The sequence below is a fragment of the Streptomyces sp. NPDC056061 genome (assembly GCF_042266885.1).
GTDB lineage: Bacteria > Actinomycetota > Actinomycetes > Streptomycetales > Streptomycetaceae > Streptomyces.
Map to the genome: position 1 here is coordinate 57672 of NZ_JBHJWQ010000002.1, position 111557 is coordinate 169228.

The 111557-nt window shown below is 71.8% G+C and carries 99 protein-coding genes, 1 tRNA gene and 2 pseudogenes (1 of these 102 only partly in view); 57 read left to right on the forward strand and 45 right to left on the reverse strand.

The window, feature by feature from the left end; genetic code table 11:
- From ACFC79_RS04360 to ACFC79_RS04385, 6 genes are all read left to right on the forward strand, one after another.
- On the forward strand, positions 1 to 1154 hold the 3' portion of the coding sequence (locus ACFC79_RS04360) for a prenyltransferase/squalene oxidase repeat-containing protein (protein WP_376235041.1). 118 nt of this gene lie to the left of the window's left edge; the window shows 1154 of its 1272 coding nt (coding positions 119-1272); its start codon lies beyond the left edge, outside the window; it ends in the stop codon at positions 1152 to 1154.
- Entirely contained in the window at positions 1151 to 1843 is a 693-nt protein-coding gene (locus ACFC79_RS04365; protein WP_376235043.1) for an SCO2322 family protein, read from the forward strand. Before ACFC79_RS04360 ends, ACFC79_RS04365 begins: the two co-directional genes overlap by 4 nt.
- Complete coding sequence (locus ACFC79_RS04370; RefSeq protein WP_376235046.1) at positions 1840 to 3015, forward strand: energy-coupling factor transporter transmembrane component T; 1176 nt, start codon at positions 1840 to 1842, stop codon at positions 3013 to 3015. The genes ACFC79_RS04365 and ACFC79_RS04370 overlap by 4 nt, the downstream gene beginning before the upstream one ends.
- Complete coding sequence (locus tag ACFC79_RS04375) at positions 3012 to 4736, forward strand: ABC transporter ATP-binding protein (protein WP_376235048.1); 1725 nt, start codon at positions 3012 to 3014, stop codon at positions 4734 to 4736. The genes ACFC79_RS04370 and ACFC79_RS04375 overlap by 4 nt, the downstream gene beginning before the upstream one ends.
- Positions 4737 to 4888: 152 nt before the next feature.
- Positions 4889 to 5722 (forward strand): ECF transporter S component, encoded by an 834-nt coding sequence (locus tag ACFC79_RS04380; RefSeq protein ID WP_376235051.1) that lies wholly within the window; start codon positions 4889 to 4891, stop codon positions 5720 to 5722.
- 261 nt (positions 5723 to 5983) lie between these two features.
- Positions 5984 to 6769, forward strand: a complete 786-nt coding sequence (locus ACFC79_RS04385) for a hypothetical protein (protein ID WP_376235053.1) — start codon at positions 5984 to 5986, stop codon at positions 6767 to 6769.
- 20 nt (positions 6770 to 6789) lie between these two features.
- On the opposite strand, the gene ACFC79_RS04390 is transcribed toward ACFC79_RS04385, so the two are convergent.
- Together ACFC79_RS04390 and ACFC79_RS04395 are read right to left on the reverse strand one after the other, a co-directional pair.
- A complete protein-coding gene (locus tag ACFC79_RS04390; RefSeq protein ID WP_376235055.1) occupies positions 6790 to 8106 on the reverse strand; it encodes an alpha/beta hydrolase in 1317 nt (438 codons plus the stop codon).
- A 125-nt stretch (positions 8107 to 8231) separates the two neighbouring features.
- Positions 8232 to 9401, reverse strand: coding sequence for a steroid 3-ketoacyl-CoA thiolase (locus ACFC79_RS04395; RefSeq protein WP_376235058.1), 1170 nt, complete (start codon positions 9399 to 9401; stop codon positions 8232 to 8234).
- A gap of 334 nt (positions 9402 to 9735) precedes the next feature.
- Between ACFC79_RS04395 and ACFC79_RS04400 the strand changes: the two genes are divergently transcribed.
- Both ACFC79_RS04400 and ACFC79_RS04405 read left to right on the forward strand, forming a co-directional pair.
- On the forward strand, positions 9736 to 11139 hold the full coding sequence (locus ACFC79_RS04400; RefSeq protein WP_376235061.1) for a cytochrome P450: 1404 nt from the start codon (positions 9736 to 9738) through the stop codon (positions 11137 to 11139).
- Between the two features lie 162 nt (positions 11140 to 11301).
- A complete protein-coding gene (locus ACFC79_RS04405) occupies positions 11302 to 12393 on the forward strand; it encodes an AEC family transporter (protein ID WP_376235063.1) in 1092 nt (363 codons plus the stop codon).
- Positions 12394 to 12595: 202 nt separating this feature from the next.
- On the opposite strand, the gene ACFC79_RS04410 is transcribed toward ACFC79_RS04405, so the two are convergent.
- Positions 12596 to 14707, reverse strand: a complete 2112-nt coding sequence (locus ACFC79_RS04410) for a bifunctional glycosyltransferase 87/phosphatase PAP2 family protein (protein WP_376235065.1) — start codon at positions 14705 to 14707, stop codon at positions 12596 to 12598.
- Positions 14708 to 15024: 317 nt separating this feature from the next.
- On the opposite strand from ACFC79_RS04410, the gene ACFC79_RS04415 reads away from it, so the two are divergent.
- Together ACFC79_RS04415 and ACFC79_RS04420 are read left to right on the forward strand one after the other, a co-directional pair.
- Positions 15025 to 15645 carry a DUF2330 domain-containing protein gene (locus ACFC79_RS04415; protein ID WP_376235068.1) on the forward strand — a complete coding sequence of 207 codons (621 nt, stop codon included), beginning with the start codon at positions 15025 to 15027 and terminating at the stop codon, positions 15643 to 15645.
- Positions 15646 to 15805: 160 nt separating this feature from the next.
- Positions 15806 to 16279, forward strand: a pseudogene (locus ACFC79_RS04420) (GNAT family N-acetyltransferase); the annotation flags it as partial.
- Positions 16280 to 16559: 280 nt separating this feature from the next.
- Here ACFC79_RS04420 and ACFC79_RS04425 read toward each other — a convergent pair.
- A complete protein-coding gene (locus ACFC79_RS04425; RefSeq protein WP_376235071.1) occupies positions 16560 to 16949 on the reverse strand; it encodes a VOC family protein in 390 nt (129 codons plus the stop codon).
- Between the two features lie 205 nt (positions 16950 to 17154).
- Positions 17155 to 19251 (reverse strand): MFS transporter, encoded by a 2097-nt coding sequence (locus ACFC79_RS04430; RefSeq protein ID WP_376235073.1) that lies wholly within the window; start codon positions 19249 to 19251, stop codon positions 17155 to 17157.
- 315 nt (positions 19252 to 19566) lie between these two features.
- Here ACFC79_RS04430 and ACFC79_RS04435 point away from each other — a divergent pair, with 315 nt between their 5' ends.
- Positions 19567 to 20229 (forward strand): HAD-IA family hydrolase, encoded by a 663-nt coding sequence (locus ACFC79_RS04435; RefSeq protein WP_376235074.1) that lies wholly within the window; start codon positions 19567 to 19569, stop codon positions 20227 to 20229.
- An 83-nt stretch (positions 20230 to 20312) separates the two neighbouring features.
- Here the strand turns inward: ACFC79_RS04435 and ACFC79_RS04440 are convergent, their stop codons facing one another.
- Positions 20313 to 21047, reverse strand: coding sequence for an ABC transporter permease (locus ACFC79_RS04440; RefSeq protein WP_376235076.1), 735 nt, complete (start codon positions 21045 to 21047; stop codon positions 20313 to 20315).
- A 366-nt stretch (positions 21048 to 21413) separates the two neighbouring features.
- On the opposite strand from ACFC79_RS04440, the gene ACFC79_RS04445 reads away from it, so the two are divergent.
- The 3 genes from ACFC79_RS04445 to ACFC79_RS04455 all read left to right on the forward strand — a co-directional run bounded on the left by ACFC79_RS04445 (position 21414) and on the right by ACFC79_RS04455 (position 24664).
- Positions 21414 to 22058, forward strand: coding sequence for an HNH endonuclease family protein (locus tag ACFC79_RS04445; RefSeq protein ID WP_376235078.1), 645 nt, complete (start codon positions 21414 to 21416; stop codon positions 22056 to 22058).
- A 1110-nt stretch (positions 22059 to 23168) separates the two neighbouring features.
- On the forward strand, positions 23169 to 23612 hold the full coding sequence (locus ACFC79_RS04450; RefSeq protein WP_376235080.1) for a DoxX family protein: 444 nt from the start codon (positions 23169 to 23171) through the stop codon (positions 23610 to 23612).
- Positions 23613 to 23980: 368 nt separating this feature from the next.
- Positions 23981 to 24664 carry a DedA family protein gene (locus ACFC79_RS04455; protein ID WP_376235082.1) on the forward strand — a complete coding sequence of 228 codons (684 nt, stop codon included), beginning with the start codon at positions 23981 to 23983 and terminating at the stop codon, positions 24662 to 24664.
- Here ACFC79_RS04455 and ACFC79_RS04460 read toward each other — a convergent pair.
- Both ACFC79_RS04460 and ACFC79_RS04465 read right to left on the reverse strand, forming a co-directional pair.
- The gene (locus tag ACFC79_RS04460) at positions 24651 to 24875 is read right to left on the reverse strand and encodes a DUF2277 domain-containing protein (protein ID WP_376235084.1); all 225 of its coding nucleotides are present in this window, start codon (positions 24873 to 24875) and stop codon (positions 24651 to 24653) included. The genes ACFC79_RS04455 and ACFC79_RS04460 overlap by 14 nt on opposite strands.
- A 93-nt stretch (positions 24876 to 24968) precedes the next feature.
- Positions 24969 to 25403, reverse strand: coding sequence for a hypothetical protein (locus tag ACFC79_RS04465; protein ID WP_376235087.1), 435 nt, complete (start codon positions 25401 to 25403; stop codon positions 24969 to 24971).
- A gap of 267 nt (positions 25404 to 25670) precedes the next feature.
- Between ACFC79_RS04465 and ACFC79_RS04470 the strand changes: the two genes are divergently transcribed.
- Positions 25671 to 27242, forward strand: a complete 1572-nt coding sequence (locus tag ACFC79_RS04470; protein ID WP_376235089.1) for a sensor histidine kinase — start codon at positions 25671 to 25673, stop codon at positions 27240 to 27242.
- Between the two features lie 202 nt (positions 27243 to 27444).
- Entirely contained in the window at positions 27445 to 28140 is a 696-nt protein-coding gene (locus ACFC79_RS04475) for a response regulator (RefSeq protein WP_376235791.1), read from the forward strand.
- Between the two features lie 42 nt (positions 28141 to 28182).
- Here the strand turns inward: ACFC79_RS04475 and ACFC79_RS04480 are convergent.
- Positions 28183 to 29271 (reverse strand): annotated as a pseudogene (locus ACFC79_RS04480) (phosphatase PAP2 family protein); the annotation flags it as partial.
- A gap of 216 nt (positions 29272 to 29487) precedes the next feature.
- Here ACFC79_RS04480 and ACFC79_RS04485 point away from each other — a divergent pair.
- Both ACFC79_RS04485 and ACFC79_RS04490 read left to right on the forward strand, forming a co-directional pair.
- The gene (locus tag ACFC79_RS04485) at positions 29488 to 30375 is read left to right on the forward strand and encodes an N-acetylmuramoyl-L-alanine amidase (protein WP_376235091.1); all 888 of its coding nucleotides are present in this window, start codon (positions 29488 to 29490) and stop codon (positions 30373 to 30375) included.
- Between the two features lie 3 nt (positions 30376 to 30378).
- A complete protein-coding gene (locus ACFC79_RS04490) occupies positions 30379 to 30597 on the forward strand; it encodes a hypothetical protein (protein ID WP_376235093.1) in 219 nt (72 codons plus the stop codon).
- Between the two features lie 90 nt (positions 30598 to 30687).
- Here ACFC79_RS04490 and ACFC79_RS04495 read toward each other — a convergent pair whose 3' ends face one another.
- Both ACFC79_RS04495 and ACFC79_RS04500 read right to left on the reverse strand, forming a co-directional pair.
- Positions 30688 to 30888, reverse strand: a complete 201-nt coding sequence (locus tag ACFC79_RS04495; RefSeq protein WP_376235095.1) for a hypothetical protein — start codon at positions 30886 to 30888, stop codon at positions 30688 to 30690.
- Positions 30889 to 30948: 60 nt separating this feature from the next.
- A complete protein-coding gene (locus ACFC79_RS04500) occupies positions 30949 to 31479 on the reverse strand; it encodes a flavoprotein (protein ID WP_376235098.1) in 531 nt (176 codons plus the stop codon).
- A 117-nt stretch (positions 31480 to 31596) separates the two neighbouring features.
- Between ACFC79_RS04500 and ACFC79_RS04505 the strand changes: the two genes are divergently transcribed.
- The 3 genes from ACFC79_RS04505 to ACFC79_RS04515 all read left to right on the forward strand — a co-directional run bounded on the left by ACFC79_RS04505 (position 31597) and on the right by ACFC79_RS04515 (position 33971).
- Positions 31597 to 32775, forward strand: a complete 1179-nt coding sequence (locus tag ACFC79_RS04505) for a helix-turn-helix domain-containing protein (RefSeq protein WP_376235100.1) — start codon at positions 31597 to 31599, stop codon at positions 32773 to 32775.
- A gap of 617 nt (positions 32776 to 33392) precedes the next feature.
- A complete protein-coding gene (locus tag ACFC79_RS04510) occupies positions 33393 to 33632 on the forward strand; it encodes a hypothetical protein (RefSeq protein ID WP_376235103.1) in 240 nt (79 codons plus the stop codon).
- A gap of 186 nt (positions 33633 to 33818) precedes the next feature.
- A complete protein-coding gene (locus ACFC79_RS04515; protein ID WP_376235106.1) occupies positions 33819 to 33971 on the forward strand; it encodes a hypothetical protein in 153 nt (50 codons plus the stop codon).
- Positions 33972 to 33976: 5 nt separating this feature from the next.
- Here ACFC79_RS04515 and ACFC79_RS04520 read toward each other — a convergent pair whose 3' ends face one another.
- Both ACFC79_RS04520 and ACFC79_RS04525 read right to left on the reverse strand, forming a co-directional pair.
- Positions 33977 to 34201, reverse strand: coding sequence for a helix-turn-helix domain-containing protein (locus ACFC79_RS04520; protein WP_376235109.1), 225 nt, complete (start codon positions 34199 to 34201; stop codon positions 33977 to 33979).
- A 519-nt stretch (positions 34202 to 34720) separates the two neighbouring features.
- Positions 34721 to 34792 (reverse strand) — tRNA-Val (locus ACFC79_RS04525).
- A gap of 227 nt (positions 34793 to 35019) precedes the next feature.
- On the opposite strand from ACFC79_RS04525, the gene ACFC79_RS04530 reads away from it, so the two are divergent.
- The 4 genes from ACFC79_RS04530 (at position 35020) to ACFC79_RS04545 (ending at position 38528) form a co-directional block, all read left to right on the forward strand.
- Positions 35020 to 35793, forward strand: coding sequence for a DUF4097 family beta strand repeat-containing protein (locus ACFC79_RS04530; RefSeq protein ID WP_376235112.1), 774 nt, complete (start codon positions 35020 to 35022; stop codon positions 35791 to 35793).
- A gap of 305 nt (positions 35794 to 36098) precedes the next feature.
- Positions 36099 to 37427 carry a hypothetical protein gene (locus ACFC79_RS04535; protein ID WP_376235115.1) on the forward strand — a complete coding sequence of 443 codons (1329 nt, stop codon included), beginning with the start codon at positions 36099 to 36101 and terminating at the stop codon, positions 37425 to 37427.
- A 217-nt stretch (positions 37428 to 37644) separates the two neighbouring features.
- On the forward strand, positions 37645 to 38256 hold the full coding sequence (locus tag ACFC79_RS04540) for a DUF4383 domain-containing protein (RefSeq protein ID WP_376235118.1): 612 nt from the start codon (positions 37645 to 37647) through the stop codon (positions 38254 to 38256).
- Positions 38257 to 38297: 41 nt separating this feature from the next.
- Positions 38298 to 38528 carry a zinc ribbon domain-containing protein gene (locus ACFC79_RS04545; protein ID WP_376235120.1) on the forward strand — a complete coding sequence of 77 codons (231 nt, stop codon included), beginning with the start codon at positions 38298 to 38300 and terminating at the stop codon, positions 38526 to 38528.
- Between the two features lie 138 nt (positions 38529 to 38666).
- On the opposite strand, the gene ACFC79_RS04550 is transcribed toward ACFC79_RS04545, so the two are convergent.
- The 3 genes from ACFC79_RS04550 to ACFC79_RS04560 all read right to left on the reverse strand — a co-directional run bounded on the left by ACFC79_RS04550 (position 38667) and on the right by ACFC79_RS04560 (position 43749).
- A complete protein-coding gene (locus tag ACFC79_RS04550) occupies positions 38667 to 39617 on the reverse strand; it encodes an HAD family hydrolase (RefSeq protein WP_376235122.1) in 951 nt (316 codons plus the stop codon).
- Positions 39614 to 42370 (reverse strand): phosphoribosyltransferase, encoded by a 2757-nt coding sequence (locus tag ACFC79_RS04555; protein ID WP_376235794.1) that lies wholly within the window; start codon positions 42368 to 42370, stop codon positions 39614 to 39616. The genes ACFC79_RS04550 and ACFC79_RS04555 overlap by 4 nt, the downstream gene beginning before the upstream one ends.
- A gap of 215 nt (positions 42371 to 42585) precedes the next feature.
- Positions 42586 to 43749, reverse strand: coding sequence for an HpcH/HpaI aldolase/citrate lyase family protein (locus ACFC79_RS04560; RefSeq protein ID WP_376235125.1), 1164 nt, complete (start codon positions 43747 to 43749; stop codon positions 42586 to 42588).
- A 221-nt stretch (positions 43750 to 43970) separates the two neighbouring features.
- Between ACFC79_RS04560 and ACFC79_RS04565 the strand changes: the two genes are divergently transcribed.
- Positions 43971 to 44894, forward strand: a complete 924-nt coding sequence (locus tag ACFC79_RS04565) for a TerD family protein (RefSeq protein WP_376235127.1) — start codon at positions 43971 to 43973, stop codon at positions 44892 to 44894.
- Between the two features lie 76 nt (positions 44895 to 44970).
- Here the strand turns inward: ACFC79_RS04565 and ACFC79_RS04570 are convergent, their stop codons facing one another.
- The 6 genes from ACFC79_RS04570 to ACFC79_RS04595 all read right to left on the reverse strand — a co-directional run bounded on the left by ACFC79_RS04570 (position 44971) and on the right by ACFC79_RS04595 (position 49699).
- The gene (locus tag ACFC79_RS04570; protein WP_376235130.1) at positions 44971 to 45705 is read right to left on the reverse strand and encodes a Tellurium resistance; all 735 of its coding nucleotides are present in this window, start codon (positions 45703 to 45705) and stop codon (positions 44971 to 44973) included.
- 171 nt (positions 45706 to 45876) lie between these two features.
- The gene (locus ACFC79_RS04575; protein ID WP_376235133.1) at positions 45877 to 47019 is read right to left on the reverse strand and encodes a DUF475 domain-containing protein; all 1143 of its coding nucleotides are present in this window, start codon (positions 47017 to 47019) and stop codon (positions 45877 to 45879) included.
- Between the two features lie 50 nt (positions 47020 to 47069).
- Positions 47070 to 47645: a TerD family protein gene (locus ACFC79_RS04580; RefSeq protein WP_376235136.1), complete on the reverse strand. Its 576-nt coding sequence runs from the start codon at positions 47643 to 47645 to the stop codon at positions 47070 to 47072.
- Between the two features lie 136 nt (positions 47646 to 47781).
- Positions 47782 to 48357, reverse strand: a complete 576-nt coding sequence (locus ACFC79_RS04585; RefSeq protein ID WP_376235796.1) for a TerD family protein — start codon at positions 48355 to 48357, stop codon at positions 47782 to 47784.
- 191 nt (positions 48358 to 48548) lie between these two features.
- The gene (locus tag ACFC79_RS04590) at positions 48549 to 49007 is read right to left on the reverse strand and encodes a peroxiredoxin (protein WP_376235138.1); all 459 of its coding nucleotides are present in this window, start codon (positions 49005 to 49007) and stop codon (positions 48549 to 48551) included.
- 254 nt (positions 49008 to 49261) lie between these two features.
- On the reverse strand, positions 49262 to 49699 hold the full coding sequence (locus ACFC79_RS04595) for a DUF3052 domain-containing protein (protein ID WP_376235141.1): 438 nt from the start codon (positions 49697 to 49699) through the stop codon (positions 49262 to 49264).
- Positions 49700 to 50168: 469 nt separating this feature from the next.
- Here ACFC79_RS04595 and aceE point away from each other — a divergent pair, with 469 nt between their 5' ends.
- Positions 50169 to 52901, forward strand: coding sequence for a pyruvate dehydrogenase (acetyl-transferring), homodimeric type (gene aceE / locus ACFC79_RS04600; protein WP_376235143.1), 2733 nt, complete (start codon positions 50169 to 50171; stop codon positions 52899 to 52901).
- Positions 52902 to 53041: 140 nt separating this feature from the next.
- Here the strand turns inward: aceE and ACFC79_RS04605 are convergent, their stop codons facing one another.
- The gene (locus ACFC79_RS04605; protein WP_376235145.1) at positions 53042 to 53482 is read right to left on the reverse strand and encodes a peptidase inhibitor family I36 protein; all 441 of its coding nucleotides are present in this window, start codon (positions 53480 to 53482) and stop codon (positions 53042 to 53044) included.
- Between the two features lie 175 nt (positions 53483 to 53657).
- Positions 53658 to 55268, reverse strand: a complete 1611-nt coding sequence (locus tag ACFC79_RS04610; RefSeq protein ID WP_376235148.1) for an MFS transporter — start codon at positions 55266 to 55268, stop codon at positions 53658 to 53660.
- A 319-nt stretch (positions 55269 to 55587) separates the two neighbouring features.
- Here ACFC79_RS04610 and ACFC79_RS04615 point away from each other — a divergent pair, with 319 nt between their 5' ends.
- The 6 genes from ACFC79_RS04615 (at position 55588) to ACFC79_RS04640 (ending at position 62896) form a co-directional block, all read left to right on the forward strand.
- Complete coding sequence (locus ACFC79_RS04615) at positions 55588 to 56223, forward strand: TetR family transcriptional regulator (RefSeq protein WP_376235798.1); 636 nt, start codon at positions 55588 to 55590, stop codon at positions 56221 to 56223.
- Between the two features lie 346 nt (positions 56224 to 56569).
- Entirely contained in the window at positions 56570 to 57781 is a 1212-nt protein-coding gene (locus ACFC79_RS04620; protein ID WP_376235151.1) for an alpha/beta hydrolase, read from the forward strand.
- Between the two features lie 103 nt (positions 57782 to 57884).
- On the forward strand, positions 57885 to 58898 hold the full coding sequence (locus ACFC79_RS04625) for a DUF4429 domain-containing protein (RefSeq protein ID WP_376235153.1): 1014 nt from the start codon (positions 57885 to 57887) through the stop codon (positions 58896 to 58898).
- 283 nt (positions 58899 to 59181) lie between these two features.
- The gene (locus ACFC79_RS04630) at positions 59182 to 60618 is read left to right on the forward strand and encodes a sensor histidine kinase (protein WP_376235156.1); all 1437 of its coding nucleotides are present in this window, start codon (positions 59182 to 59184) and stop codon (positions 60616 to 60618) included.
- Positions 60615 to 61298, forward strand: a complete 684-nt coding sequence (locus ACFC79_RS04635; RefSeq protein ID WP_376235158.1) for a response regulator — start codon at positions 60615 to 60617, stop codon at positions 61296 to 61298. Before ACFC79_RS04630 ends, ACFC79_RS04635 begins: the two co-directional genes overlap by 4 nt.
- A gap of 494 nt (positions 61299 to 61792) precedes the next feature.
- Entirely contained in the window at positions 61793 to 62896 is a 1104-nt protein-coding gene (locus tag ACFC79_RS04640; RefSeq protein ID WP_376235801.1) for an alpha/beta hydrolase, read from the forward strand.
- Between the two features lie 56 nt (positions 62897 to 62952).
- Here ACFC79_RS04640 and ACFC79_RS04645 read toward each other — a convergent pair whose 3' ends face one another.
- Both ACFC79_RS04645 and ACFC79_RS04650 read right to left on the reverse strand, forming a co-directional pair.
- Entirely contained in the window at positions 62953 to 63969 is a 1017-nt protein-coding gene (locus ACFC79_RS04645) for an aldo/keto reductase (protein ID WP_376235161.1), read from the reverse strand.
- Positions 63969 to 64436 carry a MerR family transcriptional regulator gene (locus ACFC79_RS04650; protein WP_376235163.1) on the reverse strand — a complete coding sequence of 156 codons (468 nt, stop codon included), beginning with the start codon at positions 64434 to 64436 and terminating at the stop codon, positions 63969 to 63971. The genes ACFC79_RS04645 and ACFC79_RS04650 overlap by 1 nt, the downstream gene beginning before the upstream one ends.
- A gap of 322 nt (positions 64437 to 64758) precedes the next feature.
- Between ACFC79_RS04650 and ACFC79_RS04655 the strand changes: the two genes are divergently transcribed.
- The 3 genes from ACFC79_RS04655 to ACFC79_RS04665 all read left to right on the forward strand — a co-directional run bounded on the left by ACFC79_RS04655 (position 64759) and on the right by ACFC79_RS04665 (position 66429).
- Positions 64759 to 65580, forward strand: a complete 822-nt coding sequence (locus ACFC79_RS04655; protein WP_376235166.1) for a serine hydrolase domain-containing protein — start codon at positions 64759 to 64761, stop codon at positions 65578 to 65580.
- Positions 65581 to 65771: 191 nt separating this feature from the next.
- Complete coding sequence (locus ACFC79_RS04660) at positions 65772 to 66269, forward strand: DUF4157 domain-containing protein (protein ID WP_376235168.1); 498 nt, start codon at positions 65772 to 65774, stop codon at positions 66267 to 66269.
- Positions 66262 to 66429 carry a hypothetical protein gene (locus ACFC79_RS04665; RefSeq protein ID WP_376235170.1) on the forward strand — a complete coding sequence of 56 codons (168 nt, stop codon included), beginning with the start codon at positions 66262 to 66264 and terminating at the stop codon, positions 66427 to 66429. The genes ACFC79_RS04660 and ACFC79_RS04665 overlap by 8 nt, the downstream gene beginning before the upstream one ends.
- A 196-nt stretch (positions 66430 to 66625) precedes the next feature.
- Here ACFC79_RS04665 and ACFC79_RS04670 read toward each other — a convergent pair whose 3' ends face one another.
- Complete coding sequence (locus tag ACFC79_RS04670) at positions 66626 to 67099, reverse strand: ATP-binding protein (RefSeq protein ID WP_376235172.1); 474 nt, start codon at positions 67097 to 67099, stop codon at positions 66626 to 66628.
- An 86-nt stretch (positions 67100 to 67185) separates the two neighbouring features.
- On the opposite strand from ACFC79_RS04670, the gene ACFC79_RS04675 reads away from it, so the two are divergent.
- The 3 genes from ACFC79_RS04675 to ACFC79_RS04685 all read left to right on the forward strand — a co-directional run bounded on the left by ACFC79_RS04675 (position 67186) and on the right by ACFC79_RS04685 (position 69235).
- On the forward strand, positions 67186 to 68034 hold the full coding sequence (locus ACFC79_RS04675) for a helix-turn-helix domain-containing protein (protein WP_376235174.1): 849 nt from the start codon (positions 67186 to 67188) through the stop codon (positions 68032 to 68034).
- On the forward strand, positions 67994 to 68260 hold the full coding sequence (locus ACFC79_RS04680) for a DUF397 domain-containing protein (RefSeq protein WP_376235177.1): 267 nt from the start codon (positions 67994 to 67996) through the stop codon (positions 68258 to 68260). The genes ACFC79_RS04675 and ACFC79_RS04680 overlap by 41 nt, the downstream gene beginning before the upstream one ends.
- Positions 68261 to 68395: 135 nt before the next feature.
- Positions 68396 to 69235, forward strand: coding sequence for a hypothetical protein (locus ACFC79_RS04685; protein WP_376235179.1), 840 nt, complete (start codon positions 68396 to 68398; stop codon positions 69233 to 69235).
- A gap of 432 nt (positions 69236 to 69667) precedes the next feature.
- Here ACFC79_RS04685 and ACFC79_RS04690 read toward each other — a convergent pair whose 3' ends face one another.
- A complete protein-coding gene (locus ACFC79_RS04690; protein ID WP_376235182.1) occupies positions 69668 to 70405 on the reverse strand; it encodes a pirin family protein in 738 nt (245 codons plus the stop codon).
- 212 nt (positions 70406 to 70617) lie between these two features.
- On the opposite strand from ACFC79_RS04690, the gene ACFC79_RS04695 reads away from it, so the two are divergent.
- From ACFC79_RS04695 to fabF, 5 genes are all read left to right on the forward strand, one after another.
- Positions 70618 to 71817 carry a PucR family transcriptional regulator gene (locus ACFC79_RS04695; protein ID WP_376235185.1) on the forward strand — a complete coding sequence of 400 codons (1200 nt, stop codon included), beginning with the start codon at positions 70618 to 70620 and terminating at the stop codon, positions 71815 to 71817.
- An 89-nt stretch (positions 71818 to 71906) separates the two neighbouring features.
- Positions 71907 to 72821, forward strand: a complete 915-nt coding sequence (locus ACFC79_RS04700; RefSeq protein WP_376235187.1) for an ACP S-malonyltransferase — start codon at positions 71907 to 71909, stop codon at positions 72819 to 72821.
- 13 nt (positions 72822 to 72834) lie between these two features.
- Positions 72835 to 73866, forward strand: coding sequence for a ketoacyl-ACP synthase III (locus ACFC79_RS04705; protein WP_376235189.1), 1032 nt, complete (start codon positions 72835 to 72837; stop codon positions 73864 to 73866).
- A gap of 63 nt (positions 73867 to 73929) precedes the next feature.
- Complete coding sequence (locus ACFC79_RS04710; RefSeq protein ID WP_376235192.1) at positions 73930 to 74178, forward strand: acyl carrier protein; 249 nt, start codon at positions 73930 to 73932, stop codon at positions 74176 to 74178.
- A 77-nt stretch (positions 74179 to 74255) separates the two neighbouring features.
- On the forward strand, positions 74256 to 75518 hold the full coding sequence (gene fabF / locus ACFC79_RS04715) for a beta-ketoacyl-ACP synthase II (RefSeq protein WP_376235195.1): 1263 nt from the start codon (positions 74256 to 74258) through the stop codon (positions 75516 to 75518).
- A gap of 120 nt (positions 75519 to 75638) precedes the next feature.
- Here the strand turns inward: fabF and ACFC79_RS04720 are convergent, their stop codons facing one another.
- Entirely contained in the window at positions 75639 to 76133 is a 495-nt protein-coding gene (locus ACFC79_RS04720) for a DUF3145 domain-containing protein (protein ID WP_376235198.1), read from the reverse strand.
- Positions 76134 to 76460: 327 nt separating this feature from the next.
- On the opposite strand from ACFC79_RS04720, the gene ACFC79_RS04725 reads away from it, so the two are divergent.
- Together ACFC79_RS04725 and ACFC79_RS04730 are read left to right on the forward strand one after the other, a co-directional pair.
- On the forward strand, positions 76461 to 77375 hold the full coding sequence (locus tag ACFC79_RS04725) for an SGNH/GDSL hydrolase family protein (RefSeq protein WP_376235200.1): 915 nt from the start codon (positions 76461 to 76463) through the stop codon (positions 77373 to 77375).
- A 56-nt stretch (positions 77376 to 77431) separates the two neighbouring features.
- Complete coding sequence (locus ACFC79_RS04730; RefSeq protein ID WP_376235203.1) at positions 77432 to 78442, forward strand: aldose epimerase family protein; 1011 nt, start codon at positions 77432 to 77434, stop codon at positions 78440 to 78442.
- A gap of 76 nt (positions 78443 to 78518) precedes the next feature.
- Here the strand turns inward: ACFC79_RS04730 and ACFC79_RS04735 are convergent, their stop codons facing one another.
- Entirely contained in the window at positions 78519 to 81035 is a 2517-nt protein-coding gene (locus ACFC79_RS04735) for a glycoside hydrolase family 3 protein (RefSeq protein WP_376235204.1), read from the reverse strand.
- Between the two features lie 162 nt (positions 81036 to 81197).
- Between ACFC79_RS04735 and ACFC79_RS04740 the strand changes: the two genes are divergently transcribed.
- Positions 81198 to 81800 carry a TetR/AcrR family transcriptional regulator gene (locus ACFC79_RS04740; RefSeq protein ID WP_376235207.1) on the forward strand — a complete coding sequence of 201 codons (603 nt, stop codon included), beginning with the start codon at positions 81198 to 81200 and terminating at the stop codon, positions 81798 to 81800.
- A 111-nt stretch (positions 81801 to 81911) separates the two neighbouring features.
- Positions 81912 to 83882 (forward strand): flavin monoamine oxidase family protein, encoded by a 1971-nt coding sequence (locus ACFC79_RS04745; RefSeq protein WP_376235209.1) that lies wholly within the window; start codon positions 81912 to 81914, stop codon positions 83880 to 83882.
- A 46-nt stretch (positions 83883 to 83928) separates the two neighbouring features.
- Here the strand turns inward: ACFC79_RS04745 and ACFC79_RS04750 are convergent, their stop codons facing one another.
- The 3 genes from ACFC79_RS04750 to ACFC79_RS04760 all read right to left on the reverse strand — a co-directional run bounded on the left by ACFC79_RS04750 (position 83929) and on the right by ACFC79_RS04760 (position 86503).
- Positions 83929 to 84849: an EI24 domain-containing protein gene (locus tag ACFC79_RS04750; RefSeq protein ID WP_376235211.1), complete on the reverse strand. Its 921-nt coding sequence runs from the start codon at positions 84847 to 84849 to the stop codon at positions 83929 to 83931.
- Positions 84850 to 84966: 117 nt separating this feature from the next.
- The gene (locus ACFC79_RS04755) at positions 84967 to 85395 is read right to left on the reverse strand and encodes an organic hydroperoxide resistance protein (protein ID WP_376235213.1); all 429 of its coding nucleotides are present in this window, start codon (positions 85393 to 85395) and stop codon (positions 84967 to 84969) included.
- A gap of 88 nt (positions 85396 to 85483) precedes the next feature.
- Positions 85484 to 86503 carry an NADP-dependent oxidoreductase gene (locus tag ACFC79_RS04760; protein ID WP_376235215.1) on the reverse strand — a complete coding sequence of 340 codons (1020 nt, stop codon included), beginning with the start codon at positions 86501 to 86503 and terminating at the stop codon, positions 85484 to 85486.
- Positions 86504 to 86653: 150 nt separating this feature from the next.
- Between ACFC79_RS04760 and ACFC79_RS04765 the strand changes: the two genes are divergently transcribed.
- From ACFC79_RS04765 to ACFC79_RS04780, 4 genes are all read left to right on the forward strand, one after another.
- Entirely contained in the window at positions 86654 to 87097 is a 444-nt protein-coding gene (locus ACFC79_RS04765) for a MarR family winged helix-turn-helix transcriptional regulator (RefSeq protein ID WP_376235217.1), read from the forward strand.
- Between the two features lie 64 nt (positions 87098 to 87161).
- Entirely contained in the window at positions 87162 to 87749 is a 588-nt protein-coding gene (locus ACFC79_RS04770; protein WP_376235219.1) for a hypothetical protein, read from the forward strand.
- Positions 87750 to 88081: 332 nt separating this feature from the next.
- Entirely contained in the window at positions 88082 to 89119 is a 1038-nt protein-coding gene (locus tag ACFC79_RS04775; protein ID WP_376235222.1) for a rod shape-determining protein, read from the forward strand.
- Between the two features lie 26 nt (positions 89120 to 89145).
- Positions 89146 to 90771 (forward strand): GAF domain-containing protein, encoded by a 1626-nt coding sequence (locus tag ACFC79_RS04780; RefSeq protein ID WP_376235224.1) that lies wholly within the window; start codon positions 89146 to 89148, stop codon positions 90769 to 90771.
- A gap of 51 nt (positions 90772 to 90822) precedes the next feature.
- Here the strand turns inward: ACFC79_RS04780 and ACFC79_RS04785 are convergent, their stop codons facing one another.
- Positions 90823 to 91254 (reverse strand): Lrp/AsnC family transcriptional regulator, encoded by a 432-nt coding sequence (locus ACFC79_RS04785; RefSeq protein ID WP_376235227.1) that lies wholly within the window; start codon positions 91252 to 91254, stop codon positions 90823 to 90825.
- Between the two features lie 439 nt (positions 91255 to 91693).
- Here ACFC79_RS04785 and ACFC79_RS04790 point away from each other — a divergent pair, with 439 nt between their 5' ends.
- On the forward strand, positions 91694 to 93145 hold the full coding sequence (locus tag ACFC79_RS04790; protein WP_376235229.1) for an acyl-CoA synthetase: 1452 nt from the start codon (positions 91694 to 91696) through the stop codon (positions 93143 to 93145).
- Positions 93146 to 93215: 70 nt separating this feature from the next.
- Here the strand turns inward: ACFC79_RS04790 and ACFC79_RS04795 are convergent, their stop codons facing one another.
- From ACFC79_RS04795 to ACFC79_RS04845, 11 genes are all read right to left on the reverse strand, one after another.
- On the reverse strand, positions 93216 to 94421 hold the full coding sequence (locus tag ACFC79_RS04795; RefSeq protein ID WP_376235803.1) for an MFS transporter: 1206 nt from the start codon (positions 94419 to 94421) through the stop codon (positions 93216 to 93218).
- A gap of 457 nt (positions 94422 to 94878) precedes the next feature.
- Positions 94879 to 96666, reverse strand: a complete 1788-nt coding sequence (locus tag ACFC79_RS04800; protein WP_376235805.1) for an ABC transporter ATP-binding protein — start codon at positions 96664 to 96666, stop codon at positions 94879 to 94881.
- Between the two features lie 609 nt (positions 96667 to 97275).
- The gene (locus ACFC79_RS04805; protein WP_376235232.1) at positions 97276 to 97845 is read right to left on the reverse strand and encodes a pyridoxamine 5'-phosphate oxidase family protein; all 570 of its coding nucleotides are present in this window, start codon (positions 97843 to 97845) and stop codon (positions 97276 to 97278) included.
- A 7-nt stretch (positions 97846 to 97852) separates the two neighbouring features.
- Positions 97853 to 99181 carry an ATP-grasp domain-containing protein gene (locus ACFC79_RS04810; protein ID WP_376235235.1) on the reverse strand — a complete coding sequence of 443 codons (1329 nt, stop codon included), beginning with the start codon at positions 99179 to 99181 and terminating at the stop codon, positions 97853 to 97855.
- Complete coding sequence (locus ACFC79_RS04815) at positions 99178 to 100050, reverse strand: NAD(P)-dependent oxidoreductase (protein WP_376235238.1); 873 nt, start codon at positions 100048 to 100050, stop codon at positions 99178 to 99180. The genes ACFC79_RS04810 and ACFC79_RS04815 overlap by 4 nt, the downstream gene beginning before the upstream one ends.
- Positions 100051 to 100133: 83 nt before the next feature.
- Positions 100134 to 101339 carry an MFS transporter gene (locus tag ACFC79_RS04820; RefSeq protein ID WP_376235240.1) on the reverse strand — a complete coding sequence of 402 codons (1206 nt, stop codon included), beginning with the start codon at positions 101337 to 101339 and terminating at the stop codon, positions 100134 to 100136.
- A gap of 1 nt (position 101340) precedes the next feature.
- Entirely contained in the window at positions 101341 to 102318 is a 978-nt protein-coding gene (locus ACFC79_RS04825) for a diiron oxygenase (protein WP_376235242.1), read from the reverse strand.
- Entirely contained in the window at positions 102315 to 103604 is a 1290-nt protein-coding gene (ectB, locus tag ACFC79_RS04830; RefSeq protein WP_376235244.1) for a diaminobutyrate--2-oxoglutarate transaminase, read from the reverse strand. The genes ACFC79_RS04825 and ectB overlap by 4 nt, the downstream gene beginning before the upstream one ends.
- On the reverse strand, positions 103601 to 104731 hold the full coding sequence (locus ACFC79_RS04835) for a 3-methyl-2-oxobutanoate hydroxymethyltransferase (protein ID WP_376235247.1): 1131 nt from the start codon (positions 104729 to 104731) through the stop codon (positions 103601 to 103603). Before ACFC79_RS04835 ends, ectB begins: the two co-directional genes overlap by 4 nt.
- Positions 104728 to 105900, reverse strand: coding sequence for a pyridoxal phosphate-dependent aminotransferase (locus tag ACFC79_RS04840; protein WP_376235250.1), 1173 nt, complete (start codon positions 105898 to 105900; stop codon positions 104728 to 104730). The genes ACFC79_RS04835 and ACFC79_RS04840 overlap by 4 nt, the downstream gene beginning before the upstream one ends.
- Positions 105876 to 107315, reverse strand: a complete 1440-nt coding sequence (locus ACFC79_RS04845) for an LLM class flavin-dependent oxidoreductase (protein ID WP_376235252.1) — start codon at positions 107313 to 107315, stop codon at positions 105876 to 105878. Before ACFC79_RS04845 ends, ACFC79_RS04840 begins: the two co-directional genes overlap by 25 nt.
- Positions 107316 to 107511: 196 nt before the next feature.
- Here ACFC79_RS04845 and ACFC79_RS04850 point away from each other — a divergent pair, with 196 nt between their 5' ends.
- The 4 genes from ACFC79_RS04850 to ACFC79_RS04865 all read left to right on the forward strand — a co-directional run bounded on the left by ACFC79_RS04850 (position 107512) and on the right by ACFC79_RS04865 (position 111426).
- On the forward strand, positions 107512 to 108771 hold the full coding sequence (locus ACFC79_RS04850) for an acetyl-CoA carboxylase biotin carboxylase subunit family protein (protein WP_376235254.1): 1260 nt from the start codon (positions 107512 to 107514) through the stop codon (positions 108769 to 108771).
- Positions 108772 to 108841: 70 nt separating this feature from the next.
- Positions 108842 to 109840 (forward strand): ketopantoate reductase family protein, encoded by a 999-nt coding sequence (locus ACFC79_RS04855; protein WP_376235256.1) that lies wholly within the window; start codon positions 108842 to 108844, stop codon positions 109838 to 109840.
- A gap of 291 nt (positions 109841 to 110131) precedes the next feature.
- Complete coding sequence (locus ACFC79_RS04860) at positions 110132 to 110761, forward strand: sensor histidine kinase (protein WP_376235258.1); 630 nt, start codon at positions 110132 to 110134, stop codon at positions 110759 to 110761.
- Positions 110758 to 111426, forward strand: coding sequence for a response regulator (locus ACFC79_RS04865; RefSeq protein WP_376235261.1), 669 nt, complete (start codon positions 110758 to 110760; stop codon positions 111424 to 111426). The genes ACFC79_RS04860 and ACFC79_RS04865 overlap by 4 nt, the downstream gene beginning before the upstream one ends.
- Positions 111427 to 111557 lie beyond the last annotated feature (131 nt).

Below are 111557 nucleotides of genomic sequence, written 5' to 3' on the forward strand. Positions count from 1 at the left end.
CCGGGCTGTACGGCACGAAGGACCCCACCTACGACGGCGTCTGGCGACAGTCGCTCGCCTTCCTCGCCCAGCGGGTCGAGGGAGTGACGCCCTCCGCGAAGGCGGTCGACTGGCTGATCGGCCAGCAGTGCGACAACGGCGCCTTCGCCGCGTACCGGGCCGACGTCTCCCGGCCGTGCGACGCGAAGACGATGCTGGACACCAACGCCACCGCGGTCGCCGTGCAGGCGCTCGTCGAGGTGGACGGGCACCGGGAGACCGTGAACGACTCGGTCCGCTGGCTGAAGTCGGTGCAGAACGAGGACGGCGGCTGGGGCTACGCCGCCGGACAGCCCAGCGACGCCAATTCCACCTCGCTGGTGATCGGCGCCCTCGCCCGGCAGGGCCAGCAGCTCGCGGACATCACCACCCCGGGCGGCAAGACCCCGTACGACCCGCTGCTCGCGCTGTCGATCCCGTGCGGCGGCAAGGACGGCGGCGCCTTCGCCTATCAGGCCGACAAGGCGGGGAAGCTCGCCGCCAACGCGGACGCCACCGCCGCGGCCGTGCTCGGCACCATGGGCAAGGCCCTGGCCACCGGCAACAATGCCGCGGCCAAGGGGACCAGCTGCCACCCCGGCACGGACCTCAACCCCGAGCAGGCCGCCCAGAACGGTGCCCACTTCCTCGCCGGGGCCCTCGCGGCCGACGGCCACCTCGACCTCGCGCCGATGCCCGGCGCCGAGGACACCGCCCCGCAGCCCGACTTCGGCAACACCGCCGACGCCGTCGTGGCGCTGTCCGCCTCCGGCCACCAGGACAAGGCCGCCGGGGCCGTTGCCTGGCTGAAGAAGAACTCCGGTCCCTGGGCGGAGCAGAACGGCCCCGCCGCCTACGCGCAGCTGATCCTTGCCGCGCACGCGACCGGCAGCGACGCCCGGGACTTCGGCGGCGTGAACCTCGTCGACCGACTGAACGCGGCAGGGCCGAAGCCCGCGGCGATCACGACGCCCGACCCGTCCACCGACACCGGGTACGAAGCCACGCAGAAGGACCAGGTCCACAGCGGCGACGACGTGATCGGCGGCGTGTGGTGGTTCGTCGGGATCGGCCTCGTCGTCGGCGCCGGTGTCGGGTTCCTGATCAGCGGCCGCCGGAAGAACCAGCAGCTGTGAGGCGGTCGGCAAGGTCCGGCGCGGTAGTCGTGGTCCTGGGAGCCGTCCTGGCGGTGCTGTGCGCGGGACCGGCCCGGGCGGCCGGCTACCGGTACTGGTCGTTCTGGGAGGGCTCCGGCACCGGCTGGACGTACGCCACCCAGGGCCCGGCCCTGGTCCGGCCGGACGACGGCTCGGTGCAGGGATTCCGGTTCTCGGTGAGCGAGGACTCCCAGGACTCCGCACGACCGCGCACCGCTCCCGACTTCGCGAAGATCTGCGCGGACACCCCGGCCGAGAAGGGATCCAAGCGGATCGCGCTCGTCATCGACCCGGGCACGGCCTCGGACGCCCCGGACGGGCGGACGCCGCCCGCACAGCGCACCGCCTGTGCGCGGATCGCCCCGGACGCCAGCACCGCCGAGGCGCTCGCCTCGGTGGCCAAGCCGCTGCGCTACAACAGCGACGCGCTGCTCTGCGCCATCTCCGGCTACCCGGCCACCGGCTGCGGCGAGCAGGTGTCGGGCGACGGCGGGCACCCGGCGCCCGTCGGCTCCGCGACCGCCACGGCACCGGCCGCGACCGCTGCCGACGACGACGGCTCGGACGGTTCGGGTGGCGGCCCGTCCGCGGGGGTGTACGTCGGGATCGGCGCCGTCGTCGTCCTCGGCATCGCCGCCGCCGCGCAGGCCCGTCGCCGCCGAGGATGACCGCACCGACCAGCGGCCCGGCGTCCGGCACCACCCGCACCGTCCGGCCGTACCACCCGCTGCGCGCCCCCGAGGCGACCCGGAGCAACGCCGTGCCCGCCGGGGCGTGGTGGCTGTGGGCACTGGGCCTGGCCACCGCCGCGTCCCGGACCACCAACCCGCTGCTGCTGGGGCTGCTGGTGGGGGTGGCGGGCTATGTGGTCGCGGCCCGTCGGACGGACGCGCCGTGGGCCCGCTCCTACGCTGCGTTCATCAGGATCGGGCTGTTCGTCATCGGCGTGCGGCTGGTCTTCTCCGTCTTCCTCGGCTCGCCGATCCCCGGCACCCACACCGTGTTCACCCTCCCCGAGGTGCCGCTGCCCGACTGGGCGAAGGGCGTGCGCATCGGCGGCCGGGTCACCGCGGAGCAGCTCCTCTTCGCCCTGTACGACGGGGCGAAACTGGCCGCCCTGCTGATCTGCCTCGGTGCCGCCAACTCGCTCGCCAACCCGGCCCGGCTGCTGAAGTCGCTGCCGGGCGCGCTGTACGAGGCGGGGGTCGCCGTCGTCGTCGCGATGACCTTCGCACCGAACATGGTCGCCGACGTGGGGCGGCTGCGCACCGCGCGACGCCTGCGGGGCCGCCCGACGGGCGGGATCGGGGCGGTCCTCCAGATCGGGCTGCCGGTCCTGGAGGGCGCGCTGGAGCGGTCGGTCGCGGTGGCGGCCTCGATGGACGCGCGCGGCTACGGGCGCACCGCCCAGGTCCCGGCGGCCGTCCGCCGCACCACGAACGTGCTCACGCTCGGCGGGCTGCTCGGGGTGTGCGCGGGCACGTACGGGTTGCTGGCCGCGCAGGGCGCGGCGTACGGGCTGCCGCTGCTGGTCGCCGGGCTGGTCGCGGCGGCGGCCGGGCTGCGCCTGGGCGGGGCCCGGTCGGTCCGGACCCGCTACCGGCCCGACCGGTGGGGTGCGCGGGCCTGGCTGGTCGCGGGTTCGGGGGTCGCGGTGGCGGTGGCGATGATCTGGGCGGGCGGCGTCGACGCCGCCGCGCTGCACCCGGGGGTCGTGCCGCTGACCGCACCGGTGCTTCCGTTGTGGCCCGCGGCGGCGGTGCTGGTGGGACTGGTGCCCGCCCTGGTGGCACCGGTGCCGCCGTCGGCGGGCGGCAGAGAGGGCGAGGAGGACCAGTGATCCGGTTCGAGCAGGTCGCGGTGCGGTACGAGGGGGCGGAACGCCCCACCCTGTCCGGGGTGGACCTCGTCGTGCCCGAGGGCGAACTGGTGCTGCTCGTCGGCCCGTCCGGGGTCGGCAAGTCGACCCTGCTGGGCGCCGTCTCCGGGCTCGTGCCGCACTTCACCGGCGGCACGCTGAGCGGCCGGGTCACGGTCGACGGCCGCGACACCCGCACCCACAAGCCGCGCGAACTCGCCGATCTGGTCGGCACGGTGGGCCAGGACCCGCTCTCCCACTTCGTCACCGACACCGTCGAGGACGAGCTGGCGTACGGGATGGAGTCGCTGGGGCTCGCCCCCGACGTGATGCGACGGCGGGTCGAGGAGACCTTGGACCTGCTGGGCCTCGCCGGGCTGCGGGACAGGCCGATCGCCACCCTGTCCGGCGGCCAGCAGCAGCGGGTCGCGATCGGTTCGGTGCTCACCGGACACCCGAAGGTCCTGGTCCTCGACGAGCCGACGTCCGCGCTGGACCCGGCGGCGGCCGAGGAGGTCCTCGCCGTGCTCCAGCGGCTCGTGCACGACCTGGGGACGACGGTCCTGATGGCGGAGCACCGCCTGGAACGCGTGGTGCAGTACGCGGACCGGGTCGTCCTGCTGCCGTCGCCGGGCGCGGCACCGGTCGTGGGGACACCCGCCGAGGTCATGGCCGTCTCCCCGGTCCATCCGCCGGTCGTGGCGCTGGGCCGCCTGGCGGGGTGGGAACCGCTGCCGCTGACGGTCCGCGACGCCCGGCGCTGCGCCGTCGGCCTGCGCGAACGGCTCGCGGGGGTCCGGCCGGCCGCGCCGTCGGCCCCCTCGGCCGGGACCGTCGTGGCTCCGCTGCCCGACGCCCCGGCACCGGTGCGGCGCGGCCCGCTCGCCCGCCTGCTGGGCCGCGGCGCGCGCAATGACGCCGCGGCCCCGGAGCCGGTCGACGGCGCCCCGGCCCGGGTCGAGCGGCTGGGCGTACGGCGCGGGCGCGTCGAGGCGCTGCGCCGGGTGACGCTCGCCGTCGCCCCCGGCGAAACGGTTGCCCTGATGGGGCGCAACGGGGCGGGGAAGTCGACGCTGCTCGGCACGCTGGTCGGCATGATCGAGCCCACCGCCGGCACCGTCCTGGTCGGCGGCCGGACCCCGCACCGCACGCAGCCGCGCGAGATGGTGCGCCGGGTCGGGCTGGTACCGCAGGAACCGCGGGATCTGCTGTACGCGGACACGGTCGCCGCCGAATGTGCCGCGGCCGACGCCGACGCGGGCGCCGAGGCGGGCAGCTGCCGGGCCCTGGTCTCCGAGCTGCTGCCCGACGTACCGGACGATACCCACCCCCGCGATCTGTCCGAGGGCCAGCGGCTCGCGCTCGCCCTTGCCGTGGTGCTCACCGCGCGGCCGCCGCTGCTCCTCCTGGACGAGCCGACCCGCGGCCTGGACTACGCGGCGAAGGCCCGCCTGGTCGGGGTGTTGCGCGCGCTCGCCGCCGACGGGCACGCGATCGTGCTGGCCACGCACGACGTGGAGCTCGCCGCGGAGCTGGCGCACCGGGTGGTGATCCTGGCCGACGGGGAGATCGTCGCGGACGGGGAGACCCGGCAGGTGGTGGTCTCCTCCCCGGCGTTCGCCCCGCAGACGGCGAAGATACTCGCCCCGCAGGAGTGGCTGACCGTGCCGCAGGTGCGCGACGCGCTGGGGGACCGGGGATGAGCGGGCACCTCGAACGGAACGGGACGGACCGTGGGCGCCGCGAGCGGGCCGCGCAGGACGGGCGCCGCGAGGGGACGGCGGGCAGCGGGCACGGCGACGGGACCTGTCGGGACGGAGCGGGCAGCGGGCACGGCGGACGGAGGGGGAAGGACGTGCGGAGCCGAGCGGCCGGGGCGCGGGCCGCGCGGCCGGTGCGGCTGGGACCGCGGGCGATCATCGCGCTGGTGCTGGTCAGCGCGATCGGGGTGGTGGCGTTCGGCTGGCCGCTGCTGGCCGGGGCGGACTCCGGGCTGGCGCACTCCCAGGACGCGCCGTGGCTGTTCGCGGCGCTGCTGCCGTTGCTGGTCGGCGTGGTCGTCGCGATGATCGCGGACTCCGGCCTGGACGCGAAGGCGGTGGCCATGCTGGGGGTACTGGCCGCGGTCGGCGCCGCACTGCGCCCGCTGGGCGCGGGGACGGCGGGGCTGGAGCCGATGTTCTTCCTGATGGTGCTGAGCGGCCGGGTGCTCGGGCCCGGCTTCGGTTTCGTGCTCGGCTCGGTGACGATGTTCGCCTCGGCGCTGCTCACCGGCGGAGTGGGGCCGTGGATGCCGTTCCAGATGCTGTCGATGGGCTGGTTCACCATGGGCGCGGGCCTGCTGCCGGGCCCGGACCGGCTGCGCGGGCGGGGCGAACTGCTGATGCTCGCGGGCTACGGGTTCGTGGCGGCCTTCGCATACGGCACGGTGATGAATCTGTACGGCTGGACGATCGTGCCCGGTCTCGGCTCCGGGATCTCCTTCCACCCGGGCGATCCGCTGTCGGAGAACCTGGTCCGCTTCCTCGCCTACGTCACGGCGACGTCGCTCGGCTGGGACCTGGGCCGGGCGGCGCTCACCGTGGTACTGACGCTCACGCTCGGCGCGACGCTGCTGAAGGCCCTGCGCCGGGCCACGCGCCGCGCCGCCTTCGAGGCGCGGGCCGCCTTCGACGCCCCCGGCGAGTAGCGGCCCGCGAGCCCGTTCCCTGCCGCTCCCCCGTTCCCTCCCGCGTCCCGGTTCGCAAGGGCTCCCCGGAGCCCCGATCCTCCACGACCGGCCCCGTACCCGGATCGCATGGGGCGTGGACTGCATGACGTCCCGCGCAGACCGGTACCGAACGGGGCGAACTACTTCATCACACTTGAGGACTTGATGATCCGTTGGTCCATCTAGGCGCATTTTGCTCGGCTCTCCGTTCCTGGCAACGGCCGGAGCGTTGTCACGTACGTGGAACCTCGTGATTTCTGGGATCGGAACACCGTCCTGGCGGAAGCTTTCTGCGCCAGCGACGAACGCATGCGTCGCGCGCAGGCATTGCTGGACGAGGCGCAGGCCGAGCGGAGCAGGACGCTCGCGGCGTTCGCCGTCACGGTCGGCGACGACGGATCGATCGCGGACCTGATGGGCCTGAACGAGCGCGAGGTGCGATTGGCGCGACGCACGGTGGGCCGCAATGACGCCCGGTCGCTCGCCCAGGAGCTGTTGGGGCACAAGCCGCGCACCGCGAAGGAACCGGCCCACAAGAGCCGCTCGGGGCCCGAGGTACCGGTGCCGCGCCCGCGCGACGGGACATCCGTCCCCGCACCGGCCGCGACGACGCATTCCTCGACGGGAACGCTCCCGCCGTCCGTACCACCGCCGCCGGTCACTCCGCCTCCCCCGCCCCCTCCCCAGATGCCCCCCACCGTGCCGCCCACAATGCCTCCCGTCATGCCGCCCGTCGTGCCGCCCGTCGAGCTGGACAGCACCGTCGTCTGGTCGCCCAGCATGGACTCCGTGCTGTTGTGGAGTTGGGAGTCCGGGCTCGACGTGCAGACGGTCGCCGCCGAACTCGGCCTGGATGTACGGGCGTTACTGATGCGTGTCCAGGAGCTGGCCAACGACGGGCTGATCACCCTGACCAGCCCGCTCGTCGAGATGAACCGGTCGGGCCGCCACCGCCGTCAGCACGAGGAGGCGTACGCCGCGCTGCTCAGCCCCACCGCCACCTTCCCCACCCACGTGCCGTACTGAGCGTGGGGAGGCGCCCCGGTTCAGCGCCGCCCGGCGAGCGCGTCGAACCAGCGCACGATCTGCGGACCGGACGTCCTGTACGTGGTGTTGTGGTCGGTCGCTCCCTGGTCGACCAGCCCGGCGCCGACGCCATGGGCGGCGAGATCCGCGGCGCAGCTGCGGGCGTTGGCGATCGGCACGTCGGTGTCGCCGGACGAGGAGTAGAGGCGCACCGGGACGCGCGGCTTCCAGGCGCAGGTGCCGTCCTGGGCGCGTACGGCGTCCAGGAGGGCGCCGGTGGGGTGCTGGACGCGCCGGTAGTAGTCGTCGGTGAGCAGTTCCTTCAGTGTGGCGGGCAGGGCGGGGATGATCTCCTCCTCGGTGTGTTCGCTGTCGAAGAGGTCGTCGACGATTCCCGCGTACGGCTCCCGGAACACCTCGGCCGGGTCCTTGTAGAGCGGGTGCATTCGGTTCTGCGCGGTGAGGTAGTACGTCAGGTAGAAGATGCCGCTGATGTCGTTGACCCGGCCGTCGAACAGGGCGGGCATCTCGGCGTGTTCGATGTCGTAGGGCCCGGACACGGGGGCGAGGGCGCGGAGCCTGAAGTGCCGGTCGGCACCGCTGTCGAGGGCCTTGGCCAGGGCCATCGCGACCTGGCCGCCCTGGGAGAAGCCACTGGCGTACACCTCGCCGGTGAGCGGCCGGTCCAGCCGCAGCGCGGCGGTGCGGGAGGCTCGCAGCATGTCGACGGACGCGGTGACGGCGGACGCGGTGTCCATGTACGGGTGACGTCCCGGGCCCTTGCCGAGGCCGAGGTAGTCGGGGGCGGCGACGGCGCGGCCCGCGGAGGCGTGGAGGTAGGGGGCGAGGCGACCGAAGTCCTCGCCGACGGAGGGCGCGTAGTCGCGGTGGGCCATCGTGCCGTGGGTGTCGGAGACCAGGTCGAGACGGTGCGGTCCGCCCTTGGGCAGGACGAGGAGGCCGGTGGCGGTGGTGGGTGCGCCCTGCGGGGTGACGGTGCGGTAGGTGAGACGGTATCCACGCAGCCCGTGGCGGACGGTGCCGGTGTCCACCCTTCCGTCGGCGAGGAAGCGGGCGACGGCGGCACGGTCGAGGTCGGCCACCGGGGTGACGCCGAGGAGGTCTCCCCGGCCCCGCACCGCCGAAGCGCCGTGCGCGGTGACGGAGTGGTGCGACGCGGTGGTGGCGGTGGGCGCGGAGGCGGGCTGCCGGGCGCCTGCGGGAGCGGCACCCGCGAGTGCGGCGAGGACCACGGCGCCGGCAACCACCGGTCCGCTGCGGGCAGAACGCCGACGGGCGCGCCAAGTCGGCCGGGGGCCGAGGGTGTTGTTCTCCATGGCCCCGACGCTATGCGGGGTTCGGCGGCACGGGTACCGGCCTGGGCCCCGGCCGGGGGTGTCATCAGGTGCACCCCCGGCCGGGGGTTGTTCCGACCGTCCGGCACCACGGCGCACCCGTGACGTCACAACCGCTGGATGATGGTGCCCGTCGCCAGGGCGCCGCCGGCGCACATCGTGATCAGGGCGAACTCCTTGTCCCTGCGCTCCAGTTCGTGCAGCGCCGTGGTGATCAGCCGGGCTCCGGTGGCACCGACCGGGTGACCGAGGGCGATCGCCCCGCCGTTGACGTTCACCTTGTCCAGGTCCTGTTCGAAGACCTGGGCCCAGCTCAGCACCACGGACGCGAATGCCTCGTTGATCTCCACGAGGTCGATGTCCTTGAGCGACATTCCGGCCTTGCCGAGCACCGCCCGGGTCGCGTCGATCGGCCCGTCGAGGTGGAAGTGCGGGTCCGCGCCGGTGAGCGCCTGGGCGACGATCCGGGCGCGGGGCCTGAGCTTGAGCGCGCGGGCCATGCGCTTGGACGCCCACATGATCGCGCAGGCACCGTCGGAGATCTGCGAGGAGTTGCCCGCGGTGTGGATCGCGGTGGGCATGACCGGCTTGAGGCCCGCGAGCGCCTCGGTGCTGGTATCGCGCAGCCCCTCGTCCCGGTCGACCAGTCGCCACATCCCCTGCCCCGCCGCCTGCTCCTCCTCGGTGGTCGGCACCTGGACCGCGTACGTCTCGCGTTTGAAGCGTTCCTCGGCCCAGGCGACGGCTGCCCGTTCCTGTGAGAGCAGCCCTAACCGGTCGACGTCCGCCCTGGTCAGACCACGTTTGCGGGCGATGCGCTCGGCCGCCTCGAACTGATTGGGCAGGTCCACGTTCCATTCGTCGGGCCACGGCTTGCCCGGCCCGTGCTTGGAACCGCTGCCCAGCGGCACCCGCGACATCGCCTCGACGCCGCAGCTGATCCCGATGTCGATCACACCGGCCGCCACCATGTTGGCGACCATGTGGGATGCCTGCTGCGAGGAACCGCACTGGCAGTCCACGGTGGTGGCGGCGGTCTCGTACGGGAGACCCACGGCGAGCCAGGCGTTGCGGGCCGGGTTCATGGACTGTTCACCGGCGTGGGTGACCGTGCCGCCGACGATCTGCTCGACGCAGTCGGCGTGGATCCGGGTGCGACCGAGGAGTTCTCGGTAGGTCTCACCCAGCAGGTAGGCGGGGTGCAGATTGGCGAGCGCGCCTCCGCGCTTGCCGATGGGGGTGCGTACGGCTTCGACGATGACGGGTTCCGCGGCCATGGGCTCGTCCTCTCCTCGCGCCTCCGCAGGGGGCGTCCCGGCGCCCGCGGAGGCAAACTAGTACGCGTTCTAGTTCTTTGGGCAGTCTTATGAGACCCGGCGCCACCGCGCAAGGGTGCTGCACACACCTTGCGCCGCCCCCACCCGTTCCTTGCCGCTCCCCACCCACCCCCCGCTCACCCCCGATCGCCCTGCGCTCGCCCCACGTACTCTTCACGCAACAGAACCGACCACCCCTCTTGCCAGTTGTAGAACCCGTTACTACCTTGCGGACAACTTCTGATGGACCGTCAGGCGACGTGCGGACGGCCCTCGGACCGACCTGGAGATGCCGATGTCCTGCCCCCATCTGCCCGAAGGGTTCGACTTCACCGATCCCGACCTGCTCCAAGCCCGCGTTCCCCACCCGGAGTTCGCCGAGATGCGGCAGACCGCACCGGTCTGGTGGTGCACCCAGCCGGCCGGTGTCTCCGGTTTCGACGACGAGGGCTACTGGGTCGTCACCCGGCACGCGGACGTCAAGTACGTCTCCACCCACCCGGAGCTCTTCTCGTCCCACACCAACACCGCGGTCATCCGCTTCAACGAGTCGATCGAACGCGACCAGATCGAGGTCCAGAAGCTGATCATGCTGAACATGGACCCGCCCGAGCACACCCGGGTCCGCCAGATCGTCCAGCGGGGTTTCACGCCCCGCGCGGTCCGCTCCCTGCAACAGGCGTTGCGCGACCGGGCTCGCTCGATCGTCGAGGCCGCGGTCGCCGGAGCCGACGACGACGGTTCGTTCGACTTCGTCACCCGGGTCGCCGTCGAACTGCCGCTCCAGGCCATCGCCGAACTCATCGGCGTACCTCAGGAGGACCGGTCGAAGATCTTCGACTGGTCCAACAAGATGGCGGCGTACGACGATCCGGAGTACGCGATCACCGCGGAGGCCGGCGCCGAGGCGGCCATGGAGATCGTCGCGTACTCGATGAACCTGGCGGCCGCCCGCAAGGAGTGTCCGGCCAAGGACATCGTGAGCCGGCTGGTCGCCGCGGAGGGCGAGGGGAACCTGTCCTCCGACGAGTTCGGCTTCTTCGTGATCCTCCTCGCCGTGGCCGGGAACGAGACCACCCGCAACGCCATCAGCCACGGGATGCACGCCTTCCTCACCCACCCCGACCAGTGGGAGCTCTACAAGCGCGAGCGTCCGGGGACGACCGCAGAGGAGATCGTGCGCTGGGCCACCCCGGTGGTCTCCTTCCAGCGGACCGCCACCCAGGACGTCGAACTGGGCGGGCAGCGGATCAGGAAGGGCGACAGGGTCGGGCTGTTCTACTCCTCGGCCAACAACGACCCCGAGGTCTTCGAGAACCCGGAGACCTTCGACATCACCCGCGACCCCAACCCGCACCTGGGCTTCGGCGGCGGCGGTCCGCACTTCTGCCTCGGCAAGTCCCTTGCCGTGATGGAGATCGACCTGATCTTCAACGCGATCGCGGACATGATGCCGGACCTGCGGCTGATCGGTGAGCCGCGGCGGTTGCGCTCGGCCTGGCTCAACGGGATCAAGCAACTCCAGGTCACCACCTCCGCAGGCACTGCGGGCACAGCGGGCAGCCCGCGCGACTCGGGCACTTCGGAGGCCGTGAGCACCGCGGGCGCCTCGGGCACCACGCGTACCGCCGACGCTGTGGACGCTGCGGGTGCTGTGGACGCTGCGGGAACGTCCGCTCCGGGTACCGCCGGGAACTGACCGCCCTTCCCGCATCCGGGCGGGGCCGACGATGTGCCCGGGAGTCCGTCGGGTCACCCGGCAGGCTCTGGGGCACGTCGTCGAGCCGTCCCGCCCGGACCGCCCGCCCCCGGCCCGAACCCCCGGCCGAAGGCGTACGGCGGCGCGAGGATCATGGGCGGCATGCATGCCCTGCTCTCCGCCTTCACCCCCATCTGGATGCTCACCGGCGTCGGTTACGCGGTCGGGCGCGGCGGGCTCCTCGGCGAGCGGGCGGAGGACGTGCTGGGCCGGTTCGTCTTCCATGTGGCCATGCCCGCCGCCCTGTTCACCATGGTCTCCGGGACACACCTGCGCGCGTTCGCCAACTCCTCGTTGGTGGCCTTCGCGACCGGCACGGCGCTGACCTGTGGTCTCGGCTTCTTCGTGGCGGGCCGGTTCTTCGGCCGGGGCACGGCGGACCGGGCGATCGGCGGCATGGCGTCCGGCTATGTGAACTCGGCCAATCTCGGCATACCGGTGGCGGTCCAGGTGCTGGGCGACGCCTCGTTCGTCGCCCAGATCATCCTGTTCCAGGTGCTGTTGGTCTCCCCGGTGATCCTTGCCCTGCTGGACGCGGGGACGCGGCCCCGGACCGGGGCGGGGACGGGGGCGGGGACGGGGGTCGGGAAGGGCTCTGCGGACGGCGCCGGAGCCGGTGGAACGGGCGGTGACGGCCCGGTGTCCGGTACCCGTCCCGGACTGGGCACCGTGGCCCGGCGCATGCTGACCATGCCCGTCCGCAATCCCATCATCTTGGCATCGTTCTCGGGTGTCGTCGTGTCCGCGCTCGGGCTGCGACTGCCGCACGCCCTCGCCCACTCCTGCGATCTGCTCGGTGCCGCCGCCGTCCCGGCCGCGCTGGTCACGTTGGGTCTGTCCCTGAACCGGCGTGCGCCGGTCGAAGGCCCCGCCCCGAGTCGGACGCGGGAGACGGCGGAGGCGGAGGGGGCAGCAGGTGGCCGACGGACGGAGGCCGTTGTGGCGGTCGCGCTCAAGACACTGGTGCAGCCGGTGATCGCGTTCGCCGTCGGCGGCCCGCTGCTGCATCTTCCGGACCGTCATCTGCTGGCCGTCGTGCTCTGCTCCGCGCTGCCGACCGCTCAGAACGTCTTCGTCTACGCCCAGCAGTACGGCCTGGACACCCGGTCGGCACGCGACTCCGTGGTGGCCTCGACGGTGGTGTCGATGGCGACACTGTCACTCGCCACCTGGGCGCTGGGAACGGCCTCCTGAGCCGTTCGAGTGGCGGGCCGGGGCCACCGGACAGATGCTGGAGGGGCGGCGATCCACGCCGAAGGGGTGCCGGGACGGTGTACGTCCCGGCACCCCTTCGGCACCGGCACCCCTTCGGCACCAGCACCCCTTCGGCCCCGGCCGGGCCACGGTCCCGATCCGGCGTCCGCGCGAGTGCCACGCGCCCGGTGCCGGACGGCTCTCAGCGGCGTCTGCCGCCCACCGCTTCACCGGCCTTGTCCGGCGCCCCGGCCGGTACGTCGTCGAGCGGTTTCGCCGCTGCCGGAACGCCCGGTGCCCGTACCCTCCGGGGGCCCGCCAGCAGGTAGGTCAGACCGAAGCCGAGCGCGACGACGGTGGCGCCGCCCACGGCGTCCAGCACCCAGTGGTTGGCCGTGACGATGATCGCGGTGACCGTGAACAGCGGGTGCAGCAGACCCAGTGCCTTCATCCACGGGCTCCGGGCCAGCATGACGATGACCACACCGCACCAGAGCGACCAGCCGAAGTGCAGCGAGGGCATCGCCGCGTACTGGTTGGTCACGGCGGTCAGCGACCCGTAGTCCGGCTTCGCGAAGTCCTGGACCCCGTGGACGGTGTCGATGAATCCGAGGCCCGGCATCAGTCGCGGCGGGGCCAGCGGGTAGAGCCAGAAGCCGACCAGCGCGAGGATCGTCGCGAAGCCGATGGAACTGCGGACCCAGCGGTAGTCCGCGGGACGCCGTACGTACAGCACGCCGAGTATCGCCAGCGGCACGATGAAGTGGAACGTCGAGTAGTAGTAGTCGAAGAAGCCGCGCAGCCAGTCCACCTCGACGACCGCGTGGTTGGCCCAGTGCTCGATGTCGATGTGCAGCCACTGTTCGAGGGAGTGGATCTGCTGCCCGTGGCGTTCGGCCGTGGGCCGTCCGGCCGTCGCGGCGAGCCTGACGTACGCGTACGCGGAGTAGACCACCCTGATCAGGAGCAGTTCCAGCAACAGATTGGGCCGGCTGAGCACCCGGCGCCAGAACGGCAGCAGCGGGACGCGGCTCCAGCGGGCCGGTACCGGGGCGGCGTAGTCCGTGGGAATCGGCTGCTGCCAGTACGGCGAGGTGCGCGACAGGAACGGTGCGACGCAGGCCGCTCCGAGTGCCGCGATCAACAGGACGTTGTCACGGATCGGGAAGAACATCGCCGTGTTCGGCAGCAGCATCTTCCCCGGCAGCGTCATCACGAGCACCACGACCGTCGGCCACACCAGCCGGTCGGAGGCCCTCTTCCCGGTCCGGCCGACAACGGCGAGCAGCACCCACAGCAGTTGGTGCTGCCAGGCGGTCGGCGCGACCGCGACGGCGACGCAACCGGTGACGGCGACGGCGAGCAGCAACTGCCCGTCGCGGGCGTACTGCACGGCGCGGCGCAGTCCGACCCAGCAGACGGCCGCCGCCAGCACCACGAACAGCACGATTTCGAGTGGGCCGGTCAAACCGAACCGGAGCAGCGCGCCGTGCAGGGACTGGTTGGCCAGGCTCTCCGGGGTGTCGCCGAGTCCGACGCCCGCGACGTGGTGCACCCAGTAGGTCCACGAGTCGTCCGGCATCGCGGCCCAGGCCAGCGCCGTGCACGCGGCGAAGACGGCACCGCCGGTGGCCGCCGCCCGTCGGCGTCCGGTGAACAGGAACAGGACCGCGAAGAGCAGTACGGTCGGCTGGAGTGCGGCCGCGACTCCGATGAGCAGGCCCGATGCCCGTTCCCCGCGCACCACGAAACAGGCGAGCAGCACCAGGAGCACCGGCAGGATGCTGGTCTGCCCCAGCTGGAACGCGTTGCGGACGGGCAACGACAACATCAGCAGGCTGATCGCCACCGGCACGGCCAGCAGCGAGGTGCGGCGGGAGACCGGACCCGGCAGCGCACGCGCGGCAACGACCCCCAGGGCGACGACGAGCAGCAGCGATCCGAAGGTCCAGACGACGCCCAGGCTCTCTTCCGCCGTCCTGGTCAGCGGTTTCAGGACCAGCCCGGAGAACGGGGTCCCGGTGAACCGGTCGCTCTCGTACAGCGAACCCGTCACGTGCAGAACACCGTTGTCGCCGATCCAGGTCTCCAGATCGGTGAGCCGTTCGCCCGGGGGCTGCCGCAGCACCGCTGCCATCTGCCGTATCGCCAGTGCGGCCACGACCAGCCAGAGCAGGGCCCGAGTGGCCCCGGTTCTCGCCCCCGTCGCCGCGTCCGTGCGCACACTGTGTTCCGCATTCGCCACGCTGCGCCGAACCTCCCGCCGTTTCCTTGCCCGTCCCTCGGACCTGGGTGTGCTGTGAAACCTTCGCATTGCATCAGGGGAGAGACACAATCAACCCCCTTTTCGCCCAACTGTCACCCTCGCCTTTTTCGAAGGAATGGCCGAATGGTGACCCGGTTCCGGCGCCCCGACCGGAACCGGGGACGGGACCAGGGACGGAACCGGAACCGGAAGCGGAACCGAAGCCCGGGACCGGCACCGGGCCCGGAACCGGCTCGGTGGCCTGCCACGTCCTCCCCCGTGATCGTCGATCACGGGGGAGGAAGACGAGGTATGCGAGACGCAGGGGATGCGTGTGACACACGCGATACGCGGAACGCACGGGATACGCAGGATACGTGTGGTGCATGTGGTGCAGCGGCGGCGCGTGGCGCGGGCCGTGCACGAGGGACGCAGGGCCGGGGCGGTACGAGGGTGGCGCGCGGCGAGGCAGCCGTGCGGGCGGTCCGCCCATGGGCGACCTGGACCCGCTGCGGCTGCGTTTCGCCAGTGACCGCCTCGTCTACCCGATGCGGCTGTCGAAACTCGCTTCGGTGCCGCAACGCCTGGGGCTGTACGTGCTGGCGGAGCACCGGATGGAGCCACGCTACGCGATCGGCGGCGAGGAACCGCAGGTGACGTACGCGGGCCGGCTCGACGCCGGGTCGGTGGGGGACGGCACCGGAGCACTGGCGACGGTGACGGGCGGGAAGGCCACGTTCCTCACCGCGATCGAGCAGTCGTTCCCCCGTCCGGAGAGGATCGACGGCGATCACGAACTGCGCGCGGCGGCCTCCGACACCCCGTACCGGACTCCGCTGTACCGGAACGAGCTGCTGACCATGGGCGGTGTCCCCGCCTGGCTGCTGTCGGTGGCGGGAACCCTGCTGGTGGTGGCGGTGGCCGCGACGGTGCTGGTGCGGCGGACCCGACGGCGTCGGGCGCCGACGCCCCCGGTCGCGGTCACGGCTCCGCCACCACTGCGATGAACGACGAGCGACAAGCAGCCGACGAGGATGCACCGTCCTGCCTCGTGACGTCGTGGCGTTCTGTCGTCGTGCCCCGTGGATGAGGCAGCGCGGTTCGGGGGCGCGTGCGCCCGGAAACCTGTTTGCGGAGTGATGCGGAGCCCCGGCCACAATGACCCGCATGACCTGGACCGTGGCCCACGAACCCTTCGACTCCCCCGATGCCTCGCTGCTCCGCCGTGACTACTACGCCGAGGTCGCCGGCCGTTACTGGGGACGGGCCGCGACCACTGCGGAGATCGACGAGGGGCTCGCCGACGACGGTGCCGACCGGCTCACGCCGCCCACCGGGCAGTTCGTCGTCGGCCGTTTCGGCGGCAAGGCCGCGGCCTGCGTCGGCCTGCGCGTGGTGGACGCGGACGTCGCGGAGGTGACCCGGGTGTACGTGCGGCCCGAGCACCGCGGCACGGGCGGCGGCGGGCTTCTCCTGGCCGCCGTCGAGGCCGCGGCGCACGCCTTCGGCGTACGCACGCTCAGGCTGGACACCCGCCACGACCTGGTCGAGGCACGCGGCCTGTACGCGAAGAACGGATACCGGGAGGTCCCGGCGTTCAATCGAGGGCAGTACGCGGAACACTGGTTCGCCAAGGATCTCCAGGCGCACGATCTCCAGGTGTGCGACGGGCTCCCGGCGTGCGACGGGAAGGACTCACCGGCCCACGACGCCCGGCACACCCTTCCGTCCGCAGCTCCGGGCACCCCCGGCCGCGAGCGCTGAGGGCCGTCGGCCCGGCCGGCGCTCCGCTCGCCACGCGCACGATCCGATTCAGAAATCGCCCCGCACGATCCGGATCGAGACCTGTCCCGGTCCTGGTCCCGATCAAGACTTGCCCCGGCCCTGGTCCCGATCGAGACCTGCCCCGGTCCTGGTCCGATCAGGACTCACCGTGCACGATCTGGATCAGATTGCCGCAGGTGTCGTCCAGGACCGCGGTGGTGACCGGACCCATGTCCAGCGGCTCCTGGGTGAAACGCACCCCGAGCCCGCGCAGTCGGTCGAACTCCGCCCGCACGTCGTCCACGGCGAAGGAGGCGGCCGGGATGCCGTCCCGGACCAGTGCCGTCCGGTAGGGCCGCACCGCGGGATGACCGGAGGGTTCGAGCAGCAGTTCGGTTCCGTCCGGGGCTTCCGGCGAGACCACGGTCAGCCATCGGTCGTCGCCGACCGGGACATCGTGCTTCCTCACGAAGCCCAGTACATCGGTGTAGAAGCGCAGCGCCTTCTCCTGGTCGTCGACGAAGACGGTGGACAGGTGGATCCTCATGGGTGTTCTCCGGTGGGTCGGGCCCGAGTTGTCGGGCGGTTGTCCGTTCGCGCAGTACGGCGAGTCCCCGCAGTACGGCAGTCCCCGCAGTACGGCCGTTCGCCTGCGCGGTTCGGTGGGCGGTCCGCCTGCGCGGTTCGGTGGCCGGACGGTGGGCGCCGGGTGCGCCACGGGCGTGTCCCCCGCGGCGCACCCCCGGCAGGGGTCAGGACGTGTCCGCGGGGCGGCAGGCGGGGCCGGCCGCGTGGTCCCGCCTCGGCCCGGGGCCGTGCGGCCGGTCCCTGCTGGACCCACTGGTCTCGGCGGTCAGCTCCGCCACCAGCCTGACCAGGTCGGTCGGTCGGTCCGGCCCCCACCAGTCCCCCAGCCACTCGGCCATCATCCGTTCGCGGGCGTCGGCGAGCTTCACCACAGCTTCCGATCCGGTGTCGGAGAGCACCAGTTGCACGCCCTCGCGCCGGACCAGGCCGCGCTCCTCCAGTTGCCGTGCCGCTTCGCCGATCACACGCAGCGGCACCGGTGTCATGTCGGCGAGCACGGCCGGTTCGACCGTGCCGTGGCGCCTTATCCGCAGCAGCATCCAGCTCGCCGCGGGCAGCAGGTCGTACCCCGCTCTCCGGGTGATCTTCTCGTACGTCTCGCGACGCCCCTCACGGGTGGCGAGCACCGAGAGGGCCCGGGCGCATTCGTCGTACGAGGAACGCTCGACCGGATTGGAGGCCAGCGTCTCGCTGGGTTCCGGGGCGGTCACCGAGCCGCGCAGCCTGTCCTCCTTGAGGAACCAGGCGAAGACGAAGGCGACCAGGACGACCGGGGCCGCGTACAGGAACACGTCGGTGATCGACGTCGAGTACGCATGGAGCACCTGCGCCCGCAGCACGGGGGACAGCCGGTCGATGGCGCGTGGATCGGCGGCCAACTGTCCGGCACTCGCGCCGGGTGGCAGGGGACGGCCGGCGAGCACCGCGGCCAGCTTGTCGGTGAGCCGGTTGGTGAAGATCGTGCCGAAGACGGCGACGCCGAACGAGGCACCGATGGAACGGAAGAACGTGGCCCCGGACGTGGCGACGCCGAGGTCCTGGTACGTGACGGCGTTCTGCACGACCAGCACCAGCACCTGCATCACCAGGCCGAGTCCGGCTCCGAAGACGAAGAAGCAGGCGCTCATCTCCCAGGTGCTGCTGGCCTCGGTCAACCGGTGCAGGAGCAGCAGGCCGATCGCGGTGACGCCGGTGCCCGCGATCGGGAAGACCTTCCAGCGGCCGGTGCGGCTGACGACCTGACCGGAGGCGGTGGAGGTGAGGAGCAGGCCCAGCACCATGGGAAGCATGTGCACCCCGGACAGGGTCGGCGTGATGTGGTGCACCACCTGGAGGAAGGTCGGCAGATAGGTCATCGCGCCGAACATCGCGAACCCGACGACGAAACTGATGACGGCGACCAGTGTGAAGGTCCTGATCCGGAACAGATACGGCGGAATGATCGGCTCCGCCGCATGTCGCTCCACCTGGACGAAGGCGACCGCGAGCACCGCGCTCAGCGCGGCGAGCACGATGACCTGCACCGAGTCCCAGGCCCAGGTGGTGCCGCCGAGGGAGGCCACGAGGACCAGGCAGGTGGCGACGGCGGCGATGAGGAACGTGCCGAGGTAGTCGATGGTGTGCTTCGTGCGGTGGGCCGGGATGCGCAACGCGGCGGCGATCACGAGAAGCGCGACGACACCGACCGGCAGGTTGATGTAGAAGACCCAGCGCCAGCTGAGATGTTCGGTGAAGAATCCGCCCAGCAGCGGACCGAGGACGCTCGTCGTGCCGAAGACCGCACCGAACAGGCCCTGGTACTTTCCCCGTTCGCGCGGCGGCACGAGGTCGCCGACGATGGCCATCGACAGCACCATGAGGCCCCCGCCGCCGAGCCCCTGGAGGGCGCGGAAACCGATCAGCTGCGGCATGTCCTGGGCGATGCCGCAGAGTGCCGAGCCGATGAGGAAGATGACGACGGCGGCCTGGAAGAGCTTCTTGCGTCCGTACTGGTCACCGAGCTTGCCCCAGAGCGGCGTCGCGGCGGTCGATGCCAGCAGATAGGCCGTCACCACCCAGGAGAGATGCTCCAGGCCGCCGAGGTCGCTGACGATGGTCGGCAGCGCGGTGGAGACGATGGTCTGGTCGAGCGCGGCGAGCAGCATGCCGAGGAGCAGTGCCCCGATGGCCGCCATGACCGACGGGGTGGAACGACCCCCTCCGGAGAACGGGGTCGTGGCCGGTTCCGGCAGGGGGGACGGGGGGCTCGGTTGCTGCGCCATGGAACGTCTCCTCGGGTCCGCTACACCCCCATCCTGTCCGCTGTGCCCGCTTATGGCCTGCCGAACCGGACCGCACCCGCTCCACCCCGGCCACCTCCGCCCCACCCCTTTCCGGCGGCGATTGGCTTTCCCGTACAGGTTTTTGTATCGTGATGGAACAAAGTAGCCTCCGCCCGTCACCCCCTGACCGGCGGGCGAGGCTGCTTGTTCCCCGCACCGTTCGTTCCCCACTCCGCACCGTCCCCGCGTCGCGCACTTCCCCGCATGACGCGCTTCCTCGCATCACCGCGCCCCGCCCCTCCCTGGAGCCCGCCCATGCCGGCCACCGTCCTGACAGCCCGCGCCCTCCTCCTGGACATGGACGGCACCCTCGTGAACTCCGACGCCGTCGTGGAGCGCTGCTGGCGACGCTGGGCGGAGCGCGAGGGGCTCGATCCGGCCGCCGTGCTCGCGGTGGTCCACGGACGACAGGGGTACGCGACCATGGCGGTACTCCTCCCGGACCGCCCGATGGAGCAGAACTACGCGGACAACCGGGCGATGCTCGCCGAGGAGACCGCCGACACCGACGGAGTCGTCCCGGTCGCCGGGGCACCGGCCTTCATGGCCGCGATCGCCTCGCTCCCGCACGCCCTGGTCACCTCGGCCGACGAGGCCCTGGCCCGGACCCGCATGGCGGCGTCCGGACTGCGCATGCCCGCCACCCGTGTCACCGCCGAATGCGTCGGGGCCAGCAAGCCGGACCCCGAGGGCTTCCTCAAGGGCGCGGCCGAGTTGGGCTTCGATCCGGCCGACTGCATCGTGTTCGAGGACTCCGAGGCCGGCATCGCGGCCGGACGCGCAGCGGGCATGCGTGTCGTGGGCGTGGGCCCCAGGGCGGCCGCCCTCTCGCCCGACGCGCACGTCGAGGACCTGACGCACCTGCGGGTGGAAGCAGCGACCGACGGCCCGATCGTGCTGCACATCGACGCGGGATGACCCGCCACCGGCCGACCGGGTCGCGCGCCCCGTCGGCGGGCGCCGCCCTCGGCGACCGGGTCCGCCCCGTCGACCGGTGAGCCTCAGCCCCGGTGCAGCCGCCCGCGTGCGACAAGTTCGAGCACGACCGTGACCGCCACCGCCTGCACGGCCATCAGCGCCACCAGCACGAACAGCTGCACGGCCCCCGCCTGAACCGGCGAGGCGCCGCCCAGCAGCATGCCCACGAACGCACCCGGCAGGGTGACGAGCCCCACCGTCCGCGTCTGGTCCAGCCCCGGCAGCAGTGCGTCCGCCGCCGCGGGCCGGGCGATCTCCAGCCGCGCCTCGCGGTCGAGCAGCCCGAGCGCCATGCCCGCCTCCACCTCTCCGCGCCGGACCGTCAACTCGTCCAGCGCGCGCCGCCCGCCGAGCACGGTCGCGGTCAGCGCGCCCCCGATGAGAATGCCGGTCACCGGAATCAGCGCGATGCCCCGCACGGGAACGAGCCCGGTGAGCAACAACAGCGCCACCACCGGCGCGACCCCCACCCCGATCGGCAGCGCCGCCCACCACCACGTGCGGTTACGGGTGATCCGGCGCCCCGCGGTCCGTACCGCCACGGCGTACATCACCGCCACGAACACGAGCAGCGGCGGCAGCGAACGCACCACCCAACCGATGAGCAGGGACACCGCGGCGAGCTGGACCGCGGCCCGCAACCCGGCCAGCAGGATGTCGCGCGAACGGCCGAGCCGGGCCAGGGCCGCGACGGCGGATGCCGCCACCAGCAGCAGGGCGAGGACGACACCGAGCGTGAGGTTGACGGGGAGCAGCACGCCGCAACCCTACGACCGGGCGAACGCGGCCGGCCGACCGCGCCGACCACGCCCGCCACTACCCGCACGGCCCCGTGAGCCGAGAGAACACCAACGCCCACGCCCACGCGGACCCATGAGCCGAGAGAACATCAACACACGGCCCCGCGCAGACCCGCGAGTCGAGAGAGCGTCGGCACACGCGCCCGCGCAGACCCGGACGTACGCCCCCCCACACTCCAGTCGCGTTCACCGAAACCCTTGATGTGACGTGCCCATGTCGCCACTCTGTTACCTGGCGCCCACCCCACGGAAACCCGGCGCCGCCACGATGGCCGGGCCCCACCGGTCGGCCGCTCAAGGTCCCCCCACGTCAAGGGAGTTCGCATGTCTGGTGTCTACGCGCGTCGTATCGGCGCCGTCGCCGCAACCGCAGCCCTCGCCGCAACCACCGGCCTGCTCGGCGCCCCCGCCGTCCAGGCAGCCATGCCCACGCCGGTCTCGGCGTCCACCGCCCGGTCCTACCTGAGCCAGTTGACCGTTTCGAGCGAAGGTTCGATGACCGGCTACAGCCGGACCAAGTTCCCCCACTGGATCACGCAGTCGGGCGCCTGCAACACCCGCGAGGTCGTCCTCGAACGCGACGGCAAGAACGTGGAGCAGAACTCCAGCTGCGCGGCCGTCAGCGGCACGTGGTACTCGGAGTACGACGGCGCCACCTGGACCGCCGCCTCCGACTTGGACATCGACCACATGGTTCCGCTCGCCGAGGCATGGCGATCGGGCGCCAGCAGCTGGACCAACGCGGAACGGCAGGCGTACGCCAACGACCTGACGCGCCCTCAGCTCATTGCCGTCACGGACAACGTCAACCAGGCGAAGGGCGACAAGGACCCCGCCGACTGGCTGCCGCCGCGCACGGCCTACCAGTGCACCTATGTGCGCGCCTGGGTCCACGTGAAGCACTACTACAACCTGAGCGTCGACTCGGCCGAGAAGAGCGCCCTGCAGTCCATCCTGAACAACTGCTGAGCCCTCACCGGCCCCACCGCCCCGCCCGAACGGAAGGACATTCGGGCGGGGTTCGCCATGCCGCCCCGCGAACCGGCCGCGCGGACCAGCTCCATGAACCGGCCGCGCGAACCCGTCTCACGCACCGGCCACGTGCACCCACCGCAGGAACGCCCCGCGTTGCGAACGACCCCTTCACCGAAGCCGCACCCGAGTTCCCGACGCCATCACCGCGCACATCAGGGCCGCCACCACCGCGCGTATCGGGACCGCCACCACCGCGCATACAGGGGCCGCGGCCGAACACTCCCGGGCCACCGACGCACAGACGCACGGCGGAGGCAACGGCGCATTTTCGGTCGAGTACGACCGCCGATCGCGATCGCCGCCGTACCCGCGAGGCCCGCCGAACCGCATCGCTCCACGCCGAACGGCGAAAAGGCCCACCCGCCGACGCAGGGAGCCCCCGCAGGACCCGGCTCGCACGATCCTGCCCCGATCGGAGGCGTACCGGGACCGCCACGCCCGGCCCGGCCACCCGCCGCACCGGACGCGGAACGTGATGCCGCGTCATGGCGAACACCGCACGAACGGCGGACTCCGAACACGGACCGACGACGGCCCCGGCCCGACACCCTCACGACACTCCGCGACGCCGAACGCCGGTCCGAAGGTGCCACCCTCCGGCTGACCTGCCCTCCAGCACGCGGCCCGACCCCCTTCCCGAAACCGGCAGCCACCATTCCGGGACCGGCGCCCCTCACCCCGAGGCCGGCTCCCCGCCCCGGCCGGGGCCTGCCACGACGACTGCCCGGCCCACCGACGGCACGACGGACCGCTGCGGGCATCCCCTCGGACCGACCGGCACCCGGACCCGGTCGCCCGCGGCCCGACACCCGACCCCGGCACGCGAGCCCGTGGCCGGAAAGCTGCGCTGCCATTGGTTCAGGCCAAGTCGACGACCGAAGGTTCGCAGATGGAGGCGGCCACGGCTCGAATTCCGGCTGACAAGCACAGGTCAACTTTCGGCCAGTCGACGGAATGTTGAACTTGCAAGTACTGGTGAGGTCTCCCTAACCTGAAGTACCCGATCGGTTCACGTCCCCACCCGACCGAAGGAGCCATCCCCCCATGCACACACGCTTGAACCAGGCTCAGCCCTACGTTCTCGGCCTGTTCCGGATCATCATCGGCCTGCTCTTCACCTGCCACGGCGCGGCGGCTCTCTTCGGCCTCTTCGGCGACAGTTCCGTAGCCGCAGGCACCTGGCCCAAGTGGTACGCGGCAGTCATCCAGCTCATCGGCGGCGTCCTGGTGGCGCTCGGCCTGGGAACCAGGATCGCCGCCCTGGTCTGCTCCGGTTCCATGGCCTACGCGTACTTCGTGGTCCACCAGTCCGAGGGCCTTCTCCCGATACAGAACGGCGGCGAGGCCGCGGCCATCTTCTGCTGGATATTCCTGCTGCTCGTCTTCACCGGTTCGGGAGCACTGTCCCTGGACGGGCTGCTCGGCCGGAACGGCATGGAACAGAGCGAGGACAGGGCGCCCGAGCGCTCCCCGGCGGTGACGGTCTGACCGCCGGACCGCCCCTCGACGCGGGGTCCGGCCCTGTTCCCACGGGCCGGCCCCCGTACGCCCTCCGGCACCCCTCGGGCGCGAGCACTCACCGCCCCGGCCACGCGCAGCGGGAGCCCCGCAGGAACACGCAGCGGACCTCTCGGGCCCCTGCGGCCGGAGCCCGGCGGGCACGCGCATCCGGAGCCCGTCGGGCACGTGCACCCGGAACTCGCCCTTCCCGTTCCCCGGGCGCACGTGAGCTTCCCAACATCACCCATAATTATCGATCATCGGATGAGCGTCAGGCGTACGCTGTACAGCTGACCCTGCCGCTCCTGCCGCTCCCCTGCGACGTCGCGGCGTTGTTCCGAATCGGGGAGTTGGAGTTGTTCGAGAGTGTGGCTGCGCTGACCGGCAGCCCCTGGATCTACGTGGTGGTCGCCGTCTCGGTGCTCCTTGACGTCTTCCTGCCCGTACTGCCCAGCGGGGTCCTGGTCATCACCGCCGCCACCGCGGCCGCCGCGGGTTCGACCACCATGGCCGGTGCGGCCTCCGCGGCGAGTGCCGCGCAGCAGGTGCCGCAGGTCCCCTCTCTCCTCGCACTGATCCTTTGCGCGGCCACCGCCTCGGTGCTCGGGGATCTCGTCGCCTACCGGCTGGCCTGGCGCGGGGGCGAACGCCTGGACCGGGCCATCGCCCGCTCCCGCCGTCTCACCTCGGCGCAGGAACGCCTCGGCGCCGCCCTCGCCCGGGGCGGCGGCATCCTCGTCATCATCGCGCGCTTCGCCCCGGCCGGCCGGTCGGTGGTCTCGCTGGGCGCGGGCGCGGCCCACCGCGAGGTCAAGGAGTTCCTGCCCTGGTCCGCCCTGGCCGGGGTGGCCTGGGCCGGATACAGCGTGGGGCTGGGCTACTGCGGCGGCCAGTGGCTCGGTGCCACCTGGGTGGGCACGGCCGTCTCGGTCCTCGCCCTGTTCGTGGCGGGCGCTCTTGCCGCCTACCTCATGCGCCGCCCGGCGGCTGAGGCGGCAGCCGCCGCTGCCGCCCAGACGTCCGCGACTACCGCGTCCTGACCGCGCCTCTGATCTCCAGTCCGTCCAGCAGTCTGGCGGTCGCCTCGGCGATCTCGTCGACGGCCCGGTCGAACGTCTCCTGATTGTGTGCGGCCGGGGCACGGAAGCCGGACACCTTCCGTACGAACTGCAGGGCGGCGGCCCTGATCTCTTCCTCGGTGGCCTCTTCGGGGAGAGCCGGCGGACGTAGGGTCTTGATGCTGCGGCACATGGCTCCAGTGTGACCCGAGCCACTGACACCGCGGGCATCGCGGCCATATCCGTACGGGGCTCACAGCCCGGAGGTACGGAGGTACGGAGCCGCTCAGGCGAGAGCCTTCGACCGGTCCACGCACAGGGCCCAGATGACGAAGGTGTCGATGGCGATGGAGATGACCGCCCAGATCGGCTGGTACGGCAGCCAGGCGAAGTTGACGACGAGGCTGACGGCGGCGAGCACCACACCCGCGGCGCGGGCCCACATCGCCCCCATGAGGATGCCCCAGCCGATGATCCCCAGCACGATGCCGAGGACCAGGTGGATCCAGCCCCATGCGGTCACGTCGAATCTGAATGTGTAGTTGTCGATGCGCGCGTAGACCTGGTCCGAGGCGATGCCGGCGACGCCCTTGATCACGCCGAAGACGCCGTCGACGAGGAGCAGGACACCGGCGAACATCGTTCCACCGGCCGCCCAGGGGCTGTCGGCCTCCCGGCCGGTGGAACGGGCCGGTCCGGATGCGGGCGCTGACTGTGCCATGGGAACTCCTCGGCCGGAGCAGAACTGCGGTACGGAACCGACCCTGCGCGGCGCCCCACCGCGCGACCACCCCGCCGCATCTGAACGGGTGACGGCTCGTGGGGTACCCGGCGACGCGCGGCACCTGCGGCGACGGGTCGGGCCCGCCCCTGGGCGGAGGCCGCTTCGGTGCGGCGCGGGGGCGGTTTCCCGGCGCGGCGCAAGATGACTTTCGGCAGTGCCGGGACGTTGCCGCAGCTGCGTACTGTCGTACGGGTGAAGAGAGCGATGTCCGATGACGCGGCCCGGAGCCGGGCCGCTGTCCCGACGGCCGTGTCCGCCATCGCCCCGGGAGGTCTGCTGACCGTCGCCGCGGCGGCCTGTGTCGGGCTGAGCACCATCAGCATGTGGTGGGTCCTGCCCGCTGCCGTCGCCGCGTTCCTCGCCGGCCGGGAGCCGGGCAGGACCGGGCCCACGGTCCTGGTACTGGTCGCGGTCGTCGCGGGCGGCGTCGTGGCGGTGGCCCTGGTGCCGTCCTGGCTGCTCATGGCGGGGCGGTTCGTCGCGGTGGTCGCGTTGGCCGCGATGCTGCCCTGGTTCGCCGGGCGCTTCTGGCGCCAGTACCAGGAGCTCGTCCGGGCGGGCTGGGAGCGGGCCGACCGGCTGGAGCGCGAACAGCGGCTCGTCGCCGAGCAGGCGCGGTCCCGGGAGCGGGCCCGCATCGCCCAGGACATGCACGACGTCCTCGGGCACGACCTGAGTCTCATCGCCCTGTCGGCCGGCGCCCTCAAGCTCGCGCCGGGCCTGGACGAGGACCAACGGGCCGCGGCCGGCGAGATCCGGGCACGCGCGGCGGCGTCCGTGGAACGGCTCGGTGAGGTGATCGGCATCCTGCGGGAGGAGACGGACGACGAGCCGTCGCGCGCGGCCGGTACGGGCATCCCCCGGCTGGTCGACGACGCCCGGGCCGCCGGTCTCGTGGTCGGCCTTCGGATCGACGGCGACGGCGACGCGGCACCGCCCGCCGTCGCACGGGCTGCCCACCGAGTCGTCCAGGAGTCCCTCACCAACGCCGCCAAGCACGCACCGCAGGCCCGGGTGGGTGTACGGGTGACGTACGCGGCCGAGGAGACGAGGGTCCAGGTCCGGAACGGGCCGTCGCCCGTGCGGGGCGGCCCGGGGACCGTTCCCGGCACCGGGCGGGGCCTGATCGGGCTCGACGAGCGGGTCCGGCTGGCGGGCGGCACGTTCGCGTACGGCCCCGACCACCGAGGCGGCACGGACGGCGCCTTCGTCGGCGGCCCCGGCGCGGACGGCGCCTCGGCGGACCGGCCGAGCCCGGACGGCGCCGCGACGAACCGGCAGGACACGGCCGACCCCCACGACCACGGCGCGGAGACGGGCGGCTTCTCGGTCCGGGCACGGCTACCGCACACCCCGCCCGCCCACCGCCCGACAGCGGTCCGCCGGGTCGAGGCCCCCGCCCTGCCCCAGGAGCACCGGCGCGCCCGCAGTCGCGCGCGGCGGGCCCTGGCGACCGCGATCGTGCTGCCGCTGGTGGCATGGGCGGTGCTGAGCGCCGCCCTCATGGGCTGGGACATTCGCTCGGCCCGGCAGTCCGTGCTGGACCCGGGTGACTACGCCCGATTGCGGGTGGGCCAGGATCGGGACACGGTCCGCCGACTGCTGCCCGAGCGGGAGACCACCCAGCGGCCGATTGCCGGGGAACCGATGGAGAGAGGCACCACGTGCGAGTACTACGCCATGACGGCGGACCGCTTCGACGACCGGTCCGGGGACGCGTACCGGCTCTGCTTCCGCGACGGCAGGTTGCTGTCCAAGGAGGCCCTGACCCCGTGAGCCCGTCGGCCCCGAAGAGGGCTGACGTGACGGAGCCGGCCCCGAAGAGGGCGGACGTGACGGGGCCGGGGCGGAGGAACTCGTGCGCGGCAGGGGCGGACGCACCGGAATCGTGCACGAAGAGGCCGCTCGCGAGGAACCCGCACGCAAAGAGGTCGTCGGACGCGACGAGGTCGCCCGCGGAAGGAACGGTGACGGTTCGGTGATCCGGGTGCTGATCGCCGACGACGAGCCGATGATCCGCAAGGGCGTGCGTTCCGTCCTGTCCGTCGATCCGGAGATCGATGTCGTCGCGGAGGCCGGCGACGGACGTGAGGCCGTGGAACTGGTCCGCCGCCACCGCCCGGCGGTCGCCGTGCTCGACATCCGGATGCCGGGGACGGACGGCATCGAGGCGGCGGCCGAGATCCGACGCTCCGTTCCGGAGACCGGCGTCGTGATGCTCACGACCTTCGGTGAGGACGACTACATCCTCCAGGCGCTCGGAGGCGGCGCCACCGGCTTCCTCATCAAGTCGGGAGAACCCGAGGAACTCATCGCGGGGGTACGCGCGGTGGCCGAGGGCGCCGCCTATCTGTCACCGAAGGTCGCGGCTCGGGTCGTCGCCCATCTGTCCGCGACGGGTGCGGGCGCCCGTGCCGGACGCCGCAGCTCCGCCCGGGAACGGGTCAGTGCGCTGACCGGCCGGGAACGCGACGTGCTGGCCCTGCTCGGCGGCGGGCTCTCCAACGGTCAGATCGCCCGACGGCTCCATGTGGTGGAGGGGACGGTCAAGGCGCATGTGAGTTCCATCCTGGCCCGACTGGGAGTGGACAACCGCGCCGCCGCGGCGGTCGTCGCCCACGAGGCCGGCATCATCGTGCCCGCGCATCCGCCGGAGCCGTTCCCCGAGCGCTGACGCCGCAGTCCGCGCGAGCGGCAGGAAGGCGAGCAGTACGGCCCCGACCACCGAGGCGGCGAGGAACGCACCGGCCAGCACGTCGTGCGGATAGTGCACCCCCACCATGACCCGCAGCAGCGCCGCCGCCGCGGCCAGCGGCAGGGTGACGGCCGCGAGACGTGGCCGAAGCACGGCCAGACCGGTCGCGAGGCCCACGGCGAGCGTGGCGTGGTTGCTCGGGAACGACCAGTCGCCGGGCGGCGGGCACTCGGCGACCGTCTCCGCGGCACCGTGCAGGACCCGGCAGGGCCGTGCCTCGTCCACCATCTCCTTCACGGCCTCGCTGATGGCGTAGGCGAGGACGGTGCCGACGCCGGTGAGCACGGTACCGGCGGACAACCGGGTGTCTCCGCGCCGCACCGCACCCCACCACACCCACATCAGCAGCAGCCCGAGCACCACCAGGGTGCCCTCGGTGGCCGCTTCCAGTACCGGCCCCGCCCACGACGGAGCGTCCGCCACCGCCCCGGTCACCGACCGGTACACGGACACCGAGGCGCCGTCGGTCACCTCCACCGCGTCGGCCCGGCCCCACCCGCCGGGCGCGAGCCCCGTCACACCGACGGCCCCCGCCCCCAGAACGGCACAGGCGAGCAACGGCCGTGCCCCGTTCCGGGCCCTGCTTCCTCTTTCTCGTCTCATACGAGTGAACGTAGGAGCCGGGAGGCACGGAACTCTTTGCCGAACGGCAGGCCCGACCCCTGACTTTCGTCGGGGTGCCCGGCGCCGAGGCCGGTCCCGGAACCCGCAGTCGGCCCTGGATCCCGTCGCCGGCCCTGGATCCCGTGGCAGGAGGGCGACCGCACGGCCCGGCGCCGCGAGTACCGCGTGGCCTCCCCGCCCGGTACCCGCATCTCGCGGACGACGCCCCCGACTTGGCGGAGGGTGACGAGAACGACGCCTTCGGGACCGCTGCGGCTCTGCTCCTGACCGCGGCCGAACTCCGCGCCCGACGCGTGCGGATGCCCGATCCCGGGCCGATGCGGAGCTGACGGCCTGGGGAGCGGCAGGGAACGAGTTCCCTGCCGCTCCCCAGGCCGTAACCGGAACCATCAGGACGAGTCCGGCGGCCGAAGTGGGGGTATGCATCTCGTACGAGCTGTTTGTCACGCCATGGACGGGCCATGCCCACACACAAGTTGACGAATGGTACGTATTACAGGGTGACGGCGGCAGATTCCACACGGAACCGTCCGTGATTCCGATGTCCGGATGGAGAGGAGCGGAGTCGGTCGACGAGTCGGCCAACCGTCTCGTGGGCCGGTTCCGGAATGTCGCGAACACCGCAGGGCGAAAGGAGAATCCGTGGCAAAACCACTGAGTGCGGCGCAGGTCATATCCGCGCTGCGCGCAGAGGGCGTCCGCGTTGTCGAGGTCGGCAACTGGCGGACGCACAACCGTAATTCGAAGGGCGCATGGGGACCGGTCAACGGCTCGATCGTGCATCACACGGTCACCAGGGGCACCGCCTCCACGGTCGCCATGGTCCGTGACGGGTACTCGTCCCTGCCCGGACCGCTGTGCCACGGAATGATCGCGAAGGACGGCCGGGTGCACATGGTCGGCTGGGGCCGCGCCAACCACGCGGGCGGCGGTGATCCGCGCGTGCTGGAGCAGGTGATCAACGAGTCGTACGGCAGCCGTCCGACCCCGCCCACGAAGGGCAATGCCAACGGTACCGATGGCAACGCGCGGTTCTACGGCTGGGAGTGCGAGAACCTCGGCGACGGCAAGGACCCGTGGCCCAAGGCGCAGTACGACGCGATCGTCCGCGTACAGGCCGCGCTGTGCCGGGCGCACAAGTGGTCCGCGAAGTCCGTGATCGGCCACCTGGAGTGGTCGTCGGACAAGGTCGACCCTCGCGGCTTCACCATGGTCCAGCTCCGCAAGGACGTGGCCGAGCGGCTGAAGCACCCGGCGAGTTGGAACCCCGGCACCCCCACACCCCCGAGCGAGGAGACCGACATGACCCCTGCGCAGGAAGCGCTGCTGAAGAAGCTCGTCGCCGACGTGGCCGACCTGAAGAAGCAGCAGGCCGTGGCCCCGTGGACGTACCGCAACCCGGCCAAGGACGCCGAGTCGCAGGCGGCCGGCCACCGGATCCCCGACATGCACGGCCGGATCGAACAGCTCCAGGCCACCCTCGACGACCTCTCCCGGGCCGTCGACGCTCTCACGGCCGCACGGGGGTGATCGGTGGTGACGCCACCGCCGGGCAGCGACCGGGTCGCCGTCGAACTCGCTGAGCTGCGTGGCGAGATCAGGACCGCGTTCGCGGAGCTGAATGGTCGGCCGGATCTTGCGTTGCAGCGGACAGCGGCGACCGAGTCGGATATCACCGCGTTGGAGGAGAGGGTGTCCTCTCTGGAGCGCGTGCGGTGGCCGTTGCCGTCCCTTGCCGCGCTGGCGGGGTGATCACCTCGCTGTGGCCCTGTGGCCAGCTGTCCAGAAGTAACCCCGCCCCCTCCCGCTTCGGCGGGAGGGGGCGGTTTCGTGCGTCCGGGCTCAGCCGTCGCCGTCCGGGTGCCGAACGCGCCGCTTCAGCTCGCGCTCAACCTCGCACCGAGGCTGCCCGGTCGCGGCGGCGTGCGCGGTGATCGCCGCCTGCACCCGAGCCGCGGTGTCCACGGTCAACGCGTTGGCCTGCTGCTCAGCCCGCGCCGCGCTCTCCAGGTCGATCAGCTCGTCAGAAAGTTCGATTGCCACGGGTCGAAGCGTACGACGCTGGCTGAAATGCAGCGGCACCAGTGGCCGAGATCGGCCGTGTCAGACTGTCCGGTCAGCAACATCGAGCGCAAGGTGCCATGGATATTCGGCAGGCCGGCCCTGACCGGAAGGGTTCGGTACCCACCCACCCTCGCCGTACAGCACCGTCACCCCCGCCGCGCGGAGTACCCCCACCGATCGGTCGACCTGCGGGTGCGCGGCAAGAGCTTCATTTACGCAGGGCAGCGCTACCATCGGAATTCGTTTCCCTATCCCCTCGACAACTACCCCGACCGGCCACGACGGGGTGAGCCCGAGCGCCCACGCGTTTAGTGAATTCGCGGTGATCGGTGCAAAGCAGATCGCGTCTGCCTTCGGCCATACGTTCTCGTCGCCGGGCATCCGGTACGCCGATCGGACGGGATGCCCGGTGAGTGTTTCAAGGCCGCTGAGGTTGTCGTGCAGCCAGGTGGCTGCGGTCGAGGTCAGGCCGAGGCACACGTCCCATCCGCGCGCCTGAGCGGCCTCGATGGCGCCGGCCACGTGGTAGATCGGTGGCGCGGCTGCACAGAAAAGGTAGAGAGTCCTCATGCCGTCATCGCATCACATGTATCTGCCCCCGTCCCGGGTGGGATCGGGGGCAGATACGAGGACACCACGCTGTGCGCGGGTACCGTTCCTGATGATGAGTCAGGAACGGAGCCCAGTATGCCAACTCGCGACGGTGGGCACACTGGTGCCCGCATTCGACAACAGCGTCGCCTAGCGCATCTCACTCAGCGACAGCTTGCTGACCGGCTGCCCTACTCGTACAGCCTGTTGAACCAGGTCGAGTGCGGGTCACGCGCGGCGACCCCGGATTTCATTGCTGCTGTCGCGTCCGCTCTCCGGATCGACGTCACCCTGCTGACGGGACCAGCAACCATGACTGACCTGCAACGCCAGCGCATTGCCGCGCTCGTGCGCCCCATCCGCGAGGTCCTCGACTTGTTCGACCTCGACCCCGACCCCACCGCAGAGACTGCCCCGGTGCCTGATCTCGTGGCCGCCGCTGAATCCGTCTGCCAGCAGGTCCGGGCCACGCATCTGCGGGCCGCCGCTGGTGAGCTGCCCGGCGTCATCACCGGCCTGACGCACATTGTGCAGACCAGGCCGGGGACTGAAGCCTGGCAGGCGCTCGCTTCTGCCTACCGCACGGCTCATGATGTCGCGCTCAAGGTTGGGTATCCGGACCTTGCCGCGGTTGCGCTTGATCGCATGGGGTGGGCGGCCGAGCGCGCGTCCGATCCGTGTGTCGCCGCTGTCCGCCAGTACAAGCGGGCACTCGCCCGTCAGGAGTCCGAGGGGCTCGGCCAGCGTCTCGTGCAGGCCGGGCACGCGCTCCTCGACGGTGAGACGTCGCGTGAAGCCCGTGCTGTGGCTGGGCAACTTCATCTCGGGGCTGTGGCGGTTGCTGCGCGCGCGGGGGACGAGTCGGCTGTGGAGGACCATCTTGCAGCTGCGCGGGACCTGGCCCAGCAGGTCGGCGGTGAAGCCGGGGACGTGCACTGGTTGTCGTTCGGTCGGACCGACATCGCCCTGCACGCTCTTGGCGCGCAGGTGCGGATGCGGCAGTGGGACAAGGGGCTTGAGCAGGCCCGCGCGCTGCGCCTGCCGGCGGCGACCCTGATGTCGCGTCGTGCCCGGTACTTGGTTGACAGGGCCGTTGTCGAGATGGAGACGGGGTATACCGAGGCGTCGCTACGGCAACTCGCTGGGGCCCGACATCTGGCACCGGAGCAGACGCAGTATCACCCAGGCACCCGAGACGCTGTGTCCGGCCTCGTACACACGGCGCGGCGAACGCCCGACACTCTGGCCCACATGGCCACGTGGGTCGGCCTGTAGAGCACCCCGGTCTCCGGCGCGCTCACAAATCTGTGAGCGTTGCGCGCCCTCTTGTCCGCCAGGCTGGTCCTGTACCTGATCCGCGACGAGCCGGGGGCGAGCGTGCCATGGCCGTGAGGGGCTTACCGTCAGTTCTCAGCTTGTCGTCCCACCAGAAACGTGGTGCGCACTGCATCTGGTGAGGGAGACAGCTGTTGAATTCCGAGGCTCACGGTCTCGGGCCGCGGATCCTCGACTCCGACGGCACCCGCTGGTTCCCCCGGTGCTGCCCCACCTGCTGGGAGGCTCATCAGTGATGCCTGAGGCTGCGTACCGAGTGTTGATCACCCACACCTACACCTGCGCCACCTGCCGGGCCGGCGCCTCGTGCTGGACTGCGGCCCGGCTGGGCCGGGCGTGGCGGGCGGCCCGAGGGCCGGCAAGGACGGTGCGGTGGTGAGAGATACGGCGGCTGGCTGGTGCGACTGGCACAAGGGCCCGTCCGAGACTGCGGTCCCGGTGGACATCATCGGCGGGGAGAACTCAGGCCCGACCTGCCTGTACGCGTGTGCCCCATGCCGGGAGCAGCGCGGCCTCCGCCCGATCGGCGAGCAGCGGCACAAGCCCGAGGAGCGGCGATGACGGTCCGATCCACGTACCGGTTTGCGGTGCACGGCATCGGGACCGCTCCTCGTGCCCGGCTGCTGATGACGGCGCGGTGCCTCACCCCGGACTGCAATTGGGAGCTCGCCCCGGGCGACGACGAAGACGCGGGCAACGGGGCATGCCTGACGCATACCGGGATGCATCCCGGCCACGACGAGTACGCCCGCGCGTGGTCTGACGTGGCCCAGGTCCGACGGCTGGAGGCGAAGTGACCACCTACGTGTCTTGCTACTGCTGGGCCGAGCACCCGACGCGTCCCGCACGCTGCGCCCTTTCGCCCCGCCACGGCGGCGACCACACGGACCCGTACGCGAACCCGTGGTACATGCCGGCGCTGACGTGGCCGCAGGATGCGCCGGCAGTCGAGCAGCCCACCACTCATCACAGGAGGAGCGCGCATGAGTAGCAAGGCCGAGAACGAGCAGAAGGAAACCCCGACTCCGGAGCCGCCTCCGCCGCCCGCACCGCCGAGCGGCGGAAGTGGGTGCTTCGGCTGCGGCACGACGTCCGGCGGGTGCGTAGACCTCAACCGTCACGGGCTCATGCTCTGACCCTGCTACTCCCGGACGAGGTCGGCAAGCGGCACACCAATCGCGTCGGCGATACGGATCAAGGTGTCCAGGAGCGCGGCTCGGTGGCCCTGCTCGATCTCGCTGTAGGTCGCGATCCGGATTTCGGCTCGTAGCGCGACTGCTTCTTGGGTGAGGTTCGCGTGGAGTCGGGCGGCTCGTAGGTGGTCGCCGATGGCCCGGCGTCTGGCGAGGACGCGTTCGGGGGGCATCGGCTGGTGGTGCACTCGCCCACGTTCGCCGGATCATGATCGTTTTGTCTTTACGGTCAAACGCAAAATGGTTGATCTTGCTGCCTCGGGGGTATTACCCCCGCTTCCGCTCGCGCATCGGCGTTCGCGCGTCCGCCAGATGGCGCTGGATGACGCCACGACTCGGTCAAGGCGTCCCGCCCCGCACCCGGATATGGGTGCGGGGCGGCTACCGTTTGGCATACGAAGACCCCCACCGAGTAGTGCGGTGGGGGTCTTCGGTCTGCGGCCCTGGCCTCCCCGCCGGGGGCGCGCAGGTGGTGGGAGGCGCGCGTCAGGCGCACGCGGGGAGGCACACCTGCCCCTCCCATGCGCCGTACTTTACGTGGTCAGTACCCCCACTCCATCTCCCCGAACGAGTGATGAGGGCCGCTCACTTTTCGGGGATGTGGCATTCATGTGGCATCGATCATGGAAAAGGCCCCCCGGTCGATCACGACCGGGAGGCCGATGCAGGCTCTCACCTGCGGTTTCCTACTGTGGGCGCGGACGGTTTCGAACCGCCGACATCTGCTTTGTAAGAGCAGCGCTCTACCCCTGAGCTACGCACCCGTGGATGAAGCAATAGCGTACATGGCCGCCCGTCCTCGGTCACAAACGGTTCCGGGACGACGCTTCCGGGACGACGCCCCGGGGCGACGGAGAACGGCTGCGGGGCGGGGCGGCGTGCGGGGGTTATCCCCACCCCGCTTGCGGTGGCCGACCGGATTCCCGCGCCCGGCCGGCGTACGTACGGTGATGTCACACCGTCGGGGAGACCCGTCATCGACTTGGGGGGAATGATCAACGTGGCGCTGCGCACCCGCGCTCTCATCGCATCGGGCGGGGCCGTGGTCCTGGGGGTGGTCCTCACCGGCTGCGGCAGTACGGACTCCGGCGACGCGCCCGCCGAGCACAAGTCGTTCGCGCTCGCCGGCAAGACACTCACCGTCGAATCCAGTAATACGGCCCTGGAGATCGAACCGGCCGATGTCCGGAAGGTCGAAGTGACCCGCCGCGTCGACGGTTGGGTGGTCGCGGGGAACGGGCCGGATCCGGAGTGGGGCATGCAGGACGGCACGCTCACACTCAAGGTGAAGTGCCGGGCGCTCATCAGCGACTGCTCCGCACGGCATCAGGTGAAGGTGCCGCGCGGAGTGGAGGTGGTCGTCGAGAGCGGCAACGGGAAGATCAACGCGTCCGGTTTCGACACGCCCCTCACGCTGCGCAGCCACAACGGCGGGGTCACCATCCGGGACTCCAGCGGAAAGCTCTCGTTGGAGACCCACAACGGCACTGTCACCGCGGAGGGGATCTCGGCCAAGTCCGTGTCGGCACAATCCAAGAACGGCAGCATGCGGCTCGACTTCAGCTCCGTGCCGGATCTCGTGGAGACGCAGTCCCACAACGGGAGCACCGTCATCGGCCTGCCGAACGGCTCCACGACGTACGCCGTGAGCGCCACCGCGCACAACGGACGCGTCTCGGTGGAGGCACCTCGTAGCGACGACAGCCCGCACGTGGTGAAGGCGCGCAGCAACAACGGACGGATCACCGTTCGAAACGCGAACTGATCGCCCCGTGTGTTCGTCCTTACCTGGTGGGAGAATGTACCGGGCAGGGCGGAACGGCACGGGAGAGGGATGTGACGGCGACACACGCGCGGCCGCGGGCGGGAGCGGGTGGAAGTTCCGCCGTCAGGAATTCGACCGGCGAGCGTTCCGGCATCAAGATCAAGGGCCCCCGCGCCCGGAGCTTCGGTGTCAAGGTCCTGGGGACGAAGGGCTCCGTCGGTACGGGGTCCGCGGGTACCGGGGCTGTGGGTAGGAGGTCCGTCGGCGCAGGAACCGTCGGTACGAGGTCCGTCGGTACGGGGACGGTGGTCAGGGGCATCGGGGACGTCCTGGCGCTGCTTCTGCTGCCGGTTCCCCTGCTCGCCGCCACTCTTCCGGCCGCGTTCGCGGGTGGGGGTACGAGGCGCTGGTTCGGCGGGCGCGGGGAGAATCGGCGCGCCGACGCCCAGGCCGCGAAGGATGCCGCCGCTGCCGCCTTCTACGAGCTGGACACGGCCCAGCGCGACCTGCGGATCTCGATCGAGACGATCACGGCGGTGGACAGCTCGCCCACGGCGCGCAGGGCCCTCGACGACTTCGCCGCTCTCGGACAGCGGATCGACGAGGTCAGCCACCGGTACATCACCGCGGTCGACGCACACGACCTGGACCGGGACGACCTGGATCCATCCGTTGCGACCCGTGCCGGAACGGAGCTGACCGCCGCCAGGGACGAGCTGGTACGGGTCAAGGGCGAACTCGACAGGTTCGCGCAGGGCCTCGGGCCCCTCCTGGACAAGGCGGAGACGCAGCTCGCCCGGCTCGCGCCCGCCGTGGAGCGGGCGCGACAGGCGCTCCTCGGTGCGAGCAATGCTCTCGATTCGGTGCGGGCGTCCGGACTGCGAGCGGACGACCTCGCCGCCCGGCTCGCAGCCCTCGCCCCCGAGCTGACCAGGCTCAACGAGGGCGCCGGCCGGCACGGAGTCGCGGAGACCCTGCAACGCGCCGACCGGGTGCTGCGTGACGCCGAGGCGGTACGGGCCGAGGCCGCCCGGCTGCCCGAACGGGCCGCGGAGATCGATCACCGGCTGGTGTCGCTGCGTACGCGCGCCCAGGCACTGACCACCCGTGCGGGCTCGGTGGAGCCGGTCCTGAGCGAACTGCGGCGCCGTTTCTCGGCCGCCTGCTGGCAGGACCTGCAACCCGTTCCCGCGCAGGCGGCGGACCAGGTGCGGCAGGCCGAGGAGAAGCTGAAGGAGGCGTCCCGGGCCCGGGACGAACAGCGGTGGGCCGACGCCACCTCCCGGCTGAGCACGGCACGCGCCCTGTTGAACGCCACGGACGACGCCGTGTCCATGGCCGGGGACCGGCTGACCCGGCTGAACGAGGTGGCCAAGGACCCGCAGCAGGAGATCCAGCGGACCCGGTTCACGGTCAGGGACGCCCAGCGCCTGGCCATGGCCGGACGCAGCACCCCCGACCCGCGTCATGCCCGTCCGCTGGACGATGCGGTGGTCCGGCTGGAACGCGCCGTCGCCGGGCTGGAGGGGCGCCACCCCGACTACTGGCACTTCCTGGCCGAGACCGAGGCCGTGCGGCAGACGGCCGCGCGCGTGGTCTCGGAGATCCGTGAGGAGCGCGGCGCGGGCGCCTGATCCGTACCGGGACCGCACCGCACGGACGGCCGTCCACCCGTTCGACGCATCGTCCGCGCCGCACAGCGGGGGTATCAGGGGTCGCACGACACGTAGTCCGGCGTCGCGGGGGGCACGATGTCCGGACCTGCGGGCCACGACGCCGGGCCGTACGGCGTCTGATGTGCGACGGGAGGGGCGCGGGCGGATCCTGGGAGTACGCCCGAAGGAGGCCGCCATGGTCACGCACGAGCTGCCCACCACCGGACGCCACTCCACTCGCCGCAGGGCCATGCGTCGTCGCAGGGCCATTCACCGCCGGTCCGGCCCGCTCGACAAGCACTTGCCGGTCGATCACCGGCTCAACAGCGTCTACCGCGTCGGAGCGGGGCTCATGGGTCTGCTGCTGCTCTGCTTCGGCATCCTGGGGCTGATCGACAGGATCGGCTTCTTCAGCACCGGCGGCGCCACCGTCGCGGGCCTCAACACCAACGGTGCCCTCAGCGTCCTGTCCATCTGTGTCGGGCTGCTGCTGTTCATCGGGATGGCGATCGGCGGCAACTTCGCCTCGACGCTCAACATGATTCTGGGCGTCGCCTTCGTCCTCAGCGGCTTCGTCAACCTCGCCCTGCTCGACACGGACTTCAACTTCCTCGCCTTCCGCCTCCAGAACGTGCTGTTCAGCTTTGTGGTCGGTCTGATGCTGATGGTTTTCGGGATGTACGGACGGGTCAGCGGTGGGCTCCCGCACGACAACCCGTACTGGCGGGCACGCCACCCCGCCGAGGTCGAGCGCGAACTCCGGCTGCGGCGGAGGACGACCACGATGCCCGTGGTACGTCGGCCCTGACCGCTCTGTCCGGAGTCGTCGGTGCCGGATAGCCTGGGATCATGCCTCGTTACGAATACCGCTGCCGCTCCTGCGGAGACACGTTCGAACTCAGCCGCCCGATGGCCCAGTCCTCGGATCCGGCCGCCTGCCCCGCCGGGCACTCCGACACCGTGAAGCTGCTCTCCACCGTCGCCGTGGGCGGGTCGTCCGCCAAGGCGGCCCCCGCCGCCCCGTCGGCAGGCGGCGGAGGCGGTGGGGGCGGCTGCTGCGGCGGAGGCTGCTGCGGCTGACGGCCGATCGGGCGCCCGCCGGAAATCAGACACACCTGAACGAACACACGTCAACGAACACGCGCAATCGGGAACACGTGAACGAACACACCTGATCGCGCACGCGTCCGAGAGCGGGCGCGCCTCCGTGATCGGGTATCAGCGCATCCGCTCCGGACGGGGTTCCGGAAGAGAACACGCCCCCGAAGCACTCAGGAAGTGCCGCAGGATCTCCTCGCCCGCCGCCACCCCGTCCTCGGCCGTCACCTCGACGTGCGGGGCGCTCCAGCCGGTGTCGGCGAGTTCGCCGTGGGCCGGGCGCCAGGCGCGATCGGCGGCGAGGAGCAGGTCGGCGTCGAGAAAGCTGTCACCGGCGGCCAGGGTGAGGGTGGCGCCGGTACGCCGGGCGACCTCGCGCATGGCCGCGCTCTTGGTGAGCGGACCCGGCACCGCGTAGATCTTGCGCCCCTGGAGAGAAACCGTCCAACCACGGTTCCCCGCCCACTCCCCCAGTTCCTCGACCCAGCCCTCGGGCAGCGACGCACGATCGACGACGAGGTAGGCGAAGAGATCCTCCGCGACACGTTCCTTGAGCAGCCATGCGGGGTCGGCGGCGGACAGGAGATGGGCCCGGACGTCGGTCAGCGGGGCGGACTCGGAGGCAATCCTGCGCGTGACCTGCGCGTGCCAGGCGCGGTCGGACTCGCCGTCGACGAGCAGGTGCCCGCCGTTGGCACAGATCGCGAACCGCGGTGCGGGGCCGGGCAGACGGATCCGACCGTACTGTTCGCGGGTGCGGGTGGTCGTGGGGACGAAGACCGTGGTGCGGCCCAGGTCGCCGAGCAGCGCGGCGGCCGTCTCGGTCAGGTAGGAGAGGGGCTTGTTCCCGTACACCTCCACGCAGAGCAGCCGGGGCGCCTCGGCGTCCGGCATGCGGAGCCGGAGTGCGGCCGCGGAGTAGATCAGAGTGCGGTCGAGGTCGCTGGCGACCAGCGTCACGGAGGTGCCGGGAGCAGCCGAGGTGTCCTGAGCAACCGGGACAGCCGGGGCGCCCTGGGTGTCCGGGGCGTCCGAGGTGTCCGGAGCGGCCGAGGTGTCCGGGGTGGTCATTTCGACTCCACCGCCCTGCCGTCCGCGCCCGTCGCGCCCCTGGTGTACTTCGGGTGGATCAACCCGACGCAGGTGTACGGGAGTTCGTCCACCTCCTCGACCGGCACCCCGCGCTGTTCGGCGAGCAGTCGGATGTGGTCGAGGTCCGCGCCCGCGCCGCGCTTGGCGAGGACCTTCCACGGGACCCGGCGCAGCAGTACCCGTGTGGTCTCGCCGACGCCCGGCTTCACCAGGTTCACGTCGTGGATGCCGTGCTCCTCGCTGATGCGTTCCACCGCCGCCCAGCCCTCCCAGGTGGGCGTGCGGTCGGCCGCGAGCAGTTCCTTGACATCGGCGTCCACGGCTTCGGCGACCTCGTCGAATCGGGCGGCGACGGTGTCGAGGAAGTGGCCCGAGACATCGCTGTCGGCGAGTTCCCGGTAGCACTTCGCGCCGTGGAAGTCCTCGGGTCCGACCAGGTCGGAGCGGAGGACGGTGCGCGAGATCAGCCCGGAAACGGTGGAGTTGAGGCAGGCCGACGGGATGAGGAAGTCGTCACGGGTGCCGTAGGTGCGGACGCAGCCGCCCGGGTCGGCGAGTACCGCGATCTCGGGGTCGAAGCCATCGAACTCGGCGAGCGCCGCGGAGAGTTCGCGGGTGATCGCACCCTTGCCGGTCCAGCCGTCGACGAAGACGACGTCGGACGGGTCGTGGTGGGCGGCGAGCCAGCGCAGGGCGTTGGCGTCGATGCCCCTGCCGCGCACGATGGAGACGGCGTAGTGCGGCAGGTCGAGGCCGTGCCGGTGCAGGGCCCAGCGGCGCATGAGGATGCCGACGGGGGTGCCGGCCCTGACGAGCGAGACCAGGACGGGGCGCGGCGTGCGCTCGGCGAGGACGGTCTCCGTGACGGTGCCGACGGCGCGGGCGACACGGGCGGCCGACAGTTCCAGCGCCGCCCTGAACAGGTTCTGGTACCGCTCGGACGGCTGGTACTCGACGGGAAGCGACTCGGCGTAGTGCGCGCCACCGCCCTGTATCGCCTCCTCGCGCTCCTCGACCGGCGCCTCCAGTTCGACGTGCGAGAAGTCCTGGAGCAGCCAGCCGACGTCGTCGGGCGCGTAGGAGGAGAAGGCGGGGCCGCGGAGGGGCTCGGGCAGCACGGAGGTTTCCTGCCGGTCGGTGGCGGACGAGGGCCGGTCGATGACGGGTGAAGGCCGGTCGGTGACGGGCCGGGGCCGGTCGGTGACGGACGAGAGCCCGTCGGACGCGTCGCGCGGGGCGGCGGCGTACGGCGGCACGTAGGAGGGGACGACGGCGAGCAGGACGTGCCCGGTGTGGGGGGCGAGCCGCGCCAGCAGGCCGTCGGGGGCGTGGAGTGCGGGGGTGTCGGCGGTGGAGTCGACGGTCACCACGACAGCGTCGAACCCCCCGCCTGCGACGTTGTACGCGTACCGGTCGCCGGGCCCGTCGGCCGGATCGTCGTGGGCCGGGAAGACCAGTCGGGTGCGTATCGCGTAGCCGGGGTCGTCAACGGCGAGGACGGGCGACCTCGTGGTCGTCGAATAACGAACCTCGGCGTCGACACGTTCCTCCAAGGCCGTGCCCAGGCGGAGGGGGGCGTACATCAGCTCCTCGAAACCGAGGACGAGTACGCGTCGGGCCTCGCCCAGGGCGGCGGCGACACGATCGGCCATGGCGGGCAGGGCCTGTTCCAGGGCGGCCCGGTGAGCGGGAGTGAAGCCGTGCCGGCCGCCGTCGGGCACACCGGAGGGCCAGCCGAGGTCGATGCGGGTGGCCGAGTACGGAACCGTCCGCTCCCCCGCGCCGGACGTGTCGACCGCCGGTCCGGTGCCGGTCCGTGCCCGGGCCGCCGGTACGGCGCCGGCTCCGCTCGCCCCCTCGGCTCCGCCCTGTGCATCGGCCCCGGTCCCTGCGTCGGCACGCGCCCGCGCGGCGGTCAGCTCCTGCGCGTCGGCGCGCTCCTGTGCCTCGACCAGCGCCCGGCCCTTCTCCAGGACGCCGTCCGGGAGAGTCACCGTGCCCGAGGCGCGTGCCAGCAGGTCGACACGCGCACCGATCTCCGCGGCGAACTCGGCGAGGCGTCCCCGGTCGGCCGCCGAGCGCATGTCCACCAGGGCCACGATGACGTACCGGCCGCGCGGGTAGCGCTCGTGCAGGACGCGAATGGTGTTGAGCACGGTGTTGCCGGTGGAGAACTCGTCGTCCACCAGCACGAGCGGCGCGTCGGCGGCGGGAGCCTTCCTCGGATCTCTGCCGTCCGTCCGGCCGTGCCCGGCCACCAGCAGCCCCGGGTCCTCCGGGAGGAGCAGGTGCGAGGTGGCGTGCGAGTGCGACTCCTCGAAGCCGCCCGCGCGCTCCACGCCGTCGACGGGGCGGCGCGTCGAGTGGAGGTACGGTGCCGCACCGAGCCCGTCGGCGACCGCATGGCCGAGGCCGGTGGCCGTCTCCGCGTAGCCGACCACGACCGCCCGGCTCGCCTCGGCGTCTCCGAGGAGTTCGCGCGCCTGCCGCCCCAGCTCGTAACCCGCGCCGTACACCACGGACGGCTTCTGCGGCACATGCTTGCCGAGCACGTTCGACACGAGCAGATGGGCGCGTTTGGGATTGCGGCGCAGGGCGAGACCCAGCAGTTCCCGCAGCTCCCGGTCGCCGGTGGGACTCCCGTCACCGGACAGTCCGACGCCCAGGCGTGCCGTCACCCAGCTGCCCGACCACACCCCGCCCGCCGTCGGCGTCCCGTCCGCTTCGTGCACCTCACACGCCTCGTCCGCCTTGCAGACGCCGCGCGTGCTGTCCGTCTCGAACACCTCGTGCGTCTCGTCCGTCTCGCGCGTCCCCGGTGTCGTCCGCGTCACCTGTGCCTCCTGTGCGCCGTGCATGCCCTGCACGCCCTGCGTGTCCTGTGCCCCCTTCGCCCCCGGTGTCGGCCGCGTCCCCCGCGTCCCCCGAGGCGTACCCCGAGGAGTGCTCATTCCACGACGCCCGCGGCCAGCAGCTCCACGAAGCCGATGTCCTCCCGCGCCACGCCGAAGACCTCGGCCCGTTGCAGCGTTCGCTCCGCCCAGGCCCGGTGCGGCTTCACCTCGTTCATCTTGTTCGTGTACGCGGAGCGCATGACGCCGCCGCCGTCGCGTTCCGGGCGCAGGATGTCCTGGGCGTCGCTGAACTCTTCGTGGCTGACCACGGACAGCGCGTGCACGGGGGCGACGTGCGAGGGGTGGATGCAGGTCTTGCCGAGGAGGCCGTTGGCCCGGTCGAGCTCGATCTCGCGGAGCAGGCCGTCCAGGTCGTGCTCGATCAGCGCCGTACGCAGTTCCTCGGCCCGGCCCTCCAGGAAGGGGCTGCGGCGCAGTTGCGGCTTGAACATGCGCTCCTGGAGCCGGAAGTACTCCCAGACGGGTCCGGTGATCGTGAATCCCGTGCCGTCCGCGCGGCCGAGCACATTGACGACGTCGGCGATGACGGCGCCGACGATCTGTACGTCGTAGGCCGTCATGTCGGGCGCCCTGCGCAGCCCGTAGGACGAGCAGAAGTCGGTGACCCCGAGCCGAAGTGCGAGCACCCTCTCCCGGTACTTGTCGACGGTGCGGGCAATCCCCCGGAGCGTTTCCCGGCGGGTTTCCAGATGCAGCAGCTCGGGGGATTCGAGAACGGGCATCGCGAACAGACGCCGTCCGCATGCCTTTTCGGCCTGTCCGAGGGCTTCCAGGAAAAGCACGCCACGCTCTTCCGTGAACTTCGGAAGTACAAAACCAGACAACAGACGGCCCGCGTCACCGAGCCGCCGCACCAGGTCGCCCACCTGGCCCGGCTCCCGGACCCGGATGAAGAGCAGCGGCACGTCGACACCGCGCGCGTCGAGGTCGGCGAACTGCCTGACCAGGTTCTCCTCCGCGTCGATGACCTCGGAGTCGTCGATCGAGTCCTCCAGGCACAGCACCATCGAGACGACACCGCGCGTGGCCTGCTTGACGATGTCGTCGGCAAGCCTGGGCCTGGTGGCGGGGCTGTAGAGGGTCGCTCCCAGTGCGGCCGAAAGCACGCGGGCGGGCGAATCCGCTCCGAATGCACAGGGCTCCCGGAAGAACAACCTCTCTCGCACCGCGGGCGCGATATGCCCGAAATGACGCATATGATTCCCCCGAACTACCTGACTGACCGAACAAGGCATGGCCGGTAATAGTACGTACGAACGAGTGTCGAGAGTTCCCCCAGGGCATGAACTCCGAGTAACTCGTCCATTTCCCGACGACTCTCCGTAGTGCGAACGGCACGGTTCCGACCCTCCGCCGGGACACCCCGTACGACCCCCCGCGTTGTCCGCGCGGGCAGCCAGAAGGCAGGATGACGGGCATGACGCACGCGATGGTGAAAGGCTCGAACGTCCCTCTGGACGCCATGGCCGTACGGGCCGTGCTGCGCTGGACACCGGGCACCGGGGTTCCGGACGTGGATGCCTCGGCCCTGCTGCTGGGAGTCGGCGGCCGCGTGCGCTCGGACGAGGACTTCGTCTTCTACAACCAGCCCCGGCACCCCTCCGGCCTGGTACGACGGCTGCCGAAGCGCAGTGTGCCGGAGGGGCTCACGGACACCATCGAGGCGGACCTCACCGCACTCGACCCGACGGTCGACCAGGTGATCATCGCCGCGTCCTCCGACGGGGCCACGTTCGCCCGGGTGCACGACCTGCGCATCCTGCTGTACGACACGGCCGGGTCGAGCGAGGAGCCGCTCGCGCTCTTCGACGTGCGGCCGGAGACCGGCGAGGAGACGGCGATCATCTGCGGCGAGCTCTACCGGCGCGGCGATGGCTGGAAATTCCGGGCCGTGGGGCAGGGCTACCCGACCGGACTCGTCGGACTGGCCACCGCCTTCGGCATCTCGGTCGACGAGACGGAGGCCGCGGCCGAGCCCGCCCCGCCGTCCCCGGCGCCCGGCGCCGCCTCGTCGGCACCCGCGCCGGTGCCGCCCCCCATAGCGGCATCCCCGCCGCCCCCGGCGTCGCCTCCCGCGGTGGCACCCGAGCCGGTGACCGCGCCCGCCTTCCCGCCGTCGGCACCGGCCTTCCCGCCGTCCCCGGCGCCCGGCCCGGATTCACAGATCACGGTCCAGCACCAGCGACCGGGGTACGGATACCCGCAGCCCTCGTACGGATATCCGCAGGCGTCCGCCTCGCCTGCCTCCTACGGCTACCCGCAGCCCGCGGCCGTCGCGGCGCCCGCGCCCGACCCGAACTTCGTGCTGCCTCCGCAGGGGCCGCAGTTCGTGCGGCAGTGAGACCACTCCGGGGCGACACCGGACCGAACCGGCGGCGGGCCCCTTCGGGCCGGCCGGCCGTGCTCCGGTGCCGTGCTCAGGTGCGGGATTTGTAGCCGCGCCCCCACTGCATGCCCCAGCCGTACATGCGGTCCAGCTCCGACTGGAAGCCGTACACGAACTTCACCTCGCGCCGCACGACGAACTCGTTCTTGGTGTTGTCCACCGTGAACACCGCGCAGGAGCGGGCCTCGGGGGCGTGCTCGTCGAGTTCGATCTCGATCTGCGGACCATTGCCGGGGTAGAGCGTCACCTTGGCGTGCGTCCGGTCGAAGGCCGGTGTCTGGTCGTAGATGTAGACGAAGAACAGCAGCCGCTTGAACTGCTCGTGCTGGTCGAGATTGACGTAGACCGTCTCGCCCGACGGCGCCCCGAAGCGGTCGTCGCCGCTGAGGCGGATGTACGGCACCGTGTTCAGATCGCCCAGCAGGTCGCCCAGCGGCTGGACCACGCCCCTGGTGCCGTCCTTCATCTCGTACATGCAGCCCAGGTCCAGGTCGACGTTGACCATGCCCTGGGTGTGCGCCTGGACGACGTCGGGCTGGAACATCTTCAGCGGCCGCAGCAGCCTGCCGCCCTGCCGCGACCGGCCCTCGATGTCGGATGTGCGCATCCGCCAGGAGAGATTGACCCGGAGATTGCCGGTCAGCGCGCCCTGCTTCGTCAAGGAGACCGTGGCCTGCCGCTTGGACAGCACGATCGAGCTGGTCAGCGAATTGCTCGACTCGAACGTCGTCTGCCGCCCCGGCCACAGATTTTCCAGGAACCTCATCCCCTACCCCCACGCGTATCGGTCGAAAGTGCGCCGGCCCGCGGCCGTCCGCCGTCTGACGACGGCCGTCCACACCACTGCGGGGCGGCCGTCGGGCCGGTTCCGGATGCTTCCGGAGAACCGTCGCCGCACGGACCGCCCCGCTGAGAGCGTTCCTCAATCCCTACCGGGTCACACCCCGGACGGGACTTCCGCCTCGGAACCCCGTTCGTCGCCGCCCGCGGCCTCCAGCGCCTTGTTGCGCCGGACCGAGGACCAGAAGGACCAGCCGATCAGCACGACCCCGACGAGGCCCGTGATGAGCTCGTTGATCTGGTACTGGATGGTGATGAGGAGGATGACGGCCAGCGCGCCGATGGCGTAGTGGGCGCCGTGCTCCAGGTAGACGTAGTCGTCGAGGGTGCCCTGCCGGACCAGGTAGACCGTGAGGGAACGGACGTACATGGCGCCGATGCCGAGGCCGAGCGCCATCAGGACGATCTCGTTGCTGATGGCGAAGGCGCCGATGACGCCGTCGAACGAGAAGGACGCGTCGAGCACTTCGAGGTAGAGGAACATGAAGAACGCGGCCTTGCCGGAGAGCGCGATCGCGGAAACCTTCTTGCCGCTCTTCCGGGCCTCCTCCTCGGCCTCCTGCTCGCGCTCCTCCTCTTCCTCCAGCCGGTTCTCGAAGAATCCGGAGAGACCGCCGACGATGAGGTAGGTGATCAGACCCGCGACTCCGGCGAGCAGAACGGTTTCTGCCTTGTCGGCGTGACCGCCGCCGTGCTGATGCGCGCTGGTCGCGACGGTCATGGACGCGATCAGCAGCACGATCAGCGAGATGCAGACCGACAGCATGTCGACCTTGCCGAGCTTGGCGAGCGGGCGCTCGATCCAGTGCAGCCACTGGATGTCACGGTCCTCGAAGATGAAGTCGAGGAAGATCATCAGCAGGAACATGCCACCGAACGCGGCGATCGCCGGGTGGGCGTCCGTGACGAGTTCCTGGTAGCGCTCGGGCTGGTTGAACGAGAGGTCGACCGCCTCGATGGGACCCATCTTGGCGGTGATGGCCACGATCACGACGGGGAAGACCAGTCGCATACCGAAGACCGCGACGAGCACACCGATCGTGAGGAAGATCTTCTGCCAGAAGGCATTCATCTTCTTCAGAATTCCGGCGTTGACCACCGCATTGTCGAAGGACAGCGAGATCTCGAGGACAGAGAGGATCGCCACCACTCCGAAGGCTTCCCACCCCCCGTAGATCAACGCTGCGGCCAGGCCGAGCGCGGTAATCGCGAACGACCAGCCGAAGGTTTTCAGAAGCACTGGCTACCCCATCGTGTGTGTAACGGGTCTCCCCCGCGCCATGCGCGGCTTTACGAAACGTTGACCCCAAAGTCTAGAGCGATCCCGCGCAGACCCGATGCGTACCCCTGCCCCACGGCCCGGAACTTCCATTCGCCGTTGTACCTGTACAGCTCGCCGAAGATCATCGCGGTCTCCGTCGACGCGTCCTCGGTGAGGTCGTAACGTGCGAGTTCCTGGCCGTCCGCCTGGTTCACCACTCGGATGAACGCATTGCTGACCTGACCGAAGGTCTGGCCCCGGTTGTCCGCGTCATGAATGGAGACCGGGAAAACAATCTTGTCGCAATGCGCCGGAACCTGCGTGAGGTTCACGATGACCGACTCGTCATCGCCTTCGCCCTCGCCCGTGAGGTTGTCACCGGTGTGCTCCACGGAGCCGTCGGGGCTCTTGAGATTGTTGTAGAACACGAACCATTCGTCGCCGAGCACCCGACCCGACTGGCACAGCAGTGCGCTGGCGTCGAGGTCGAAGTCGGCGCCCGTGGTGGATCGCGCGTCCCAGCCGAGCCCGACCAGCACCTGAGTGAGGTTGGGTGCGGCTTTGGAGAGGGAGACATTGCCTCCCTTGGCGAGCGTGACGCCCATGGTGTGGTCCTCCCCACGTCGATGAACCATCTGTTGAACCGACTGCCGAGCCCGTCCGGTGCCGCGCACGAGGCGGCACCGGACGGGCTGCGTCACTGCTGCGGGGACCGGGCCGGGCCCGGTCCGCCCGGCAGGCTCAGACGTTGACGCCGAAGTCCTGCGCGATGCCGCGCAGCCCCGAGGCGTAGCCCTGACCGATGGCGCGGAACTTCCACTCCGCACCGTGGCGGTACAGCTCGCCGAAGACCATCGCGGTCTCCGTCGAGGCGTCCTCGCTCAGGTCGTAGCGGGCGAGCTCGCTGTTGTCGGCCTGGTTGACCACGCGGATGTACGCGTTGCGCACCTGGCCGAAGCTCTGCTGGCGCGTCTCGGCCTCGTAGATGGAGACCGGGAAAACGATCTTGTCGACGTCGGCCGGAACGCCTGCCAGGTTGACCTTGATGACCTCGTCGTCGCCCTCGCCCTCACCGGTGAGGTTGTCACCGGTGTGCTCCACGGAGCCGTCGGGGCTCTTCAGGTTGTTGAAGAAGACGAAGTTGCTGTCGTTGCTGACCTTGCCCTGGTCGTTCGTCAGCAGGGCGCTGGCGTCGAGGTCGAAGTCACCACCGGTGGTGGTGCGGGCATCCCAGCCGAGACCGACGATCACGGCGGTCAGATTGGGCGCGGCCTTGGTCAGCGAGACGTTGCCGCCCTTGCTGAGGCTGACTCCCACGAGTCCTCCCATTGGTGTCCTTGGGGGCCGGCGGGCGCCGGCGCCTCCACGTTGCGTTGGCATCCGATCAACGATCGGATCCTAGTGACCGGTTCCCTGCGGAAGCAGCCTTTCGGCCGGGTTGCCCGCAGATCGACCGGTCGCCCGTCAGGGTCCGCCCGGCGCGGACCGCGGATCCACCCGATCGCGGATCAGAGCGCGTCGAGCGCCTTGATGTAGTCGTTGAGGTCGCGTGCGTCGGGCAGACCGTTGACGACGGTCCAGCGCACCACGCCCTCCTTGTCGATGATGAACGTGCCGCGCACCGCGCAGCCCTTCTCCTCGTCGAAGACGCCGTACGCCCGCGACGTCTCGCCGTGCGGCCAGAAGTCCGAGACCAGCGGGTATTCGAGGCCCTCCTGCTCGGCGAAGACGCGCAGGGTGTGGATGGAGTCGTTGGAGACGGCGAGCAGCTGCGTGTCGTCGTTCTCGAACTTCGGGAGTTCGTCGCGGAGCGCGCAGAGCTCACCCGTGCAGACGCCGGTGAAGGCGAACGGGTAGAACAGCAGCACGACATTCTTCTCGCCGCGGAAGTCGGAGAGCTTCACGGTCCGGCCGTGGTTGTCCTTCAGCTCGAAATCCGGGGCCTGGGTGCCGACCTCGATCGCCATGAGACGCGTCCCTTCGCTACGTTCACCGGGCTGGGCTGTCCGGGTGGCTCCCACCCTACGCAGCACCCGGCCCGCCCCGTGCGGCACCCGGCACGGGGTGCTACGGGCCCGCGGGCCGCTCCGGCGGCCCCGGATCGCATATGCCCCCGGCGACCCCGTACGAACGGCTGCGGCGGCCGTCGGCGGTCACGACGAAGGTCCCCGGCGTGCGGTGCCGTCGGGGACCTTCGTGAGTTCTTCGTGTCGGGCGCCGGTCAGCGCTTGCCCCGGGCCGCCTTCGGCGTGACAAGACGGCTGCCCGTCCAGTCCTTGCCCACGCTGATGCTCTTGGTCTGGGAGAGACCGGCGGTCTGCGCGGCCTCGTTGATGTCGCTCGGTTCGACGTATCCGTCACGGCCGGTCTTCGGCGTCATCAGCCAGACCGCGCCGCCGTCCTCGATCAGACCAATGGCATCCACCAGCGCGTCCGTAAGGTCGCCGTCCTCGTCACGGAACCACAGCAGCACGACGTCGGCGACGTCGTCGTAGTCCTCGTCGACGAGATCCTGGCCGATCGCGGCCTCAATGCCCTCACGGAGCTCCTGCTCGACGTCGTCGTCGTAGCCGATCTCCTGGACCACCTGTCCGGGCTCGAACCCCAGGCGTGCCGCCGGGTTGGTCCGCTCCTCCGCGTGGTCCGCGGTCGCGCTCACGGGTTGCCTCCTGATCATGTTTCGGAAAATGCTTCGGCCACGCGCGTGCGCGGGCCGCTGGCCGTAGTCCACACGGGAGTGGCGGATCGCGCAAGTACCCGGCGTGCGAGACCGCCTAAACGGTGACGTTCCCTACCACGTCCCCGCCCTGTCGGCGGCCCCCTGCGGGGTTCCGCGCTCACTTCCACACCCTTTACGTCCTTGGACAGCTTATGCCGTTTCGGTACCCCATTCGGATTCGAACATGCTTTGGGACCGCCTGAGCGGCTTGGGCGTATGGTTTCCGATTGCACCGGCCCGTCCTCGCCCGGCGGGCGCGATGTCTCGCTGCGACAGGGGTTACCCCTCGGTAAAGATGACGTTTGCGCCCCTGCGGTACACGATGGTGATGGCGTACAGGCACACGTCCCGGGGGCACGTTCTCCCGTGACCGGCCCCGTAGAGCAGCACCGAACAGCGAAGGAACAGCGTGGCTTCCGGATCCGATCGCAACCCGATCATCATTGGCGGCCTGCCGAGCCAGGTCCCGGACTTCGATCCCGAAGAGACCCAGGAATGGCTCGACTCGCTCGACGCCGCCGTCGACGAGCGAGGCCGTGAGCGGGCCCGTTATCTGATGCTCCGGCTCATCGAGCGCGCGAGGGAGAAGCGCGTCGCCGTGCCCGAGATGCGCAGCACGGACTACGTGAACACGATCGCCACGAAGGACGAGCCGTTCTTCCCCGGCGACGAGGAGATCGAGCGCAGGATCCTCAACGCGACCCGCTGGAACGCGGCCGTGATGGTGTCGCGCGCCCAGCGCCCGGGGATCGGCGTCGGCGGTCACATCGCCACCTTCGCCTCCTCGGCCTCCCTGTACGACGTGGGCTTCAACCACTTCTTCCGGGGCAAGGACGACGGCCTCGGCGGCGACCAGATCTTCTTCCAGGGCCACGCGTCCCCGGGCATCTACGCCCGCGCCTTCCTGCTCGACCGGCTGAGCGAGGCGCAGCTCGACGCCTTCCGCCAGGAGAAGTCGAAGGCGCCCGACGGGCTGTCCAGCTACCCGCACCCGCGGCTGATGCCGGACTTCTGGGAGTTCCCGACGGTCTCGATGGGCCTCGGCCCGCTCGCCGCGATCTACCAGGCCCGGATGAACCGGTACATGGAGGCGCGCGGCATCGCCGACACCTCGCGGTCGCACGTGTGGGCCTACCTCGGCGACGGCGAGATGGACGAGCCCGAGTCGCTGGGCCAGCTCTCCCTCGCCGCCCGCGAGGGCCTGGACAACCTGACCTTCGTGGTCAACTGCAACCTGCAGCGGCTCGACGGCCCGGTGCGCGGCAACGGCAAGATCATCCAGGAGCTGGAGTCGCAGTTCCGCGGCGCCGGATGGAACGTCATCAAGCTGGTCTGGGACCGCTCCTGGGACCCGCTGCTCGCCCAGGACCGCACCGGCATCCTGGTCAACAAGCTGAACACCACGCCGGACGGACAGTTCCAGACGTACGCCACGGAGTCCGGCGCGTACATCCGCGAGCACTTCTTCGGCGACGACCCGCGGCTGCGCGACATGGTCAAGGACATGACCGACGACCAGATCCTGCACCTGGGCCGCGGCGGTCACGACCACCGCAAGGTCTACGCGGCGTACGCGGCGGCCAAGGCCCACCGGGGCCAGCCGACCGTGATCCTGGCGCAGACGGTCAAGGGCTGGACGCTGGGGCCGAACTTCGAGGGCCGCAACGCCACCCACCAGATGAAGAAGCTCACGGTCGAGGACCTGAAGCGGTTCCGCGACCGGCTGCACCTGCCGATCACCGACAAGCAGCTGGACGAGGGCTACCCGCCCTACTACCACCCGGGTCGCGACTCGGAGGAGATCCAGTACATGCACGACCGCCGCAAGGGTCTGGGCGGTTACGTCCCGACGCGTGTGGTGCGTGCGAAGCCGCTGGTCCTGCCCGAGGACAAGACGTACGCGACCGCGAAGAAGGGTTCGGGCCAGCAGTCGATCGCCACGACCATGGCGTTCGTCCGCATCCTGAAGGACCTGATGCGGGACAAGGAGATCGGCAAGCGCTTCGTGCTGATCGCGCCCGACGAGTACCGCACCTTCGGCATGGACGCCTTCTTCCCGAGCGCGAAGATCTACAACCCGCTGGGTCAGCAGTACGAGTCGGTGGACCGGGATCTGCTGCTCGCGTACAAGGAGTCGCCGAAGGGGCAGATGCTGCACGACGGCATCTCGGAGGCCGGCTGCACGGCGTCGCTGATCGCCGCCGGTTCGGCGTACGCCACGCACGGCGAACCGCTGATCCCGGTGTACGTCTTCTACTCGATGTTCGGCTTCCAGCGCACCGGCGACCAGTTCTGGCAGATGGCCGACCAGCTCGCGCGCGGCTTCGTGCTGGGTGCGACCGCTGGTCGTACGACCCTGACCGGTGAGGGTCTCCAGCACGCGGACGGCCACTCGCAGCTGCTGGCCTCGACCAATCCCGGCTGTGTCGCGTACGACCCGGCGTTCAGCTACGAGATCGCGCACATCGTCAAGGACGGCCTGCGCCGGATGTACGGCGAGAACAGTGAGGACGTCTTCTACTACCTCACCGTCTACAACGAGCCGATCCAGCACCCGGCCGAGCCGGACGACGTGGACGTCGAGGGCATCCTCAAGGGCGTCTACCGCTACAAGGCGGCCGAGCGGGGCGAGATCCCGGCCCAGATCATGGCGTCCGGTGTGGCCGTGCCGTGGGCGGTCGAGGCACAGCGGATCCTCGCCGAGGAGTGGAACGTCCGGGCGGACGTCTGGTCGGCGACCTCCTGGAACGAGCTGCGCCGCGAGGCCGTGGAGGTGGAACGGTACAACCTGCTGCACCCGGAGGAGGAGCAGCGCGTGCCGTACGTGACGCGGAAGCTCTCCGGTTCCGAGGGCCCGTTCGTGGCGGTGTCGGACTGGATGCGTTCGGTTCCGGACCAGATCGCGCGCTGGGTGCCCGGCGCGTACCAGTCGCTGGGCGCGGACGGTTTCGGCTTCGCGGACACGCGCGGCGCGGCCCGCCGGTTCTTCCACATCGACGCGCAGTCGATCGTGCTCGCGGTGCTGACGGAGCTGGCGAAGCAGGGGCGGATCGACCGTTCGCTGCTGAAGCAGGCGATCGACCGGTACGAGCTGCTGGACGTCACTGCGGCCAACCCGGGCGCGGCCGGCGGCGACGCGTAGGCGCGACGGACGAGGGACACGGCCTGCGAGACACACGGCCTGCGTGAGACTCGACGGACGAGGACAGAGGGGCGGCCGGGACCGGATGTGGTCCCGGCCGCCCCTCCCGTTTCGTTCGGCCGCTCCGGGCGGGCGCGGTCTCAGCTCTCCCAAATCTTGAACGCCCTGACCTGGTACGGGGACTGGGGCAGCCAGGTGCCGCCGCCCGGATAGGTCTCGAACTCCCCGGTCTCGGCGCACTCCTGCGACTGGTACGTGGTGACCGGGCGGCCGGTGCGGTTGGCGAGCGACTGCACCCGACCGCCCGCCGGGAGCGGGATGCAGCTCTCGATGTCGAGTGCGGCAAGTTCGTGGATCTGCCGGGCGCCGGTGAAGTCCGGTTTCGTCCAGAGGCAGAGCTGCCCGGGGGCGCACGGACCGAGCCGGACCGGCGCCGAACGGGCGGTGGCCGGCGGATGCGCGGGGCGGACCGCCGCGGCCGGTGCCGCGGAGTGGGCGGAACGGGCCGCCGTCTGTGGCACCGCGGCCGTGGCGGCGAGAGCGGCGGCGGCCAGGGCGGCGGCGAGGACAGTCGTACGCATGGAAATCGACCCCCGTGGTGGTGCGAATCAGTTGCACGCACCCTGACCTGCGCGGCGATGCCCGGGAAAGGGGGCACGGACCGCACCACCCGGATAGGCGACAGCCCCGCCGGACCGTTCCGGCGGGGCTGTTGTACGCGATGTGTTGACGCGTCGGGGAAAGCGGGCGGGCGGCTCAGATGTGGCCGACGCCCGCGCCCGCCTCGGCGTTCGCGCCGCGCTTGGTGAGCGTGGCGACGACCGCGGCGACCACCGCGACGATGCCGGCGACCATGAACGCGGTGTTCATGCCCGACACGAACGTGTCATGCGCGACCCCGGTGATCTTCTGCGCGATCTCCGGCGGAACGTTGCCGCCGACCGGCGGGATGCCGACCTCGACGGCCGAGGACGCCTGGTCCAGCTGCTGCGGGCTGAGCGGCGGGAGCTCCGCGGCCTTCCAGTTGTCCTCCAGCTTCGCGTCGACCTGGGAGGCCATGATCGCGCCCAGCACGGCGGTGCCCAGGCTGCCGCCGACCTGCATGGCGGACTGCTGGAGGCCGCCGGCGACGCCGGACAGTTCCATCGGGGCGTTGCCCACGATGACCTCGGTGGCGCCCACCATCACCGGGGCCAGGCCGAGGCCGAGCAGGCCGAACCAGATCGACATGGTCAGGGTCCCGGTGCCGATCTCCAGCTGGGACATGCCGAACATGGCGATCGCCGTGCACACCATGCCGCCGACCAGCGGAACCCGCGGGCCGAACTTGGTGATCATGGCGCCCGCGAGCGGCGAGGCGACGATCATCATGCCGGTGAGCGGCAGCAGGTGCAGTCCGCTGTCGACGGGGCTCAGACCGTGCACGTTCTGGAGGTAGAAGGTGACGAAGAACAGCCCGCCCATGAAGGCGAAGGCCATGAGCACCATCAGAACCGTGCCGGCGGACAGCGGCAGGGACCGGAACAGCGCCAGCGGGATGAGCGGTTCCCTGACGTTCTTCTGGGACAGCGCGAAGACGACGAACAGGACCACGGCGGCCCCCAGGAAGCCGAGCGTCTTGTAGTCGCCCCAGCCCCACCCGGAACCCTTGATGAGCGCCCAGATCAGGCAGAACATCGCCTGCGAGAGCAGCACGATGCCGCCGATGTCGAAGGAGCGCGGGGCGTTCTCGGCACGGTGGTCCTTGAGGATCACCAGGCCCAGCGCGAGCGCGACCACACCGACCGGCACGTTGATGAAGAAGACGGACTGCCAGTTGACGTGCTCGACGAGCACACCGCCGAGGATCGGACCGCCCGCGGTCGAGGCACCGATCACCATGCCCCAGATGCCGATCGCCATGTTCAGCTTCTCGGCCGGGAAGGTCGCGCGCAGCAGGCCGAGCGCGGCCGGCATCAGCAGGGCGCCGAAGACGCCCTGGAGCACCCGGAACACGATCACCAGGGCGACGCTGTCGGAGAGGCCGATGGCCCCCGATGCCGCGGCGAAGCCCACGACACCTATCAGGAAGGTCTGCCGGTGACCGAACCGGTCACCGAGCTTGCCCGCGGTGATCAGGGAGACCGCGAGCGCCAGCAGGTAGCCGTTGGTGATCCACTGGACATCGGCGAGCGAGGCGTTCAGGTCGTGCTGGATGGCCGGGTTGGCGATCGCGACGATCGTGCCGTCGAGCGCGACCATCATCACGCCGATGGCCACGGAGAAGAGGGTCAGCCAGGGGTGGCCGCGCAGCCCCTTGGCAGGTGCGGGCACAACGGTCTCCTGTGGCTCCCGCGACGCCTTCTCGACGGTGGTCTGACTAGTCATGCGGGGGAGATTAGTGTCAGCCTCTGACAGTTGACAAACCATTTCACTAGTCGGTAACTGTCACGTAGCTCACAGGTACGCTGTGCCGGCCGAAAGCAGGGGAAAGAGGATCGCTTCAGTGACGGATGGGCAGCGGGCCGCACGCCCGATCGGGCCGCACGAGCGTCCGGCTCTTGAGCCGCAAGCCGGTCCGACGACGGGCCGGCCGCCCGAGGCCCCGGCCCGCGGGCCGCACGAACACCCGACGGGGTCGCGCGAGCACCGGGGCGAGCCCGGCGAACGCCCCGCCGGACCGCATGGACGCGAACGCCCCGGCGGGCTGCGTGAACGGAAGAAGCGCCGCACCCGGGACGCCCTGCTGCACGCGGCCCTCGACCTGTTCACCACCCAGGGGTACGAGGAGACGACCGTCGACGAGATCGTCGACGCCGTCGAGGTCTCCCAGCGCACCTTCTTCCGCTACTTCGCCAGCAAGGAGGAGGTCGTCTTCGCCATCCAGGACATGGTGGAGTCCCACTTCCTCGCGGAACTGCGCCGACGCCCGGACACGGAAGCACCGTTCGACGCCATACGCTGCGCCGTCCTCCGCGCCTGGGACAACATGGGCGACGCGATGGAGGCGCTCGTCACGGTCGAACTCCACATGCGCACCTACCAGATGATCGAGTCGACGCCGTCGCTGCTCGCCGCCCATCTGCGGCGCGGTATCGACCTGGAGAACCAGATCGCGCTGCTGATCGCCGAGCGCGAGGGGCTCGACGTGGACAAGGACCCCCGGCCCAGGGTCGCCGTCGCGGCGTTCTGCGGCGTGATGCGGGTGACGGGGCATCTCTGGGGCCGGGGCCGGGACGCCAGCGTGGAGTCGCTGCGGGCACTGACCGAGCGCTACCTGGACCATCTCGGCCCGAGCCTGGCGGGGAACTGGCGGGCGGGAGCAGGTTCTCCCTCCGGCTGACGGCACGGGCGGACGGGGGCCGGACGGGAGCACGGACGGGCCGGAACACGGACGGGCCGGAACACGGGCTGGCTGGAGCACGAGCCGGCTGGGGCCGACTCCCGTTCCGGCCGAGGCCGCGGTCGTTCCGTCCGGTGTGCCGGATCTCTCAGTGCCGCGCCATGACCGACTTCACAGCGCCCCGCCCCGAGGGGAGCACGCGACGCCCCCGGGACGTCTCCGCGCGCCCGAGCGTGCGCGTCGCACCAACACAGCGTGAAACATGCGGGACTGAATTCCCGACAGTCGGGTGATGTGCGTCACCCTCTTCACGGGCGTCGTGGCGCGTCTCCTAAGGTGGGCGGGAGTGATTTCCTTCGACTCCTCCCCCACTGTTGCCGCGTGGCGTGCATTGCTCGCCGTCGCGGTCGTGTTCGTGATGCTGGCGACCACGGGCTGGACCGCCGTTCGGCACGAGCGTTCCGACGAACCGCGCGCGGCGGCGCTCGCCGCCTGGGCGCGGGGCCGCCTCGCGGGCCACCCGCTGCCCGCCGCGGACGCGCCGCCGCACCGCCTCGCCCAGTTCTTCGCCACGCTCACGAGCGCGCAGCGCACCGCTCTCGCCAACCGGTACCCCTTGGTCGTGGGCAACTTGAACGGTGCTCCGATCACCTTGCGCTACCAAGCCAATCGGCGGGCTCTGGTGCAGGCCCGGGAGGTCGAGCAGAAGCGCACGCACGACGTCAGGCTCTCCCCCGACGGCCGCGCCGAGGCGTTCCACCGGATGGACCGCTTCCGGTCGATGCTCGCGAACGGCCGGCACATCCTCGCCTTCGATCCGACCGGCAGGGGCCGGGCCGCGGAGGTGTTCGGTGATCTCGACCGGGCCGAGCGGATCTCCGTGGTGGTCCCCGGCGTGGACACCGGTCTGTTGACGCTTGAGCGGCCCGCGCCCATGGTGAACGCCGCCCCGGTGGGCATGGCGAAGTCGCTGTACGCGGCGGAGCGCGCCGCCCGCCCCGGCACCCGCAGCGCCGTCATCGCCTGGGCCGACTACACCTCGCCCGCCGGGATCGGGGTGGACGCGGCCCTGGGAAAACTCGCCGAGCGCGGGGCGGTACGTCTGAAGGCCCTGGTGGGCGCGCTGCCGGGCAAGGCGCCGGTCTCGCTGTTCTGCCACAGCTACGGCTCGGTGCTGTGCGGTGTGGCGGCGCACGAGCTGCCCGCCAGGGTCACCGACATCGCGGTCGCGGGCAGCCCCGGCATGCGGGTGGAGAACGCCCGGCAGTTGCGCACCGACGCCAGGGTGTGGGCGATGCGGGATCGCGGCGACTGGATCGAGGACGTGCCGAACCTGGAGTTCGGCGGGCTCGGTCACGGGGCCGACCCGGTCGACCCGGGCTTCGGCGCCCGCGTCGTCGCGACGGGCGACGCCGTCGGCCACAGCGGCTATTTCGAGCCGGGCACCGAGAGTCTCAGCAATTTCGCGGCCATCGGCGTCGGCGCCTACGCCTCGGTGAGCTGCGCGGATGCCGACTCCGCCTGTGGCCATGAGGTCGTCCGCGACCACGCCGCCTGACGGGCGCCTCACCCACTATCGGGCACATCGCACGGTATCCGGGCACATATCGGTGCTTGCACCGAGGGGTACGCGGGGGCAAGTGCCGCTTACGATGAGGCACATGGGTGATGTGCTGGCCGGAATTCATGCCACCTGGGAGTTCGACACCGACTCCGTGCTCATCCGCTTCGAACGGGGGATACGTACGCCGAGGCTCTTCCAGAGCCTGCGTGAACGCCGCGTCCCGCACGCGGCGCTGTCATCGGTGACGCTGACCCCCGGCAAGCGGGGCACGGTGGTTCTGCGTGCCGTGCCCAGACCCGGCGCCGACCCGTTGCTGGAGGTCGCGGCCGGGCAGCTCAAGGACGGCTACGACCCGTACCGGCTGGTGCTCCCCGCCGAGCGCGAGACGCTCGCCGAGTACTACGCGGACGAACTGCGCGCCCTGTTGGGCCCGGACGCGGCAGAGCCCGCCGAAAGGTTCCTGGTGGCGGCTCCCGAGGCACCGCTGCAGTTCAAGGCGTACGACGGCCGGGCGGGGTTCGACGGCGAGCGGGTCTCCTTCCGCTGGTTCTGGACGGGGGCCTCCACGGCGAAGTGGAAGGCCGGCGACCAGACGTTCCCGGTGACGGAGCTGAGCGGGGTCGAATGGCGCTCGCCGGAGGCCATCAACGGCTACCTGCGGCTGCTGCCCCGGCGGACGGAGGGCGCGGCTCCGATGCCCGGACCGGTGTCCTGCCTCGACGTGAACGCCGTCGCGGACGAGGGCTCGGGCGGGGGCGGGGAACCGGCCGCCGGTCTCGGGACCGGCCCGGGACGGGACGTCGCCGGACCCGCGGTCGCCGGGCCCGTCCGGTCCGCCCGCGCCGATCAGGACCCGGCGGCGGTGGTCTTCGGCCTCGGCTACGGCCCGGTGCACGAGTCGCTGCCGTTCGCCGCCGCCGTGCTGGAGTCCGTACGCCGCAAACAGCCCGCGCACGCCGCGGCGACCGCGGCCGCCATGACCGGCCCCGGCCGGCGCGATCCCGCGGACATCGCGGAACGCATCCACCATCTCGGGGAGCTGCACCGGGCGGGCCTGGTGACGGACGACGAGTTCAGCGCGAAGAAGGCCCAGCTGCTCGCCGAGCTGTAACCGGCGCTCGGCCCCCAGCCCCCGTCGTCCGGCAGGCAGGCAGGCAGGCAGGCAGGTCCGGACGCCGTCCGAGAGGCTGGTCCGGGCGCCGTCCGGCAGGCAGCGTCGGGCAGCCGGGCCGGGGGCACGAACGGGATCGGGGGGAGGAGGCGGAACGGGTGCGGGGCGGTGCGCACCGGATTTCCCGCAGCCGTGTCATACCTCCGTACCGGGTGGGAGCCCGGCGGACCGGCACCCCGGTATGACGCGGTCCCGCCGGTCGGACGCCTACGCTGATCCGGCCATGACGACTCCCCCGCCACGCGTTCCGCCCGAGACACCGGGGTTGCCCGGGCACGTCTCCGCCAAGGCGTCGCACAGTGCCTCGCACTCCCCGGCGCCCGCCACCGACGGCCTGGTGAGTGCGGCCCGACGCAATCTGCGCCGGATCGCCCACGACCTCGCCCACCCGTCCCACCCCCCGACACCGTTCCTGGCGAACGCGCCCAAGCGCTGGCAGCGACTGCTGCCGTACGTGGTCGTCGTCGCCCTCGCCGCGATCTTCCTCCCGATCACGATCAACGTCCTGACCCACCAGTTCGGCGTGAACGACGGAATCGCGGGCTTTCTGGCCGTCGCCCAGACGACCCCGCTCCTGATGCTGGCGCACCGGCCGTTGCAGGCCTGGTGGATCGTCTTCCCCGCCGATGTCCTCGGGGCGCTGGTGCTGATGGAGTACCCGTCGCACACGTACGACGTCTGGCCGTGGCCCCCGCCCACCCTGGCCTGCTACTTGTTCCTGCTGCTGGCCCTGGCCCTGCGGGAGACCCGGCGGACCGCGGTCTCCGTGTGGGGGGTGACGGTGGTGGCGGGGCTGCTCCTGCACCTGATGGACCAGAACCGCAGCAACGGAAGTGCGGTGCTGCTCCCGGTCTTCGGCGCGGTGGTCATGGTGATCGGCGCGGCGGTACGGGAGCGGCGCGACGCGCAGCGACGGCTCGTCGAGCAGGAGACGATCAGCGAGGCGGAGCGGGCGCAGCGGACCCTGCTGGAGGAACGCGCCCGGATTGCCCGGGAGTTGCACGACGTGGTCGCGCATCACATGTCGGTGATCACGGTGCAGGCCGATTCGGCGCCCTACCGGATCGGTGGGCTGCCCGAGGAGGCGGGCGAGGAGTTCGGGGCGATCGCGGCGAGCGCGCGGGAGTCGCTGACGGAGATGCGGCGTCTGCTGGCGGTGCTGCGCAGCGACGGCACCGAGGGCGAGCGGGCACCGCAACCGGGGCTCGACCGGGTGCAGCACCTGGTGGAGGCGACGGTGCGGGCGGGGCTGCCTGCCGAACTGTCGATGGCCGCCGATCTGCCGGACGTGCCGCAGGCGGTGGACGTCTCGGCGTACCGGATCGTGCAGGAGGCGTTGGCCAACGTGATGCGGCACGCGCCCGGGGCACGAACCCGGGTGTCCATCACGTCCGATGACGCGCACGTGACCGTGCTGGTGGTCAACGGGCGGGCAGAGCAACCCGATTCGCCGCTGGAGACGACCGGCACCGGGCACGGGCTGGTCGGCATGCGGGAACGCGTACGGTTGACCGGCGGCACGCTGGACACCGGACCGCTGCCCGGGGGCGGCTTCCGGGTGGCCGCACGCCTGCCGTTGGTGCCCACGGCCCTCGACACGCACCCGACGCCCGACCGGCCCCCGGCGTCCGCCCCGACCCCGGCCTCGGAGGAATTTTGACCATCCGCGTGATCATCGTCGACGACCAGGCCATGGTGCGTGCGGGGTTCGCGGCACTGCTCGCCGCGCAGAGCGACATCGATGTGGTCGGTGAGGCGCCGGACGGGCGGCAGGGCATCGACGTCAGCCGGGCCGTCCACCCGGACGTGGTCCTGATGGACGTCCGGATGCCCGAGATGGACGGCCTGGCGGCGGCCCGCGAGCTGCTGACCCCGCCGGCCGGGGTGGTGCACCGGCCCAAGGTGCTGATGCTCACCACCTTCGACGTGGACGACTACGTGTACGAGGCGCTGCGCGCCGGGGCGTCCGGCTTCCTCCTCAAGGACGCGCCGCCCGCGGATCTGATCGCGGCGGTTCGGGTGGTGGCGGCGGGCGAGGCGCTGCTGGCCCCGTCCGTGACCCGGCGCCTGATCGCCGACTTCGCCCGGCAGGGGCCGACGGGAGCCACCCGGGGAGGGCAGGCCCAGCGGCTGAAGAGGCTGACCCCGCGCGAGACGGAGGTGCTGGAACTGATCGCGCGGGGGCTGTCCAACCAGGAGATAGCGGCCCGGCTGGTGCTGGCCGAGCAGACCGTCAAGACCCACATCGGGCGGGTGCTGTCCAAGCTGGACCTGCGGGACCGCGCCCAGGCGGTGATCTTCGCGTACGAGGCGGGGCTGGTGGTGCCGGGCGAGGCGTGAGGGTCCCGTCGGGCCGGGGAGACGGGCCCGCGTCGGGTCGGGGCGCCGGGCGAGGCGCGACGGCGCCGCCGATCGGGCCACCGGACACGGACTGACGGATTCCGCAGGACCGGCCCCGCCCCGTGTACGCGGGCCCGTCCGCCCTCCGGCACCGGCCCCGCCCCGTGCGCGCAGGCCCGTACACCCTCCGGCACCGGACCCACCCCGTGCGCGCAGGCCCGTCCACCCTCCGGCACCGGCCCCACCACCGCCACCCACCTGTACGCCCCCTACCCCGGTATCACCTCGAACTCGGCTCCCGGGTACGACGCTTCCACCCCCACCCTTTTCCTACCTTCCTCCCGTCACGCCGCACGGCGTGCGAGATCCGGGCCGGCCCGGAGGGGGAGGAACAGCCATTGCGCCGTCGTACGAGGAACCGGCCCACGAACAACTGGCCCACGAGCAACCGGCCCACGACAAGCCGGTCCGCGAGGAGCCGTTACGCGCGGACCCTGGTCGCGCTCGCGCTGGCGACCACCGTGGTAACGGGGACGGCAGGCTGGGCGTCCGGAACCGCTCAACAGGCCCTGACCGGGCCGCCGCCCGGCACCGCGGCCTGGCGTGCGGACCGGATCCCGGGGCTGGAGCTCCCCGACCCGGAACGGGCGACGCCCGCCCAAGTGCACCGATTCTTCGCCGAGTTGACGGACGCCCGACAACAGGACCTGATCGCACGCCACCCGCTCGTCGTCGGCAACCTGGACGGCGTACCGGCGGGACTGCGATACCGCGCCAACGCCCTTGCCCTGAAGGCTGATCGCGATCCCCGGTACACCCACCTCACCGAAGCCGAGGGCGGTGCGGACCCCGAAGCCGAGGCCGGAATCGGCACGGGAGCCGCCGAAGCCGGGGCGTCGTCTTCCGGTGCGGGACACCGGCAGATCCTCGCCTTCGACCCGCGCGGGCGCGGCCAGGTCGCCGAGGTCTTCGGGGACCTGCACACCGCCCGCCATGTGGCGGTGGTGGTGCCGGGTTCGGACATCGACGCCGGAACCTTCGACCGCACGAACGACGTGTACGGCACCCCGGCGGGCATGGCGAAGGCGTTGCACGCGGAGACCGGGCCCGGCACCGCAGTGATCGCCTGGGCCGGGTACACCACACCCGTCGGCCTCGGGCTCGACGCCGCCACCGGTTCGCTCGCCGAGGCGGGAGCCGACCGGCTGGCCCGGTTCGTGGCCGGGCTGGTCGCCGACGGGCTGCCCGCGCCCACCGTGTTCTGCCACAGCTACGGTTCCGTGGTGTGCGGCCTCGCCGCGTCCCGGCTGACCGCCACGGACCTGGTCGTGCTCGGTTCGCCCGGGATGCGCGCCGACGACGTGGCCGACCTGCGCACCCGCGCCCGGGTCTGGGCCGCCAAGGACGCCTCCGACTGGATCGACAACGTGCCGAACATCCGGGTGGCCGGCCTCGGCCACGGCCCCGATCCGGCCGCCCCGGAGTTCGGCGCACGACGCGTCCCGGCGCACGACGCCCATGGGCACACCGGCTACTTCGCTCCCGGCACGGACTCGCTCCGCGCCTTCGCCGCGATCGCGGAGGGGCGGGCCCAGTAGGCAGGCGGGTCCAGTGAGCGGCGGGCCACCCCTCAGGTCTACTCGCGCGCCACGTACTACTCGCGCGCCGTGGCCGTGTTGCTCATGTCCGGGTAGCGGTCCCCCGCCACCTGCCCGGCGATCGGCTCCAGCAGGGCCAGCTCCTGGTCGGTGAGGACGAGCCGGGTGGCGGCCACGTTCTCCAGCAGCCGACTGCTTTTGCGGGTGCCGGGGATCGGGACCACGGTCAGACCGTGCACCTGGGCGCGCTGCTGCACCCAGGCCAGGGCCACCTGCGCGGCCGATGCGCCGTGTGCCGCGGCGATCTTGTGAACGGGCTCCAGCAGCGCCGCGTTCGTGCGGGCGTTGTCACCGGTGAAGCGCGGCTGGTACTTGCGGAAGTCGCCGTCCGACAGTTCCTTGGCCGCGTCCGCGAACGCCCCGGTCAGAAAGCCCCGGCCGAGCGGCGAGTACGGCACCACGGCCACCCCGAGCTCGACGGCGGCGGGCACGGCGCTGCGCTCGGCGTCCCGGCTGAACAGCGACCACTCGGACTGGAGGGCGGCGATCGGGTGCACGGCGTGCGCCTCGCGCAGTTCCGCGCCGGTCACCTCGCTCAGCCCGAGCTGCTTGACCTTGCCCTGCTGGACGAGCTCGGCCATCGCTCCGACGGACTCGGCGAGCGGGACGGCGGGGTCGCGGCGGTGCATGTAGTAGAGGTCGATGACGTCGACGCCCAGGCGGCGCAGGCTGTCCTCCACGGCCTGCCGGATGTACGCGGGGTCGTTGCGCACGCCCCGGTAGTGCGGGTCGTCGTCCTTCCGCTCGATGGCGAACTTCGTGGCGATGGTGACCTCGTCCCGGTGCGCCCCGAAGAACGGGGCGAGGAACCTTTCGTTGGCCCCGCTGCCGTAGACGTCGGCGGTGTCGAAGAGCGTGACGCCGGCCGCCAGCGCCGTCTCCAGTGTCTCGCGGGCGGCAGCCTCGTCGGTGTCCCCGTAGAACTCGCTCATCCCCATGCAACCGAGTCCCTGCACACCGACCTGCGGGCCGTTGCTGCCGAGCATTACGGTGGCGATCTTGTTGTCAGTCATCAGGCACAGGGCCTTTCCGGCGCCCGTCGGGCACCCGCATAGAAGTCGATCTTGTAGTCGAGGACGGCGAGCGTCCCCTGGAGCTCCGCGATCCGCGCCCGGACGTCGCGGCGGGTCGCCTCCAGCAGCTCCTGCCGTTCCTCGAAGGTGTGCTCGCCCTCACGCACCAGCTCCGCGTACCGGACCATGTCGGCCACCGGCATCCCGGTCAGCCGCAGCTTGCCGACGAAGGTCAGCCAGTCCAGGTCACGGTTGGTGAAGCGGCGCTGACCGGTGTGCGACCGATCGACGTGGGGCATCAGCCCGATCCGCTCGTACCAGCGCAGGGTGTGCGCCGTGAGCCCGGTGAAGGCGACGACCTCGCTGATGGTGTAGCGGTCCTGTCCATCGGGGCGCGGATGCGCCGGGGGTGCCGAGGCGCAGATGTCCGTCGCCGTCGTCGCGGGAATGCTCTCCATCACCGTCATGCCCTCCACGCTAAAACCTTGGAGTGCACTCGAAGCAAGCGCAGCCCGGAAACGGGCCGCGCTTTTCGGCACCACCGAGATCGGCCGCTCTGCCCTCCACCACCTCGCCCCGCGTACCGGACTCCGAATGGCAGGCCGGCAAACGGAAGACGGCAGGACGGACAGAAGAGACAACGGCCTCGTCCTCACCGCGCCGACTCCATGCCCTCGCTGTTCTTCGTCGTCGGGCGCACCCCGCGTCCCCCGTGGGCTCCGCTCCCCGTCCCGCGGCGGGGCCCTTCCGGACGGTGACCTCGCCGCGCGGCCCGTTACGCTCGTACGCATGCAGAGCCTGGCGATGATCGACAACTGGCCCGTCCCCACCGCGGCGGCTGCCGTCGTACGAGCGGACGGCACGGTCGTCGGTACGCACGGCCCGACGGCGCACCGGTTCCCGCTCGCCTCCGTGACCAAGCCGCTCGCGGCCTACGCGGCGCTGGTGGCGTACGAGGAGGGCGCGGTGGAGCTGGACGAGGCGGCCGGGCCCGAGGGGGCCACCGTCCGGCATCTGCTCGCGCACACCAGTGGGCTGGCGTTCGACGAGCACCGTACGACGGCCGCGCCCGGCACCCGGCGGCTGTACTCCAACGCGGGCTTCGAGGTGCTCGGCGACCACATCGCGAAGGCCACCGACATCCCGTTCCCGGAGTACGTGCGCCAGGCGGTGCTGGAGCCGCTGGGGATGACGTCGACGACGGTGGACGGTTCGCCCGCCAAGGACGGCGTCTCGACCGTGGACGACACGGTGCGGTTCGCGGCGGAGATGCAGGCGCCCCGGCTGCTCGACCCGCGCACGATGCTGGACGCGCAGACCGTCCAGCATCCCGGCCTGAAGGGCGTGCTGCCCGGCTACGGGCACCAGAACCCCAACGACTGGGGACTCGGCTTCGAAATCCGCGACCACAAGTCCCCTCACTGGACGGGGAGTTCGTCATCGCCCGCGACCTTCGGGCACTTCGGGCAGTCGGGCACGTTCCTCTGGGTCGACCCGGTCGCGGGAGCGGCGTGCGTCGCGCTGACCGACCGGGCCTTCGGCCCGTGGGCGGTGGAGGTGTGGCCGGCGTTCACGGACGCGGTGCTCGCGGAGCTGCGTTCCGGCCGCTGAGGCGGGCCGTCGTCGGGTCGCCGGGACGGGCCGTTCGCGTAGCCGCCGGGTCCCCACCCGGCAGGCTCCGGGACGGGTCGTTCGCGCAGCGGCCGGTGGCAGTCCGGTGCGGGACGGGTGAACCTGCGGGACGGAACGGGATAGCCCGGGAACCCCTCCCGTCCGGCGCGGGGATGGCCGACCATCGGTTCATGCGCACACACGAGCGGCAGGACGACGTCGTACGTCCCACCCCCGTGGGCCACGCCCAGGTGCCGACGAACGGTCCGGCAGTCGGTGTCGGCCCCGTCGCCGGGTACGGCGGCACCCGGACCGCCGCCCGGCCGGACGTACCCGGCCCGCCGACCGCGCACCCGCTCGGCGCGCTGCAACGTTCCCTCGGGAAAGCCGCCGCGGTACGGGGGCTGGAGACGCAGCGCCGCGCGTGGGAGGGGACGGGGGGCGAGGGGTCTCCCGCCCCGGGTCGGCGCTCGTCGGTGCCGGATGTGCTGCGCTCGGCCGGGAAGCCGTTGGGCGGGGCGGTCCGCGCGGACATGGAGGCGCGGCTGGGCGCGGACTTCTCCGACGTACGGCTGCACACCGGCGCCGCCGCGCAGCGCTCCGCTGCCGAGGCCGGCGCCCGCGCGTACACCTCCGCCAGCCATGTCGTCATCTCGGCCCCGACTCGCCGCCACGCTCGGGATGAATGAGGAGGAGCGGAAGAAGCACTCCGCGTTCCTGAACAGCTCGAAGCGGGCGCTGCTGGAGGCGGCTGCGAACGTCAAGGGCAAGGGCTACAACTACGCGAGGGACCCGTACGCCCTGGGCAACAACCTGGCGGCAGCCGGAGTCGGAGACCTTCGCCGGTGACACCCTGGAAATGATCAACAGCCAGGCGCCGCGGCAGAAGCGCGACAACGCCGACCGGGACGCCCACCGCAAGACCCCCGCGACTACGAGGAGCGGGGAGCGCCGCTCAGCGCCCGCGCGCTGGAGTTCGCGGGCAAGCCGGGCCCGGACGACAAGCTCCCCTGGATCGAGGGCACCGCCTACTGGTACGAGCACGTCACGGCGACGGAGGTACGAGGGCGGACGACGCCGCAGCGGCCTTCGCCGCGTCGGCGGAAAGGCATTCGAACCAGACCGTCTTACCGCGCCCGTCGCGTCGCACGTCGGTGCCCCACCGGTCGGTGACGGCGTCGACCAGCACCAGCCCCCGCCCGCCCTCGTCCAGAACGTCACCGACCGTCACACACGGCAGTTCGGGGCACGCGTCCGCGACCTCGACGCGCACGCCCCCGTCGGGGAGCAGGAAGATGAGCGTCTGGCAGCGGCGGCCGGGCACGTGCCGTACGACATTGGCAATCAGCTCGGTGAGCGCCAGTTCCGCCGCGTCGGCCACGTCGCACAGGCCCCAACCGGTGAGGTAGAGGCGCAGGATGCGGCGCAGGTGGCGGGCGGAGTGCTCGCCCATCGCGAAGTCGGCACGGTAGGTCGGCTCCGGCAGCTCGGCGGCCGGGGGTGAAGTTACGTGATTCATGTCACCAGAGTGGAGTGGCCTGGCTACCCTCGGCTACGCAGTGAAACGAACGCCGTGAGGCGTTGAACGCCGGAGGTGCCCCCGCCGTGGCCAACATCCAGACACTCGACCCCAGCGCTTCCCCGTTGGACTACTACGGCTGGGAGTTGCGCCGCCTGAGAGAGGCGAACAACCTCAACCAGACGGAACTCGGCAGGTGCATCTTCTGCACGGGCTCGCTGATCGGCCAGATCGAGACGACGAAAAAGGTGCCCACCCGCGACTTCTCGGAACGGGTGGACGCGGCGCTCGGGACGGACGGGGTGTTCTCCCGGCTGATCGGGCTGGTGCTGCGCAGCCAGTTGCCGAGCTGGTTCCAGCCGTACGCGGAGATGGAGTCGTGTGCCACGTACATCTCCACGTACCAGGCGCAGTTGGTGTACGGGCTGTTGCAGACGGAGGAGTACGCGCGGGCCGTTCTGGCGACCGGTATGCCCGAGGATCTCGACGGTCAGGTGGCGGCCCGGATGGAGCGTCAGCGGATTCTGGAGCGGGAACGGCCGCCGCTTACCTGGGCGGTGCTCGACGAGGCGGTGCTGCATCGGCCGATCGGCGGCCCGGAGGTCATGCGGAGGCAACTCCAGCGATTGTTGGACGTGACCGGCCACCGCTGGATGCAGATCCAGGTGCTGCCCTTCGCGGCCGGTGAACACGCCAGTCTGGACGGGTCGTTCACCACGATGCGCTTCGAGGACGATCCCGACATCGTCTACACGGAGGACATCGTCTCCGGCCACATGACGGCCAGCCCCGACACCGTCAGGGAGGCCGCGCTCCGTTACGCTCGATTGCAGGCCGCCGCCCTCTCCGTCGAGGACTCCGCGGCCCTGATCACCCGCGTGATGGAGGAGCGTTATGGAGACCGGTTCCGAGCTGAAGAACGCGCGGTGGCGTAAGTCCAGCTACAGCGGCAACACCGGCGGCGACTGCGTCGAGTGCACCATCACCGGCGGCGCGGCCTGGCGCAAGTCCAGCTACAGCGGCAGCACCGGCGGCGAATGCGTCGAGGTGGTCGACGGGCTGCCGTGCGCCGTCCCCGTCCGCGACAGCAAGAACCCGGACGGCCCGGTCCTGACCGTCGGGGCCCGCGCCTGGCAGTCCTTCGTGGACGGGCTGCGCTGAGGCGGCCGGAAGAGTTGGTACGGCAAGAGGGTTCGGGACGACGGGTGGTCGTCCCGAACCCTTTCCGTTCACCGAGAGTGCGCCTTGCCTCGAATCTTCCTCGACGTGCAGCTGCGACTTGGTACGTTCCGGCGTATGACACTGCGTTCGGTGGATCTGCGCAAGGAGCCTGTGGAAGCCGTACTGAACCGTGTGGAGCGGTCGCTGGGGGTGTGCCTGGACCAGGAGACGGTGGTGCGCAAGCGCCGGTCTCTGGGGGCACGCACGGACCGCGATACATGGGTACGCATCGAGCGGCGAGGACTCGACCGGATCGGGGTCCAGGGCGGGGATGGCACCGCGTCCGCCGAGGCCCTGCGCGGGATCGCGAAGCCGGCCTGGCTCGTCGGCGTCGCATGGCGGGACGAGACGGAGGCGGTGATGTGGCGGGCGGACGAGACGGAGCTGCTGCCGGGGCCGCCGGTGGGCAGCGCCGTGTTGGCGGAGGATCCGCAGTTGCCCGATGAGTGGTGGGCCGCACTGAACACCTCCCTGAATGCCCTCGCCACGCAGCACACCAACCGCATCGCGACACCGGACACCGAGACGCTCACACAGGAACTGATCACGAGAACGGTCCACGGCGTCTTCCCCGGGGTCGACGCGGCCGTGGGGGAATGGCGTCCGGCCCACGCGGATCTCAACTGGGCGAATATGACGGCGCCGGTGTTCTGCGTGTTCGACTGGGAGGACTGGGGCATGGCCCCGCGCGGCCTGGACGCGGCAAATCTGTGGGGGGCCTCCCTCGCCGTCCCGGCTCTGGCCGATCGCGTCCGAAGCGAGCGGCGTGAGGACCTGGAAAGCCGGGACGGCAAGCTGATGACGTTGTTCGTCGCAGCAAAGATCCTCGGCCCCTACGCCGATGCCGAGGATCCTCGCCTGGGTCCCGCACGGAGGGATGCGGAGCAGCTGCTGCGAGAGCTTCGGGCGGACTGACGGGCCTTGAGGAGCTGCCGGTACTCCCGGAGCACCTTCTCGTCGGCCTCGTACGCCAGGGCCTCGGTCAGCTCCCGCAGGTGATTGCTGTTGTCCGTGCCGACCGCGACAGCGTCAACCCGAGGCAGATCGTAGGAGGAACGGAACGCGGCCTGGACCTTCGTTGCCGAGGGACGGCCCTTGAGGAATACCTGCGCGTCGAAGCGCTCCCACACGGCCGCTGTCGTACTCCCGCCGAAGCCGCCTGCGCCGATGCCCTGTCTGCCATCTGGTGCCCTTCCCTTCGGCTCTCCCACTCTGTTCCGGGCGAACCTCCGAGTTGACCCGTGTCCGGCGCATAGCAGTAGGCGGGGATTCGGACAGCCGGCGGCAGTCGAGAAGCCTCGGGGTGCCGCATCGGGACGACGGCGTGTGGGAAGGCGCGGGCTCCGCTCAGGCCGGGAGCTCCCAGATCAGTACTTCGGCCGCGCCCGCGGCCCGCGCCGGGGCCTCGGCGGCATCCGTCCCGGCGGCCCCACCGATCCCCACCGGGCCGCCGGTGGCGTCCGGTCCGGCCACCACCAGTTCGAGGCCCGTCCCCCCGGTGATCCGGGCCGCGTCGCCCGGTTCCAGTTCCGCGTCGCCGATCCGTACCCGTCCGGACACGACATGCACGTACACCCGGTCCGCGTCCGGCAGTGCCACGCGCTCGCCGCCGGTCGGTCGGCGGACGTGGAGCGTCGCGCCCGCTGCCGGGAGCGGGTACGGGGTGGCGTCGGCGAGGGCGGGGGCGGTCGTGTACGCGGGCTCGCCGCCCGACTCCAGCGGGGCCAGCCACATCTGGAGGAACGTCAGGGGCCGGTCGCCGTCGTTGCGTTCGACGTGGCGGACGCCCGCCGCGGCGCTCAGGTGCTGGAGGTCACCGGCCCGCACGGTGGTGGCGTGGCCGGTCGAGTCGCGATGGGTGAGCTCGCCCTCGATCACCCAGGTGACGATCTCCGTGTGGCTGTGCGGGTGTTCGTCGAAGCCCGCGCCGGGAGCGAGCCGCTCCTCGTTGCAGGCCATGACCGGGCCGAAGCGGAGGTTGTCGGGGTCGTAGAAGGTGCCGAACGAGAACGCGTGCAGGGACACGATGCCGGCCGCCTCGTCCCCGCCCCGGAAACGGTCCTCGGAACGCTGTACGGAAATCACCCGCACACGGTAGCCCGGCCCGGCCGGTCGCGGCGGCCCCCGCACACCACGCCCCCAACTCCGGCACCGGCCCGCCCCGGCTCCCGTACCGTCACCGCCCCGACCTCGGGTTCCGTGCCGTCACCGGCCCGCACACCGTCGTTACCGGGCGGTACGACCCGCCACCGCCCCGGCCCGTCGTACCGGTGGCCGGATAGGGCAGTCTTGTGTGCGTGTCCCGACCCGATCCTGAGCAGCCCGCTGCGCACGACGCCCACCTGCACGCCGCGACCCTGAAGCGGCTGGAGCAGTCCTCCGGCCGCCTGGCCGCCAACGCGATCGCCCGCATGGACGAGACGCTGCCGTGGTACCGGGCGATGCCCCCGGAGAACCGGTCCTGGATCGGCCTGGTGGCCCAGGCCGGTATCGCGGCGTTCACCGAGTGGTTCCGGCACCCGGAGACCCCGCAGGCGATCTCCACCGACGTGTTCGGCACGGCCCCGCGCGAGCTGACCCGGGCGATCACCCTGCGGCAGACCGTCGAGATGGTGCGCACCACGATCGAGGTCATGGAGGCCGCGATCGACGAGGTCGCGGCGCCCGGCGACACGTCCGCGCTGCGCGAGGCGCTGCTCGTCTACGCGCGGGAGATCGCCTTCGCGACCGCCCAGGTGTACGCCCAGGCCGCCGAGGCGCGCGGCGCCTGGGACGCCCGGCTGGAATCGCTCGTGGTCAACGCGGTGCTGTCCGGCGAGGCCGACGAGGGTGCCGTGTCACGTGCCGCCGCGCTCGGCTGGAACTCCCCCGAGCACGTCTGCGTGGTGCTCGGCACCGCCCCGGACGGCGACAGCGAGCTGACCGTGGAGGCCATCCGGCGGGCCGCCAGGCACGCCAAGCTCCAGGTCCTGACCGGAGTGCTCGGCCACCGCCTGGTGGTCATCGCGGGCGGCAGCGACAACCCGTTGCAAGTGGCGAAGGCACTGATCGGCCCGTACGCGGCGGGCCCGGTCGTCGCCGGGCCGGTGGTCCCCGACCTGCTGGCGGCAACCCGGTCCGCGCAGGCGGCGGCGGCCGGTCTGAAGGCGTGCCGCGCCTGGCAGGACGCCCCGCGGCCGGTGCTCGCCGACGATCTGCTCCCGGAACGTGCCATGGCGGGCGACCCCGCCGCGCGGGAGCAGTTGGTGGAGGAGATCTACAGACCGCTGGAGGAAGCGGGCTCCGCCCTGCTGGAAACGCTCAGTGTGTATCTGGAGCAGGCGAGCAGTCTGGAGGGCGCGGCGAGGATGCTGTTCGTCCACCCCAACACCGTGCGCTACCGGCTCCGACGTGTGACAGACGTCACCGGGTGGTCGCCGTCGGACGTGCGCTCGGCGTTCACGCTGCGAATCGCCCTGATTCTCGGGCGTCTGGCTGTCGGAGATGCCCGGTCCTAGACTTTTGTCGAACGTCAACAATTCCCCCTACGGTTCTTCGTCCCTGTCCCCACGGGCGTTCCGGGCCGTTCGCAAGAGAGAGTGTGAGGGTGCTCGTACTCGTCGCTCCCGGCCAAGGCGCTCAGACGCCCGGCTTCCTGACTCCCTGGCTCGACCTCCCCGGTGCCGCCGACCGCATCGCGGCCTGGTCCGAGGCCATCGGGCTCGACCTCGTTCACTACGGCACGAAGGCCGACGCGGAGGAGATCCGCGACACCGCGGTGGCTCAGCCGCTACTGGTCGCCGCAGGTCTGCTCTCGGCCGCCGCGCTCGACGCGACGGCCGACATCGTCGCAGGTCACAGCGTGGGTGAGATCACCGCCGCCACGCTGGCGGGCGTCATCGGCGACGAGGCCGCACTCCGTCTCGTACGGGCCCGCGGGCTCGCCATGGCGGATGCCGCCGCGGTCACCGAGACCGGCATGGCGGCGCTGCTCGGCGGCGAGCCGGAGGTCACCCTTCCGCACCTGGAGAAGCTCGGCCTGACGGCGGCGAACGTCAACGGGGGCGGTCAGATCGTCGCCGCGGGCACCGCCGAGCAGATCGCCGCGCTGGCCGAGGACAAGCCCGAGGGCGTGCGCCGGGTGGTGCCCCTCAAGGTCGCCGGCGCCTTCCACACACGTCACATGGCGCCCGCCGTGGAGCGGCTGCGCGAGGCCGCGTTGGAGCTGAAGATCAGCGATCCGTCCGTGACCTATGTCTCGAACGCCGATGGGAAGGCCGTCGCCACCGGCGACGAGGTGGTTTCCCGGCTGGTCGGCCAGGTGGCCAACCCGGTGCGCTGGGACCTGTGCATGGAGACCTTCAAGGAGATGGGCGTCACCGCGCTCGTCGAGGTGTGCCCCGGCGGCACCCTCACGGGTCTCGCCAAGCGTGCTCTGCCCGGTGTGCAGACCCTCGCGATCAAGACACCCGACGACCTCGACGCGGCCCGCGCGCTCATCATCGAGCACGCGGGTGCCTAAGGAGCCCGAGAGCATGTCGAAGATCAAGCCCGCCCAGGGCGCCCCCTACGCACGGATCATGGGTGTCGGCGGCTACCGTCCGACGCGGATCGTGCCCAACGAGGTGATCCTCGAAAAGATCGACTCGTCCGACGAGTGGATCCGCTCGCGTTCCGGCATCGCCACCCGTCACTGGGCGAACGACGAGGAGACCGTCGCCGCGATGTCGATCGAGGCGTCCGGCAAGGCCATCGCCGACGCCGGGATCCGTCCCGACCAGATCGGCGCCGTCGTCGTCTCCACCGTCTCGCACTTCTCGCAGACGCCCGCGATCGCCACCGAGATCGCCGACAAGCTGGGCACCGACAGGGCCGCCGCGTTCGACATCTCGGCGGGCTGTGCGGGCTTCGGCTACGGGCTGACCCTCGCCAAGGGCATGGTCGTCGAGGGTTCGGCCGAATACGTCCTGGTCATCGGCGTGGAACGGCTGTCGGATCTGACCGACCTGGAGGACCGGGCGACGGCCTTCCTGTTCGGCGACGGCGCCGGTGCGGTCGTCGTGGGCCCCTCCAAGGTTCCGGCCATCGGCCCGACCGTGTGGGGTTCCGAGGGCGACAAGGCCGGCACGATCAAGCAGACCGTTCCGTGGGACAAGTTCCACATCGGCGACACGTCGCAACTGCCCCTCGACTCCGAGGGCAACATCAAGTTCCCGGCCATCACGCAGGAGGGCCAGGCGGTCTTCCGCTGGGCCGTCTTCGAGATGGCGAAGGTCGCCCAGCAGGCGCTGGACGCGGCCGGGATCGCCCCGGAAGACCTGGACGTCTTCATCCCGCACCAGGCCAACATGCGGATCATCGACTCGATGGTGAAGACCCTCAAGCTGCCGGAGCACGTCACGGTCGCCCGTGACGTGGAGACCACCGGCAACACCTCCGCCGCCTCGATTCCGCTCGCGATGGAGCGGCTTCTGGCGACCGGACGGGCCAAGAGCGGGGACACCGCGCTCGTCATCGGCTTCGGGGCGGGTCTCGTCTACGCCGCAACGGTCGTTACCCTCCCCTAGACACACCAGGCCATTCGGCCCGGACGTCCGAACCCTGCAGATAAACACCGAAGGAGCGCCAACATGGCCGCCACTCAGGAAGCGATCGTCGAAGGTCTCGCGGAGATCGTCAACGAGATCGCCGGTATCCCGGTCGAGGACGTCCAGCTGGACAAGTCCTTCACCGACGACCTGGATGTCGACTCGCTGTCCATGGTCGAGGTCGTCGTCGCCGCCGAGGAGCGCTTCGACGTGAAGATCCCCGACGAGGACGTCAAGAACCTCAAGACGGTCGGCGATGCTGCCGACTACATCCTCAAGCACCAGGCCTGATCGGGCCGGCTCCTGTGTCGCCACCCGGCGGTGGCGCCGCTGATTCACGACCCTCTACACGTGGAGAAGATTTTCCAGTGAGCTCGACCAATTGCACCGTGGTCGTCACCGGTATCGGCGCAACCACTCCGCTGGGTGGCGACTCGGCGTCGACCTGGGAAGGTCTGATGGCCGGTCGTTCCGGCGTCAAGCCTCTCGAGGGCGAACGTTTCGCCGAGCTTCCCGTCCGGATCGCTGCCCTCGCGGCCGTCGACCCGGGCGAGGTACTCCCCCGTCCGCTCGCCCGCAAGCTGGACCGCTCGGCGCAGTTCGCGCTGATCGCGGCCCGGGAGGCGTGGGCGGACGCCGGCTTCACCGGCAAGGCCGGTGAGGACAACGCAGTCCGGCCCGAGCGGCTGGGCTCGGTCATCGCCTCCGGCATCGGCGGCGTGACCACCCTGCTCGACCAGTACGACGTGCTGAAGGAGAAGGGCGTACGCCGCGTCTCCCCGCACACCGTGCCCATGCTCATGCCCAACGGCCCCGCGGCCAACGTCGGCCTGGAGGTCAACGCCCAGGCCGGTGTGCACACTCCGGTCTCCGCCTGCGCCTCCGGCGCCGAGGCGATCGGGTACGCCGTCGAGATGATCCGCACCGGCCGTGCCGACGTGGTCCTCGCCGGTGGCACCGAGGCGGCGATCCACCCGCTGCCGATCGCCGCGTTCGCCAACATGATGGCGATGTCCAAGAACAACGAGGAGCCCGAGAAGGCATCCCGTCCGTACGACACCGGCCGTGACGGCTTCGTGCTCGGCGAGGGTGCCGGCGTGATCGTCCTGGAGTCGGCGGAGCACGCCGCCGCGCGCGGCGCGAAGGTCTACTGCGAGGTGCTGGGCCAGGGCCTGTCCGCGGACGCGCACCACATCGCGCAGCCCGAGCCGAGCGGCCGCGGCATCGCCGCCGCGCTGCAGAACCTGCTGGACCAGACGGACCTCAAGCCGTCCGAGGTCGTGCACCTCAACGCGCACGCCACGTCGACGCCGCAGGGCGACGTCGCGGAGCTGAAGGCGCTGCGCAAGGTCCTCGGCGACGATCTCGACCACGTCGCGATCTCCGCGACGAAGTCGATGACCGGTCACCTCCTCGGTGGCGCGGGCGGCGTGGAGACCGTCGCGACGATTCTGGCGCTGCACCACCGGATGGCCCCGCCGACGATCAACGTGAACGACCTCGACGAGGAGGTGGAGGCGGACATCGTGCGCGACGAGCCGCGTCCGCTGCCCGAGGGGCCCGTCGCCGCGATCAACAACTCGTTCGGGTTCGGCGGCCACAACGTGGTCCTGGCGTTCCGCAGCGTCTGATCCGCGAAACGGCGGCCCGGCGACCCGGTCCCGTACGACGGACGAAGCCCGTCTCCCCGTGGGGAGACGGGCTTCGTCCGTTCGTCGTCCGTCGCGCAGGCGCCTCGTCGGCGCCGCCCGTCACACCACCTGGTGCAGCCAGCGCACCGGTGCGCCCTCTCCGGCGTGGCGGAAGGACTCCAACTCGTCGTCCCAGGGCTTGCCGAGCAGCTTGGCGATCTCGGCCGCCAGGTCCGTCTCGCCCTGGGAGGACCGTGCCAGCGCCGCCCGGAGCCGGTCCTCGGGCACCAGGATGTCGCCGTGCATGCCGGTGACCGCGTGGAAGATGCCCAGTTCGGGCGTGGAGCTGTAGCGCTCGCCCTCCGTCGTGGGGCTCGGCTCCGCCGTCACCTCGAAGCGCAGCAGATCCCAGCCGCGCAGCGCGGAGGCGAGTTTCGACGCGGTGCCGGGCCGGGCCTGCCAGGAGAACTCGGACCGCCAAGTGCCGGGCGCGGCCGGCTGCCTGATCCAGTCGAGTTGCACCCGCACACCGAGAACGCCCCCCACCGCCCATTCGACATGGGGACAGAGCGCGCGCGGTGCGGAGTGAACGTACAGAACTCCACGTGTCGTCACCGGGACCTCCAGTGTGGGACGAAGTTCGCCTTCCCCAGCGGCATCGCGCCCGTGCCGTCGCTTCTCGGCCGGATCCCGAGGTTGTCATCAGTAAACAGCATCGGGGTGAATCTCCTGAAAAGGGACAGTATGTGACGTGATGTGATTTACGGAATGCCACCCGAGTGGAGCCGGGCGAGGAAACGCGCCGCTGGTTCGACGAGGAAAAACTACCGCGCGGGGACGCCTGTGGGGTGACGTACGGTCGGTCCTGGGCACATCATTCGTCCGGCTTTCCCACCGCGATGCCACCGGGGAATGCCGGGGCACAACCGAGGGGACCCAGGCATGCAGGATCGTTCCGTCCGACGTCGTTCGCGGACCGCGGCCGCCCTGGCGGCGGTCGCTCTGCTCGGGTCGGCCGCCCTCGTCGGCTGCGATTCCGACCGGGACGTGGCGACGAAGGGGGCGGCGGCCGGGCCGCGGAGCCCGTCCCCCGCGGCCGGTCCGGTCTGGAACCGCAGCCCGAAGTCGGTGGCCGCGGTGGGTGACTCCATCACGCGCGGCTTCGACGCCTGTTCGGTGCTGGCGGACTGCCCCGAGGTGTCGTGGGCCACCGGCACGGACGCCCAGGTGCGCAGCCTCGCGGTGCGGCTGCTCGGTGAGTCGGGGGCCGCCGCGCACAGTTGGAACCATGCCGTGACGGGCGCCAGGATGGCGCAGCTGCCGGAGCAGATGGCGCGGGCCGCGAAGGAGAAACCGGATCTGGTCACGGTGATGATCGGCGCCAACGACGCCTGCCGGGACTCGGTGCGCAACATGACACCGGTGGCCGATTTTCGTTCCTCGTTCGAGACGGCGATGCGGCAGCTGCGGGCGGGCGCGCCGAAGGCGCAGGTGTACGTGTCGAGCGTGCCGGATCTCAAGCGGCTCTGGTCGACGGGGCGGGACAAGGAGCTCGTCAAGCAGATCTGGAAGCTGGGGATCTGCACGTCGATGCTGGGTGACGCGGACGACATGGGCGCGCAGGCCGTGGCCCGGCGCGCCTCGGTGCAGGAGCGCGTGGTGGCGTACAACACGGTGCTGCGGGACGTCTGCGCGAAGGACGCGCGCTGCCGCTACGACGGAGGGGCGGTCCACGACTTCCCGTTCATCGGCGCGCAGCTCAGCCAGTGGGACTGGTTCCATCCGGGGCGGGACGGGCAGGCCCGGCTGGCGGAGATCGCGTACCGCAACGTCACGGCGGCACGGCCGCCGGCCTGAGGGCCCGTCGGGCGGCCCCGGCCGGCTCCCGGGGTCGTCCCGTAGGGTCTGTGATCATGGACACGAGTTCGAGCACGGTCGTACGTGCGGAGGAGTTCGGCACGTCGGCGGACGGCGACGCGGTGCACCGCTGGACGCTGGAGCGGGCCGGTACGCGGGTGCGCGTGCTGACGTACGGCGGCATCGTGCAGTCGGTCGAGGTGCCGGACCGGGACGGGGCGCGGGCCGAGGTGGTCCTGGGGCTGCCGGACCTCGCCGGGTACGAGGCGTTCCCCGGCCCGTACTTCGGCGCCCTGGTCGGGCGGTACGCGAACCGGATCGGCAGGGCGCGTTTCGAGCTGGACGGGCGCACACACCGGCTCACGCCCAATGAGGGGCGCAATCAGGTGCACGGTGGCCCCCGGGGCTTCGACAAGCGCGTCTGGCGGGCGCGGGAGGCCGCGGGAGGGGTGGGGCTGTCCCTGGTCTCCCCGGACGGCGAGGAGGGCTTCCCGGGGCGCCTGACGGTCTTCGTGACGTACACCCTGGACGAGGACGGGGCGCTGCGGATCGGGTACCGGGCGGAGACGGACGCCCCGACGGTGCTGAACCTCACCAACCACACGTACTGGAACCTCGCGGGCGCGCGTGCGGACGGCGCCGCGCTGGGCCAGGAGCTGCGGATCGCCGCCGGTCGGATCACCCCGGTGGACGCCGAGTCGCTGCCGACGGGCGAGTTCCTGGCGGTGGACGGGACGCGATTCGACTTCCGCGAACCGCGGCCGGTGGGGCCCGGCTACGACCACAACTTCGTGCTGGACGGGGCCGGTGCGGCGGGCGCGGGCCCGGCGGCCGAGCTGTACGACCCGGGATCGGGCCGGGTGCTGACCGTCACGACGACGGAGCCGGGGATGCAGCTGTACACGGCGGACCACTTCGACGGGCGGCCGTTCGGTCCGTGCGCCGGGATCGCGCTGGAGACCCAGCACTTCCCGGACTCCCCGAACCGGCCCGGCTTCCCGAGTACGGTGCTGCGGCCGGGCGAGGAGTTCGTCTCGACGACGGTGTACGGGTTCGGGGTGCGCTGAGGCACCCGGGACGGGCCGCGGGGCCCCGGAGCGGGGTCGGACTCCGCTCCGGGGCCCTCGCGCCCCCGCGTTCGCGCTACGCGTCCCGGACGTCCACGGCGGCCGTCAGGCGCACGTCGCCGAGACTGTGGGCCGCCTGCACCTCGTACGTGCCGGGGACGAGGTGCCAGCCGTACGCCTCCTCGTCCCAGATCTCGTAGGCGCGCCGCTCGATCCGGATCTCGGCCCGCACGCTCTCGCCGGGCCCGGCCTCGACGCGGGCGAAGCCGGCCAGCCGCCGGGCGGGGCGGTCGGCGGTGTCGTCGAGCGGGGCCAGGTAGAGCTGGACGGTCTCGGCGCCGGGGCGGGTGCCGGTGTTGCGGAGGCGGACGGTGGCGCCGTCGGGGCCCGCGTCGAGGCCCTCGTACTCCCAGGTGGTGTAGCCCAGGCCGTGGCCGAACGGGTACGCGGGCGCGGTACCGGACCGTTCCCAGGCCGGGTAGCCGACGAAGACGCCCTCGTCGTAGTGGAGCTTCCCGTCGGTGGGGGTGGTGTTCGAGACGGGGACGTCGGCGAGCGCGACCGGCCAGGTGGTGGGCAGGCGTCCGCCGGGTTCCTCGGCGCCGAGCAGCACGTCGGCAAGGGCGTGGCCCGCCTCCTGGCCCGGGAACCAGCCGAGCAGCACCGCCGCGACCTCCTCGCGCCACGGGAGTTCCACCGGGGAGCCGGAGTTCACGACGACGACGGTGCGCGGGTTGACCGCGGCGACGGCCCGGACCAGGTCGTCCTGGTGGCCGGGGAGCCCGAGGCAGGTGCGGTCGAAGCCCTCGGACTCGACGCGTTCGGTGGTGCCGACGACGACGATCGCGAGGTCCGCGCCGCGGGCCGCGTCCGCGGCCTCGGCGATCAGTTCCGCCGGATCGCGGCGGGGGCCGAGGTGGCACAGGGCGAACGAGACGCCGAGGACGGGCGCGTCGTCGCCCAGGGTCTCGGGGACCTGGCGCAGCGAGACCTCGACGGGCTCGCCCGCGGTGAGCGTGACCCGGCCGCGTTCCAGCGGGTTGCCGAAGAACGCCTCGCCGGGGTCGGCGGAGACGACCCGGTGGATCTCGTCGTACAGGGTCTCGCCCGCGACGGTGAGGGTCAGTTCGCCGGTGCCGCGGGTGCCGAAGACGTGCTCGCCGCTGTCGCGCGGGACGAAGGTGCCGGTGACCTCGACGCTGTGCAGGTTCGTGCGGGTGACGCCCTCGGGGAGGTCGTCGCCGATCCACTGGAGCGTGCCGTCGTGCAGCGGGGCCGAGCCGATGACGGTGCCGGAGGCGTCGCGGCAGACGGCCCGGAGGTCGAACCCCTTTCCGGCGGGGACGAGTTCGTCGTTCGGGTCGGCGCCGACGCGGTAGTCGAGGACGCCGTCCGGGAGGGCGGCGGCGAGGCCGTCCAGCGGCGTGACGACGTGGTGCGGGAAGACCTGGGCCGAGCCGCCGCCGAGGACCCGGGCGTCCCGCGCGAGCGCGCCGCTGAGCGCCACCCTGCGGACGGCGGCCGGGTCGACGGGGAGCACGGCGGGCCCCTCGCCCGCGGTGTCCGTGCCGGCCGCCGCCCGCCCGGCGCGTTCGTTGCGCACCAGGACGAAGGAGCGGCGGGCGATCTCGCGGGCCAGGGCGTCGCCGTCGACGGTCCCGGGGTGGTCGGCCGGGTCGACGGCGGGCGGGGCGCCGTCCAGGACGCCGACGCGGGCGGCGAGCCGCAGCACGTTGCGCACGGCGCCGTCGACGACGGACTCCTCGACCTCACCGGCCCGTACGGCGTCGGCGAGGGCCTTCCCGTAGACCGTCCTCGGGCCCGGCATGGCGACGTCGAGCCCGCCGAGGGCGGCGCCGACGGTGGAGCGGGCGGCCAGCCAGTCGGAGACGACGAAACCGTCGAAGCCCCACTCCCCGCGCAGCACCGCGTTCTGGAGGTAGCGGTGCTCGGTCATGGTGGGGCCGTTGACCCGGTTGTAGGCGGACATGATGCCCCACGGATGGGCGTTGCGGACGATCCGCTCGAACGGGGCGAGGTAGATCTCGCGCAGGGTGCGCGGGGCGACGACGTTGTCGACGGTGAAGCGGTCGGTCTCGGCGTCGTTGGCGACGAAGTGCTTGACGGTGGTGCCGACGCCGCCGTCCTGCACGCCGCGCACGTAGCCGGTGCCGATCTCGCCGGTGAGGTACGGGTCCTCGCTGTACGTCTCGAAGTGGCGCCCGCCGAGCGGGGACCGGTGGAGGTTGACGGTCGGGGCGAGGAGGACGTGCACGCCCTTGCGGCGCGCCTCCTGGGCGAGCAGCCGGCCGGCCCGGCGGGCCAGGGCCGGGTCCCAGGTCGCGGCGAGCGCGGTGGGCGAGGGCAGCGCGACGGACGGGTCGTCGGCGCTCCAGGCGACCCCGCGGACTCCGATGGGACCGTCGGACATCACCAGGGAGCGCAGGCCGACGGCGGGCATCGCCGGCAGCGACCACATGTCCCGGCCCGCCAGCAGCCGGGCCTTGTCGTCGAGCCCCAGGGCGGCCAGCGCGTTCTCGACCGCGGCCTCGCGAGCCGCTTCGGGGTGGGTGGTTGTGGACGCGTCAGCCACGGCCGTTCCTCCTCGTGAGTGTCCTGCACCGCTGCTTGCGATGCCTCCCATCGTCACTCCAATCCCGATCGAATAGTAGGTTTCGTTATCATTTCGTGACGCGCAGGGATGGCGTACGGTCCTCGGAGTGGGACGGACGCAGCACCTGAGGGGGCCGGGACGATGGCGCGGGCCAGGAGCACGGAACGGCGGGCGGAGATTCTCCGGGCCACGTTCGAGGTGATCGCCGAGCGCGGCTATCGCGGCGCCTCGCTGAACGCCGTCGCCGAGCGGGTCGGGCTCAGCCAGCAGGGACTGCTGCACTACTTCCCGACCAAGGAGGCGCTGCTGGTCGCCGTGCTGGAGGAGCGCGACCAGTGGGACACCGGCGGCGGCACCCGGGGCGACGGCACCTGGCGGACGGACCTGCTCGGCTCGCTGGTGGAGTACAACGCGATGCGGCCCGGCATCGTGCAGGCGTTCTCGGCGCTGCTCGGCGAGAGCGTGACGGAGGGCCACCCGGCCCGGGAGTTCTTCACCCACCGCTACACCCAGGTCCGGGCGAACATGACGGCCACCCTGCGCGCGGAGTACGGCGAGCGGCTGCCGGGCGGCCTGACCCCCGAGCGTGCGGCCCCGCTGCTGGTGGCGGTGATGGACGGCTTGCAGTACCAGTGGCTGCTGGACCCGGACGCGGTGGACATGCCCGCCGCGTTCCACGACTTCCTGACCCTGCTGCGAGCGGCGGGCCCGGACGCCGAACAGAGCCCGCGGTCCACGAACTGACGGTCAAGTCGTCAGTATGGAACGGCCGTTGGGCCCACCTGCGGGTGATTTCCGGGTTTTCTACGCGCGTTCGGACACGGACCGCGCACCGGGCGGTCCAGGGTGGGGCGCATGACTTCCGAGCCCACCGGGGCCTCCTCGCCCTCCGCCGGCCTGCCCTCCCGCCGCTCCCTGATCGCGGGGGCCGCCGCCGGCGCCGCCGCGCTCGCCACGACCGCGGCCGGCCCCGCGAGCGCCGCCGTTCCCGCCGCCGTTCCCGCCGCCGTCGACCCGGCCGCCGCTCCCGTCCTCGCGCCGACGGCCGCCGGATCGGACTGGAACACCTGCCTGAACATCGCCCGCGCCATCCTCGTGCGCGACGAGCACGACCGGCCGCTGATCCCGCACTACAAGGAAATCCTGCTGTCCAAGGGCCTTCCGCGCGGGCGCAAGGCACCCAAGAAGATCCTGGTCGTCGGCGCGGGCCCGGCCGGGCTGACCGCCGCCCACCTGCTCCACAGGGCCGGGCACACCGTCACCGTGATCGAGGCCAACGGCAACCGCGTCGGCGGCCGTATCAAAACGTTCCGCCAGGGCGGCCACGAGCACTCCGCGGCACCGTTCGCCGACCCGAAGCAGTACGCCGAGGCGGGCGCGATGCGCATCCCCGACAGCCACCCGCTGGTCACCGGGCTCATCGACAGCCTTGGTCTGAAGCGCCGCCCCTTCCACCTGGTCGACGTCAACGCCCAGGGCCGCCCGGCCAACCACACCTGGATCCACGTCAACGGCATCCGGATGCGCCGGGCCGACTACGCGGCGAAACCGCGGGCGATCAACCGGTCGTTCGGCGTCCCGGCCTCGTACGAGGACAAGCCCGCCGCCACGATCGTGCGGGAGGCGTTCGCCCCGGTGCGCAAGGAGTTCGAGGGCAAGGAGGGCCGCGAACTCGTCGAGGGCTGGGCCAGGGTCGTCCAGCGCTACGGGCACTGGTCGATGTACCGCTTCCTTGCCGAGGCCGCCAAGCTCGACGAGCGCACCATCGACCTCGTCGGCACGGTCGAGAACCTCACCTCGCGGCTCCATCTCGCCTTCGTGCACAGCTTCATCGGGTCCTCGCTGATCAGCCCGGACACCGCGTTCTTCGAACTGCCGGGCGGCACCGCCACGCTCGCCGACCGGATGTACGAGCGGGTCAAGGGCCTCGTACGGCTGGACCGCCGCGCCACCCGGATCGGTTACGGGGAGAACGAGGTCCGGGTCGAGACGATCTCCGAGGGCCGCGACGGCAAGCGGCTGGTCAGGGAGACGTTCACCGGTGACCGGGCGATCATCACCGTGCCGTTCTCCGGGCTGCGGCACATCCCCGTCTCGCCGCTGCTCTCGTACGGCAAGCGGCGCGCCATCACCGAGATCCACTACGACGCGGCGACCAAGGTGCTGCTCGAATTCAGCCGCCGCTGGTGGGAGTTCGAGGAGAAGGACTGGAAGACCGAGCTGAACAGGATCAGGCCCGGTCTCTACGACGCCTACCGAACGGGCAGGGCCCCGGCCGACGGCTCCCTGCTGGGCGCCCACCCGTCGGTGCCGTCCGGCCACCTCCCGCCCAACCAGCGGGTGCACTACGCGGCGTACCGGGCCACCGCCCGCAACCAGCCCGAGGCGGCGCACGTCATCGGCGGCGGGTCGGCCACCGACAACCCCAACCGCTTCATGTTCCAGCCCTCCCACCCGGTCGAGGGCAGCGCGGGCGGCGTCGTCCTCGCCTCGTACAGCTGGTCCGACGACGCGCTGAAGTGGGACTCGCTGGACGACGACGAGCGCTATCCGCACGCCCTGGGCGGCGTCCAGGACGTGTACGGGCAGCGGATCGAGGTCTTCTACACCGGCGTCGGCGCGACCCAGTCGTGGATGCGCGACCCGTACGCGTACGGCGAGGCGTCGGTGCTGCTGCCGGGCCAGCACACCGAACTCTTCGCCGACGTGCGGTCGGTCGAGGGGCCGCTGCACTTCGCGGGCTGCCACACCTCGATCAAGCCTGCCTGGATCGAGGGGGCCCTGGAGTCGGCGGTCAGGACGGCTCTGGAGGTGCACGCCAGTTGATCCGCCCCGGTCCCGCGCCCGCCCCGGTGGTGGGCGCGGGACCGGCTCAGCTCCGGTCGGGGGTGGGCGGGGCCGACATCGTGGCCAGGTGGCCGCCCGCACCGGCGGCCCCGTCCGCGTCGCCGTCGTCGTTCCGGTCGTCGTCCCGGTCGTCGTCCCGGTGGTCGCCGCCCCCGTCGCCGTTCCGGCCGTCCCCGCCCCGGTCGCCGCCGTCCCGGTCGTCGCCGTCGTCGGGTGCCACCAGGTCGCGGGCCAGCAGGGTGGCACCGGCGACGGCACCCGGCATCAGGAACACGGCGACGAACGGGACGAGGAACACCAGGCCCAGCGGCACGCCGAAACCGAGGGCCAGCATGCGGCGCCCGCGCAGCAGGGCGAGCCGGTCCTTCAGCAGCATGCCGCGCCGCTGGAGCGCGACGGCGGTGAGTTCCTCGGAGAGGAAGTAGCCGGTGACGCAGAATCCGACGGCCGGGACGACGGTCTGCCCGACGACCGGCACGAACCCGAGGGCGAACAGCAGCAGCGAGTACAGCCCCACCCGCACCAGGATGCGGACGCTGTCGACGGCGGAGATCCACAGGTCCCGCCAGAGCGGCAGCCCGGACTCGGGCACCTCTCCGCCCTCCGTGCGGTCGACCTCCTCGGACAGCGACTCGTAGAACGGCTGGCCGACCAGCAGTGTCACGGCGGTGAACGTGATCACGGCGAGGAAGAGGCCGAGGCCGAAGAACAGCACGGTCAGGGTGGTACGGAACAGCCCGAGCCACGGCGAGGACCAGTCGTCGGCGAACGGCGTCGCCCACGCCACCAGATCATCGGCACCGTAGCCGAGGCCGACGAGCGCCGCCGCGTACAGGACGAGGGTGATGAGACCGGGCAGCAGTCCGAACCCGAACCAGCGGCCGTGCCGGCCCACCCATCGTTGGCCCGCCACCAAGTAACCGAAACCCACCCCGAGATCGCGCATGGCGTCAGCGTACTGGCGCCCGGACACGGCCTCGGATGCCCGAGGGCCGTACTCCGTGGCGCGGGGTACGGCCCTCGGTCCGTCGCGAGCGGTGCGGCGGCGCGGCGGCGCTGCGGGTCAGGCGACCGACAGGTCCACCTCGATGTTGCCGCGCGTGGCGTTCGAGTACGGGCAGACCTGGTGGGCCTTCTCCACGAGCGCACGCGCCGTGTCGGCATCGACGTTCGGGATGGCCGCGGTGATCGCGACCGCCAGGCCGAAGCCGCCCTCGGCGGTCTTGCCGATGGAGACCGCGGCGGTCACCGTCGAGCCGGAGATGTCGGCCTTCTCCCGCCGGGCCACGACTCCCAGGGCGCTCTGGAAGCAGGCGCTGTACCCGGCCGCGAACAGCTGCTCGGGGTTGGTGCCCACGCCGCTCCCGCCCATGGACGCGGGCGGGTTGACGACGACGTCGAGGTTGCCGTCGTCGGACGAGACCCGGCCGTCACGCCCGTTCTCCGCGGTGGCGACGGCGGTGTAGAGCACGTTGATGTCCTGCACGGTCATGCCGGGAATTCCTCCTGCTGTGCGCCGCGGGTCGCGCCCACGATCGCGGCGGCCCGGAACCGGGCCGATCGGTGCGCCGGAGCGCCTGTCAGACGAGGGAAACGATCATCTTTCCGGTGTTCTCGCCGTGCAGCAGACCGAGGAAGGCGTCGAAGCCGTTCTCGATGCCCTCGACGACGGTCTCGCGGTACTTCAGCTCACCGGAGCCCAGCCACCCGGCCACGTCCTCGACGAACTTCGGCTGGAGCGCCGCGTGGTCGGCCACCAGCATGCCCTCGATGCGCAGTCGCTTGCCGATGACCAGGGCGAGGTTGCGCGGGGCGGGGGTCGGCTCGGTGGCGTTGTACTGGGCGATCATGCCGCACACCGTCACCCGGCCGTGCACCTTCAGCGAGGAGATCGCCGCTTCGAGGTGCTCGCCGCCGACGTTGTCGAAGTAGACGTCGATGCCGTCGGGGGCCGCCTCGCGCAGCTGCTCGGCGACCGGGCCGTTCTTGTAGTTGAAGGCCGCGTCGAAGCCGTACTCCTCCACGAGGAGCCGGACCTTCTCGTCGGATCCGGCCGAGCCGATGACCCGCGAGGCGCCCTTGATCTTCGCCAGCTGCCCGACCTGGCTGCCCACCGCGCCCGCCGCGCCGGACACGAACACGGCGTCGCCGGCCCGGAACGAGGCGACCTCGAAGAGGCCCGCGTACGCGGTGAGTCCGGGCATGCCGAGCACGCCGAGGTAGGCGGAGAGCGGGGCGAGCGAGCCGTCGACCTTCACCGCGCGCTTGGCCGGGACCTCGGCGTACTCCCGCCAGCCGAGGCCGTGCAGCACGTGGTCGCCGACCGCGAAGCCGTCCGCGTTCGAGGCGATGACCTCGCCGACCGCGCCGCCGTCCATCGGGCGGTCGAGCTCGAAGGGCGGGGTGTACGACTTCACGTCGTTCATCCGGCCCCGCATGTACGGGTCGACCGAGAAGTACAGGTTGCGCACCAGGACACGGCCCTCGCCGGGAGCGGTGACCGGGGCCTCGCGCAACGCGAGGTCCTCGGCCTTCGGCCAGCCGTGGGGGCGGGCGACGAGGTGCCATTCACGGCCGGACGTGGGAAGTGCTGCGGACATGGGCCCGGAATCTCCTCGATGTCTGACGGAGTGGGGGAAGCTTCGCCCCTGGCCCGTGCGGGGCCGGTGGGGGCGAAGATGTTTCAGAACCTGAAACAACCATGCTCCTGAATATTTCATGTTGTCAAGCAACCGGCTATCCTGGGCCTCATGGCCACCACCCGTTCAGACCCCCTCACCCTCGAAGTCGTCGAGCTCATCGGCACCGTCGTGGCGCGCTACTACGAGGAGTACGACGAGGCCGCGGCGGCCCACTCCCTCACCGGGGCCCAGGCACGGGTCCTCGGGCTGCTCGCCCTGGAGCCGATGCCCATGCGCCGGATCGCCCAGAAGCTGAAGTGCGAGCCGTCGAACGTCACCGGCATCGTCGACCGGCTGGAGGCGCGCGGGCTGGTGGAGCGCAGGCCCGATCCGGCCGACCGCCGGGTGAAGCTGGCCGCCCCGACGGAGCAGGGCACCCGGACGGCCCGGCAGTTGCGCGATTCGCTCACCTTCGCGCGGGAGCCGTTGGCCGAGCTGTCGGACGCGGAGCGTGCGACGCTGCGGGACCTGCTGCGGCGGATGCTCGGGGAGCCGGACGGCGGCCGGGCGTGACGGACCTTGCGGGGGCGCCGGACGCGGGCCGTCGGCCGCACGGAACCGTGAGACCGTCGGCCCCATGAGTCCGACCGCATCGTCGAACGCGTCCGCACCGTTCGGTCCCCGCGCGTTCCAGCTCGTCCTGTTGCGCCGGATGGCCGACCACCAGCCCGGTCTGGTGGAGGACGCCCGGCGGGAACTCGGCGCCTCCGCCGCCGAGATGCGGGAGGCCAACCGCCGCTGGCAGGCCATGGTCCGGGCGCCGCGGGGACGGGGTGCGCTGCGCCGCTACCGGTCGGTGCTCGGCGCGCCCGAGTCGTCGGCGCCCCGCACGATCGGCGACCTGGAGTGCGAGGCGCTGCGGTGGCGGGTGCCGCTCTGGCCGGACCTGCGGTTCGAGGTGATGGCCGCACCGGGCGGGGCCGTGTGGAACGAATGGCTGGTCCGGGCGGCCGGGGCACCGGGGCCCGAGCTGCACACGATCGGGGACCTGCGCCCCTGGTCGGCCACGGTGGACGAGGTGGCGCGGGCCTTCCCGCCGGCCCGTCCGATGGAGGGCGGCGCCCCGACCCGGTGGGCACTCGCGATCACCGCGCCCGGGACGGGTGAGCCGTATGTGGCCGAGTTCGCCTGGGGGCTGTTCCAGCGGCTGCTGCCCGGGAGGTGAGGGCCGGGGCCCGAGGACCGCCGCCGCGTCCCGTCACGTCGGCCCGTGCGCTGTCGACCCGTAACGACCTGGGGAGCAATAGGGAGCGGGCTCCCTACGCCCTGCGACTCCGCCTCCCGCGTTGTCGTCGGTCACCGACGCTCCACGTCGCCTCCCTCCTCCGCCTTGGATTCGAAGCCGCATGACGCCGCTCGCTGATCCACTCCCTTTTGCTCCCCAGGTCGTAACTCCGACGGCTCAACCCGGCGGGCGACACGACTCCGAACGGCGCACGATGCGTGGAGGGCCGGCCGCCGCCGGAACCCTCCACCGCGCTCTCGGGAGAACCTGCCGTGACCGTCAGTCTTGAGCAGTTGCGCCGTTGCCATGTCGCCGTCGACCTCGGGGCCGCCCGGACCCGGGTGTACGTGAAAGGACTCGGGCTCGTCGTCGACGAACCGAGCGCCGCCGCCGTGAACACGCGTACCGGTTCGCTGATCGCCGTCGGTGAGCTCGCCGAGCAGATGACGGGTCGCACCCCCGACTACATCCGGGTGGTCCGCCCGGTCACCGGCGGGACGGTCATCGACATCGAGATGGCCCAGCGCATGCTCCGCCAGCTGCTCGGCGAGCGGCTCCGCCGCCAGTTGCGCCGCAAGCCGCGGCTGCGGGCCGCCGCCTGCACCCCGCACGACAGCGATCCGCTCGCCCAGCGGGCCACCGTGGAGACCCTGGTCGGGCTGGGCGCGCGCCGGGTCGAGCTGGTCGACACCCTGATCGCGGCGGCCGTCGGCTGCGGGCTTCCGGTCGAGCAGCCGACCGCCACCATGATCATGGTGTGCGGGGCGGCGACCACCCAGATCGCGGTGCTCTCGCTGGGCTCGATCGTGACGGCGGTACGGGTGCCGATCGGCGGCGACGCCATCGACCACGCGGTGATCCAGCACCTGCGCCAGCACCACGAGCTGATGCTGCCGAGCCAGTCGGTGCGCCCGCTCCACCTGGCGCTCAGCGGCAGCGGTCTGAATCCGTACGGGCCCGCCGTGACCGAGATCCACGGCCGGGACGTGGCGACCGGGCTGGCCCGCTCGGTGCGGGTCGAGACGGCCGCGGTGCGGGAGGCGATCAACGCCCCGCTGACCGGGGTGCTCGACGGCCTCGGCAAGGTGCTGCGCGAGTGCCCGCCCGATCTGGTCGCCGACCTCACCGAATGCGGGATCATGATGGTCGGCGGCAGCGCGCTGCTGCCCGGACTGGACCAGATGCTGCGGGAGGCGACGGGCGTGCCCGTGCACATCGCGGAGCGGCCCGACGTGTGCTCCGTCCTGGGGCTGGGTGCGATGCTGGACGGGAAGATCGAGCCGCTGGTGCTCGACCCGCTCGCCTGCTGACGACCTCGCCCACGGGGGGAACGCGCATGACGGATGGGACAGGGAAGCGGAACGCGACGGCCCCGGGCGCGACGGACCCGGCAGGCCCGAACGCGGTGGACTCCGACACGGAGGCCACGTCCCGGCTGTCGAGGATCCTGGAAGCGGTGCTGAGCGTCGGGACCGACCTCGACCTGCGGGTCACGCTCCAGCAGATCGTGGACACCGCGACGGAGCTGACCGGGGCCCGGTACGGGGCACTCGGGGTCCTGGACCCCGAACTCGGCACCATCGGCGAGTTGTTCACCTGCGGCCTGGACGACGCCGGGCGTCGGCGCATCGGCGAGTTCCCCGACGGGCACTCCGGGATGCTCGGCGCCCTCCTCGGCGAGTCGGGGCCGTTGCGCTCCGACGACCTGACCACCGATCCGCGCTCCTGCGGGGTGCCGCCCGGCCATCCGGTGATGCGGTCCTTCCTCGGGGCGCCGATCCGGGTCCAGGACCAGGTGTTCGGCAATCTCTACCTCGCCGAGAAGCGCACCGGCCGCTTCACCGGCACCGACACGGCGCTGCTCCGGGTGCTGGCCTCACGGGCCGGGACCGCGATCGGCAACGCACGGCTGTATGAGGCGGCCCGGCAGCGGGAGCGCTGGATCGAGGGCGCCGCCGCCGTGACCACCACCCTGCTGACCGGCGGGAACGCCACCGACGCGCTGATGACGGTGGCCGAGGCTGCCCGGACGCTCGCGGACGCCTCCGCCGGGGTGATCCTCCAGCCCACCGAGGCGGGCGGCATGGAGATCGTCACCGCGTCCACTCTCGACGACCCGGCCGGAATCGTCGGCACGACCATCGAGCCCGGCTCCCCCGTGCTGGCCCAACTGCTCGGCGGGGAACCGGTATTCATAGACGACTCGGCAACCGATCCGCGGATGACCACGCATGTCCGGTCGCGGTTCGGGCCCAGCATGATGCTGCCGTTGCAGAGCGGCGGGCGGCTGATCGGCACCCTCGCCCTGCCGCGACGGCGCGGCGCGCGCCCGTACACGGCTCTGGACCGGCAGTTGGCCTCGCAGTTCGCCTCGCAGGCCGCGCTGGCCCTGGTCCTGGCGGACTCCCAGTCCGACCGGGAGCAGCTCGCGGTGTACGAGGACCGGGACCGGATCGCCCGCGATCTCCACGACCTCGTCGTGCAGCGGCTGTTCGCGACCGAGATGATGCTGGAGTCGACCCGCCGCAGAGCCCCGTCCCCGGAGACGGACGAACTGCTGGACCGGGCCGTGGACGAGCTGGACTCCACCATCCACGAGGTGCGGACGGCGATCTTCGCCCTCCAGCAGCCGCCCGCGGAGGCGCCCACCACCTTCCGGGGCCGGGTGCTGCGGGAGACCGGGGGTGCCGCCGCCGTCCTCGGCTTCCAGCCGTCGGTGCATTTCGACGGGGCGGTCGACGCCCTGGTGCGGGAGCCCGTGGAGCGGGAGCTGCTCGCCGCGCTGCGGGGTGCGCTCGCCGCCGCGCACCGGCGGGCCGGTGTGTCGGCGATCGAGGTGGAGGTGGACGCGACGGCGGCACTGCCGGACGGGCGGCCCGCGGTGCGGCTGGCGGTGGCGGACGACGGCCGCGAGGAGGACGGCTCACGCTCGTCGACGCTCGTCTGGCAGGCACCGCTCTGAGCCCTTCGGAGCCGTCACCCGGCGGGCCCGGTTCCGAGTCCTTGGGGCCCGTCACCCGGAGGGCGCGGCCCGCAGCGCGATCCGGGTGGTGGAGTGGGCGACACCGGCCTCCCGCTTGAGCCTGCGCAGCAGTCCGTCCAGGGCGGCGGTGTCGGCGACGGTGGCGCGGACGAGGTAGTCGTGGCCGCCGGTCACGTGCACCACCTCGGTGATGCCGGGAAGGGCGAGCACCGCCCGCTCGAACGTCTCGTTGGCCGTGTCGATGCGCAGCGTCACGTCGATGAAGACGACAAGGCCCGTGCGGGTGTCGGCGGCCGGGTCGATGATCACGGTGAATCCGCGGATCACCCCGTCGCGGCGCAGCCGGCGCACCCGGTCCGCGGCGGCGTTGGCGCTGAGTCCGACCCGTACGCCCAGATCGCGGTACGAGATCCGGGCGTCCTCCTGGAGGATGCCGAGGATTTCCCTGTCCAGACGGTCCATGTCACGATTGTCCCAGTTTTCTATGGATTGCGGTTCCGGGGCGGGGCATCGTGGGCGCGAGGGGACGGGCGGGGCCCGTGCTCCCGTCCCGGTCCCGGTCACGGAGTGTGTGGCCCCGCCCGGCGCAGTCCGGCGGGCCCGCGGGGGCCGTCCGCCCTTGACCGGAGGGGTGGAAACAGTCGTCGAGGGGTCCCCCGCACGAGTCGGCGCAGTGCCGTCGGCCGCCTGCCGGCCCGGTAGTACAGCGGGGCCGAGCAGCAGGTCCGCGAGCCGGTCGACGGTCCGTTCGCCGACGCCCGGTCCGTCGCCGCGGGCGAGGAGGACGCGCAGTCCGTCGTCGCGTCCGTTCAAGGGTGCGCAGGGGCCGGGCCCGCGCCCGTACCGCGGTCATGGCCGGGGCCGGGTGACCGTGGGGCCGGGTGACCGTAGGGTCGGGCAGATGACACCTCTTCTGCCCCAGCCGGCCGATGCCTCCACGCGGGAGGCCGTGCGGTTCGGCGCACACGCGTTGACGTACGAGCGACTGGCCGCCGCCTCCGCCGCACTCGCCGCGCGGCTGACCGGAGCCGGGCGGGTCGCCGTCTGGGCCACGCCCACGCCGCAGACTGTGGTCGCCGTCGTGGCGGCGCTGCGGGCCGGGGTGCCCGCGGTGCCGCTCAACCCGAGGACGGGCGCGCGCGAACTCGGGCACATCCTCGCCGACAGCGATCCGGGCCTGGTGCTGGCCGGGGCGGGCGACGTGCTGCCGCCGGAGCTGGACGCGCGGCCCCGCATCGATGTCGACACGGACCCGGACGACGGCGTCGCGGCCCCGTTCCCGGAGCCCTCCCCCGAGTCACCCGCGCTGATCGTCTACACCTCCGGCACCACCGGCCCGCCCAAGGGTGCGGTCCTGCCCCGGCGGGCGATCGCCGCGTCGCTGGACGCGCTGGCGGACGCCTGGCGGTGGACCGGCGACGACGTGCTCGTCCACGCGCTGCCGCTGTTCCACGTGCACGGGCTGATCCTGGGCGTGCTCGGGCCGCTGCGCCGGGGCGGATCGGTGCGGCACCTGGGCCGGTTCGCCGTGGACGGGGTGGCCCGGGAGCTCTCGTCCGGCGCCACGATGCTCTTCGGCGTACCGACGATGTACCACCGGCTCGCCGAGACGCTGGACGGCTCCGGCAGCGAGGCGGCCGAGCTGGCGAAGGCACTGGCCGGAGCCCGGCTGCTGGTGTCCGGATCGGCGGCGCTGCCGGTCCACGACCACGAGCGGATCGCCGCGGCGACCGGTCGCCGGGTCATCGAGCGGTACGGCATGACCGAAACCCTGATGAACACCGGCGTGCGCGCCGACGGGGAACCGCGCCCCGGCACCGTCGGCGCACCCCTGGGCGGGGTCGAGCTCCGCCTGGTCGAGGAGGACGGCACCGTCCTCACCGATCCCGGCGCCATCGGCGAGATCCAGGTCCGCGGCCCGAACCTCTTCACCGGCTACCTCAACCGCCCCGACGCCACCGCCGCCGCGCACACCGCGGACGGCTGGTTCCGCACCGGCGACATGGCCACCCGGGATGCCGACGGCTACGTGCGGATCGTCGGCCGCAAGGCCACCGACCTGATCAAGAGCGGCGGCTACAAGATCGGCGCGGGCGAGATCGAGAACGCGCTGCTGGACCACCCCGGCGTCCGCGAGGCGGCCGTCACCGGTGAGCCGGACCCGGACCTGGGCGAGCGGATCGTCGCCTGGGTGGTGCCCGCCGACCCCGACGCTCCCCCGGCCGAGGCCGAGCTCGCGGACCATGTGGCCGCCCAGCTGGCCCCGCACAAGCGCCCGCGCACGGTCCGCTACCTGGAGGCGCTGCCCCGCAACGACCTGGGCAAGATCATGAAGCGGTCGCTGCGCCCCTGACCGGCCGTCCCCGGTGCTGCGGCGCGGGCACCGCGCAGCACCACCGGGCCCGGATTCCGGCGGCCGGGCGTCACGGCTGCGGGTCCTTCGCGTCGTACCTGGCGAATCCGCGGTGGCGCAGCCCCAGCAGCGCCACCGCGACGACGCAGGCGATCCCGCCCCCGGTCACCGCGAGGCCGGGCGAGAAGAGGTCGGAGACCGATCCGGCCAGGAAGTCGCCGAGCCTCGGTCCGCCCGCCACGACCACGATGAACACGCCCTGAAGCCGCCCGCGCATCTCGTCCGGCACCGCCGCCTGGAGCATGGTGTTCCGGAAGACCATCGAGGTGGTGTCGGCACATCCGGCGAGCGCCAGGAAGAGCAGCCCGAGCCAGAGCTGGCGGGTCAGCCCGAAAACCGCGACGGCGGCACCCCAGGCGGCCACGGCGAGCAGGACGGCCAGGCCGTGCCGCCGGACGCGCCCCAGCCACCCGGAGAACACCCCGCCGAGCAGTGCCCCCAGCGCGGGTGCGGCGACCAGCAGCCCGGTGGTCCTGGCGTCGCCGCCGTACCAGACCACGGCGACCACGGGGAACAGCGCACGGGGATGGGCCAGCACCATGGCGCACAGGTCGGTGAAGAAGGTCATCCGCAGGTTGGGCCTGGCCCCGAGGAAGCGCAGACCGTCCGCGACCGACGCCCGGCCGGTCCCCGCGCCCTCCTCCCGTTCCGGAAGCATCGAGGGCAGCCGCCACATCGCGTACAGCGAGGCGGTGAAGGTGACGGCGTCGACGGTGTACGCCGCCCGGTACCCCCACCAGCCGACGACGAGGCCGCCGAGCATCGGTCCGACCAGCATGCCGGTGGTGCTGGTCATGGAGGTGAGCGCGTTGGCGGCGGGCAGTTGCTCGGCCGGCAGCAGCCGGGCGATCATCGAGCTGCGGGCCGGTGAATTGACCGCGAAGCAGGCCGCTTGGAGGGCGACGACCGCGTACAGCGGCCACACCCGCTCCAGGCCGACGACGGCCGCGACGACCAGTACCAGGGAGAGCACGAACGATCCCGCCGCACTGACCAGCCCCAGTTTGCGGCGGTCCAGGGTGTCCGCGACGGCACCGCCGTACAGCCCGAAGACCACCAGCGGCACGAACGAGCAGAACCCGATCAGGCCGACCGAGAAGGCGGACTCGGTGATGTCGTAGACCTGGAGCGAGACGGCGAGCGATGTCATGCCCTGGCCGATCCAGGAGACCGTGTTCCCGAACCAGAGCCGCCGGTAGTCGGGGGACGTGCGCAGCGGGGTCAGGTCGGCGAGGAGGCGTGCGCGGCGCGGGGGGCCGCCGGGGTCCGGCCCGGTGGTGGGCGGGGGGTCCGCCGGTGCGGCCGGCCCCGGCACGCGCACCGGTTCGGGGGGTCCGGTCGCCGGTCCCGGCGTTCCCGATGGTTCGGCCTGCTCCGACGTCTCCGCTGTTTCGCTCACAACGGATGGTAGCGACACGGATGGCGGTGCCGCTCCCGGCACCGGCGGCCGGCGTGCGGTCGCTCGCCGGGCCCCTGTCGCCGGGCCCCGGCCCGGCCGTTACTACCTCGCCCACGATGGGCAGTGGGGGAAGGAGCGGTGTCCGGGGCCTTCGAATCCAAGGCGGAGGAGGGAGCCGACGCTGAGCGTCGACGACCGACGACAACGCCGGAGGCGGAGGTCCCGGACGCCGCGACGCCGCTGCCCATCGTGGGCGAGGTAGTTACCCGCTCCGTCAGCGCCAGTGGATTCCCGAGGGGCGGGCCGGGCGGTGCTGCTCGACGGCGTCGCGGGGACGCGTCCTGCGCTCGAACAGGGTGGCGTACAGGCCCTGCCGGGTCAGGAGTTGGGCGTGGGTACCGGACTCCACCAGCCGTCCCTCGTCCACGACCAGAATGCGGTCGGCGTCCGAGGCGAGGGCCAGGTCGTGCGTGATGACGATGGTGGTGCGCCCCTCGGCGAGGCGCCGCAGCGGCTCGATGATGCGTTGCGCGGCCAGCCGGTCCAGCCCGGTGGTGGGCTCGTCGAGGAGCAGGACGGGTGCGTCGCGCAGCATCGCGCGGGCGATCGCGATGCGCTGCAACTGGCCGCCGGACAACCGGGAGGTGCCGGTGGAAATGACGGTGGCATATCCCTGCGGCAATGTACGGATGAACCCGTCGGCGTCGGCCGCCCGCGCCGCCGCCACGACGTCACGGTGCGTCACGTCGGTGTGTCCGCAGCCGATGTTCTCCTCGATGGTGTCGTGCAGGACGAGGGTCTCCTGCGGGAGCAGGGTGATGTTGCGGCGCACGTAGTCCAGTGGCAGCCGGTCGACGGACACGCCGTCCAGCCGGATGCTGCCGCTGTCGGGGTCGTAGAAGCGCAGCAGCAGCGCCGCCAGGGTGGACTTGCCCGCGCCGCTGGGGCCGGTGACGACCACCAGTTCGCCGGGGCTCGCCGTGAACGAGAAGTCCCGGAGCACCGGCTCCTCGCCGCCGGGGTACCGGAACCGGACCGCGCGCGCCTCCACCTCGCCGCGCGCCCGTTCCCGGGGCGGGGCCGGTACGGAGGCGGCGGGGTCGGTGACGGCGGGGCGGGAATCGAGGATCTCCAGCAGGCGTTCGGCGCCGGCGGTCGCCGCGGTGGCCGTGAGGCCGAGCTGGCCCAGGGAGCGGATCGGCGGGTAGAGGTAGCCGATGAAGGCGGCGAAGGCGAGCAGCTGTCCGAGGGTCATCCGGCCCTCGGAGATCTCCCACGCCCCCAGCCCGATGACCGTCAGAACGCACAACGTTTCGAGGACTTCGACGAGTTGCTCGTAGAACTCGGTGAGCCGGACCGCCCGCACCGCCGCCTTCAGCCGGATGCGCGCCTTGCCGAGCAGCCGGGCCTCCTCGTCGCGCTGCCGGTTGTACGCCTGGGTCATCACGACGTTGACCAGCGTCTCCTCGACCACCGCCGTGATGGCGCCGTCCGCCGCCCGGCCGCGCCGGGACACGGCCCGCAGCGGTCCGGCGAACCGGCGGGTGGTGTACCAGAACAGCGGCACCATCACGAAGGTGGCGAGGGCGAGGTCCCAGCGGAGCCACAGCGCGGCGGCGGCGTAGAAAACGGTGCTGAACAGGGCCGAGGCCGCGCCGACGATGCCGGAGACCACGAGCGCCTCGATGGCCTCCACGTCGCCGGTCAGCCGCTCCACCAGGTCGCCGCGGCGATTGCGCTGGTAGAAGTGCGGTGGCAGCGTCTGGAGATGGCCGAAGACACGCGCGCGCAGCCGCAGCACGAAGCGTTCGGCGGTCCAGGCGGCGACGGAGTTGCCCAGATAGCCCGTCACCGCGCCGATGACGGCCACGGCGAGCCACTGGCCGGCCGGCTTCCAGAACGCGCTGACGGTGCCTTCCCGCAGGGCGCTGTCGGTGAGTTCGGCGAAGAGCAGCACCGTGATGGTCTCGGCGACGGCAGAAAGGACGGCGCACACGAAGACCAGGAACAGCCAGCGTCGATCGCCCCTGGTCAGCGGCCAGAAGCGGCGGAACGCCGCCATGATGCCGACGGGATCGGTACGGATCGGTACGTCCGTCACCGATTCGCGGGTGGAGTCCTGGGTGGGTTCGTGGTCGGGAGGTTCTTCCTCGTGGGGCGCTGGGCGCCTCGGTGAACTGCGCAGGCGCATGGGCGTCACGTCACACAGGCTCTCGGTGCCATGGACCGTTTCCATGGGCGCGGGCCGCCCCCATACCGCGAGGCCGACCCGCGCCGTAGCACGAGCCTGCCTCGATTCGGGGATGGAGTCAGGGATGCGGGTCAGTAACGCCCACGACCACCGCGGTCGCCGAACCTGCCGTAGTCGCCGTAGCCCCGGTCTCCGCGTCCACGTCCGCGGTCGCCTTCGCGATCCCGTCCGCGCCCACGGTCACCGTGGTCCCTGTCCCTGTAGTCGAAGATGCTACGAACCTTCATCTTCGCCTCCTTCGGAGGGTTTGATGCGCCGCCCCTGGTTCCTTCGACGGCACTTCCGACACTACGACGCCCCTCTACGGCCAACAAGTCGGGCAAGCCACAATCCGGATAAAAGATGAAAATGGCGGCACATCATCCCGAGCGTGGTCATGAGTGACGCTCCGCAGGCCCGCTCCCGCGGCGGCACGCGCCGTCAGCCCGCGTGCGTCCCGGAACGGCGCGGGCGGGCCGGGAGGCCGTCGACGCTGAGGGAGTTCTTCTCGCGCATGTACTCCTCCAACTGCGTGCGCGTCTTGCGCTCCCCCCATTTGTCCTGGAGGTCCCGCTCCCGCACCAGGGTCATCTCCGGGACCGTGAAGCCGCAGGAATCGGCGATGCGGTCCAGGGACACCACGACGATCGAACGCGGAATCGGATGGGTGCCGAAGTTCCCGATCAGAGCGTCCCATTCGGACGAGTCCGGGAAGACGCAGCGGCCCTCCCCGTACAGCCGCACGATCTTCGGGCGGGCGGTGAACGAGCAGAACATCAGGGTGATCCGCCGGTTCTCCCGCAGGTGGGCGATGGTCTCCGCGCCCGAACCGATGAGATCCAGGTAGGCCACCGTGACGTCGTCGAGCACGGCGAACGTGTCCATGCCGCCCTTGGGCGACACGTTGACACGGCCGTCGGCGGCGAGCGGCGCGGTGGCCACGAAGAACATCGGCGCCTCGGCGACGAAGGACCGCAACGCCGGGGTCAGCACCTCGTAGAGCTTGCCCATGGGCCGTTCATCCCTTCTCCGGCGTCGCCGTGCGGTGCGCCGGCGTGCCGTCCGTCTCCCCGGGCGCCGTCCCCGGGCCCGGAGGTCCGATCAGGCGGTCCGGGCGGGGGGCCACCGCGGCGATGGGACGGGGGTGCGCGGCCGGCTCCCCCGGTGTGGTGCGGATGGTGATGGCCGAGGCGAGTTCCCGGGCCCGTCCGCGCGCCTCGTCGGCGTCGGCGCCACGGACGACGAGCAGCCCGGAACGGTCGTACGACCAGGCGATGGGCAACACCGTGTCGCCGGGCGAGACACCGATCTGCACATCGACGACGTGCGGGTCGGCCCGTACCGCCTCGGCCCCGTCGACGGACTCGACGACGCCCGGCTCGGCGGTGAGGAAGCGGATCGCCGCGCCGCACCGGGGGGCGCCGGGGAACTCCGGTGCGGTGTCCCCCGCGTACCAGCGGAAGGCCAGGGCGTCGATGTCGATGCCGTACACCTCCTGGACGAGGTCCGCAATCCGGTCCCCGCCACGCCGGTTGTGCGACTCCACGAGGCGGGGGCCGTCCGGGGTCAGCTTGATCTCGGTGTGCGACGGGCCGTCCCGCAGGCCGACCGCGTCGAGCATGCGCACCACGAGCTCGTCGACGGCCGCGGCGAGGTCCGGGGCCAGTCCGGCGGGCTGTACGTGGCCGATCTCGACGAGGGAGCCGAGCGTCTCCTTCGCGGTGTGGGCCAGGACGACGTGGCGCCCGTCGTAGGAGAATGCCTCGACGCTGATCTCCGGCCCCTCCAGGTACTCCTCCATCAGGAAGGTGTGCAGCCCGAACGCGCGGGCCCACGCGGCCACGGCGGGCACGTCCTCGGGGCCGTGCACGAGGCGCACGCCGATACTGCCGGAACCGAGTCGCGGTTTGATCACCGCGCGGCCGTGCGCCCCGACGAACGCGCGCAGGTCCTCCTCGCCGCGGCCCAGGCGGGCCGCCGTGGCGTCCACCCCCCGCTCGTCGAGGCGGGCCCGGAAGGCGAGCTTGTCCTGGAGGACCCGGACGACCTCGTGCCCGGTGCCGGGCAGGCCCAGGGCGGTGGTCGCCTCCGCCGCGGTCTCCAGGCCGTCCTCGATCATCGAGACGACCCGCTCGACGGGACGGTCCGCGTGCAGGGCCCGGAGCAGCGCGACGACGGCGTCCGGTTCCCGGTAGTCCGTCAGCAGTGCTTCGGAGACCTCCGCGAGGCCCGCCGCGGCGAGTTCACCGGGCTGGTGGATCCAGACCACCTCGAAGCCCGCGGCACGGGCCTTGCGCAGGGCGGCCGGGGTGCCGCCGACGACCGCCACGCGCCTGACGTCGTTCATGCCCTCAACTCCCGTCCCGCGGCGTTCTCCAGCCAGCGGACCACCTCGACGTTGTCCGCGCCCGCGTCCAGATCCGTCCCGGCCCGTTCCCACAACTCCCGGCAGGCGGTGCCGAACGGGGCCGGGCCGCCCGCCTCGGCCTGCAGGGCGGTGGCGATGCGGATGTCCTTGAGCATCAGCCGCAGCGCGAAGCCCGAGTCGAAGGTACCGGGCAGCACGTGGTCGGGCAGCTTGGTCTCGGAGGCGTGGTTGCGGCCGGTGGAGGCGTTGACGACCTCCAGCATGACGGCGGGGTCCAGGCCGAACGCCCGCCCGGCGAGCATGACTTCGGCGACGGCGGCCAGATTCACCGCCGACAGCAGGTTGTTGAGGGCCTTCAGCGCGTGACCGGCACCGGCCGGGCCGACCCGGTGGATCCGGCCGAGCGCGGAAAGCACCTCCGCGGCCCGGTCGAGGGCGTCGGCGTCCCCCGCGGCCATCAGGGTGAGTTCACCGGCGCGGGCCGCGGCGGGGCTGCCGGAGACCGGGGCGTCCACCACGCGGACCCCGAACCCGGCTGCCAGTCGCCCGAGTTCCAGGGTGTCGGCGGGCGCCGAGGAGCCGGTGTCGACGAGCACGGCGCCGGGTTCCAGCGCGGGCAGCAGCACGTCGGCGACCTGCCGGACGGCGGCACCGTCCGGCAGCATCGTGACGACCACCGGGGCGGCCAGGCCCGGCACGTCCGGTGCTGCCGAGACTCCGGGGTGCGCCGACGCCCGGCGCACCGCGTCCGCGTCCAGGTCGAGGACGACCACCTCGTACCCGCGGTCGGCGAGCCTGCGGCACATCCCCCCGCCCATCGCTCCGAGCCCGGCGAAACCCACCCGCATGATGTGATCCGTCCTTCCGTCCACTGTGTCCCTGTCGTTCGTTCCGTCGTGGGCGGCCCTCACCGTGTCCGCCCGCCGTCCCGTCATGTCCCGGCCGGTGCCTCGGCGCGGGCCCCGGCGCCGAGCGCGACCCGCTCGGCACCCACGCCCGCGAGCAGGAACACCGCGGCGGCGCCGATCCACCCGGCGGTGCCCGCGCCGAGCAGCAGCCCGGTGACCACCACCGGCCCGAGCACCCGCTCCGCGGACAGCCCCAGGTTGAACACCGCCAGGTAGCGCCCGCGCGCCTCGGGCGGTGCCAGCGCGATGGACAGCTCCCAGCCCGCGGAGTTGGCCATGACCTCCCCCAGCGACAGCGCGACGACGGCCGCCCCCAGCCAGCCGACCGCGACCCAGGTGCCGGTGCTGCCGGCCGCCGCGAAGCACAGCCCGGCCGCCGCGAGCACCGCACCGGCCGCGGCCATCAGGCGGCTGGTGCGGCGCAGCCCGTCGGCGAACCGGCTGACCGGGATCTGCAGGACGACGACGAGGCCGGTGTTCAGCGCGAACAGCACGGACACCGTGACGCGCGGCGCGTCCGTGTGCTCCAGCACCCATACCGGCATCGCCACGAGCAGCAGGGCGTCGAAGAAGGTGAGCAGGAAGTTCAGCCCGGTCAGCGCCAGGTAGCGCGGATACGGCAGCGCCCACCTGGCCCGCTCGCGGACCGCCGGACGCTCGTTCTCCCGCACCCGCAGAACCAGTGCCGCGCCCCCGAGGAAGGCGAGGCCGATCGCCCCGAGGGTGATCCGGTAGGCGAGGAGGGTGTCGCTGACCAGGGCCGCGCCCGCCGCCATCGCGCCGACGCCGAGCCCCACGTTGCGCACCACGTTGATCACCGCGAGCACCCGGGTCCGCTCCCGCTGGTCGGGCACCGACCCGGCCACCAGTGCCTGGAGGACGGGCGGCGCGGCCCGGTCCACCGCGATCGCGAGCAGGGTGACCACCAGGAACTGCCAGAAGGAGGTGACGACGGCGTACGTCACGCAGCAGGCCGCGCGGATCGCGTAGAGCACCGCCAGGACCCGTCGTGCCCCGTACCGGTCGGCGAGTTCGCCGCCGAACAGCGACACGGCGAGCGCCACGGCCCCGGCGGTGGCGAGCCCCACCCCGACCTGGTTGGCCGTCAGGCCCACCTGGCGGGTGAAGAACGCCATGGAGGAGGCCATGAACAGGCCGATGCCCAGGGACTGGACCAGGGCCGCCGCGGCCAGCCGGCCGCCGCCGTCGGGGAGTCGGGCGACCCGCATGTCACTCCGCTCCGAATGCGAAGTCCACCCGGTCCTCCAGCTCCATCTCCCGCACGATCCGCCGGATTCCGGAGAAGTCCCGCACCAGCAGGTCGTTGCCGGCGTCGGCGCGGCAGTCGGCGACGATCTCGTCGGCGCGTTCGATGCCCGCGTGGGCGAGGATGCCGGGCCACACCTCGAAGTCCTGGGCGACGAAGGCGTGCAGCGCCTGGGGCAGGTAGTCCGTGAACGCCCTGCGCTGCTTCTCGTCGAGGTGCGTGTACAGCGCCTTGGCGACCTCCACCATGACCGAGGAGTGGGCCGATTCGTCGCGGGCGTGCAGCCGGGGCACGAGGGCGTGCAGCGGCTGGACGGTCTCGTCGCGGGAGAGCAGTTCCAGATAGGCGTTGACGCTGATCTCGGAGACGGTCGTCCAGACGAGCTTGAGCAGGTCCCGCTCCCACCGCTCGCTCGTCCGCGCCTCGGCGGCCAGGAGCCTTCGGTAGGTGACGGTGTGCGGGTAGTGCGGCTCGTCGGTCACCGCCCGCACCTCGCGGGTGCGCTGCATGGCGACCATGTGCATGTACGTGTGCCACACCTCGTCGACGTGGGTCTGCTGCACGGCCCGCTTGAGCTGGACGCCCTCGGCGCCCGGGAAGACGCCGTGCATGATCATCGCGAAGGTGGGGTTGGCGACGTGCTCCTCGGCGGCGATGACGCGCTCGTTGTACACGAGCCAGGCCATGGTCAGGACGTCGCGGCGCTGTTCGGGGGTGGCGGCGAGGAACAGCGGGTGCTCGGCGAACGGCAGCAGCCGGACCGGGTAGTCGGGGAGCGACTCGTCGTACTCCTCGGGCTCGGCGATGCGGTCGAGGTCGGTGCGGATGGTCGCGCGGCGCGGCCAGGCGTCGGCGATGCGGCGCAGCACGGTCTCGTCGATGTGTCCGGGCTCGCCGTCGGTGCCGCCGAGTTCCTCGGTGTTCTCGTTCAGGACGGTCACTGCCCTTCCCCTTCCGTTGCCGCCGAGCCGATCGCGTCGGCGAGAACGGTGATGCCGCCCCGCAGTCCGTCCTCGTCGATGACGAAGGGCGGCATGATCTTCAGGACCTGTCCGCGCGCCCCCGAGGTCTCGACCAGGAGGCCCCGGTCGAAGGCGGCCCGGGAGACGCGGTCGGCGAGGCCGTCGTCGGTGAAGGCGAGTCCGCGGATCAGTCCGCGGCCGCGCACGGCGCAGCCCAGGTGGCCGAAGGTCCGGGCGAGTTCGCCGAGGAGTTCCTCCAGCAGGGCGGCGGTTCTCGCGACGCGGTCGGTGAAGGCGGGGTCGTCCCAGTTCTCCAGGCAGGCTGCGGCGGTGACGAAGGCGAGGTTGTTGCCGCGGAACGTGCCGCTGTGCTCACCGGGTCCGAGCAGATCGAGTTCGGGGCGGACCAGGGTGAGCGCCATGGGCAGGCCGTAGCCGCTGATGGACTTCGACAGACAGATCAGGTCGGGCACGATGCCGGCTTCCTCGAAGCTGAAGAAGGTGCCGGTGCGGCCACAGCCCGCCTGGATGTCGTCGACGATCAGCAGGATGTCCCGTTCGCGGGCCGCCGCGGCGAGCCGGCGGAGCCAGTCGGGGCTCGCCGCGGCCAGACCGCCCTCGCCCTGCACCGTCTCGACGACGAGGGCCGCGGGCCTGTCGATGCCGCTGCCCGGGTCGTCGAGGAGCCGGACGAGGTGGTCGACGGTGTCGGTGTCCGGCCCGAAGTAGCCCTCGTAGGGCATGCGTGTGACGTGACCGAGCGGGACTCCGGCGGCGCCCCGTTTGAAGGCGGTGGCGGAGGCGGCCAGGGCGCCGAGCGAGAGACCGTGGAAGCCGCCGGTGAAGGCGACGATGTCGGTGCGGCCGGTGACCCGGCGGGCGGTCTTGAAAGCGGCCTCGACGGCGTTGGTGCCGGTCGGGCCGGTGAACTGGACGCGATGGTCGAGTCCGCGCGGGGCGAGGACCACCTCGTGGAAGCGGCGCAGGAAGCGGGCCTTGGCCGTGGTGTGCAGGTCGAGGCCGTGCGCGGGGCCGTCGGCGAGGACGTAGTCGACGAGTGCGGCCTTCGCCTCGGGCGGGTTGTGGCCGTAGTTGAGCGCACCGGCGCCGGAGAGGAAGTCGGTGTACTCGCGGCCCTGTTCGTCCCACATGCGGTGGCCGGAGGCGCGGGTGAAGACGGCGGGGAAGCGGCGGCAGTAGGTCCGCACCGCCGATTCGAGCGCGTCGAAGACGGTGGTGCCGGAGGTCGGTTCGGTGACGGTCAAGACACGCTCCAGGGATCGGTGTCGGTGATCCGCGCGGCCTGGCGGGCGTCGAGCGCGGTGCGCGGGGAGAGCGGGAACCAGCCCGCGAGGGTGAGCCGGATCAGTTCGCGCATCCGGTCCGCGATGAGGTCGGGGGTGTACGCCTCGGGCACGTCGGCGGCGTCGATGGTGGGGGTCGGCGGGAAGTAGCGGCCCGGCCGGGCGGGGCGCACCACGGCGTCCCACAGGTTGAGGCTCTGTCCGCCGAGGCGGGCCCGGCCGCTGAACACCGAGTAGACGGGCAGGCCGGCCGGGTGGGGGCGGCTCAGTGCCTGGTTGACCGGCTCGCTCACCATCTCCACGATCAGGCCGCAGGCCCCCGCGTCCCGGGCCCGGCGGGCGCGGGCGAACAGCTCCAGCGCGTCGTCCACGGCGTCCCCGTGCCGGCCCAGGCCGGTGAGCTGGGGGGTGTAGCCGATGTGGGCGAGGGTGGGCAGGCCGGTGGCGGCGACCGCCTCCACGCAGCGCAGTTCGTCCTCGCCCGCCACTTCGATCTTCACCGCGTCGGCGCCGGCTCCGGCGAAGCGGGCGGCGGCCTCCCGGGCCGCGGCGGGTCCGGCGGTGGCTCCGTCGGGCAGGTCGGCGAGCAGGAACGGGACCCGGGGCGCGGCGAACACCCGGTCCATCGCGCCGCGGACCTCGTCGACGAGGCCGACCAGGGTCGACAGCGCCCAATCGCGTTCGGCGGTGCCGGACAGGACGGTGGTGGGGCGGCCGAGGTGGGTCATGAAGTAGGAGTCGCCGACCATCACGCATTCGACGGGGCTGTCGACCAGGTCGGGGGCGCGCAGCGCCCCGGCCAGCCCCTCGATCTCGTAGTCGCGGTAGGCGTTGATCTTCAGGCCGAGCTGGGCCGGCGACTCGTGGCGCCGCAGGTACGGCGCGAGGGCGCCGGCCGGCGGCGGGGCGGTAACGAGCTGGGGAACAATAGGGGTGGAGCAGCGAGCGTCGTCATGCGGCTTCGAATCCGAGGCGGAGGAGGGAGTGATGGCGGAGTCATCGCGACCGACGACAACGCGGGAGGCGGAGTCGCAGGGCGTCGCGAGCCCGCCCTCTCTTGCTCCCCAGCTCGTGAGTTCGGCACTCATGCGGCGCCCTCCCCGTGGACCTTGTTGATGCGGTGGACCGCGTCGCACACCGTCTGCGGCGGCGCGGCGGTGAAGCACAGGCGGGCCCAGGCGTCGCAGTGCGCGCCGAAGACCCGGCCGGGGGCGAGTCCGACGCCCTCCTCGGCGCAGCGGCGGACGAACGCCTCGCCGTCGCCGTATCCCCTCAGGTCGAGGAAGGTGTAGAGGCCGCCGGTGACGGGGGTGTGGGGGATCTCCAGGGCGTCGGTGGCGAGGCGGCCCGCCTCCGCGGCGAGGCGGCGGCGCTCGGCGAGCTCGGACGACGGGGTGGACAGGGCCTCGTACGCGGCGAACTGGGCGGCAGTGGAGACGGAGTACAGGGTGTGCAGCGACCACTTGGTCAGCGTCTCGGTGCAGCCGGGCGGGGAGATGAGGTGGCCGACGCGGGCGCCGGGCATCGCGTACGTCTTGCTGCACGAGTACACGGAGAAGGTGCGGGCGTCGGCGCCGCCGACGGTGGCCGGGTCGAGGAAGCCGTCGGGCGAGAAGTCGTAGTTCTCGTAGGCGTTGTCGGCGATCAGCCACAGGTCGTGCCGCTCGGCCAGGTCGACGAGGCGGGCCAGCTGGTCCTCGTCGAGTCGGTAACCGGTGGGGTTGTTGGGGTTGTTGAAGTAGATGGCGCGGGTGCGTGGACCCACGGCTGCGCCGATGACGGAGATGAAGTCGAAGGCGGGGTCCGGGTCCGGGCCGGACAGCTCCAGGAACACCGGCACCTCGCGGGGCACGCCGCCCGCGGCATGGACCAGGCCGGTGGCGAAGAGCCACTGCGGGGAGAGGACCAGCACGTCGTCCCCGGGGCTCAGGATCGCGTGCAGCACGACGGCGATGGCGTGCGTGGCCCCGGAGGTGACCAGGATCCGGTCCGGGTCGACGGGGGTGGCGCGGCGCTCCCCCGCCGTCTCGGCGAGGCGCTCGCGCAGGGCGGGGACGCCGACGGGCGGCGCGTGTTCGTGCGGTGCGATGCCGAACTCGGCGCGCTCCCAGGTCCGGGGCCGGGCGCACGGCGGGAACACGGTCTTCCCCTGGTGCAGCCCGACCGGCGCCCCGTGCCCGTGGGCCCGGAGCAGCCGCTCGACGGCGACCAGTGGTGAGGGGGGTATCTCGGTCAGTGGACGGCTGAGGGACGGCATGGCGATGTCTCCTGGTCGGCGGTGGCCGGCGTGGCGGCGGTCGCTTTCTCTCCGGCCGGTGTGCCCGCGTGGCCGGCCGCCGCGCCCCGGGGCGGGCGGGGCAGGCCGAGGTTCTCGCGGAGGGTGGTGCCCTCGTAGGCGGTACGGAACAGTCCCCGGCGCTGGAGTTCGGGCACCACCAGGCCGACGAAGTCGTCGAGGCCGTCGGGCAGGACCGCGGGCATGATGTTGAAGCCGTCGGCGGCGCCGGTGGTGAACCACTCCTCCAGCTCGTCGGCGAGGGTCTCGGGCGTGCCGATGACGATGCGGTGGCCGCGTCCGCCGGAGATGGACCGGTACAGCTCACGGATGGTCAGGCCCTCGCGGCGCGCCTTCTCGTACACGAGTTGCTGGCGGCTGGTCGAGCCCTCGGTGCGGGGCAGTTCGGGCAGCGGGCCGTCCACCGGGTGGCCGGAGATGTCGACGTCGCCGAGGAGCAGTTTCAGCAGCCCGAGGCCGACGACCGGGTCGACGAGCTCCTGGAGCACCGCGTACTTGTCCTCGGCCTCCGCGCGGGTCCGGCCGACCACGGGGAAGATCCCGGGCAGCACCTTGACCTGGTCGGGGTCTCGGCCGTGGTCGGCGACCTGTTCCTTGATGCCCCGGTAGAACGTCCGTGCCTGGTCGATGTCCTGCGCGGCGGTGAAGACGACCTCGGCCCAGCGGGCGGCGAAGTCCTGCCCGTCCGGCGAGGCACCGGCCTGCACGATCACCGGGTGGCCCTGGGGCGGGCGGGCCACGTTCAGCGGGCCGCGCACCTTGAAGTGCTCCCCCTCGTGCCCCAGGACGTGCAGCTTCTCCGGATCGAAGAACCGCCCCGACTCCTTGTCGTAGACGAAGGCGTCGTCGTCCCAGCTGTCCCAGAGCCCGGTCACCACCTCCATGAACTCCCGCGCCCGGTGATAACGCGACGCATGGTCCGCCTGCCGGTCCAGATTGAAGTTCCGCGCCTCCGCGTCGGTGACGGAGGTGACGACGTTCCACCCCGCGCGCCCCGCACTGAGATGGTCCAGCGACGCGAACTTCCGCGCCAGGTTGAACGGCTCGTTGTACGACGTCGACGCCGTCGCCGCCAACCCGATGTGCGTCGTGTGCACCGCAAGCGCCGACAGCAATGTCAACGGCTCGAACTGCACGATGCGGCCCTGCCGGCTCAGCTCGTCGGCGTCCCGGAACGGGATGCGGATGCCGACCCCGTCGGAGAGGAACACCATGTCGAACAGGCCGCGCTCGGCGGTCCGCACGAGGTCCCGGTAGTGCCCGAAGTCCAGTCCGCCGTCGGCGTGTGCGTGCGGGTGGCGCCACGAGGCTATGTGGTAGCCCGGCGCGACGAGAAACGCTCCGAGACGGAGTGTCCGGTGCGGTGTCCGCGTCATTCCGAATCCCCCTTTGCATACGTGACCCGGAAGGGGACGGTAGCCAAGGGAACGTGCGGGGCCACGCTTGTGGGCACAACGAGATTTCCCATCGAAAATCCCGTTGTTCCCATTGCGCCGAAGCCTTTCCCAAAACCCCCGGAATTCGCTCGGCCGATCTACTCTGCACGCGGCCCGCGAATCCGGAGGCAGACCGATGGACAAGGCGACTTCCCCGCACCCCGACGGCTCGGCGGACACGGCGGACCCGAGCCCCCCTGCGGACGGCGACGGCGTCCTGGTCCTCGTCGACAGCGACTACGCCGACACCCCGTACGACCTCTGGTCCGCCGAGGCCGGGGTCCGGCCGTCGCTGCTCGTCGCCGCGCACCGGTATCCGCAGTACCGCCACATGCCCGGCGCGCGCCCGTTCACCGGGTACGGCACCGGCGGCGAGGTCGAGCGGGCCGCACTCGCCGGGTCTCCGGCGACGGTGGTGGCCCGTGCGGAGGGGGACGTGCTGCGCGCGGCGCGGCTGCGCGAGGTGCTGGGCGTGCCGGGGCAGGACTTCGCGAGCGCGCTGGCCTTCCGGGACAAGGTGCTGATGAAGTCGCTGCTGCGCGAACAGGGCGTGGCCGTACCGGAGTTCGCGCCGGTACGGATTCCGCTGGACCTGCTGGCGTTCGTCCGCGAGCACCCCTATCCGGTGGTGGTGAAACCGGCGTTCGGCTCCGGCTCCACCGGGACGCGGGTGCTGCGGGACGACGCGGACCTCGCCGCGCTCCTCGCCTCGGGGCTGCCCGAGCACCCGCAGGTGGAGCGGTTCGTCGAGGGCGCGATGTACGTCGTGGACGGGCTCGTCGTGGCGGGTGAGCCGCGCGCCGTCTTCGTCTCCCGCTACCTCAACGACTGCCTGTCCTACCGGGAGGGCGCGCACCTGGGTTCGGTGCAGCTGACCCGGGACGATCCGCTGGTGGACCGGCTCGCCGACTACGCCCGGCACGTCCTGGACCGGCTGCCGACGCCCTGGTGCACCGCCTTCCATCTGGAGGTCTTCCGCACACCGCGGGACGAGTTGGTGCTGTGCGAGGTCGCCAGCCGCACGGGCGGCGCCCTGACCGCCGCGGCCGTGCGCGCCGCCACCGGTTTCGACCTGGACCGCGAGTGGTTCCTGGCCCAGGTGAGGGGCGCCGCACATCCCGTGCGCGAGGTGACCGGGGCGGCCCCGGGGCGTTCGGCGGCCTGGGTGGTGTTCTACCCCGAGTCGGGCACACTCAAGGAACTGCCTTCCGCCGCACCCCCGTTCGTCGTCGAGCAACGGGTGCGTGGCACGGTGGGCGAACGGTACGAGGGCGGCGAGAAGTCCGGGGTCTACCTGGCCGGTTACGTCGTGACGGGCGAGGACGCCGACGAGGCCGAGCGGCGCGTGGGCGAACTCGCCGAGTGGTACGCGGCCTCGGTCCGATGGTCGGGGTGATCCCGGGCCCCGGGCCGGAGGCCGGTTTTCGAGGCATCGGCGGACCGCCGGGAAGGAACGAGGAACAGTGATGCGCTACATCGTCGTGGGGGCCGGAGCGGTCGGCGGTTCGATCGGCGGGCGGCTCCACGAGAGCGGCCGCGATGTCGTCCTGGTGGCACGCGGCGCCCACGGCAGGGCCCTGCGCGCGGACGGGCTGCGGTTCACCACGCACGAGGGCACCCGGACCCTGCGGGTGCCGGTGGCCGAGGGCCCCGAGGAGGTCGGACTGCGCCCGGACGACGTCCTGGTGATGGCCGTCAAGACGCAGCACACGGCGGAGGCCCTGGCCCGATGGGCGGGGCGCCCGGTGGAGGGCGGCGGCACCGCGGGCGAATCGCTGCCGCTGGTCTGCGCGCAGAACGGCGTCGAGAACGAACGCCTCGCGCTGCGGCTGTTCCGCCGGGTGTACGGCGTGTGCGTGGTGCTGCCCGCCTCCTTCCTGCGTCCGGGCGCGGTCACGGCGGCCTGCGGCCCGTGCACCGGGGTGCTGGTTCTCGGCCGCTACCCGTCCGGCGCCGACGACACCGTCCACCGCATCGCGGCCGATCTGGAGGATTCGGTGTTCCGCGCACCGGTCGTGCCCGACGTGATGCGCTTCAAGTACGCCAAACTGCTGGGAAATCTCAACCAGACCGTCGAGGCGCTGTGCGGTCCGGTGGCGGCCGGGACCCCCGCCGGGGAGCTCGCCGCGCGGGTGCGGGCCGAGGGGGCCGCGGTGCTGGAGGCGGCCGGTATCGGGCACGTCACCGCGGCCGAACTGGCGGCGCTGCGCGAGGGCGCCGTGGAGGCACGACCGGTGCCGGACGGCGAACGCGCGCTGGGTTCGGCGTGGCAGAGCCTGGCGCGCGACGCGGGTTCCATCGAAGCCGCCTATCTCAACGGGGAGTTCGTGCTGCTGGGACGGATGCACGGGGTGCCCGTTCCGGCCAACGAGACGCTGCTGCGGCTGGCCGAGGCGGCGGCCTCGGGGGGCCTCGCGCCGGGCGGGACGGCGGCGACGGACGTCCTTGCCCTGCTGAGCGTCTGACAATTCCACGCGGGTGGGTCCGCCGGGCCGCCCACGTCATACTCCGTGGCGTATGACCGCGAATCCCCCGAAAGCTCCCCCGGGCAAATTCCTCGCAAAGAATCTCTTTACCCAAGCGTGATTGCCGCTGCCCCGCCCATCGGAATCAATGAATTTCGGGCGGCACCGAACGGCCACTCCCCGGCGAGGTCACACGGTCAACAACCGTTCCACGCCTACCTGATGAGTGAGTATTGAATTCGGCCACACTGACCGAATTCAATGCATCGGATTGACCGGAGCGGGGGTCTCATGTCCGGACGCGCGCCTGCGTTCTGCACGCCGGCACGAAGACGGGAGAACATACGCACACACGAACAGCGCAACGCGCTGCACCTGCTCGTCGGCCTGCTGGAAATGGCCGGACAGGGCGGAACGACTGGAACTGACCGCATATCGGAATCACCCGTACGGACCCTGCTGGTGGGGAAGACCGTGGCGGCCGCGCAATGGGGCATTCGACTGACGGTGGGCGAGGGCTCGCCCCGGCGCCGGTGCCGGGACCGATCCCTCGATCTGGTCACCATCGCGGGGAACCTCGTCGACAACGCCGTCGACGCACTCCTCGCACACCGGCCGACGCCGCCGGACGAACCGCGGATCGAGGTGGACCTGCGCGAACGCGCGGGCCTCACCGAGCTGCGCGTGTCGGACAACGGGCCCGGCGTGCCCCCGGAGCTGCGGCACTGGATCTTCACCGAGGGCGCGTCCACCAAGCCACGCCGGGACGGCCGCCCCCGGGGGCTGGGCCTGGCCCTCGTCAGCGACCTGGTGTCGGGGCGCGGCGGCACCGTGACGGTGGACGGACGCGCGGGCGGCGGGGCGGTGTTCACCGTCCGGATGCCCCCGGCGGTGCCCGTCGGCGAACGGAGGGCGCCGTGATCGACGTTCTCGTGGTCGACGACGACTTCCACGTCGCCGAGATCAACGCGCACTACGTCTCCCGCGTCCCCGGATTCCGGGTGGCGGGGCGGGTCCACGACGCCGCCGCGGCCTTCGCCACCGTGCAGTGCGGGGGCATCGACCTGCTGCTCCTCGATCACTATCTGCCGGACGAGAGCGGACTGTCGCTCACCCGCCGGCTGCGCCGGGAGGGTCCGGACGTCGACGTGATCATGGTGACGGCGGACAACCGGCCCGCCTCCGTCCAGGAGGCGCTGCGGGCCGGGGTGCTCCAGTACATCGTCAAACCGTTCACCTTCGACGGGCTGCGCGGAAAGCTGGAGGCGTACGCGCAACTGCACGGAACCCTCGGGGACACCGCACTGGACCAGGACCGGATCGACCGGGTCATGGGCACCTTGCGCGCCTCGGCCACCTCCGGTCCGATGCCCAAGGGGTACACGGAGCGGACGGCCCGGCTGATCCGGCAGATCGTCTCGCGGGCCGGCGGTCCGGTGTCCGCCAACGAGGTGTCCACCCAGGCCGGGGTCAGCCGGTCGACGGCCCAGCGGTACCTCAAGTACCTGGAGGAACAGGGGCGGTTGCACCTCACCCTGAAATACGGGGACAGCGGGCGGCCCGAGCACCACTACTCCGCCTCCTGACGGTGCCGCCCGCCAATCGACGTGGCGGGCGGCACCCGGGGCGGGGGGGGGCGGGGGGGCGCGCGCGCCACCGCGCCCCGTGAGCCCCCCCGGCGAGCGCTCAACGCCCGCGGGCGCGGGGCGGGCGGCGG

What these genes read in the sequence shown, in the direction of transcription:
- ACFC79_RS04550 (WP_376235122.1), bottom strand. Translation starts at nt 39,617, where the DNA reads ATGACCACCCCGGACACCTCGGCCGCTCCGGACACCTCGGACGCCCCG.
- ACFC79_RS04840 (WP_376235250.1), bottom strand. Translation starts at nt 105,900, where the DNA reads ATGCCGTCCCTCAGCCGTCCACTGACCGAGATACCCCCCTCACCACTG.
- ACFC79_RS04510 (WP_376235103.1), top strand. Translation starts at nt 33,393, where the DNA reads ATGACGGTCCGATCCACGTACCGGTTTGCGGTGCACGGCATCGGGACC.
- ACFC79_RS04410 (WP_376235065.1), bottom strand. Translation starts at nt 14,707, where the DNA reads ATGCGAAGGTTTCACAGCACACCCAGGTCCGAGGGACGGGCAAGGAAA.
- ACFC79_RS04405 (WP_376235063.1), top strand. Translation starts at nt 11,302, where the DNA reads ATGCATGCCCTGCTCTCCGCCTTCACCCCCATCTGGATGCTCACCGGC.
- ACFC79_RS04820 (WP_376235240.1), bottom strand. Translation starts at nt 101,339, where the DNA reads ATGCGGGTCGCCCGACTCCCCGACGGCGGCGGCCGGCTGGCCGCGGCG.
- ACFC79_RS04790 (WP_376235229.1), top strand. Translation starts at nt 91,694, where the DNA reads ATGACACCTCTTCTGCCCCAGCCGGCCGATGCCTCCACGCGGGAGGCC.
- ACFC79_RS04770 (WP_376235219.1), top strand. Translation starts at nt 87,162, where the DNA reads ATGAGTCCGACCGCATCGTCGAACGCGTCCGCACCGTTCGGTCCCCGC.
- ACFC79_RS04565 (WP_376235127.1), top strand. Translation starts at nt 43,971, where the DNA reads ATGACGCACGCGATGGTGAAAGGCTCGAACGTCCCTCTGGACGCCATG.
- ACFC79_RS04805 (WP_376235232.1), bottom strand. Translation starts at nt 97,845, where the DNA reads ATGGGCAAGCTCTACGAGGTGCTGACCCCGGCGTTGCGGTCCTTCGTC.
- ACFC79_RS04500 (WP_376235098.1), bottom strand. Translation starts at nt 31,479, where the DNA reads ATGAGGACTCTCTACCTTTTCTGTGCAGCCGCGCCACCGATCTACCAC.
- ACFC79_RS04730 (WP_376235203.1), top strand. Translation starts at nt 77,432, where the DNA reads ATGGACACGAGTTCGAGCACGGTCGTACGTGCGGAGGAGTTCGGCACG.
- ACFC79_RS04560 (WP_376235125.1), bottom strand. Translation starts at nt 43,749, where the DNA reads ATGCGTCATTTCGGGCATATCGCGCCCGCGGTGCGAGAGAGGTTGTTC.
- ACFC79_RS04530 (WP_376235112.1), top strand. Translation starts at nt 35,020, where the DNA reads ATGATCAACGTGGCGCTGCGCACCCGCGCTCTCATCGCATCGGGCGGG.
- ACFC79_RS04605 (WP_376235145.1), bottom strand. Translation starts at nt 53,482, where the DNA reads ATGCGTACGACTGTCCTCGCCGCCGCCCTGGCCGCCGCCGCTCTCGCC.
- ACFC79_RS04740 (WP_376235207.1), top strand. Translation starts at nt 81,198, where the DNA reads ATGGCGCGGGCCAGGAGCACGGAACGGCGGGCGGAGATTCTCCGGGCC.
- ACFC79_RS04835 (WP_376235247.1), bottom strand. Translation starts at nt 104,731, where the DNA reads ATGAGTGCCGAACTCACGAGCTGGGGAGCAAGAGAGGGCGGGCTCGCG.
- ACFC79_RS04670 (WP_376235172.1), bottom strand. Translation starts at nt 67,099, where the DNA reads ATGAATCACGTAACTTCACCCCCGGCCGCCGAGCTGCCGGAGCCGACC.
- ACFC79_RS04745 (WP_376235209.1), top strand. Translation starts at nt 81,912, where the DNA reads ATGACTTCCGAGCCCACCGGGGCCTCCTCGCCCTCCGCCGGCCTGCCC.
- ACFC79_RS04660 (WP_376235168.1), top strand. Translation starts at nt 65,772, where the DNA reads ATGCGCACACACGAGCGGCAGGACGACGTCGTACGTCCCACCCCCGTG.
- ACFC79_RS04685 (WP_376235179.1), top strand. Translation starts at nt 68,396, where the DNA reads ATGACACTGCGTTCGGTGGATCTGCGCAAGGAGCCTGTGGAAGCCGTA.
- ACFC79_RS04470 (WP_376235089.1), top strand. Translation starts at nt 25,671, where the DNA reads ATGTCCGATGACGCGGCCCGGAGCCGGGCCGCTGTCCCGACGGCCGTG.
- ACFC79_RS04765 (WP_376235217.1), top strand. Translation starts at nt 86,654, where the DNA reads ATGGCCACCACCCGTTCAGACCCCCTCACCCTCGAAGTCGTCGAGCTC.
- ACFC79_RS04755 (WP_376235213.1), bottom strand. Translation starts at nt 85,395, where the DNA reads ATGACCGTGCAGGACATCAACGTGCTCTACACCGCCGTCGCCACCGCG.
- ACFC79_RS04725 (WP_376235200.1), top strand. Translation starts at nt 76,461, where the DNA reads ATGCAGGATCGTTCCGTCCGACGTCGTTCGCGGACCGCGGCCGCCCTG.
- ACFC79_RS04460 (WP_376235084.1), bottom strand. Translation starts at nt 24,875, where the DNA reads ATGTGCCGCAGCATCAAGACCCTACGTCCGCCGGCTCTCCCCGAAGAG.
- ACFC79_RS04750 (WP_376235211.1), bottom strand. Translation starts at nt 84,849, where the DNA reads ATGCGCGATCTCGGGGTGGGTTTCGGTTACTTGGTGGCGGGCCAACGA.
- ACFC79_RS04630 (WP_376235156.1), top strand. Translation starts at nt 59,182, where the DNA reads ATGACGACTCCCCCGCCACGCGTTCCGCCCGAGACACCGGGGTTGCCC.
- ACFC79_RS04390 (WP_376235055.1), bottom strand. Translation starts at nt 8,106, where the DNA reads ATGGAGAACAACACCCTCGGCCCCCGGCCGACTTGGCGCGCCCGTCGG.
- ACFC79_RS04520 (WP_376235109.1), bottom strand. Translation starts at nt 34,201, where the DNA reads ATGCCCCCCGAACGCGTCCTCGCCAGACGCCGGGCCATCGGCGACCAC.
- ACFC79_RS04655 (WP_376235166.1), top strand. Translation starts at nt 64,759, where the DNA reads ATGCAGAGCCTGGCGATGATCGACAACTGGCCCGTCCCCACCGCGGCG.
- ACFC79_RS04780 (WP_376235224.1), top strand. Translation starts at nt 89,146, where the DNA reads ATGACGGATGGGACAGGGAAGCGGAACGCGACGGCCCCGGGCGCGACG.
- ACFC79_RS04800 (WP_376235805.1), bottom strand. Translation starts at nt 96,666, where the DNA reads ATGGCGGCGTTCCGCCGCTTCTGGCCGCTGACCAGGGGCGATCGACGC.
- ACFC79_RS04395 (WP_376235058.1), bottom strand. Translation starts at nt 9,401, where the DNA reads ATGGCCGCGGAACCCGTCATCGTCGAAGCCGTACGCACCCCCATCGGC.
- ACFC79_RS04680 (WP_376235177.1), top strand. Translation starts at nt 67,994, where the DNA reads ATGGAGACCGGTTCCGAGCTGAAGAACGCGCGGTGGCGTAAGTCCAGC.
- ACFC79_RS04850 (WP_376235254.1), top strand. Translation starts at nt 107,512, where the DNA reads ATGGACAAGGCGACTTCCCCGCACCCCGACGGCTCGGCGGACACGGCG.
- ACFC79_RS04860 (WP_376235258.1), top strand. Translation starts at nt 110,132, where the DNA reads ATGTCCGGACGCGCGCCTGCGTTCTGCACGCCGGCACGAAGACGGGAG.
- ACFC79_RS04815 (WP_376235238.1), bottom strand. Translation starts at nt 100,050, where the DNA reads ATGCGGGTGGGTTTCGCCGGGCTCGGAGCGATGGGCGGGGGGATGTGC.
- ACFC79_RS04540 (WP_376235118.1), top strand. Translation starts at nt 37,645, where the DNA reads ATGGTCACGCACGAGCTGCCCACCACCGGACGCCACTCCACTCGCCGC.
- ACFC79_RS04505 (WP_376235100.1), top strand. Translation starts at nt 31,597, where the DNA reads ATGCCAACTCGCGACGGTGGGCACACTGGTGCCCGCATTCGACAACAG.
- ACFC79_RS04625 (WP_376235153.1), top strand. Translation starts at nt 57,885, where the DNA reads ATGGGTGATGTGCTGGCCGGAATTCATGCCACCTGGGAGTTCGACACC.
- ACFC79_RS04515 (WP_376235106.1), top strand. Translation starts at nt 33,819, where the DNA reads ATGAGTAGCAAGGCCGAGAACGAGCAGAAGGAAACCCCGACTCCGGAG.
- ACFC79_RS04845 (WP_376235252.1), bottom strand. Translation starts at nt 107,315, where the DNA reads ATGACGCGGACACCGCACCGGACACTCCGTCTCGGAGCGTTTCTCGTC.
- ACFC79_RS04415 (WP_376235068.1), top strand. Translation starts at nt 15,025, where the DNA reads ATGTGGTGCAGCGGCGGCGCGTGGCGCGGGCCGTGCACGAGGGACGCA.
- ACFC79_RS04705 (WP_376235189.1), top strand. Translation starts at nt 72,835, where the DNA reads ATGTCGAAGATCAAGCCCGCCCAGGGCGCCCCCTACGCACGGATCATG.
- ACFC79_RS04590 (WP_376235138.1), bottom strand. Translation starts at nt 49,007, where the DNA reads ATGGCGATCGAGGTCGGCACCCAGGCCCCGGATTTCGAGCTGAAGGAC.
- ACFC79_RS04710 (WP_376235192.1), top strand. Translation starts at nt 73,930, where the DNA reads ATGGCCGCCACTCAGGAAGCGATCGTCGAAGGTCTCGCGGAGATCGTC.
- ACFC79_RS04545 (WP_376235120.1), top strand. Translation starts at nt 38,298, where the DNA reads ATGCCTCGTTACGAATACCGCTGCCGCTCCTGCGGAGACACGTTCGAA.
- ACFC79_RS04785 (WP_376235227.1), bottom strand. Translation starts at nt 91,254, where the DNA reads ATGGACCGTCTGGACAGGGAAATCCTCGGCATCCTCCAGGAGGACGCC.
- ACFC79_RS04645 (WP_376235161.1), bottom strand. Translation starts at nt 63,969, where the DNA reads ATGACTGACAACAAGATCGCCACCGTAATGCTCGGCAGCAACGGCCCG.
- ACFC79_RS04445 (WP_376235078.1), top strand. Translation starts at nt 21,414, where the DNA reads ATGTCTGGTGTCTACGCGCGTCGTATCGGCGCCGTCGCCGCAACCGCA.
- ACFC79_RS04665 (WP_376235170.1), top strand. Translation starts at nt 66,262, where the DNA reads ATGAATGAGGAGGAGCGGAAGAAGCACTCCGCGTTCCTGAACAGCTCG.
- ACFC79_RS04400 (WP_376235061.1), top strand. Translation starts at nt 9,736, where the DNA reads ATGTCCTGCCCCCATCTGCCCGAAGGGTTCGACTTCACCGATCCCGAC.
- ACFC79_RS04435 (WP_376235074.1), top strand. Translation starts at nt 19,567, where the DNA reads ATGCCGGCCACCGTCCTGACAGCCCGCGCCCTCCTCCTGGACATGGAC.
- ACFC79_RS04855 (WP_376235256.1), top strand. Translation starts at nt 108,842, where the DNA reads ATGCGCTACATCGTCGTGGGGGCCGGAGCGGTCGGCGGTTCGATCGGC.
- ACFC79_RS04465 (WP_376235087.1), bottom strand. Translation starts at nt 25,403, where the DNA reads ATGGCACAGTCAGCGCCCGCATCCGGACCGGCCCGTTCCACCGGCCGG.
- ACFC79_RS04425 (WP_376235071.1), bottom strand. Translation starts at nt 16,949, where the DNA reads ATGAGGATCCACCTGTCCACCGTCTTCGTCGACGACCAGGAGAAGGCG.
- ACFC79_RS04430 (WP_376235073.1), bottom strand. Translation starts at nt 19,251, where the DNA reads ATGGCGCAGCAACCGAGCCCCCCGTCCCCCCTGCCGGAACCGGCCACG.
- ACFC79_RS04450 (WP_376235080.1), top strand. Translation starts at nt 23,169, where the DNA reads ATGCACACACGCTTGAACCAGGCTCAGCCCTACGTTCTCGGCCTGTTC.
- ACFC79_RS04650 (WP_376235163.1), bottom strand. Translation starts at nt 64,436, where the DNA reads ATGACGGTGATGGAGAGCATTCCCGCGACGACGGCGACGGACATCTGC.
- ACFC79_RS04810 (WP_376235235.1), bottom strand. Translation starts at nt 99,181, where the DNA reads ATGAACGACGTCAGGCGCGTGGCGGTCGTCGGCGGCACCCCGGCCGCC.
- ACFC79_RS04370 (WP_376235046.1), top strand. Translation starts at nt 1,840, where the DNA reads ATGACCGCACCGACCAGCGGCCCGGCGTCCGGCACCACCCGCACCGTC.
- ACFC79_RS04760 (WP_376235215.1), bottom strand. Translation starts at nt 86,503, where the DNA reads ATGTCCGCAGCACTTCCCACGTCCGGCCGTGAATGGCACCTCGTCGCC.
- ACFC79_RS04580 (WP_376235136.1), bottom strand. Translation starts at nt 47,645, where the DNA reads ATGGGCGTCACGCTCGCCAAGGGAGGCAATGTCTCCCTCTCCAAAGCC.
- ACFC79_RS04570 (WP_376235130.1), bottom strand. Translation starts at nt 45,705, where the DNA reads ATGAGGTTCCTGGAAAATCTGTGGCCGGGGCGGCAGACGACGTTCGAG.
- ACFC79_RS04610 (WP_376235148.1), bottom strand. Translation starts at nt 55,268, where the DNA reads ATGACTAGTCAGACCACCGTCGAGAAGGCGTCGCGGGAGCCACAGGAG.